This is a genomic window from Mesorhizobium sp. M0663, from assembly GCF_040320585.1.
In the GTDB taxonomy this organism is placed as follows: domain Bacteria; phylum Pseudomonadota; class Alphaproteobacteria; order Rhizobiales; family Rhizobiaceae; genus Mesorhizobium.
On the sequence record NZ_JAMYPX010000015.1, the window covers coordinates 57,346 to 144,776 of the forward strand.

Sequence of the window (87,431 nt, forward strand, 5' to 3'; positions counted from 1 at the left end):
CCAAGCTGAGCGAGCTGATGTTTGTCGAGATCATCCGCCGCCATCTCGAGACCCTCCCCGACGATTCGCGCGGCTGGCTGTCAGGCCTACGGGATCCACATGTCGGCGAGGCGCTCCGGCTCATCCACGCTCGCCCCAGGGAGGAATGGACATTGGACCGGCTCGCCCGCGAAGTAGGGCTCTCGCGCACGGCGTTTGCGAGCCGCTTTACCCACTATGTCGAGGTCTCGCCCATGCACTATCTTGCTCGCTGGCGTCTGCAACTGGCAGGACGCTTGCTCGAACGGCCCGAAATGAGCATCGCGCAAGCGGGTGCCGAGGTCGGCTACGAGTCGGAAGCCGCCTTCAATCGCGCCTTCAAAAAGTTCGTCGGCATTCCACCTGGCACCTGGCGAAAAGGACGGTCGGCGTTGCTCGAGGCTCAGAGATTGCCCGCTGGCGTCGTGCAATAGGAAAGAACTGGCAGGGGCGTTGACGCTTTGGTCTGCGTGCAGCGTCCCAATGCCCGAAAGCCCTTGGCACAAAGCGGTAGACGATGACCGGCCGCCGCGACGCTTTCGGCGAGGCGCGTCAGACTTCGCGCCTCAATCCTTCGCGCGCTCGACATAGGCGCCATCGGCCGTCATCACCACCACGCGGGTGCCGGCGCTGATGTGTGGCGGCACCAGGGTACGCACGCCGTTGGACAGCGTTGCCGGCTTGTAGGACGAGGACGCCGTCTGGCCCTTGGTCACCGGCTCGGTCTCGACCACCTCGAAAGTGGCGCGCTGCGGCAGTACCAGCGAGATGGCGATGTTGTTGTATTGCGAGATCTGCACCGGCATGCCTTCCACCAGATAGGGCGCCATGTCGCCGATCACGCTTTCCGGCACCGCGACCTGGTCGTAGCTCTCCGGATTCATGAAGTGAAAGCCTTCGCCGTCACGGTAGAGGAACGTGTGCTCGCGCTCCTCGACATAGGCGCGCTCGACCTGCTCGGTGGTGCGGTAACGCTCGGAAACCTTTACCCCGTCGGAGATACGCCGCATGTCGAGCTGGGTGACCGGCGTACCCTTGCCAGGATGAATGTTTTCGGCAAAGAGGATCACATAAAGCTTGCCGTCCTTTTCGACGACGTTGCCTTTGCGTAAGGAGCTGGCGATGACCTTCACGGGTTTCCATCCTGATAAAATTTGTTGGCGCAAATCGGCTGGAGAGGCCGTTGCGTGCGGCCTAGCGCATCTTGGCCGCAATCGCCAGCCCTCTGTGCAATTCCCCTGAAGCCGATGACCGCCGCCTCGCCGTGGTGGACGCCGCATGTCCACGCCGACCGCCGGCCGCGGCTGATCCTGCGCAATGCCATTGCCGCCGGGATGCGCGACTGGTTCGCCCGCCGCGACTTCGTCGAGGTGGAGACATCGGCCCTGCAGGTCTCGCCCGGCAATGAAGCGCACCTGTCGGCCTTTGCCACCGAGGCGATCGGGCCGGACGGGCAGCGCCAGCCGCTCTACCTCCACACGTCGCCGGAATTCGCCTGCAAGAAGCTGCTTGCCGCCGGCGAGGAGCGCATCTTCAGCCTCGGGGCTGTCTGGCGCAACCGCGAGCGCGGCCCCTTGCACCATCCTGAGTTCACCATGCTCGAATGGTACCGCGTCGGCGAGACCTATGAGAGCCTGATGCGCGACTGCGCCGAGCTCGTAGCGCTGGCGGCCGAACGGGCCGGAGCGAAGCGTTTTAGCTTCCGCGGCCGTGAAGCCGATCCGTTCGCCGAGCCGGAACGGTTGAGCGTCGCCGAAGCTTTCATGCGCCATGCCGGCATCGATCTGCTGGCGACGGTTGCAGCCGATGGCAGCACCGACCGCGCGGGGTTGCATGCCGCCCTGGTCCAGGCCGGATTGCGGACCGCGCCCGATGACAATTGGGCCGACCTGTTCAGCCGGGTGATGGTCGAAAAAATCGAGCCGGCGCTGGGGCAGGGGCGCAACACCATTCTTTTCGGATATCCGATCTCGGAGGCGGCATTGGCCCGGCCGAGCGCCGACGATCCGCGCACCGCCGAGCGCTTCGAGCTCTATTGCTGCGGCGTCGAGCTCGCCAACGCCTTTGGCGAATTGACCGATCCGGCCGAGCAGCGCCGGCGCTTTGCCGCCGAAATGGATGAGAAGCAGCGCGTCTATGGCGAACGCTACCCGATCGACGAGGATTTCCTCGCCGCGCTCGCCATCATGCCGCAGGCGAGCGGCGCCGCGCTCGGCTTCGACCGGCTGGTGATGCTCGCCACCGGCGCGCTTAGGATCGACGACGTGATCTGGACGCCGGTGGCCGCTTCCTGAGGGATTGTCGATCTCGCTCGCCGTTCATCCGCCTGCGGCCTGCGGTCCTGTTTGGGCGCTTGATGCACCCGGTTTGCCCGCTTCGCCATTGCAGAAGCGGCATCGGGACAATAGATGGTGCAGCAGCGGCTGCCCTTCAGCCGGCCGGAAATAACAGGATCATGCGCATGACCGATACGCTCGACGCAGCGAAACTGACCGATCGCGTCGCGGCCCTGGTCGAGGCTGCCAAACGGGCCGGCGCCGATGCCGCCGATGCCGTTGCGGTGCGCGGCCGCTCGACCGGCGTGTCGGTGCGGCTTGGCAAGGTCGAAGGCACAGAGGCGTCCGAGAGCGAGGACGTCTCGCTGCGCGTCTTCGTCGGCAAGCGGGTAGCGAGCGTTTCGGCAACGGCGGCATCCGACCCCAATATGCTGGCCGAGCGCGCGGTCGCCATGGCCAAGGTGTCCCCCGAGGATCCCTATCAGGGCCTCGCCGACCCGGCCTTGCTGGTCAAGAAACCGCGCGACCTCGATCTGTTCGACGCCACCGAGGTGTCGGCGGACCAGTTGAAGGAAGCAGCGCTTGCCGCCGAAGCGGCGGCGCTTGCCGTCAAGGGCGTCACCAATTCGGCCGGCAGTGGCGCCAGTGCCGGGCTTGGCGGCCTGGTGCTCGCCACCTCGCACGGCTTCGTCGGCCATTACGTCGCCTCGCGTTTTTCACGCTCGACCAGCGTGATCGCCGGCGAGGGCACCGGCATGGAGCGCGACTACGAATTCTCCTCGCGCCAGCATTTTTCCGATCTCGACGCGCCGGAAGACATCGGCCGCAAGGCCGGTGAGCGCGCTGTACGCCGCATTGGCGCGCGCAAGGCGGCGACCGGGCCTGTCGACGTGGTGTTCGATCCGCGTGTGGCGCGCGGCATTGCCGGCCACCTTGCCGGTGCCATCAATGGCGCCGCGGTGGCGCGCAAGACCAGCTTTCTCCGCGAGATGATGGGCAAGAAGGTGGCTTCGGCCGCAATCACCGTCACCGACGAGCCGCTCCGGCGCCGTGGACAGGCCTCGCGCCCGTTCGACGGCGAAGGCGTCGAGGGCGAAAAACTGTTCATGGTCGACAAGGGCGTGCTCAACCACTGGTTCCTATCGACTTCGGCGGCTCGGGAACTCGGCCTCGTCACCAATGGGCGCGGCTCGCGCAGCGGCTCGTCGGTCTCGCCGTCGTCGACCAATCTCGCCATCGAGCCCGGGGAAAACACGCCGGAAGAGCTGATCAAGTCGCTCAAGTCCGGCTTCTACGTCACCGAAGTGTTCGGCCAGGGCGTCGACATGGTGACGGGCGAATATAGCCGCGGCGCTTCCGGCTTCTGGATCGAAAATGGCGAGCTGGCCTATCCCGTCGCCGAGGTGACCATCGCCTCCAATCTGAAGACGATGTTCCTCAACATGGTTCCGGCGAGCGATCTCGACCGCAATTTCGGCACTGCCGCGCCCACGCTTTTGATCGAAGGAATGACCCTTGCCGGAGCTTGACCCGGCCGTCTCGGCCGGCGCTACTGAAGACCTGCAGCTGTTGCGCGATGCCGCCCGCGAGGCGGGGCTCATCGCCATGCAGTACTTCAACAACAATCCGCAGGTGTGGATGAAGGGCGGCACCTCGCCGGTCAGCGAAGCCGATCACGCCGCCGACAAATATCTGCGCGAGACCTTGCTGGCGGCCCGGCCGGATTATGGCTGGCTGTCGGAGGAAACCGTCGACGACCCGGTAAGGCTCGTCGCGCGCCGCACCTTTGTCGTCGATCCGATCGACGGCACACGCGGCTTCCTCGAAGGGCTGCCCACATGGTGCGTCAGCGTCGCTGTGGTCGAGAACGGCCGAACGCTTGCCGGCGTACTCGACTGCCCGGCGAAGGGCGAAATCTATTGGGCGCTGCCGGGCGAGGGCGCATTCCTGAACGGCAGGCGCATCAGCGTGCGTCCGCCGTCGGAAACGGCCGAAATCGCCGGACCGAAGGCGATGATCGACCTGATGCCGGCGAAATGGCACAAACGGCTGAAGCGCGTGCTCTATATTCCTTCGCTCGCCTACCGGCTGGCGATGATCGCCGGCGGCCAGCTCGATGCGACCTTCGTCAAGGCCAACGCGCATGACTGGGACATCGCCGCGGCTGATCTCATCCTGCGCGAGGCAGGCGGCGCCTTGCTCGATCGGCATGGCCGCGCGCCGCTCTATGCCGGCGAAGTGATCCGTCACGGACCGCTCGCCGCCGGCAGCGGCGAACTCCTCGCCGTGCTCGCCGGCGTCATCGCCGGGCTGGACAATTGACCACTATCAATAGTTCCAAAGTCGGCGGCTTTGGTCTAGACCTGTCCCAAACTCACGATATGTGAAGGATCGACATGGCCGCTGAAGACGGAAAGAAACAGCTTTTGCACCTGGTGTTCGGCGGCGAACTCAAGAAGCTGGGCGGCACCGAATTCCGCGATCTCGACGCGCTCGATATTGTCGGCATCTATCCGGATTATCAATCGGCGCACGCCGTCTGGAAGGCCAAGGCGCAAGCTAGCGTCGACAATGCCCATATGCGCTATTTCGTCGTTCACCTGCACCGCCTGCTCGACCCCGAAAACAAGGCTGTCGGTTGACGTCGATGAACCATGAAGCGGTCAAGCGATCAGCCCCGCGGTCGGCGGTCAGACGTCGCAAGCCGAAGACGTTCTGGCGCAAGATCCGCGAACCGCTGGCGCAGTCGCGATTCGTCAAGAATGCGCTTGCCGCGCTGTTTGCGTATTTCGTCCGCCTTGTCCGCTTGACCAACCGCATGGTCGACGGATCGGCCAAGTTTTCCGGCGGCGCCTATGCGCAGCTCGAGCCTGGCATCATCGCGCTCTGGCACGGCCAGCACCTGCTGACCCCGGCCTACTATCCCAAGGGACGGCCGCTGGTTGCCATGGTATCGCGCAGCGCCGATGCCGAGCTCAACGCGCTGATGGTCGAGAAATTCGGCATCGAGGCGGTGCGCGGCTCTGGCGGGCGCGAAAGCGCAAGGCATCTCGACAAGGGCGGGGCCAAGGCGCTCATCGCCCTCAAAAAGTCGCTCGCCACCGGCAAGAATGTCGCCATGATTGCTGATATTCCCCACGGCACGCCGCGCGATGCGGGGCTCGGCGTCGTCCTTCTGGCGCGGCTGTCCGGCCGGCCGATCCTGCCTGCCGCGATAGCCACCAGCCGCCGCAAGGTGATCGAGGGCAGCTGGGACAAGACGACGATCAACTTGCCCTTCGGCCGCTCCTCGATTGTCGTCGGCACGCCTGTCTTCGTGCCGGCCAACGCCGACGCCGCGGAAATGGAACGCAAGCGCCAGGAGGTCACGGCCTCGCTCAATGCCGCGACCGCCGAGGCCTATCGCCTTGTGGACGGTTCGAAATGAGTATGCGCTGGGCCCGCGCCTTCCTGACGGCCTACCGCTTCGCCGGGGCCGCCGCTTACCCGCTGGTCGGACCTTACGTCGCCTGGCGCACTTCCAGAGGCAAGGAGGACCGCATTCGCCGGCGTGAACGCTACGGCGTCGCCGGACGCGAGCGTCCCGAAGGCCCGGTGATCTGGATCCATGCAGCCAGCGTCGGCGAGACCATCGCCGTCGTGCCGCTGGTCGAGAGCATTCTCGATTACGGCGTCAACATCGTGCTGACGACGGGCACGGTAACCTCGGCGCAGGTCGCCGAAAAACGGCTGGGCGACCGCATCATCCACCAATATGTGCCGCTCGACCTCAAGCCGGCGGTCAGCCGCTTCCTCGACCATTGGCAGCCGGACCTGGCGATCATCGCCGAATCGGAGATCTGGCCGATGACCATCCTGGAACTCGGCGCCCGCCGCGTGCCGCAGGTTCTGGTCAACGGCAGGCTGTCCGACCGCTCCTTCAAGTCCTGGAAGAAGCGCGCCAACATTGCCGAAGCATTGTTCGAAAATCTTGCCCATGTCGTCGCCCAGTCGGATCTCGATGGCGAGCGCTTCCTGTCGCTCGGCGCCCGGCCGGTCACCGTATCCGGCAATCTCAAGGTCGACACCGCGCCGCCGCCGGCCGACGAGCGGGCGTTGGCGGCGCTGAAACGCCAGATCGGCGGTCGCCCGACCTGGGCGGCGACCTCGACCCATGACGGCGAAGAGGCGGTCGCCGCCGAAGTTCACGCCATGCTGCACAAGCGCCACCACGGGCTTTTGACGATCATCGTGCCGCGCCATCCCGATCGCGCCGGGCAGCTGGCCGCCCAGATTTCCGGCATGGGCCTGAAGCTGGCGCAGCGCAGCAAGGGCGACAGGATCACCGCCGACACCGATATTCTGCTCGGCGACACGATCGGCGAGATGGGGCTTTATCTGAGGCTGACGGAAATCGCCTTTGTCGGCCGTTCGCTGACTTCCGAGGGCGGCCAGAACCCGCTGGAACCAGCCATGCTGGAGACAGCGGTGCTTGCCGGCCGCAACGTCCAGAATTTTCGCGAGGCCTATCAGCGCCTGCTCGATAGCGGCGGCGCCAAGCTGGTGCGCGACCGCGATATGCTGGCCGGCGCCGTTAATTTCCTCTTGACCAACGAGGCGGCCCGCCATGAGATGATGGCGGCGGGTGCGGCGACGGTCGACGAGATGCGCGGTGCGCTGGCGCATACGCTCAGGTCGCTCGAGCCCTATATCCAGCCGCTGGTCGTCAAGTCGCGCCTGAAGGGCGCGAACGGGCGCTGACGTGACCTCGGAAGCGCCGCCCTTCTGGTGGGAAGAGCCGGACTGGCGGGTCACGGCGCTGTCGCCGCTCTCCGCCGTCTATGCGCTCGTCGCCGGTCGCCGCATGCGGCACGCGCCGCGCGAAAAAGTCGAGGCGCCGGTGCTCTGCGTCGGCAACTTCACCGTCGGCGGCACCGGCAAGACGCCGGTGGCGATCGCGCTGGCCGAGCAGGCCAGACGCATGCAGCTCAATCCGGGTTTCCTGTCGCGCGGCCATGGCGGCTCCTTCGCGCAGCCGCATATCGTCGATCCGCACCACGACGCCGCCAAGCATGTCGGCGACGAGCCGCTGCTTCTGGCCGAACACGCGCCGGTCGCGGTGACGCCGAACCGGGCCGCGGGCGCCAGGCTTCTGCTGGAGAAGCTCGGCTGCGATTTCTTGATCATGGATGACGGTTTTCAGAGCGCGCGCATCCACATCGACTATGCGCTGGTCGTTGTCGATGCGCGCCATGGCATCGGCAATGGCCGCGTCATCCCCGGCGGGCCCCTGCGGGCAAAGATCGTCGACCAACTGGTCTTCACCAGCGCCTTGCTGAAGATGGGCGAGGGCACCGCGGCCGACACGGTCGTGCGCCAGGCAGCGCGCGCCGGCAGGCCGATCTTCGAGGCGCACACTGCCCCGAGCAGCAAGGTGACGCTGGCCGGCAGGCGTTTCCTGGCGTTCGCCGGCATTGGCCATCCCGATAAGTTTTTCGACACTGTCCGCGAGGCCGGCGGCGAGCTTGCGCTGACCAAATCGTTTCCTGACCATCATTTCTATGGCGAGGACGAGCTTGCCGAATTGGCGGCGACGGCACGTAAAGCCGGGCTTGGCCTCATTACCACCGCCAAGGACGCTGCCCGCCTGCGTCACGGCGCAGCACCGCCGGAATTCCTCGACGGGCTCGATGTGCTGGAGATCGACACCGTCTTCGAGCTCGACCATGTGCCGCAACGCATCATGGACGAGACGCTGGATGCCTGGCGGCAGCGCCGGCTTAAAGGCTGACCAGAAGCTTGAGCACCGAGGCAATGCGGGACTGGAATTTGCAGCTTTCCGCCGGTCGAACGTATTTTGTTCTTGCTTTGTGCCGGCAGCTATGCTAGTAATTTCGGTATGGTGATGATTCGCCGGTGGCCCGCCTCGAGCCTGAGGCGGGTTTTTTATTTCGAGATAGCCTCTAAGGTTTCGGTGTTGCCGGCCTGACACCGCGGCAGAGGGCGCAGGATCGCAACGGGGCGGCTTCCATTTGCGCTGGACTAGCGTCGGCGGCGCAGTTCCGGATGCGCTTCGATCTCGCGGCGCAGCGAGGCAGCGGCGTTCACATAGGGTTCCTGCCTGGCGACACTCCAATATTTGAGCTCGTCGAGCGGGATGCTCTCGCCGGTCACCGCGCAGCGCACGAAGGCGCCGGGGCTGGTCACCTGGAAGTCGCCGTCGAGATAGCGGATGCGGGCTTCCTTGCCGCCGGGACCTTCGAAACGGTTCATCATGGGGTGGTGCCGAAATTCATGACGATGTCATCGCCACAAATTGCGGCGAGGTCAAGCTTGACGTTGATGACGGCCAATCTCCCCCCTAGTGGGGGAGATGTCCGGCAGGACAGAGGGGGGCGCTGTCCCGCGGACCTCTCAATCGATTGCGATTGCGTCCTCAGCTTGTTCTCGGCTGGTCTTAAAGTTAGCGAGGCTAGCGATCCTTCGCGCCCCTCTCTGCCCTGCCGGGCATCTCCCCCACAAGGGGGGAGATCAGCGCTTGTCCGCCGCTCCTAGCTCTCTACCTCAAGGAACTCTTCGATCTTCTCCGCTGCTAGTCCTGCCTGGACCGCGATGCGCCGGGCGAGTTCGGCGGCGGCGGCGCGCGGGCGCCCCAGCGGCCGGTCGAGCCAGTAGGATATCGGGCTCAGCGCATTGCGTTCGTCTACGGCGACGATGCGGCCCGATTTCAATTGGTCCACCGTCAACGGCGGACGTGCCAGCGCAATACCGAGCCCGTGCGCGGCGGCGTCGAGCACGAGGTTGTAGTCCTCGAAACGGCGGTCGTGCGGCCGCGGCCGATAGTCCATCTCCTGCGCCGCAAACCAGGCCCGCCAGGCCGAAGCGTCGGAATCATTGATCACCGGAAATTCGAGCAGTCGGGCGGGATCTCCGCGACCGATCTCTCTGGCCAATTCCGGCGAGGCGACAGGGAACACATATTCTTCGAAAAGCTGCACCGAGATCCGGCCCGGAATGCGGCCGCGCCCGCAGCGGATCGACAGGTCGATGCCCTCGTCGGCAAGATCGCCCTGGCGGATGTCGACGTCGAGCACTATACGCAGCTTGGACGGGTGGTTCTCCAGCGCCGCCATGCGCGGCATCAGCCACAGCCCGCTGACCGAAGGGATCGAGGTCAGTCGCACCACCGCCGTGCCGCGCGGCTCGACCCAACGGTCCGAATTGCTGGCGATCAGGGCAAAGGCTTCGGTGGTGCGCAGATGCAGGCGATTGCCTTCGACTGTCAGAGAGACGCCGCGCGCGCCGCGATCGAAGACTTTCAGCCCAAGCCAGCCCTCGAGCTTGGCGATCTGCCGGCTGACGGCGCCGTGGGTGATGTTGAGCTTCTCGGCCGCCGCCGAAAAGCTGCCGGTCCGAGCCGCGGCGTCGAAGGCGCGCAGCGTTTCGAGCGGCAGCATCGGGTCTAAGCTGTGATCCATAGTCACAGGTGATCCTCGATTTGTTCGTTTGTCAACCGACCCGCAATAGCGTTTCTCTACTTCATGGCATTGGATCGCGAGGACACCCAGATGAGCGCTTACACCGGCACGTTGAATACGACACAGCGCATGGATGCCACGGCTGCCATCGCGGTGGCGCTGACGGTGGTCGGCTGGGCCTCCGCCTTTCCGGGGATCCGCGCCGGCCTTGCCGCTTTCGGGCCGCTGGAACTCGGCGCGCTGCGCTTTGCCATCGCCGCGGTTCCGGCGGCGATCTTCCTCGCGGTCAAGCGGCCGGCACTGCCCAAACTCGATGAACTCTGGCGCTTTGTCTTCGGTGGTGCCGTCTTCGTCGCACTCTACACGGTGATGCTCAATTTCGGCGAGCTGACCGTTTCGGCCGGTGCGGCCGGCTTCATCATCAATGTCAGCCCGATCTTCACCGCCATCATGGCGATGGCGCTGCTCGGCGAACGCTTCTCGGGCCTGGCCTGGGCCGGCACATTCCTGTCCTTCGCCGGTATCGGGATCATCGCCATGGGCGAGGGGCAAGGGCTGCATTTCAACAATGGTGCGCTGCTTGTCCTCGGCTCGGCGCTGTGCTCGGCCGTCAACACCATCGTCCAGAAGCCGCTGTTTGGTCGCCACCACCCGCTGACCATCTCGGCCTCGAACATGGTGCTTGGCGCGCTCTGCCTGTCGCCATTCCTGCCGAGCGGTCTGGCGCAAGCGGCGGTCGCCGACACCGCCGGGCTCGGCGCCGTCATCTTTCTTGGCATCGTGCCCAGCCTCATCGCCTATGCCGCCTGGGCAACAGCACTTTCCCGGCTGCCGGCGGCGCGCGCTTCCAATTTCCTCTATTTGGTGTCGCCGGTGGCGACGCTGATCGGCTTCTTCTGGCTGGGCGAGGTGCCGACGGTGCTCGGCATCATCGGCGGGGCGCTGGCGCTGGGCGGCGTCATCGTGGTGAATTGGAAGAGATGAGCAAAGGGTTTGGGGCTGTGCTTGACTCGAAGAGAGCCGCTGTACAGCGGCTCTCTTCGTACCCCCACCCCGCTGCTTCGCAGCGACCCTCCCCCAAGGGGGAGGGTAAGCTCCTCGCGAGGCGTCGGCGGGTAGGCTCCCTACCTCCCCCTTGTGGGGAGGTCGGACCGAAGGTCCGGGTGGGGGCTGCGTCCTGCGAGTTTCTTATCGCCGCCCAAACAGCCGCTCGATATCCGCCAGCTTGAGTTCGATGTAGGTCGGGCGGCCGTGGTTGCAGGTGCCGGAGCCGGGCGTCGCCTCCATCTGGCGCAGCAGCGCGTTCATCTCTTCCGGTTTGAGCAGCCGCCCAGAACGCACCGAGCCGTGGCAGGCCATGGTCGCGGCTATTTTGTCCAGCCGCTCCTTCAGCGTGTCGACCGTGTCGTTGTCGGCGATCTCGTCGGCGAGATCGCGCACCAGCTGCTGGACGTTGGTCTCGCCGAGCATCGACGGCGTCTCGCGCACCGCGACGGCACCGGGGCCGAAGCGCTCGATGCCGAGGCCGAAGCGGGCCAGCGTCTCGGAGTGTATGGCAAGCCGCTCGGCATCCTCTTCCGACAGGTCGACAATCTCGGGCAACAGCAGCATCTGCGACGGCACCGCGCGTGAGTGGAGGGCGTTCTTCAAGGCCTCGTAGACCAGCCGCTCATGCGCCGCATGCTGGTCGACGATGACAAGCGAATCCCTGGTCTGGGCGACGATATAATTCTCGTGCACTTGCGCGCGCGCCGCGCCCAGCGCCGTGCCGAGCAGCGTTTCCGCCGCTTCGTTTTGCCCGGCGCGCGCATCGGCGCTGTGCAGCGGCCCCGCGTCGAAGGCCGCCTGCTCGTCCTCGCCGAACCCGTCGCCCATATCGAGCGGCCGCTGCGGCGAACGGGCAGGATCGAACCCGGAAAAGCCGGATGCCCGATAGGCGGCCTCGTAGCTGCGGTGACCGTTGGCCGGGCCGCCATGCGCATAGGATGCGGCGCCTGGCCGGAACGCCGCCATCATGCCGGCGGCCCCGGTGGTGGCGGCGCGGATGCCGGCATTGGCCAGCGCTTCGCGGATAGCGCCGACGATCAGCCCGCGCACCAGCCCCGGGTCGCGGAAGCGCACGTCTGCCTTGGCCGGATGGACGTTGACGTCGACGATCGCCGGATCGAGCGTCAGGAACAGCACGGTGACGGCATGGCGGTCGCGCGGCAGCACGTCGGCGAAGGCGCCGCGAATGGCGCCGGCGATCAGTTTGTCGCGCACCGGGCGGCCGTTGACATAGGCGTATTGCTGCAGCGCGTTGGCGCGGGTGAAGGAGGGGACCGAGACATGGCCGGCGAGATGCACGCCGTCCCGCATCGCGTCGATGGCGATCGCATTGTCGGAAAAGTCGGCGCCCATCACCTGCGCCACCCGGCGCAGCCGGCCTTCCGGGCTGTCGTCGGTCGCCGGTAGTTCCAGCGTCGAGCGGTCCGGCCCGGCCAGGGTGAAGCGCACGGCGGGAAAGGCGATGGCGATGCGCTTGACCACGTCGCCGATGGCCGAGCTTTCGGCGCGCTCGCCCTTCATGAACTTGAGCCTTGCGGGCGTGGCGAAGAACAGGTCGCGCACCTCGACCGTGGTGCCGCGATTGGCCGCCGCCGGCCTGACCGCGGAGACGCGGCCGCCGTCGATGCCGATCTCGGCGGCGTTTTCACTGGACGCGGTGCGCGAGCGGATCGACAGCCGCGCCACCGAGCCGATCGACGGCAAGGCCTCGCCGCGAAAGCCGAGCGAGCGGATGTCGTGAATGTCGTCGGCGAGCTTGGAGGTGCAATGGCGCGCAATCGCCAGCGCCAGTTCCTTTTCCGGAATGCCCGAGCCGTCGTCGCTGACGCGGATCAGGTTCAGCCCGCCGCCGGCGGTGACGATCTCGACTCTGGCAGCGCCGGCATCGAGTGCGTTTTCGACCAGCTCCTTGACCACGCTTGCCGGACGCTCGATGACTTCGCCGGCGGCGATCTGGTTGATCATCGTTTCGGAAAGCTGGCGGATGGGCATGGGGCACTATAGGCGGATTCGTGATCGATGCGGGAGGGCGGAATTGAGGAAATCCACGCAGCCGACCGCGGCCGTGCACTTCAACTCATGAGCTTGGGCAGCGCTGCCGACAGTGCATCGACGGCAAGGCGGACTTTCATCGGCAGATGACGCGTCTGCAACCACAGGGCATGAACGTCATAGAGAAACCGGGATTGTTCCGGCAACAGCGGGACAAGTGCGCCCGCCTGGATGCGCTGGCGAACCATCCAGTATGGCAGCCACGCGAGCCCCATGCCGGCGGCCGCGGCATCGGCGATGGCATCGAGGTCGTCGAGCCGCAATCTGCTGACTGGCCTGACCTCAATCGCGGGGTGGCCATTGCGCGGAAACAGCCACGGCTGAACGGCACGCCCGGAACGGCGGTAGATGATCGCGTGATGGCTGCCGAGGTCATCTATTTCATGTGGCTCGCCGTGCCGGTCGAGATAGGGCGGGGACGCGCAGACGACCATGTGCTGGCGCGCGATGCGACGCGCCATCACCCCGGTCTGGTCCTCCAGATCGCCCGTTCGGATGGCAAGGTCGCAGCCATCCTCTGCCAGATCGGCGATGGCATCGCTGAACGATAGGTTAAGTTCCAGCGCCGGATATTGCTGCGCAAGCCCGAACAGGATCGGGGCAACGCAGCGCCGGCCGAAATGCACCGGCATGAGGACACGCAGCTTTCCGCGCGGTTCGGCAAGCTGGTCGGCGGCGAGTGCATCCGCGGCCTCCGCTTCGGCAAGCACCAGCCGGCAGCGTTCATAATAGGCGCGCCCGAAATCGGTCAGGCTTTGGCGGCGCGTGGTCCGGTTGATGAGGCGCACGCTCAGGCGCTCCTCGAGAAACCGGACATGCTTGCCGACCATCGGCCCGGACAGATCGAGAGCCGTCGCCGCGGCCGCGAACGAGCCAAGGTCGACGGCTTTGACGAACACGGCCATGCTCGTAAGGCGATCCATATTCAAAACCCACAGTTTCTGCTGATCTACTCAAGCGGCTATTTATCCGTCTGATGAGCGCTGGCATAGCTGATTCAGTTCAAATATTTTGGAGTTGTGACCGATGGCACGTGTCGTTCGCTTTCATGAGCTCGGTGGTCCCGAGGTCCTGCGCATCGAGAATGTTGACACGCCTGCGCCCGCGAGCGGTGAGATTCAGATCCGCGTCAAGGCGTTGGGCATAAACCGCGCCGAGGCGCTGCTGCGTTCGGGGACCTACATCCAGACCGCGCCGTTGCCTTCCGGTCTTGGGCTCGAGGCGGCGGGTATCGTCGAGATGGTCGGCGAAGGCGTGGACGGGTTTGCGCCTGGCGATGCCGTCAGCATCGTGCCGCCATTGTCGATGGTCCGCTGGCCTGCCTATGGTGAGATTGCCAGATATCCCGCCGAGCTCGTCGTCAAGCACCCGCCATCGCTGAGTTGGGAAGAGGCCGCCGCCGCGTGGATGCAATATCTCACCGCCTACGGTGCGCTGATCGACATTGCCAACCTCCAAAGCGAGGACTTTGTTGTCATTACCGCGGCCTCGAGCAGCGTCGGACTTGCGGCGATCCAGATCGCCAACATGATTGGCGCGACCCCGATCGCGGTCACACGGACATCCGCCAAGAAGCGGGCTTTGCTTGAGTTCGGCGCGGCCCACGTCATCGCCTCGGCAGAGGAGGACCTGGAAGCTAGGCTGAAGCGAATCGCCGGCCCGGACGGCGTGCGCGTGGTGTTCGATGCCGTCGGCGGCCCGATTTTCAAGCCTCTGACGGCAGCGATGGCACCGGGTGGCATTCTCATCGAATATGGCGGCTTGAGCCTCGACCCGACACCCTTTCCGCTACCTGCAGTGCTGGCAAAGACACTGACGCTGCGCGGTTATCTCGTCCATGAGATCGTGCGCGATCCGGTCCGGCTGCAGGCCGCCAAGGCGTTCATCCTTGCCGGACTGAGCTCGGGTTCGCTGAAGCCGGCAATCGCCAGAACCTTTCCGTTCGACCAGATCGTCGAGGCGCACCGCTATCTCGAATCGAACGAGCAATTCGGCAAGATCGTCGTGACGGTTTGACCGGGCATTTATCGGCCTCACGCCTGCGCCGCCAGCCAGTCCCGCACCTTGCGGGCATTGTCGCTGAGCTCGCGGTTCTTCGACCAGATGACATGAAAGCCCTTGCCGGTCGTCATCGTGTGGCCGGTGACGCGCACCAGCAGCCCTGATGCCAGCAGCCGCTCGGCGAGGTGACCCCAGCCGAGCGCGATGCCTTGCCCTTCCATGACTGCCTGGATCACCAGCGCATAGTCGTTGATGCGCAAGCCGCGCCCGGCATCGGCGATGTCGACACCGGCCGAGGCGAACCATTCGTCCCAGCTCGCAGCCTCGCGAAACGGCTCTTCAAGATGAATAAGGCGGTGCGATTGAAGGTCCGCGACACGCTCCGGCAGCCCGAACCGTGCCACATAACTAACGCCGGCAACGGGGAATATCACCTCATCGGCCAGCGGCAGCGAATGATAATCCGGCCATTCCTTGGGCTCGCCGCCGCGGACGCCGAGCGGGATGTCCTCGGCGATGATGTCGAGATCGCGGTCGGCGGTCTGGATGCGCAGGTCGATGCCCGGCAATTCGTCGCGAAACTGCTGCAGGCGCGGCATCATCCAGAACGAGGCGAAGGCGGTCGAGGCCGCGAGCGTCACATGCGCGCCGACGGCGATCTGGCGCAGATCCTCCGCCGACTTGCGAATGTGCGACAGGCCGAGCGAGACGTCGGCATGGAAGCGGTCGCCAGCCTCGGTCAGGCTGACTTGCCGGTGGCGGCGCTGGAAGAGTTTGGCGCCGAGCTGCTCTTCGAGCCCACGGATCGCATAGGAGACGGCAGCCTGCGTCATGCCGAGCTCGCGCCCGGCGGCGGTAAAGCTCGACAGCCGCCCGGCGGCCTCGAAAACGATCAGGCTGCCGGCCGACGGCAGCAGGTGGCGCAAGCTTCGCATAAGCTGAGCTTATACAAGAGATCAGGATTTTCCAGCGTCACAGCCGCATTTTGTCTGGCTAGATTGGTCACCAACAGGAATATGGAGCCTTCATGAACGCACCGGCCGTTGAAGTGAGCGAACACACCAACCGCCGCAGCGGTGGCCGCCTGGGGCGCAAGGCGCTGCGGGGCGCACCCATAGCGTCGTTTCCAACCCTGGTCCGCCAGATTCCCGTCTATCAGATGGTTCCGGACGAGGCGGTTGAGCTGATCCACCAGGAGTCGCTCTCCATCCTCGAAGAAGTGGGATGCGAGTTCCGCGACGACGAGGCGATCGCAATGTGGAAGGCGGCGGGCGCCGATGTCTCGGAGACAAGGGTCCGGATCGACCGCGCCCTGCTGATGGAGCTCATCTCGAAGGTCCCGTCGGAGTTCACGCTCAATGCGAGGAATCCCCAGCGTTCCGTACGTGTGGGTGGCAACAACTCCATCTTCGTGCCGATGTACGGGGCGCCTTACGTGCGCGACCTCGACAACAACAGGCGCTACGGCACACTCGCCGACCTCAACAATTTCCACAAGCTCGCCTACATGGCGCCGGCGCTGCATTCGTCGAGCTCGATCATCTGCGAGCCGATGGAAATCGCGGTGCCGAAACGTCACCTCCACATCATCCATTCGGCGCTGAAGCACTCCGACAAGCCGTTCATGGGCATCGTGACCTCCAAGGATCGAGCCGAAGACACGATGGCGATGGCAGGCATCGTGTTCGGCGAGGACTATGTCCGCGACAACCCGGTCCTGGTGTCGATCACCAACTGCAATTCGCCGCTGGTGTGGGACGCCACCATGCTGGACGCGATGAAAGTCTATGCGCGCCACAACCAGCCGCTGATCCTCGCCCCCTTCGCCCTTTGCGGCGCCTCGACTTCGGCCTCTGCCGTCGGTGCGGTCGCGCAGGTCAATGCCGAAGCGCTGGCGGGCGTCGCGTTCACACAGCTCCTGCGTCCGGGTTCGCCGCAGATCTACGGACAGTTCATGGTGACGGTCGACATGAAGACCGGCGCTCCCATGGGCGGCACGCCGGAGGCGGCCCAGATGATGTATCTCATGGGCGCGCTGGCGCGGAAGTATCGTCTGCCGTGGCGCACGTCCGGTTTCCATGTCGGCTCGAAGCTGAACGACGCCCAGGCGGGCTACGAGGCGAACATGCTGATGCATGCCGCCATCCTTGCCGGCGCCAACTACATCTGGCACTCCGCCGGTTGGCTCGAGGCCGGCCTGACCTGCGGCTATTCGAAATTTGCCACCGACTGCGAGCAGCTTGTCGGCTGGTACAAATATGCTGGCGGGCTGCCATTCGACGATTTCAAGGAGGCTATGGCGGCTATCCGCGAGGTCGGACCGCAGGGCCATTTCCTCGGCACCCAGCACACGCTTGAACATTTCGAGTCCGCCTTCTTCATACCGAGCATCATGGACTTCAATTCGTTCGAACAGTGGAAGGCGGAAGGAGCAAAGGACCACGACACCCGCGGCCGCGAGAAAGCGCGCAACATGCTCGCCGATTATGAGGAGCCGAAGCTCGATGAGGGCATCGCCGATGGTCTCAAAGATTTGATTGCGCGGCGCGAGGAGAAACTGCCGGACAGCGTTAGTTGATCAGGGGCGAAGACCCGATGCGAACCATAAGGGAGGAAAAAATGACACTCTTCAGAAGCAACGGCGATCGCGTACCGAGCGCCATCGAAGCAATGGCCAGCGAGGCGCGCGCCGGTCGCGTCGACCGGCGGGAGTTTCTGGCCCTGGCAAGCGCTTTCGGCGCATCGACGGCCCTTGCCTACGGCATGATTGGACTTGCAGTGCCGGAGCGGGCTTTGGCTGAAGAGCCGAAGAAAGGCGGAACGCTGCACGTTTCGATGTCGGTGAAGGCGCAAAAGGACCCGCGCACCTACGACTGGGTGGAACTTGCGAACATTTCACGCTGCTGGCTCGAGCCGCTTGTCCGCTACACCCGCCAGTTCACATTCGAGCCGGTTCTGCTCGAAAGCTGGGAGGTCAACGACGACGCCACCGAATACGTGCTGCATGTGCGCAAGGGCATTACCTGGAACAACGGCGATGCTTTCAACGCCGATGACGTGGCCTACAATCTGACGCGCTGGTGCGAGAAGGCTACCGCCGGCAATTCGATGGCCGCGCGCGTTGGTGCGCTGATCGATGCAAAGACCGGCAAGGCCAGGGAAGGGGCGATCACCAAGGTCGACGACAACACGGTGAAGCTGAAGCTGAACGAACCGGACATCTCGCTGATCCCGAACTTCACCGACTATCCGGCGCTGGTGGTCCATCGCAACTTCGACGCCGACGGCGCCAATCCGATCGAGAAGCCGATTGGCACCGGGCCGTTCGAAATGGTGTCTTATGCGGTCGGCCAGAAAGCGGTCGTCAAGCGTCGTGAGAATGGCAAATGGTGGGGCGGTGAAGCGCTTCTCGACGGCGTCGAATTCATCGACTACGGAACCGATTTCAACGCCTCGATAAATGCATTCGACTCCGGCGAAATCGACCTCAATTTCGAGACGCCGGCCGACTTCATAGACATTCTCGACAAGATGGGGCTGGTCAAATCGGAGGTCGCCACAGCGACCACGCTCGTCGCCCGGACCAACATCACGAACAAGCCCTATGACGACAAGCGGGTTCGCAACGCCCTCCAGATGGCCGTCGACAACAAAGCGGTGCTCGAACTTGGCTACGCCGGGCGAGGCACCGTTGGTGAAAACCACCACGTCAGCCCGATTCATCCGGAATACTACGCGCTGCCCAAGAAGACACGCGACGCCGCGGGCGCCAAGAAGCTTATGGCCGATGCCGGGCAGGACGACTTCGAGCATGAACTGATCACCGTCGAGGACGATTGGCAAAAGAACACCGGCGACGCTATTGCCGGCCAGTTGCGCGATGCCGGGATCAAGGTGAAGCGCACCGTGCTGCCGGGTTCGACCTTCTGGAACGACTGGACGAAATACCCCTATTCCATGACCATCTGGTACATGCGCCCGCTTGGCGTCCAGGTGTTGGCGCTCGGCTATCGCACCGGCGAGGCCTGGAACGAAACCGGCTACTCGAACCCTGATTTCGACGCCAAGCTCAAGCAGGCTCTTTCGCTCATCGACGTGGAAAAGCGCCGCGAGGTCATGAAGGACATCGAGCAGATCCTGCAGGATTCGGGCGTCATCATTCAGCCGTTTTGGCAGAAGCTGTTCAGCCACATGAACGAGAAGGTGAAGAACTACGGTGTCCACCAAACCTTCGAGATGGATCTCCAGAATGTCTGGCTGAACGCCTGAGTTGCCAGCAGAGGACGCGTTGCAGGATTTCATGGACCGCAAGAAAGCCGACGGGCAAGATGCGTGGTACTGATAGCTTCCGTCAGTGAACAATCGGGGACACCCATGAAACTGCCACTTTTTGTTGCCGCGCTTTCGATGGCTGTGCCGGCGGCCGCGTTTGCCGGCCCTGCTGCCAACGCCGTGAAGTTCTTTTATGTCCCGTCGGTCAAATTCGAGGCCGATGCGCAATATCGCGACCGCTTCACCGTACCGGTGACGAAACTGTTCGAGCTGAACGACAATGCGGCAAAGAACCATCCGGATGAAGTTCCCTGCATCGACTTCGCCCCTGGTCTCGATGCGCAGGACTATGACGAGAAGACCGTGGCCAAGACGCTGACGCTGGCCGAAACGCTGGATGGCGACAGCGCCGAGGTGACGGCGACGTTCAACCTTTTTCCGGAAGGCGATGATTCCAAACGCGAAATGGTCTGGTCATTGAAGAAGATCGACGGCAAGTGGAAGGTCGCCGACATTACCTCGAAGACCAGCGGCTGGACGCTGAGTGCGCTCGAATGCCTGGCCGGGCAGCCTCCGGAGTGACGCCGTGCTTCGCTGCCATCCCTGGATTTTGGCGACTGCGTGCCTGCTGGCCGGATTGAGCAGCGCCGCCGCTCAGGGCCTGTTCGGCGCGCCGCCCGCAAACGCGCCGGCCGACAGTGCGGCACCTCCGCCGGCAGTGTTGCCGCCGGCAGAAAACGCGCCGGCCGCACCCGTGCAGCCGGGCTCGCCGACTGCGGTGGTGAAGCCGTTCTACGAGCATGCCGGGCTCGAGGTCGATCCGGCTCAGCGGGGCCATTTCACCGACCCGGCAAAGTCGGTGCTCGACAAGAGCGACGCGCTGCGGAAGTCGGGGCAGGGCGAGTGCCTCGATCCCAACATGGCGCTCGACAATTCCGAATACGAAAAGGCGGAGATCGACAAGAGCCTGAAGACCATCGAAGCGGTCAAGGGCGACGAGGCCAAGGTCGTCGTCGCTTTTGTCGTCTCCGGCAATCCGCACCGGCTGGAATGGAAGTTCAAAAAGATCGACGGCGACTGGAAGATATCGGACCTGCTCTCGGTGACAGGCGAATGGGCGCTCAGCCAATACCAGTGTGAGTGAGAACGGAACCGATGAAGATCACGAACATCCGCGTCACCCACGTCAACGTCCCGCTCAATGCTCCGTTCTGGTGGACGGCTGGTCTCTACGGCGGCGCCTCGAAATCGATCATCGAGGTCGAGACGGACGAAGGCGTGGTCGGACTGGGCGAGGCGCCATGGTGGCATTTCGGCGAGGTGATCAAGGCCGAGATCGCGCCGGCGCTGATTGGCGCCGATCCGCTCGACATCGCCGACTGCGAGGCGCGCTGCGTGCCGCCCTGGCAGATTACCGCCAACACCGGCGAGAATGCAGCCACGGTGGCGTTCGGCGCCGTCGAACTGGCGCTGTGGGATATAAGAGGCAAGGTCTTCGGCATGCCGCTCTACAAGCTGCTCGGCGGCGCGGTGCGCAAGGACATTCCGTTTTCGGAATATTTCGCCTTTCGCCCCGCTCAAGGCGGAGCCGGCGGCGAGATGACCGCCGAAGCGATCGTCGACTACTGTCTCGGCATGCGAGAACAGCACGGCTCGACGATCTTCGAGGGCAAGCTGATCATGGGCGATCCCGAGCTCGAGATCAGGACAGTGCGCATGCTGCGCGAGGCGCTTGGCGATAAAGCGCAGATCAAACTCGATTCCAACATGCAGTGGTCGCTGACCACAGCGCGCTGGGTGCTGCGCGAGATTGAGCCGTTCAACATCCGCAACTACGAGGATCCGGTCGCGACCTTCGAGGAGATGGCTGCGCTGCGCCAGCATTCGCGCATTCCGTTCTCGACGCACATCCCGGATCTCAGACGGGCAGTCGCGCTCGGTGCGCCGGATTACTTCGTCTGCAATTTCGCAGCACTCGGCGGATTGTCGAAAACTCTGAAATTCATCGCCGCCTGTGAGGCGATGGGCAAGGGGTTCTGGTGCTATTCGAACGATCTCGGCATCATGACATCGGCTTATCTGCACGTCGTGGCGGCGACACCGTGGATCACCGAAGCATCGCAGTCGTTGTTTCGCTGGCAGATCGGCGATGTCATCAAGGACGGTCCTTTCCGCCAGACGGGCAATACGGTGCGCGTGCCGGAGGGTGACGGGCTGGGCGTCGAACTCGATCCGGCGGCAATGAAACGCTGGTCAGCGCACTTTGCCGAACACGGGCCGATGCACCATTTCAGCGACCCGAACAACCCCAGCCGCTACCGGCGGCTGCCGCTCAACTGATGCGAAGTGCATGTGACCGATCGATGAGAAGAGGTCCTGTCGTGGTTGCTTTATTCGCGGCGGTTTGCGTCCTGGCTTGCGCTGTCACCTGGGAGGCAGGAAGCCGCGCGGTGGCCCGCGTGCCTCAGCAAAGCTTCACGCTGCCTGTGGGGTTACCGGTGGAGCGCATCGTTCTGAAGCAGGAGGGCGCGCCCGACCTTGCCGGTTGGGTGGCGGATCAGCGGGACAGTTGCGGAACAATCGTGCTGTTACACGGACGCGGTTCAAACAAGCTGGCCATGGTTCCAAGAGCGAAGCTGCTTTTCGAAAGCGGCTACTCGATCGTGCTGTTCGATCTGTCGGGACATGGCGAAAGCGGCGGCGATATCAGAGGCTTTGGTCACATCGAACGGCAGGACGCCAGCCGCATCCTCGCCTTTGCCCGGCAACGCTTCGCCGGTCGCAAGGTGGCGGCCATCGGCTCGTCGCTCGGTGCGGCTGCTTTTGTATTTGGCGCTCAGCAGGAGCATGCCGATGCCTATGTCCTGGAGCAGCTCTACGCGACTTTGCTGGAAACCACGGCGTTGCGAGCGCCCTTGCCTATGTTGCGCGACGTACAGGCGACCATCCTCTTGGCGCAGATGCAGCTCCGCCTTGGCTTCGGGGTAGATGATGTCCGGCCGGTCGATCGCATCGGCGCGATTGATCGGCCGATATTGCTGCTAGCAGGCAATTCGGATCCGTTTGTCGCTCGCAGCCAGACACTGGCGTTGAAAGATGCGGCACGCGCTGACGCAAAGCTGATCTGGTTCGACGGCGCGCGGCATGTTGATCTCTATCGCTATGACCAACAGCGGTACCGCGACGCGGTGATGCCTTTCCTGGAGACCAACCTGTGCCGGACCGGGATCAGGTGAGCCGCTCCGTCCGATCAGCCGCGCCCGCGATAGGGGGCGACGCCGGTGTCGGGCAGCCACACACCTTCCGGCGGCGCGCCGGTTTGCCAGAACACGTCGATCGGGATGCCGCCGCGCGGATACCAGTAGCCGCCGATGCGCAACCACAATGGCTTGGTCGCGGCGATGATGCGGCGGCCGATCATGACGGTGCATTCTTCGTGAAAGGCGCCATGGTTGCGAAACGAGGTCATGAACAGCTTGAGCGACTTCGATTCCACCAGCAGCGCATCGGGTGCGTAGTCGATGACGATATGGGCGAAGTCCGGCTGGCCGGTGACCGGGCAGAGCGAAGTGAATTCCGGGCAGGTGAAGCGAACGATGGCCGGCGGGCCGTCGCCGCGCGAAAACGGCACGGTTTCCAGGACTGCCGCTTCAGGGCTCTGTGGCGCCTCGACGTTGGTGCCGAGCTGGGTGAGGTTTTTCGTATCGGTCATGAGCAGGTTCCTTGCTGCATGTCGCCCAAAACTGCGCAGCGATTTTGGGACAGCGACATGCGTAAAAACAAAAATTTGCCGCTCATTAGCACAATTTGAAACAGCAGGAAGACGATGACTAGCAACGACCCGCTCCTCCAGCCCTATCGGCTCAAGCATCTGACGCTGAAGAACCGGGTGATGTCGACCAGCCATGAGCCGGCCTATTCCGAGGACGGCATGCCGAAGGAACGCTACCGGCTCTATCATGCCGAAAAGGCCAAGGGCGGCATGGCGCTGACCATGACCGCCGGTTCGGCGATCGTCTCGCGCGACAGCCCGGCCGCTTTTGGCAATCTGCATGTCTATGACGACCGCATCGTGCCATGGCTCGCCGAGCTTACCGATGCCTGCCACGAGCACGATTGCAAGGTGATGATACAGATCACCCATCTTGGCCGCCGCACCGGTTGGAACAAGGCCGACTGGCTGCCCGTCCTGTCGGCTTCGCCGGTGCGCGAACCGGCCCATCGCGCCTTTCCCAAGACTATCGAGGACTGGGATATCGAGCGCATCGTCGCCGACTATGCGGCGGCCGCGCAGCGCTGCCAGGCTGCCGGCCTCGACGGCATCGAGTTCGAAGCCTACGGCCATCTGATGGACGGTTTCTGGTCGCCGGCTACCAACCAGCGCGACGACGATTTCGGCGGCTCGCTCGACAACCGGCTGCGCTTCACCGGAATGGTGCTCGACGCAGTGCGTGCCGCGGTCGGCGAAAAGTTCGTCGTCGGCATCCGCATGGTCGCCGACGAGGATTTCGAGAAAGGCCTGTCGAAACAGGAGGGCGTCGAAATCGCCAGGCGGCTGGCCGGCTCCGGCAAGGTCGATTTCCTCAACATCATCCGTGGCTCGATCGAGACCGATGCGGCGCTGACCAAGGTCATCCCGGTGACCGGCATGCGCTCGTCACCGCATCTCGACTTCGCAGGGGAGGTGAGAGCGGCGACGAAATTCCCAACCTTCCATGCGGCGCGGATTTCCGACGTCGCCACCGCGCGTCACGCCATCGCCACCGGCAAGCTCGACATGGTCGGCATGACGCGTGCCCACATTGCCGACCCGCATATCGTCAAAAAAGTGATGGAGGGCCGCGAGCACGAGATCCGGCCTTGCGTCGGCGCCACCTATTGCCTCGACCGCATCTATGAGGGCGGCGAGGCGCTGTGCATCCACAATGCGGCGACGGGCCGCGAGGCTGATATCCCGCATATTATTCCGAAAACCGAGGGACCGAAGCGGAAGGTGGTCGTCGTCGGCGCCGGCGCCGGCGGGCTGGAGGCGGCGCGCGTCGCCGCCGAGCGCGGGCACCAGGTGACGGTGCTGGAAGCATCGAGCCAGGCCGGCGGCCAGGTGCGGCTGGCAACGCAAAACCCGCGCCGCAAGGAATTGATCGGCATCATCGACTGGCGCCTGGCCGAACTCGACCGGCTGGGCGTCGAGATCCGCTACGACAAATGGGCGGAGACGGACGACGTGCTGGCGCTGTCGCCGGACGTGGTGGTGGTCGCCACCGGCGGGCTGCCGCAGAACCCGCCTCTGACGGCGGGCGACGATCTCGTCACCTCGAGCTGGGATATCATGGCCGGCAGCGTCAAGCCGGCCGAGAACGTGCTGCTCTATGACGACAATGGCGGCCATCAGGGCATGGGTGCCGCCGAACTGATCGCCAATAGCGGCGCCAGGCTGGAGCTGGTTTCACCAGAGCGCTTCTTCGCCCCGGAAATGGGCGGCATGAATCATGTGCCCTACATGCGCGCGTTCCAGGAAAAGGGTGTCACGGTGACCATCAACACACGGCTGCGCTCGGTGCGGCGCGAAGGCAACCAGCTGATCGCCGAGCTCGCCTCCGACTTCGCCGATGGCTGGCGCGGCGAGCGGCGCGTCGACCAGGTGGTGGTCGAGCACGGCACGCTGCCGCTGGACGATCTCTACCTGGCGCTGAAGCCGCTGTCGAAGAACGCCGGCGCGATCGATTACGAAAAACTGGTCAATGGCGGCGACATCTTTCCGGTGCGCAATCCGCAGAGTGGTTTCGTGCTCTTCCGCATCGGCGATGCAGTAGCCTCGCGCAACATCCACGCCGCCATCTATGACGGCATCAGGTTCGGCTTGCGAATCTGAGGAATATTGATTGGTGGCGCGCAGCCGAACCTCCGTACGGAGAGCCACCAGGCACGTCGGTCCGATCTGCGCGCCGCGCACGCCGCCGGCTATCGCCGGGCACCGTACGATCTTGCGATTGCGGCAGGACGCTCAAAACATCCTGGCGGTGGCCATGCAGAACACGGTGATGACCAGCAGGCCGCCAGCGATGCGTTCGCCTTTTGTCATCTTGGCGCGCAATTGGGTTTGCTTCGCCGCATCAGCGCCGGCCAACTGCCTGCTGGCGGAACCCACCAGCGCGCCCTGAACCCCGGCGGCGATTAACGCCGTCAAGATGCCCAGCGCCAAGACCTTCTCCATCGAGCCGAAAGAGCCGTTGTGGAAGAAATACCACAGCAGCAAGCCCGTGAGGAAAACCACGCCGGCTGCGCCCATTTGCGGCCGGAAGAAACGTTCCGCCCTGATCTCCGGTTCGCGGGCGACCGCGATGGTGGTGCCGGCCCAGAACACGCCCGCCATGACGTGAAGGCCGAGGACGATGATGTAGACATATTGCATGACCGCATTTCCTCTCTTGCCCACCGCTAGGCATATTGATAGATATCAAATGATTAGATGTCAACGCATAAGCTCGAGCCGGTTCCATAGGCTTTGCCCTTGTTCTAGTGTCGGATCATGACGCCCTTTGACCGCCCGCCGATCGGGATGAATCTCGCGCGCACCGCCAAGCTGGTTGCGCAGGCTTTCGACGCTGCCTTGGTCGAGGCAGGCGGCACGCTGCCGGTCTGGGTCACGTTGCTGTCGGTCAAGTCGCGGGAGCTGGCCAACCAACGCGAGCTCGCCGGCATGATCGGCATCCGGGGCGCAACGCTGACCCACCACCTCAACGCCATGGAGACGCAAGGCCTGCTGATGCGCCGCCGCGATCCCGAGAACCGCCGGGTTCACCAGGTGGAGCTGACCCAAGCCGGAGAAGCGCTGTTCCTGAAATTGCGCACCGCCGCGTTAGCCTTCGACAAGCGGCTGCGGAAAGGACTGTCCGACGACAGGCTGGCAGAGTTTGCACAGGTGCTGGCCGCGTTGCGGGCCAATGTCAGTTGATACCGATTGGACCGCAACCCTTGTTCCAAGCCGTCTGCAATGTTATATGACCATGGTAGTCATATGCGAGGGCGGCAACATGCGCGAAATTCAGTTGAAAGACGCCAAGGCGACGCTTTCGGCAGTCGTCGATCAGGCAGTTGCAGGAGAGCCTGCCATTATCACACGCCACGGTCGGAAGCAGGCCGTCATCCTGTCGTTCGAAGATTATCAGCGGCTGTCTCGGGTGCCGAGCTTCGGGCGGCTGCTGGCGGCTTTTCCCGGGGACAAGGACGACATTCCGCCTCGTTCCCGTAAGCCGGCTCGCAAGGTTGCGTTGTAGCGCGGCGACCAGCCCTGATGTTTCTGCTGGACACCAACATCATCTCGGCAATGGCTCCAGCCAGGAAGGTTGATCGGGCGGCGCTGATGGCATGGCTCGATATGGCGAGCGAATACCTGTTCCTATCCGTTGTGACTGCGTCCGAAATCGCGGCGGGGATAGCGAAGGCGGAGCGCGACGGCGCGACCACAAAGGCCGCGCTGCTACGCGACTGGTGGCAGGCAGTCGAGCATCTTTACGGGGCAAGGATTCTGCCCTTCGATTTGCGAGCCGCGCATGCCGCGGGTTCTATTCTTGATCGCGCAAGGGCTCATCGGCCGGGATTTGAAGATATAGTGATCGCTGCTACGGCCGAGGTTCACGGCCTGGTGATACTGACGGATAACGAGCGTCATTTCGCACCACTTGGGGTGCCGATGCTCAACCCGCTGAGAAACCTGCCGCCATTGCAGTAGTTCCGACTTTCTCTACGCCCGGCAGCCCTGCAGCACCGTCAGCCTGGCCTTCTTGGGCGTTCGCGCCACCAGCCATTCGCGCACGCTGTTCGGCGGCATCGGGAAAGCGATGGAATAGCCTTGCACCTGGTCGCAGCCGATCGCCATCAGCGAGTCGAGCTCGGCTTCGGTTTCAGCGCCCTCGGCAACGATCGAGATGCCGAGACCGCGGGCGAGTTCTGTGAGGGCACGCACGATCTTGGTGTTGCCGCTGTTCTCGTTGATGTTCTGGACGAAACGGCGGTCGATCTTCAGCCGATCGATCTCGTTTGGATTGACATGGCTGAGCGATGCGTAGCCGGTGCCGAAATCATCGAGCTCAAGATGGATGCCGGCGGCGCGAATGTGCCGCAGCTTTGCCGCGATACCGGTCTTCTCGTCGTCGAGGATGACGGATTCGACGATCTCCAGCGACAGTTTGTGCGCTGGCAGGCCAGCCCTCTCCAGCATGTCGAACAGGAAGACTTCGAAATCTGTCTCGCGCAGCTCCGAGCCGGATACATTGACGGCGATCCGTCCGAAGGCGATGCCTGCGCGGTTCCATTCGGCTGCTTCGTCGATCGCCTTGGCGATGACGATGCGGCCGATCTCGGGCATGAGACCGCATTTTTCCGCGATCGGAATGAACTCGCCCGGCGCGATCATGCCGCGCTCGGCATGTCTCCAGCGAACCAGAGCCTCGATGCCGCTGATGCCGCCGTCCGACAGCGAGACTTGCGGTTGGAAATAGACTTCGAACGCTTTCTCCGAGATGGCGGTCCTGATGTCGAGCTCGAGCTGCTTGCGATAATCGAGTTCGTGCCTCAGCTCCTCGGAGAAGAACGACAAGCTGCCGCCGCCCTGCTTCTTGGCGGAATACAGCGCCAGATCGGCATGGACGAGCAGATCCTGCGCATTGTCGGCGTCGACAGGGTAGACCGCAATCCCGGCACTTACGCCCGGATGGATTGTCGTGCCTCGAAAGACGATCGGCTTGTTGAGCTTGGTCAGGATGCGCCGGGCGACGGTATCGATGTCCTCGGTGCTGCCGGCACCGTTGAGAATCATGACGAATTCATCGCCGCCGAGCCGCACGTTGAGATCCGACGTACGGCACGAATCACGCATGCGCTGCGCAGCCGCCACCAGCACATAATCGCCGGCGGCGTGGCCGAACGTGTCGTTGATCTGCTTGAACCGGTCGAGATCGAACTGCACCACGGCAACCCGTTCACGCCGTCGCCGCGCCGCATTGATCAGCGTATCGAAATGCTCGGTCAAGAAGGTGCGGTTGTGCAGGCCGGTCAGCCCGTCATGCACGGCGATAAAGGCCATGGAGTTGCGCGCATCGACCAGCTCGCGCGTCCTGCGCAGGATGGCATTCGACATTGGCCTGAAAATGAAAAGCGCCACCAGCACGATGACGCCGATGGTCGAGTAGAACAATGTGCGGTTAAGATCGAGAAGTGTTTCGGATCGCTGGTCTGCAAAGGCGCTGATGCGCTGGCCAAGTGCGGCATAGCCCGACAATGTTGCGTTGGCAACGGAAGCGTTCAGGTTGACGCGCTCCTCTCCGCCTTTGTAGCCACCATTGCCGGACATGTTGAGCCGCGATTCGAATGACGAGATCAGGCGTTCGCCGTTGGCGATAAGCCCGACCGAGAAATAGTCGAGATGGTACGGCTTGGCGAAAAGCACGCTCTCGATCGATTTCGGATCGAACCTTGCCGGCGACGCCGGATCGGCGGCGGTCCGTTCGAGCAGCAGATCGTAGTTCTTCTCGAACTCCACCGTCGCTTGCTTGAGCGCGGTAACCAGGGCGCGCTGTTGATCGCGCTGGGCGCTGCCTGTCGCGCCGGCGAGGAAGACGATGCGCTGCGACAGGGCTTTCTGTGTGCTGACGATATCGAGCAGCGCCTGATTGTGCCGTTGGGTAGACATCACCTGTTGCAGCAGGATGAAGGAGGCCACGACCATGGCCGCTATGATCAGCAGAGCCAGCCAGTAGCCGGATTTGATCAGGAGTATGAGCCTGCCCGAAACGGCGTGCACCGGCTGCTGCGACATTTTCTGAGGCGGCCCTCTCGCCAACGAATTCTTGTGCGACAACCTTTGGCTTCAAAGTGTTAACAGGTTTGGGACGGCAGCAGGCCGGCGGCGGCGACCGTGGCGGGAAACCCGCAAAGTGGTTATTGCAATCTTTCGCGGCGCCTCCGCATTTGAACATCGTGGCCTCTGCCGTGCCATTGCCGCCACCGAAGCGGTCGCTTTTGCGATGGATTTTTCGTCCGCGCGGCGCGACAGTCCTCGTCGATCTCAACAGGGCCTGATCATGACCGAAGCATTCCTTTCCCACATCGACAGCGAGCTTGAAGGACTGAAATCGGCCGGCCTTTACAAATCCGAACGGGTGATAACCTCGACCCAATCGGCCGAAATCGAGGTCGGTGGCGAGAAGGTGCTGAATTTCTGCGCCAATAATTATCTCGGCCTCGCCGACAGCGCCGAACTGCGCGAGGCGGCCAAGCAGGCGCTCGACCGGTACGGCTACGGCATGGCATCGGTGCGCTTCATCTGCGGCACGCAGGAAGAACACAAGCAGCTCGAGGCGACCATTTCTGGCTTCCTCGGCATGGAGGATACGATCCTCTACGGCTCCTGCTTCGACGCCAATGGCGGCCTGTTCGAGACGCTGCTCGGCGAGGAGGATGCGGTCATCTCCGATGCGCTGAACCACGCTTCGATCATCGACGGCGTGCGGTTGTCGAAGGCAAAGCGCTTCCGCTACGCCAACAACAACATGGCCGATCTGGAGGCGCGGTTGAAAGAGGCGAGCGACTGCCGGTTCCGGCTGATCGCCACCGACGGCGTGTTCTCGATGGATGGCATCATCGCCAATCTGAAGGGCGTCTGCGACCTCGCCGACAAATACGATGCGATGGTGATGGTCGACGACAGCCATGCAGTTGGTTTCGTCGGCAGGAATGGCCGCGGCTCGGCCGAACATTGCGGCGTCGAGGGCAGGGTGGACATCATCACCGGCACGCTTGGTAAGGCGTTGGGCGGCGCGTCGGGCGGCTACACTTCGGGCAGGAAGCAGGTAGTCGACTGGCTGCGCCAGCGCTCGCGCCCCTATCTGTTTTCCAACACGCTGATGCCGGCGATCGCCGGCGCCTCGATCCGGGTTTTCGAGCTGATCGGCAATGGCGATGCGTTGCGTCAGCGCCTATATGCCAACGCAGCGCGGTTTCGCTCCGAGATGGGCAGGCTCGGCTTTACACTGGCCGGCGCCGACCATCCTATCATCCCGGTGATGCTGGGCGACGCGACGCTGGCGCAGGAAATGGCGGCGCGGATGCTGAAGCGCGGTATCTATGTCATCGGCTTCTCTTTCCCGGTGGTGCCGAAGGGCCAGGCGCGCATCCGCACGCAGATGTCGGCCGCCCATTCCAGCGCTGACATCGATCGTGCGGTTGAAGCGTTCGCCGCAGTCGGTCGCGAACTCGGCGTGATTTCCTGAGCGGCCGGGACCGAAAACCGATTCCGGATCAAGAGATTCAAGCGACTGAGGTTCAGGCGACTAAGGTTCAGGGGACAAGAGAATGTCAAACATGATGAAGGCGCTGGTCAAGGCCAAGGCCGAGCCGGGCATCTGGATGGAAGAAGTGCCGGTGCCGGAAATCGGTCCGAACGACGTGCTGATCAAGATCAGGAAGACGGCGATCTGCGGCACCGACGTGCACATCTACAATTGGGACCAGTGGGCGCAAAAGACCGTGCCGGTGCCGATGGTGACCGGCCACGAATTCGTCGGAACCATCGCCGATTTCGGCACGGCGGTGACCGAGTACAAACTCGGCCAGCGTGTTTCCGGAGAAGGCCATATCGTCTGCGGCCATTGCCGCAACTGCCGGGCGGGCAGGGGGCATCTGTGCCGCAACACGCTCGGCGTCGGCGTCAACCGACCGGGTGCTTTCGGCGAGTATCTGGCGATCCCGCAGCACAATATCGTACCGATCCCCGATGATGTGCCGGACGAGATTGCGGCGATCTTCGATCCCTTGGGCAATGCGGTTCACACCGCATTGTCCTTTGATTTGGTTGGCGAGGACGTGCTGGTCACCGGCGCCGGGCCGATCGGCATCATGGGCGCGCTGGTGGCGCAGTGCGTCGGCGCGCGAAAAGTGGTCATCACAGACATCAACCCGGTGCGCCTGGCACTGGCAAAAAAGCTCGGCGTCCAGCATGTCGTCGACGCATCGAAGGAGAAGCTGCGCGACGTGATGCCGGCGCTCGGCATGACCGAGGGTTTTGACGTCGGCCTCGAAATGTCGGGTGCCGCGCCTGCCTTCCGCGACATGATCGACACCATGAACAATGGCGGCAAGATCGCCATTCTCGGCATCGCGCCGACCGGCTTCGAGATCGACTGGAACAAGGTCATCTTCAAGATGCTGCACCTGAAGGGCATTTACGGCCGCGAGATGTTCGAGACCTGGTACAAGATGATCGCGCTGGTGCAGGGTCCTCTCGATGTCAGCGGCCTGATCACCCACCGGATCGGCATCGACGACTATATTTCCGGCTTCGAAGCGATGAAGAGCGGCAATTCCGGCAAGGTGGTGATGGATTGGTGAGGCGATTAGAAACGCCGGCGGGACAGCACCCCCCTCTGGCCTGCCGGCCATCTCCCCCTCAAGGGGGGAGATTGGCAGCTTCGCCGACATCGCTCTTCTTTGGAGATTGGCGAAAGCCGAAGCGACGTCCAATCTCCCCCCTTGAGGGGGAGATGGCCGGCAGGCCAGAGGGGGGTGCTGTCCCGCCTGCATCAAAAGTTGCTGAGGACCTAATCCCCGTACAAAGCCGTCTCAAGCGCGGCCACCCCTTCCGCGACTGCTGTACGTTCATCTGCGCTCAATCTCTCCAGCAGCTCCCGCTCGAACTCCTTCGCCAGCGGCACCATTTCGCGATAGGCGGCAAGCCCCGCTTTGGTCAGCGTCAGATGCTCGACGCGACGGTCTTTCTCGTCTGGCGTGCGGGTCAGCCAGCGGCGCCGCTCGAGTTCGGCGACCGCGCGCGAAACCTTGGTCTTGTGCATGGCCGATTGCTCGCCGAGCGCCGTCGCCGTCATCGTGCCGTGCTGTCCAAGCCCGGCCAGTGTGCGCCATTCGGGCCGGGTCAGGCCGTGGCGGTCCTTGTATATTCTTGAAAATTCGCGGCTGACGGCATCGGCAAGCCGATAGAGCCGGTAAGGCAGGAAGGATTCCAGCTCGAGGATTTCCATGGTTGGCCCTGACTGGGCATGCTGGCGGCTCATGCCGAAATCACCGTTGATGGTTACATTTTCAATGGTTACAAATGAAACCGGTATGGTCAACTCTGAGCATCTTTGCGGATGCGCAAACGATGCTCCGAGACTATGAATTCGGGAGGATTCCATGGCCTTTTCCTACATGCCGGGCTTCGGCAACGACTTTGAAACCGAAACCCTGCCCGACTCGCTGCCGCAAGGGCGAAACTCGCCGCAGCGGCCGGCCTACGGCCTCTATGCCGAGCAGCTTTCGGGCTCTCCTTTCACCGCGCCGCGCGGCACCAATGAGCGCTCCTGGCTTTATCGGATAAGGCCGAGCGTGAGGCACACCGGGCGCTTCAAGGCGGCGAATTATCCGCTTTGGAAAAGCGCGCCGAACGTCGGCGACCATCAGCTCGCACTCAGCCAGTATCGCTGGAGCCCGGTGCCGATGCCGAAGGAGCCGACCGATTTCATTGCCGGCATGCGCTCGATCACCACCGCCGGCGACGTGCTCGGCCAGACCGGCATGGCGGCACATGTCTATGTCGCCAACCGTTCGATGGCCGACGATCATTTCTTCAACGCCGACGGCGAGTTGCTGGTCGTGCCGCAGGTTGGAGCCTTGCGCTTCGTCACCGAGATGGGTGTCATCGAACTCAGGCCGGGCGAGATCGCCGTGCTGCCGCGCGGCCTGGTGTTCAAGGTCGAACTGGTGGATCCGCAAGTGCGCGGCTATGTCTGCGAGAATTACGGCGCCAAGCTGACGCTGCCGGATCGCGGCCCGATCGGCGCCAATTGCCTGGCCAATCCGCGCGATTTCAAGACGCCCTGCGCCTGGTTCGAGGACAAGGACACGCCCTGTCGGCTGATCGCGAAATGGTGTGGCCAGTTCCATGTCACCGAGATCGACCATTCGCCGCTGGATGTGGTGGCGTGGCACGGCAATTATTCGCCCTATAAATATGATCTTGCGACCTTTTCGCCGGTCGGCGCGCTCCTGTTCGACCATCCCGATCCGTCGATCTTCACCGTGCTGACCGCGCCGAGCGGCGAGGAAGGCACCGCCAATATCGATTTCGTCATCTTCCCGCCGCGTTGGCTGGTCGCCGAAGATACGTTCCGCCCGCCCTGGTATCACCGCAACATCATGAGCGAGTTCATGGGCCTCATACATGGTCAGTACGATGCCAAGGAAGAGGGCTTCGTGCCCGGCGGCATCAGCCTGCACAACATGATGCTGGCTCACGGACCCGATGCACCCGGCTTCGAAAAAGCCTCGCGCGCGGAGCTGAAGCCGGTCAAGCTCGACCACACCATGGCCTTCATGTTCGAAACACGCTTTCCGCAGATGGTGACCCGCTATGGCGCCGAGCTCGAAACCCGGCAGGACAACTACATCGACTGCTGGGCCGACCTGAAGAAACGCTTCAACGGGACGCCAGAGGGCGACTGGTCTTGAGCGCCGTCGCATGACGGATCGTCTGGTGCTTCTGGGTTCGAAGGGTGGCCCGGCGCTGCGGCCGGGCGGGCCGTGGCCGAGTTCGTCACTGCTGGAGATTGGCGGCCGCACCATCGTCGTCGATTGCGGGCTGGGCGTAACGCGCGGGCTGACCGATGCCGGCATCAGCCTGAAGGCGCTCGACCTGATCTTCATCACGCATTTGCACTCCGACCATGTGCTGGAACTCGGACCGTTGATCCACTCCGCATGGACGGCCGGCCTGGCAACAAAGGTCGCCGTGTTCGGCCCGCCCGGCACCGGCTACTATTGGCAGCGCTTTTGCCAGGCGATGGAATTCGACATCGAGATCCGCATCGCCGATGAAGGGCGGCCGGATCTCCGCGACATGGTTTCGATCGTCGAGTTTGGTGAAGGCCAGGTGGCGGAAGAGCGCGGTCTCAAAATATCGGCGCTGCGTGTCGACCACCCGCCGGTGACGGATTGCTTTGCGCTGCGCTTCGATCATGCGGGGCAAGGCATCGTCTTTTCGTCGGATACGGCGTTCTTTCCGCCATTGGCGGATTTCGCCCAAGGCGCCGACATACTGGTCCACGAGGCCATGCTGGAAGTGGGTATCGAGCGGCTGGTCGCGAAGACCGGCAACGGCGCAAGGCTGAGGGAACACCTGCTTGCCAGCCATAGCTTTGCCGAGGAGGCGGGCCGCATCGCCAGCGACGCAGGCGTCAAAAGGCTAGTCGTCAACCACCTCATTCCGGCCGACGATCCGGAGATCGGCGAGGCCGACTGGATTGCCGCCGTCAGGAAAACATGGGCCGGCGACTTGACGATCGCCCGCGACGGCCTTGTTGTGGGGCTGGAGCATGATCCCGAAAAGTGGGAACCGGTTTTCGGAAGAGATCATGCGTAGAACAAAAAATCAAAGCAGCGCCAAAGCTGCGCCAGGAGAGGAAACCGCATGAAGCTTGCCACATTGAAGGACGGGACGCGCGACGGAAAGCTCATCGTCGTCTCGCGCGACCTGACGCGGTTTACCGACGCTTCGTTCCTGGTGCGGACGCTGCAGGCCGCGCTCGACGACTGGCATCGCATCGCGCCGCATCTCGCTGCGATGGCCGAATCGCTTGAGAATAATGCGGTGCCGTCTGCCCGCTTTCACGAACATGACGCTCATTCGCCGCTGCCGCGCGCCTACCAATGGGCCGACGGCTCGGCCTATGTGAACCACGTCGAGCTGGTGCGAAAGGCGCGCGGCGCCGAGATGCCGGCAAGCTTCTGGACCGATCCGCTGATCTACCAGGGCGGCTCGGACGCCTTCCTCGCACCGCGCGACCCAATCCGCATGACCGACGAGACCCTTGGCCTCGACATGGAAGGCGAGGTCGCCGTCATCGTCGACGATGTGCCGATGGGCGCAAGCCTCGATGAGGCGCGGGCAGCGATCCGGCTGGTCACGCTGGTCAACGATGTAACGCTGCGCGGCCTGACCGGACCCGAGCTCGCCAAGGGGTTCGGCTTCTACCAGTCGAAACCGTCATCGGCCTTTTCGCCGGTTGCGGTGACGCCGGACGAGCTGGGCGATGCCTGGGACGGCGGCAAGGTCAGCCTGCCGCTGCTGGTCGATCTCAACGGCAAACCGTTCGGCCGGGCGAACGCCGGCATCGACATGACCTTCGACTTTCCAGCGCTGATTGTTCACGCCGCAAAAACGCGGCCGCTGGCCGCCGGCACCATTATCGGTTCGGGCACCGTCTCCAACAAGCTCGACGGCGGGCCGGGCAAGCCTGTCTCGGCGGGCGGCGCCGGCTATTCCTGCATCGCCGAGCTGCGTATGATCGAGACCATCGAAACCGGCGAACCGAAAACGCCGTTCCTGCGCTTTGGCGATAGCGTGCGTATCGAGATGAAGGACCGGGGTGGGCATTCGATCTTCGGCGCCATCGAGCAGAAGGTCGAGAAGTACGAGGGGTAAGAGAATGACAGGCGAGACGTTCTATCTGCTGTGCGGTGCCTGGGCTCTTGCCATGCTGGCGATCTTCATCCAGGCAATCAGGCTGAGCTACCGCATCGAGGCGCGCTCGCCCGGCCTGACCAACCGCAGCGGCTTTCCGCGCAAGGCGATGATGTTTCACACCGTCACCAACACGAATGTCGCGCTGGACCAGGAAACGCAAGGCATGCGGCGGCGCATGATCGGGCTGCTGCTGATTGTTTTGGCTGGGTTTGCGCTTCTATGGGCGGGTGTGTCGCTATTCCGGGTCGCGCCGTGAAGTCATGGACCTGCTGAACCATTTCCGCCGCATGGCAGCCAACAGTCTGTGGTCGAACGACCGGCTCTACCGCGCCGTGCTGCAGCTTGAGCCCGGCGAATTCGAAGCCGAACGGACGAGCTTCTTTCCGTCGATCAAGGCAACGCTAAACCACATCCTGGCGGTCGATCACCTCTATCTCGATTTTCTCGAAGAGGGCGGCGTCGGCGCCGCGGCCTACGATGAGTTCTTGCTCTTCGACGAAGCGGACGCGCTCTTTGGCAAGCGGACGGAGGCCGACCGGCGGCTGATCGCCTTTTGCGACCGCCTGTCGGCGGACGATCTCGAGCGCCGCGTTCTCACCGACCGGCGCGAGGACGGCATGATACCGGAACGGATCGGCGACTTGCTCGCCCATCTCTTCATCCACGACATCCATCATCGCGGCCAGGTGCACGCAATGCTTTCCGGCACCTCGGTGAAACCGCCGCAACTCGACGAGTTTTTCCTCGATTATGATCTGAAACTCAGGAAAGCCGAGGTCGAGAGGTTGGTGCTCGAAGGTCGCAATTAGTTGTAGTTACGAAAATTGTTGACTTAATTATTGTAGGTACATAAATTCTGATGAAGATCGTTTGGGACGAACCAAAACGGTTGGCCAACATTGACAAGCACGGCTTGGATTTTGCGGCGCTTGATGACGAGTTTTTTCTTGCCTCGACAGTCCGCACTGCCAAGGCCGGTCGTCTCATGGCAATTGGCCGGATCATCGATGGCATCGTTGCGGTGGTGTTTGCCCGGCTCGGTTCCGAGGGCATCTCGATAATTTCGATGCGCCCGGCAAGTCCCGCGGAAAGGAGATTGTTCAATGGCAAAGCGTAAGGTGCGCACCGAGTTCGAAGCTGGTCGCGGCTACAGCAAAGAAGACTGGGAAGCCGTTTCGGAGAATCCGGAATGGACAGAGGAGGATTTTCGAAACGCTCGTCCTTTCGCCGAAGCGTTCCCTGAACTTGCCGAAAGCATTCGCCGTTCGCGCGGCCGGCCGGCTCTCGATAATCCGAAGAAGCAGGTAACACTCCGTCTCGACAGTGACGTAGTCGCCCGCTTTCGTGCCGGCGGCCCCGGCTGGCAGAGCCGCATCAACGAGATTCTGCGCAAAGCCGCCGGCCTCGCCAAATAGACGTTTGCCTGTGACAGCGTCATTTGGCATACCTGTCCCATTCGGGACCGAGTTCGTCAAAATCGTCGGCAATCCTGATTTTGCCCTTCATGGCGCCGATACGAGGCAGGGACTCGGGCACGGCTAGCGGCACGAGGCGCGCCGCAACCTTGCCGCGACGGGTAATCACAATCTCTTCGCCAGCTTCCGCGCGGCTGACGAGTTCCGACAGTCTTGCCTTGGCCTCTGCGATAGCAATGTTCATGGCCAAAGTCTGAGCTACTACTGACCGAATCGCAAGAAGTCCGGTGCAGCCTTACTCCGCCGCCTGCACCTTCAGCACGCCGCGCTTGATCTGGTCCTGCTCGATCGATTCGAACAAAGCGCGGAAATTGCCCTCGCCAAAGCCTTCGTCGCCCTTCCTCTGGATGAACTCGAAGAAGATCGGGCCGATCACGGTTTTCGAAAAGATCTGCAGCAGGATCTTGGTCGTGCCGCCGTCGACCACGCCTTCGCCGTCGATCAGGATACCGTGCTTCTTCATGCGCTCGATCGGCTCTTCATGGCCGTTCACGCGGGCATAAGACATGTCGTAATAGGTCTCGGGCGGGCCCGGCATGAACTTCAGGCCGTTGGCGGCCAGCCTGTCGGTGGCACCGTAGATGTCGTCGGTGCCGACGGCGATGTGCTGGATGCCCTCGCCATTATACTTCTTCAGATATTCGGCGATCTGGCTGGTCTCGTCCTTGGACTCGTTGAGCGGGATGCGGATCTTGCCGCAGGGCGAGGTGATGGCGCGGCTGACCAGGCCGGTGATCTTGCCGTCGATGTCGAAGAAATGGATCTGCTTGAAGCCGAACAGGTCTCGGTAGAAATCCCACCATTTGTCCATCTGGCCGCGATAGACATTGTGGGTCAGGTGGTCGAGATAATAGAAGCCGACGCCTTCCGGCCTGGGGTCGCGCTCGCCCAGCCAGTCGAACTCGGCGTCGTAAGCCGAGCCCTTCTCGCCGTAGGTTTCGATGAAATAGAGCAGCGACCCGCCGATACCGACGATCGCCGGCACATCGAGCGTCTTGTCGTTGCCTTCATAGGGCGTCGCGCCCTTGGCCACCGCGTGATCGAAGGCATGCGTTGCATCGACCACCCGCCACGCCATCGAGGCGGCGCAAGGGCCGTGCTTGTCGACGAATTTCATGGCATGCGAGCCGGGTTCGGCATTGACGACATAGTTGATGTCGCCCTGCCGCCAGACGGTGATGTCCTTGCTGCGGTGCTTGGCCACCGGCACATAGCCCATGCGGGTGAAAAGCTCGGCGAGCTTTTCCGGCTCGGCATGCGCGAATTCGACGAACTCGAAGCCGTCGGTACCGGCGGGATTGGTTTTGCTGATCTTGGCGGGCGGTGCGTCGTGCGGGAAGGGACCCATGGCATTGCTCCGAAATCTGGAACTGGCCGCGTCGGCCATCTGAACGCAATTATAGCGCGGAGCGAGTGCAAATTGCTTGCATTCAAACGCTTGAAATGGTCTGATCATGCGCGAGTTGTGCACTGCGGACCCGAAATTCATGGATGAGGCGCGCATCGACCAGTTTGACCGCAAGATAATGGCTCTGTTGCAGGGCGATGCACGGCTGACCAACAACGATCTGTCGGAACGGGTGAACCTGTCCGCGTCGCAGTGCTCGCGTCGTCGCCAGCGGCTGGAGGAGGACGGCTATATCAAGGGCTACCGGGCGGTGCTCGACCGCGACAAGCTCGGTTTTTCCCTGGTCAATGTCATCTCGGTGACGCTCGCCACCCACAACCGCGACAATGCGCGGCGCTTCGGCGAATTGGTGGCGCGGCTGCCGCAAGTGCAGGAAGCGCACGCGCTAACCGGCGAGATGGATTATATATTGAAGGTCGTGACGCCGGACCTGAAGTCGCTGTCGGAATTCGTCAACGGCGTGCTGCTGCCGCACGAATCCGTGCAGCATGTGAAGACGGCGATCGTGCTGGAGACGCTCAAGGAAACCGGCGCGCTGCCGATTTGACGGCATTTTCTGTCAGTTTGATCGGTGCATTCGAAAGGTCTATGACATAGCTGAACAAACAATTGCGGTAGTCCATGTCCAACTTTCAGCTTGCAGGGATTGTCCTCTTTTTTGTTGGACTGGTGCTGTTCACGGTCGGCGGCCTGATCCACCTCGCAAATCATCCCAAGAGTTGGGATTCACGTCTCCTAAATACAAACTGGTCCTGGAGGCCTAGAGCTCCCGTATGGGATCTCAAGGCTTATGACTGGAGCATGTTCACCTATTCGAAGTCGCGCTGGTGGTGCCTCATCGGCTACCCGATCGGCCTTGCGGGCTTCGTCCTGCTGGTGATCAGCACGTTTCCGCTTAGCTTTCTCGCGCTATTCGTTGCTCTCGGCGTGGTTTTCTTCGGTGTGCTCAGTCTAGTCGGCGAGAAGCGCCCGTAGCACCCGCTCATCCCGGCGAGTTGATAGGGTAACGGAGGCCTCTCACCCCTTCGACTGCTGGATCAGCCCATAAAGATTAGTGCAGCGGGCGCCGGACCGGCAGTAAGCGAAGACCGGGCCTTCGAGTTCGTCAAGCGCCTCGGCCTGGTCCTCGACATTCTCGGCCGTGATCTGGCCGCTGATGACCGGGATGTAGCGGAAGGCGAGCCCGGCGCCCTCGACCGCCGCCTTGACGGTGTCGGCCGATGGCTGGCCGGGCTGCTCGTCGTCCGGCCGGTTGCAGATCACGCTCTTGAAGCCGGCGGCCTTGATGGTCGCGACATCTTCGGGCTGGATCTGGCCCGAGACTGAATAGTCCTCGCTTATCTGACGGTATTCCATGGCTGGGGTCCTCGCAATCTGGTTAGCGGCAGTCTTGCCACTCCCTGACCCGGTCGGCAATCCGCGCGAAAAGAAATCCATCCGCAGATAGAGATTTCGATGCCAGAAATCCAGCCGGGCTAACGCCGCATGTCGCCAGGACGCATCATGCGCCAACCCGGCTGGATGAACCGGATCGGTCGGCTCAGCTTCCTAGGATCGCGCCTTTGATCTGGGCGATGTTGTTGTGCATCAGATCGATATAGGTCGCGGCCGGGCCGTCGGGCTGCGACAACGCATCGGAATAGAGTGTGCCGCCCACCTTGATGCCGGTCTCGCTGGCGATCTGCTCGATCAGCCGCGGGTTGGTGATGTTCTCGACGAAGATCGCCGCCGCCTTGTCCTGTTTCACCTGGTTGACCAGCTTGGCGACGTCGGCAGCGGAGGGCTCCGACTCGGTCGACACGCCTTCCGGGGCAAGGAACGTCAAGCCGTAGGCCTGCTCGAAATAGCCGAAGGCGTCATGCGAGGTGATGACGACGCGCTTCTCCTGCGGGATCGACTGGATCGCCGCCTGCACTTCGCCCTCAAGCGCCTCGAGCTTCTGCGTATAGGCGGCTGCATTGGCCTTGTAGCTGTCGCAACCCGCAGCGTCGGCCGTGCAAAAGGCGTCGGCGATGTTCTTCACATAGATCTTGGCATTGGCGATCGACTGGAAGGCATGCGGATCGGTGACCGTCTTGCCGCCATCGGTTTCCGCGCCTTCGGCGACATCGGCCTCGGCGAATTCGGGTTTGAAATTGATCGGCGTGACCCCCTTGGTCAGCACGGCGACAGTCGCCTTGGTGGCGCTGGCGTCGACCAGGCGCTGCAGAAAACCTTCGAAATGCAGGCCGTTGACCAGCACGATGTCGGCCTTGGCCATCGCCACCGCATCGGCGGGGCTCGGCTCGTAGACGTGGGCGTCGCCGTCCGGCCCGACGATGGTGGTCAGATCGATGCGGTCGCCGCCGACATTCTTGGCGAAATCGGCGATGATCGTGAAGCTGGCGACCACTTTCAACGGCTCTGCGAAGGCCGAAGATGCGCCAAAGGCGATTAATGTTATAACGCTCACGGCCAAAGCGGCGCGGATCGATTTCAGCATGGACTAGGTTCTCCTTTGTTGGGATCAGGCAGTTCTGTGGCGGTGATGAACGATGCGGGCACGCAGGATGCCGCGCGTGCCGAACAGGATCGAAGCGAAATAGACGACGCCGGCGGACAGGATGATGGCCGGGCCGGAGGGCAATGACGCATGGTAGGACAACAGCAGCCCGGCAATGCAGGAGGCAAAGCCGATCAATGTCGCCAGCGCGCACATCGGCTCGACGCGCGACGTCCAGAAGCGGGCCGCCGCCGCCGGCAGCATCATCAGCCCGACCGACAGCAAGGTGCCGAGCGCCTGGAAGCCGCCGACGAGGTTGAGCACGACGAGGCCGAGAAAGATGAAATGCACCGGGCTGCCCATCCGGCTGACCGAGCGCAGGAACAAAGGGTCGAGGCATTCGGCGACCAGCGCCCGCCAGAAGATGGCGAGGCTGACCAGCGTCACCACGACGATGCCGCCGATCAGCGTCAGCGCCTCGTTGTTGAGCGCCAGCACGGTGCCGAAGAGCACATGCATGAGATCGACGCTGGAGCCGCGGATCGACACCATGAGCACGCCGATGGCCAGCGAAATCAGATAGAAGGCCGCCATCGAGGCGTCCTCGCGCTGGACGGTGAAGCGCGAGACGGCGCCGGCGCCGAGCGCCACGATGATGCCGGCGATCAGTCCGCCGACGGTCATCGGCAGGATTTCCAGGCCATAGAACAGGAAGCCGGCGGCAGCACCGGGCAGGATGGCATGCGCCATGGCGTCGCCGGAAAGGCTCATGCGCCGCAGCATCAGGAACACGCCGACCGGGCAGGCGCCGAGCGACAGCATCATCGAACCGGCGAGCGCCCGCTGCATGAAGGCGTAGTCGGCAAACGGAGCGACGAACAGACCGTAAAGCACCTCCATCATGCCGCCCTCGGCCCGGGGCCGTGATGATGGTCATGGCTGTGCTCGTGGCCACCGTGCTCGTGATCATGCTCGCCGGGCTCACACCATGGCGCGTTGTCCTCCCAGGCCTCGTGGAAGCGGCGCGCACGCAACAGATTCTCCGGCCGCAGCGTCTCCCTGGTCTCGCCCCAGGCGATCGGCTGGCGCGCCAGGAGCAGTGTTTCGGGGAAATTCTGCCGCACCAGATCGAGATCGTGGACCACAACCATGATCGTGCGTTCCTCGCCGTGCCAGCGCTTGATCAGCGCGATCAGGTCACCGACTGTCTTGGCATCGACGGCGTTGAACGGCTCGTCGAGCAGGATGAGCTCGGCATCCTGCAACAGCACGCGGGCAAACAGCGTGCGCTGCAGCTGGCCGCCCGACAACGTGTCGATCGGGCGCTTCTCGAAGCCGCCGAGGCCGACGGCCATCAGCGCCTCGCTGACCGAGTCGCGATCTTCCCTTGTATAACGGCCGAGCATGCCACGCCGCGGCCACAGGCCAAGTGAAACCAGGTCGACGACCCGGGCCGGAAAGGAGCGGTCGAGCTCCGATTGCTGCGGCAGATAGGCGGCGCGTATGCCGGGCGCCCGGATCACCGCGCCGGCCATCGGCTTCAGAACGCCGACGATGCCCTTCATCAGCGTTGATTTGCCGGAGCCGTTGGCGCCGACGACCGCCGTCAGCGATCCCTTGCGGATCGTACCATTGAGGTGGTGGACCGCAGGATGACTATTGTAGCCCAGCGTCAGGTCGCGGAAGGTCAGGCAGGTTTGGCTCATGTGACGATCCATGGGGGCGATGATCGGCGCTGCAGGGGCGGATTCGATATGTGATGTTATTACATTAGTCAACAAGCCAATCGGGCGGAATTGCGGCCGGGCCGTCTTGTTGTGTGCTTTGGCTTGGCTCAAGAAGTTCCGCTCGAGCGGCCTTGCCCGAAACGTATCCCGATCCTAAACAGGCGCAGCCGACAAGAGAAAGCCGGACAAGAGAAGGAATATCCAATGAGCATTCGTCGCATCGATGTGGGCCCGCGCATGAGCCAGATCGTCATCCACGGCAACACCGTCTATCTGGCCGGTCAGGTCGGCAAGCCGGGCGGAAACGTCGGCGCCCAGACCAGGGACATTCTGGCGGCGATCGACGAATTGCTGGCCAAGGCCGGCACCGACAAAACCAAGATCCTGCAGGCGATCATCTGGCTGGCCGACATGAGCACCTTTACCGAGATGAACGCGGAGTGGGACAAATGGGTACCGCAAGGCAACACGCCGGCCCGCGCCACCGGCGAAGCCAAGCTTGCCGGACCGGAATATCTGGTCGAGATTATTGTTACCGCGGCGATTTGAGGCGTAGCTCCTAACCCTCCCCCTCGAGGGGAGGGTCGGCGAGTAGTCGGAGCGAAGCGGAGACTGCGAGACGGGGTGGGGTCGGCGAGGTTGCACCGACCCCACCCCGCGTCACAAAATGCCGCCACGCGGCAATTTGCTCCGCGACCCTCCCCTCAAGGGGGAGGGTTTACCCCTGCGACGGCGTGAACCGCGCCACCAGCGTGTGGTTCTCTGCCGCATAGGTGAAGCGGACATGGGTGACGGGGTGCTCGGCGCTCCATGTCCGCCGCTCGATCACCAGGCACGGCGCGCCCGTCGCGATGTCGAGTGCCGCCGCTACGCGCTTTTCGGCGGCAACCGCGCGGATGCGATGCTCGGCCGCACTCCACGGCACACGGCCGATCAGCCACGGACCGGGCGCGGTGTCGAAAAACGCCTCATCGGCGGCCTCCGGCACGGCAGCCAGGTTGATCAGCCGCTGCTCGTGGGCGAACGGCCGCTTGCCGGCGAAATGCCGGCATTCCAGCACCAGCACCGGCCCGGCGACGTCGAGTTCCAGCAGGGCGCGGTCGTCGGCGCTGCTGCGCCTTCTGTTTCGCGCTATGCGCTCATAGCGGTAGGGCAGGCCAAGTGCCTCGACCTCGATCCGGATGTCGTGGATTTCGAGAACGGCTGCCTGCGACTGCGGCCGGCGGACAAAACTGCCGGAGCGACGCCGGCGCTCGATCAGCCCGGCCTTGGCCAGTTGCGACAGCGCCTTGTTCACTGTCATGCGCGAACAATTGTATTCGGCCGTCAGTTCGTGCTCGAACGGAATGCGGTGGCCGGGCGCCCAGGCACCCGACAGGATCCGTTCGCTGATGTCCGACAGGATGCGCTGGTGCAGCGAAAGAACCTCGCCGCCGTCCGCGCTTCCAGAATCCGCGCTTATTGTCCCGATCATGCTCATGCCGAAAGCGCCGTCATCACCTTGCGGAACCGCTCGGCGATGGCATCGCGCCTGGCATGCATGCCGCCGCTGACCAGTTTCTTGCCATGCACCCAGACGCAATCGACCTTGGTGCCGTTGGCAAAAATCCAGGCATCAAGGATTGCATCGCCCGTCTTGCCGGCCAGCGATGGATGCTTGCCGTCGAGCGAGACGAAATCGGCCGAGGCACCTGCTGCGATCTGCGAGGGTCCGGCGCCCAGCGCGGCACTGCCACCATCGAGCGCTGCATCGAATAGCGCACGGCCGGTCGAGCCGCCGGCCACCGCCAGCACGTTGCGGGCGCGGCGGGCGAGGCGCTGCGAATATTCGAGCTGCCGCAACTCGTCCGGCAGGCAGATCAGTACGTTTGAATCCGAGCCGATGCCGAAGCGGCCGCCATGCTGCATGAACAAGGACGCGGCAAAGGTGCCGTCGCCGAGATTGGCCTCGGTGATCGGGCAGAGACCGGCAACGGCGCCGCTGTTCGCCAAATCGGTCGTCTCGGTGTCGGTCATGTGGGTGGCGTGGATGAGGCACCAGCGCTGGTCGACCTTGGCGTTGGCAAGCAGCCATTCGACCGGCCGCGCGCCGGACCAGGCAAGGCAGTCCTCGACCTCCTTCATCTGCTCGGCGATGTGGATGTGGATAGGCCCCTCCGGCGCCATCACCGTGATGTTTTCCAGTTCCTCCGGTGTCACGGCACGCAGGCTGTGCGGGGCGACGCCGACGACGCCTTGATTCAAGGTGCGAATGGATTCGCGGCTTTTCTCAACAAGCCGCGAGAACTGGTTCACATCGTTGATGAACCGGCGTTGGCCTTCATTTGGCGCAGCGCCGCCGAAAGAGGAATGCGCGTAGAACACCGGCAGCAAAGTCAGCCCGATGCCTGTCTCGGACGCTGCAGCAACGATGCGCTGCGCCATCTCGGCGATATTGGCATAGGGCCGGCCGTCGCGGTCATGGTGTAAATAATGAAACTCGCCGACGCGCGAGAACCCGGCCTCCAGCATCTCGACATAGAGCTGGGCCGCGACCGCCTCGACTTGGTCCGGCGTCATCGACAGCGCGAAACGGTACATCACCTCGCGCCAGCTCCAGAAACTGTCGGCGGAAGGGCCGCGCAATTCGGCAAGGCCGGCCATGCCGCGCTGGAAGGCATGGCTGTGCAGGTTCGGCATCCCTGATAGCAGGATGGCACGGCGCTCGTCTCCAGGCAGGAGCGAGGTATTCGCCTTGACCGTGGCGATCCTGCCGTCGGAGATGACGATCCGCACATTGCTGTGCCAGCCGTCGGGCAGAAGCGCCTGTTCCGCAAAGATTGCTGTCACGTTTTTCTCCAAATCCCGGTCTGCCGTGCGATGATAGCGCTTGCAGTGCCTTTTCATATGTATATACATAATCGTCACCTATTGAAACGGAAAAGATGATGGCTGCAGAGAGCAAAAGCCGGGCAGGGGAGGTTCGCCTCTGGCGCAATGCGCGCCTCGCGACCATGGCCGAAAGCAGCCCCGGGTCAGGCGTTGTCGAGCACGGTGCAATCGCCGTGCGCAACGGCCGGATCGTCTATGCTGGGCCGGAAGCCGACATGCCGGCAGCACTTAGCAAAGGCGCCGAGGCGATCGACTGCGAAGGCCGCTGGATCACGCCCGGCCTGATCGACTGCCACACTCATCTGGTCCACGCCGGCAACCGTGCCAATGAATTCGAGATGCGGCTGGCCGGCGCCAGCTATGAGGAGGTTGCCAAGGCCGGCGGCGGCATCGTCTCCTCGGTCAAGGCATTGCGCGCGGCGAGCGAGGACGAACTGGTCGGCCAGTCGCTGCCGCGCCTCGATGCGCTGCTTGCCGAAGGCGTAACCACCGTCGAGATTAAATCCGGCTACGGTCTCGACCTCGAAAACGAGAAGAAGTCGCTGCGCGCCGCACGACGGCTGGGCGGTGAGCGGCCGGTGACGGTCAGGACCACTTTCCTCGGCGCTCATGCGCTGCCGCCCGAAGCAAAAGGTGACAAGGACGCCTTTATCGATCTTGTTGCAAAGCAGATTTTGCCGGCCGTCGCTGCCGAGGGCCTGGCCGATGCCGTCGACGGTTTTTGCGAAGGCATTGCCTTTTGGCCGGAGCAGATCGCCCGCGTGTTCGATGCCGCGAAGGCGGCGGGCCTGCCGGTCAAGCTCCATGCGGACCAGCTGTCCAATCTGCACGGCGCCGAACTTGCGGCGCGCTATGGTGCGCTATCGGCCGACCACCTCGAATACACCGACGAGGCCGGTGCGGCGGCGATGGCGAAGGCCGGAACCTTGGCGACCATCCTGCCCGGCGCCTACTACTTCATTCGCGAGACCAAGAAGCCGCCGATCGCCTTGTTTCGCCAGCATGGCGTCAGGATGGCCGTTGCCACCGATAACAATCCCGGCACGTCGCCGCTGACCTCGCTGCTGCTGACCATGAACATGGCCGCGACATTGTTTGGCCTGACCGTCGATGAATGCATTGCCGGCGTTACCCGCGAGGCTGCCCGCGCGCTCGGGCTGCTTGGACAGACCGGCACGCTGGAGGCCGGAAAATCGGCCGATCTGGCGATCTGGAACGTCGAGCGCCCGGCCGAACTCGTCTACCGCATGGGCTTCAACCCGCTGCATGCCCGCATCTGGAGGGGACAATGACCGAACTCAAGCTAAGGCCGGGCAATGCCACGCTGGCCGATTGGCGCGCCATCTATCGCGGCGCCGCGCTGAGGCTCGACGATGCCTGCCGGCCGAAGATCAAGGCCAGCGCCGAGGCCGTCGCCAGGATCGTTGCCAAGGGCGAGCCGGTCTATGGCATCAATACCGGCTTCGGCAAGCTGGCCAGCGTCCGCATCCCCGCCGCCGATCTGGAAACGTTGCAGCGAAACATCGTGCTGTCTCATGCCGCCGGCGTCGGCGAGCCGATGCCCGTCGCAATCTGCAGGCTGATGATGGCGCTGAAGCTGGCCAGCCTGGCACAGGGCGCCTCCGGCGTGCGGCCGCGGACGATCGAACTGATCGAGGCGATGCTGGCCAACGACGTTATCCCCGTGGTGCCGGCGCAAGGCTCGGTCGGCGCTTCCGGCGACCTTGCGCCGCTGTCGCACATGACCGCCGTGATGATCGGCGTCGGCGAGTGCTTTACCCCGCATGGCCGCTTTCCCGCCAAGGTCGCCTTCGTTTCGCATGGGTTGGAGCCGGTGACACTGGGCGCCAAGGAAGGCCTGGCGCTGCTCAACGGTACCCAGTTTTCGACCGCCTATGCGCTTGCCGCTTTGTTCGAGGCGGAAGTGCTCTACCAGTCGGCACTGGTCGCCGGCGCGCTGTCGACCGATGCCGCCAAGGGCTCCGACGCTCCGTTCGATCCACGCATCCATCTGCTCAGGAAACATCGCGGCCAGATCGAGACGGCCGAGGCGTTGCGCAATTTGATGGCCGGCAGCGCCATCCGTGAATCACACCGCGTCGGCGACGAGCGCGTGCAGGATCCGTATTGCCTGCGCTGCCAGCCGCAGGTGATGGGCGCAGCACTCGACGTGCTCCGCAAGGCCGCCGAGACGCTCGGCACCGAGGCCAACGGCGTCACCGACAATCCGCTGATCTTTGCCGAGGACGACTCCGCACTTTCGGGCGGCAATTTCCATGCCGAGCCGGTCGCCTTCGCCGCCGACATGATCGCACTCGCCGTCTGCGAGATCGGCTCGCTGTCGGAGCGGCGCATCGCCATGCTGGTCGATCCGGCGCTGTCGGGCATGCCGGCCTTTCTCACGCCCAAGCCGGGTCTGAATTCCGGTTTCATGATCCCTCAGGTCACGGCGGCAGCACTGGTTTCTGAAAACAAGCAAAAGGCCTATCCGGCCAGCGTCGATTCGATCCCGACCTCGGCCAACCAGGAAGACCACGTCTCGATGGCGGCGCATGGCGCGCGCCGCCTCATCGGCATGGTCGAGAATGCGACGGCCGTCATCGGCATCGAATTGCTGGCCGCCGCGCAAGGCTGCGATTTCCACGCACCGCTGGCCTCGAGCGCGGCCCTGGAGGCGGTGCGCCGGCTGGTCAGGGCAGAGGTGCCGCATCTCGACAACGACCGGCACTTCCACCCCGACATGGAGAAGGCCATCGCCATGATACGCAGCGGCGCGGCGGTGAAGACCGCGGGTGCGGTGAAACTGCCGGGCGTTGCGTCATGAGGCGGTGTGCCGTGACAGGTCGCGTTCTGTCGCGCCCCCCTCTGTCCTGCCGGACTGTCCGGCAGGACAGAGGGGGGCGCTGTCCCGCTGACGTCCTGCCAGAAACAAAAAACCCGCCTCAAAGGCGGGTCGTCGGGCCGAATCAGCACCATACCGAACTTAGTAGCATAGCTGCCGGCACAAAGCAAGAACAAAATGCGTTCCGACCGGCAAAAAGCGAGGTCGGTGTTCACGGACGATTGCAAGGTCGCGTTCTGTCGCGCGGAGACTTCCGATGACCTCACCCTCCTGGCTCACCGTCACCCAAGGCACAGCACCCCTGCTGGTTTCGATCCCGCATACCGGCATCGATCTCGCCGGCCTCGACAGCCGGCTGGTCTCGCCCTGGCTCGGCCGCCGTGACGCCGACTGGTGGATCGACAAGCTTTATGACTTCGCCGAGAGCCTCGGCGCGACGGTCGTGCATACGGCGATTTCGCGCACCGTTATCGACGTCAACCGCGATCCGTCCGGCGTTTCGCTCTATCCCGGCCAGACGACGACTGGGCTCTGCCCGACAGAGACCTTTGACGGCGATCAGCTCTACCGCAAGGGTGAAGAGCCGGGACCGTCGGAGATCGACGAACGCCGCGAGAAGTTCTTCGTACCCTATCATGCCGCTCTGCAGGCCGAGATCGACAGGCTGCGCGCTTTGCATGGGAAGCTCGTCGTCTATGACTGCCATTCGATCCGCTCGGTGCTGCCGCGCCTTTTCGAAGGCAAATTGCCGGTCTTCAATCTCGGCACCAATGACGGCAAGAGCGCCGATCCGACGCTGCAAGCGACGGTTGGCCGGATCCTCGCCGAAACCGGCGAGAGCTACGTCGTCAACGGCCGCTTCAAGGGCGGCTGGATCACGCGCCATTTCGGCCAGCCGCTAGCCGGCGTCCACGCGCTGCAGATGGAACTCTCCAACCGCGGCTATATGCGCGAGCCCGAAGGCAAGGGCGAACCGGCTAACTGGCCGGTGCCTTACGAGGCCGAATTCGCGGCGCCGATCCGCGTCACGCTGAAGAAGATCCTGGAAACCGCGATCGCCTGGGCCGAACGCTGACGCGCGGTGCACCTCACTCGAAAGGGACAATCATGACCGATCCTCGCCACAACATCCGTGAAGTGCGCAGCCCGCGCGGCAGCGAGCTCAACGCCCGCACCTGGCTGACGGAAGCGCCGTTGCGCATGCTGATGAACAATCTCGACCCAGACGTCGCCGAAAACCCCAACGAGTTGGTCGTCTATGGCGGCATCGGCCGGGCGGCGCGCACCTGGAACGATTTCGACCGCATCGTTGCCTCGCTGAAGACGCTTGGCGACGACGAGACGTTGTTGGTGCAATCGGGCAAGCCGGTCGGCGTGTTCCGCACTCATCCTGACGCCCCGCGCGTGCTGATCGCCAATTCCAACCTGGTGCCGCACTGGGCGACATGGGAGAAATTCAACGAGCTCGATAGAAGGGGCCTGATGATGTACGGCCAGATGACGGCCGGCTCGTGGATCTACATCGGCACGCAAGGCATCGTGCAGGGCACCTACGAGACCTTCGTCGAGGCCGGCCGCCAGCATTATCGCGGCAATCTCAGGGGCAAGTGGATCCTGACCGGCGGTCTCGGCGGCATGGGCGGTGCCCAGCCGCTCGCCGCGGTCATGGCCGGCGCCTGCTGCCTGGCCGTCGAATGCGATCCCGACCGCATCGATTTCCGGCTGCGCACCCGCTATGTCGATGAGCGCGCCGACACGCTCGACGAGGCTCTGGAAAAGATCGAGCGCTGGACCAAAGCCGGTGAGGCGAAATCGGTTGGCCTGGTCGGCAACGCCGCCGACATCCTGCCGGAACTGGTGCGGCGCGGCGTGCGCCCTGACATCGTCACCGACCAGACCTCGGCGCATGACCCGCTCAATGGCTATCTGCCCAAGGGCTGGTCGCTGGCCGAGTGGCGCGAGAAGCGCACCAGCGACCCGAAGGCCGTTGAAAGAGCTGCCCGCGCGTCGATGCGCGAGCATGTCGAGGCGATGGTGGCGTTCTGGAATGCCGGCGTGCCGACGCTCGACTACGGCAACAACATCCGCCAGGTGGCGAAGGAGGAGGGGTTCGAGAATGCTTTTGCCTTCCCGGGTTTCGTGCCGGCTTATATCCGTCCGCTGTTTTGCCGCGGCATCGGCCCGTTCCGCTGGGCAGCGCTTTCCGGCGATCCCGAGGATATCTACAAGACCGACGCCAAGGTGCGCGAGCTGACCCCCGGCAACACCCATCTGCACAACTGGCTCGACATGGCGCGTGAGCGCATCGCCTTCCAGGGACTGCCGGCGCGCATCTGCTGGGTTGGGCTTGGCGATCGCCACCGGCTCGGCCTCGCCTTCAACGAGATGGTCGCCAGGGGCGAACTGAAGGCGCCGGTGGTCATCGGCCGCGATCACCTCGATTCCGGCTCGGTCGCCTCGCCGAACCGCGAGACGGAGGCGATGAAGGACGGCTCCGATGCCGTCTCCGACTGGCCGTTGCTCAATGCCTTGCTCAACACGGCGTCCGGCGCCACCTGGGTGTCGCTGCACCATGGCGGCGGCGTCGGCATGGGCTTTTCGCAGCATGCCGGCATGGTCATCGTCGCCGACGGCACGCCCGAGGCGGCCAAGCGCCTGGAAAGGGTTCTGTGGAACGATCCGGCGACCGGCGTCATGCGCCACGCCGATGCCGGCTATGACATCGCGATCGAGTGCGCCCGGGAGAACCAGCTCAACCTGCCCGGCATTTTGGGCTGAGCCGCGCCTTGCGCATCCTTCGGGCAGCCGAATACCGGCCGATGCCGTGGAAGAACGGCGGCGGGGTGACGACGGAGATTGCCGTCTCGCCGCCAGGTGCCGGGCTCGACGATTTCGACTGGCGCGTCTCGATGGCGCTGGTCGAGGGCGGCGGCCCATTTTCCGGATTTGCCGGCGTCGACCGGACCTTGGCGTTGCTGGAAGGCGAGGGCATGATCCTCGACATCGCCGGCCGGCTACCGGTCGAAATCACCAAGGCTTCCGCACCGCTTGCCTTTCCGGCCGACGTGCCGACGCAAGCCACGCTGATCGCCGGTCCGATCACCGACCTCAACGTCATGACCCGCCGCGCCCGGGCGATCCACACGGTCGAGCGCCTGCTGATTTCGGCTCCGACGGAGATCCAGGCCGAAGCCGATGAAACACTCATCCTGTGCGTCGACGGCGAACTCAGCGTGGCCGGCGCGGCGCCCATGCAACTTGGGCCGCTCGACGCGCTGTTGCTCGGGGCGCAAGCGCCGGAACTGCGCCTGGATCCGGTCCGGCCGGCCATGCTGTTCGTGATCCGCATCGACCGCATTGCCGGCAACGATTAACGTCTGTTGCCAAACATGATCGTGACGCCGGCCAAATATCGCGTAAGCTGGTCGCTGCATCACGAAAAAGCCTGAATCTTCCGCCGATCAGAAGCCGAAACGATGCTCATAGTGCCCGCCTGGAAGTTGTCGAAAGACGGCATCTTGTCGTGGTGCGGAAACAAAACTTTCGGCCAAGTGTTGCGATGCAACCAATTGCATTTGGACCGGTTTTAGGGACATTGCCGTGGCGGTGACGCCGCACTGCGTCCCCAACACGGAACCTTAGATGAATATCCAGACCAATCTCGCACAGATCGAAAAGACGAGCGCCAGCTTCCCGGCTGTCACCGACGTGCCGATACGCTCCAATTTCCTGCCGGAAGATCGGCTGCGCGCTTTGGGCGCAGCCCTTGCCAATGGCGACGCCAAGGACTTGTTCGGTCTGACGCCTTTCGATTTTCAGGCGCGCATCCGCGACAGCGCCAGGAAAATTCTCGATGTCTACCGTTCCACCAACGCTGCCCAGGCGAGGGGCGAAACGATCACGCCCGCGGCGCAGTGGCTGCTCGACAACAACTACCTGGTCGAGGAGACCATTTTTCAGGTCAAGCGCGACCTGCCGCGCCGCTTCTACCGCCAGTTGCCGACGCTGAAACTGTCGGATGGATCCAGCGTGCCGCGCGCACTGGCGGTCGCGTGGACCTATGTCGCGCATTCCGACAGTTCCGTCTCGTCGGCCATGTTCAAGGCGATTGTCGAAGGCTTCCAGTCCGTCGAGCCGCTGAAGATTGGCGAATTATGGGCGCTGCCGTCGCTGCTGCGCTTCGTCCTGATCGAGAACCTTCGCCGGATCGCGGTCCGCGTCAATCGCACGCGGGAACTGCGCCAGATCGCCAACGAGGTCGCCGACCGTGTGCTGGCGACGGACGACAGCGCCGACCGGCAGGCGATACTTTCCCACTACAGCGCCCATGCGCAGGACACCACCTTCGCCACCCAGTTGCTCTACCGGCTGCGTGACGGCTCGCAAAATGCCGGCAGGGCGCTGGAATGGCTGGAGGGCGAGCTGGAAAGGACCGGCTCCGACGCCGAGGAGATCATCCTCAGCGAGCACCACACGCTGTCCAGCGGCAACGTGACCACCGGCAACATCATCCGCGGCCTGCGCCTGATCAACGACATCGACTGGACGGTGTGGTTCGAGGGCGTCAGCCGCATCGACACCTTGCTGCGCGAACGCACCGATTTCGCCGCGCTCGATTTCTTTTCGCGCGACCAATACCGGACTGCGATCGAGGAGCTGGCGCGCCGTTCCGATCTCTCCGAATTTCGCGTTGCCGAAAGGGCGATCGAGCTCGCCGGCCATGCTGCCGATGCACCGGGCTCCGAAAGCGGTCCGATCGCTCACACCGACGTCGGCTTCTTTCTGGTCGGCCCGCGCCGGCAGGAGCTCGAGCGGTCGATCGGCTACCGGCCGACCATCGGCAAGACGCTCAACCGGACCTTCCGCAAGACCGGATGGCTGGGCATCGTCGTGCCGGTGTTTGCGCTGACGGTCCTGCTTCTGGTCGTTTCCGGCAATGCGCTTGCCAATCTCGGCCTGTCGGTGCCGCCGATCGTCCTGATGCTGGCCCTGTTCGCGGTGCCGGCCAGCGAAGGCGCGCTCGCATTCTTCAACACCGTCGTCTCGCTGTTTTTGAAGCCGACGCGTCTCATCGGCTATGATTTCAGGCACGGTGTGCCGCCCGAGGCGCGCACGCTGGTGGTGGTGCCGTCGCTGATCGGCTCGCGCGACGATGTCGAGGAGAACATCCGCAACATCGAGGTGCATCACCTCGCCAACACGGCGGGCGAAGTCTATTTCGCGCTGCTTTCCGACTGGCCGGACTCGAAGACCGAGATCGATACGGCGGATGTCGAAATCCTCGAATTCGCCCGCGCCGAAATCGCCAGGCTGAACGCCCGCTATCCCTCGGAAGGGGCGCCGCGCTTTTATCTGCTGCATCGGCGCCGGCTCTACAACGCATCGCAAGGCGTCTGGATGGGCTGGGAGCGCAAGCGCGGCAAGCTGCACGAATTGAACCTTCTGCTGCGCGGGGACAGCGACACCACCTTCCTGCCGTTGGAAGTGCCATTGCCGGAGAGCGTCGTCCACGTGATGACGCTGGACGCCGACACCCGCACCACCCGCGACGCCGTCGCTGCGCTGGCCGGCAAGCTTTGCCACCCGCTCAACCGTCCGCATTTCGATGTCGCACGGCACGAGGTTACGGCAGGTTATTCCATCCTGCAGCCGCGTATCACCGCGTCGCTGACCAGTGGCGACGAGGCATCGTTCTTTCAGCGTGTCTTTTCCGCCAATCGCGGGCTCGATCCGTACGTCTTTGCCGTGTCGGACCTCTACCAGGACATCTTCGGCGACGGTTCCTTCACCGGCAAGGGTCTTTACCATGTCGACGCCTTCGAGGCGGCGCTGAAAGGCCGCATCGAGGAAAACACCATCCTCAGCCATGATCTGCTCGAAGGCGCCCTGGCGCGCTCGGCCTTGGTCACCGACGTCGAACTGGTCGAGGACTATCCGACCCGCTATTCGGTCGACGCGTCGCGCCACCATCGCTGGGCACGCGGCGACTGGCAGCTTCTGGGCTTCATTCTTGGCCCGCGCTCAAACGTGCCGGCGCTGTCGCGCTGGAAGATGGTGGACAATCTGCGCCGCTCGGTGACGCCGATCTTCTGGGTGATGGCCGCGATCGCCGGCTGGACGCTGCTGCCCTTCACGCAGGCCGCCCAATGGCAGGCGCTGCTGATCCTCACGCTGTTCATGGCGCCCACTTTCGACATTGTCGACGCCATCCTGCCGAAGAGCGGCGACCAGACGCCGCGCGGCCATTTCTCGGCACTGGCACGCGACGTTGCCTTCGGCACCGCCCTGGTGGCGCTGAAGATCGTGCTGATGGCGCATCTTGCCTGGATGATGGGCGACGCGATCATCCGCACGCTCTACCGCCTGTTCGTCAGCCGCCAGAACCTGCTCGAATGGCGCACCGCCTCGCAGGCACACAAGGGCGGCGACAACGATCTCGGCTCCTATTACAGCATCATGTACGGCGCGGTGATCATCGGCGTCGTCGGCCTCGCTGTCCCGGTGCTGGCCGATTCCACCGGCGCCTTCGTCGCCTTCTTCTTTGCCTTGTTCTGGATCGGCTCGCCCGCCATCGCCTGCTGGATCAGCCGTTCGGCCGAAACCGAGGACCGCCTGCGCATATCGGCCGCCGACATCCACGCGCTGCGCACCGTGGCGCGACGTACATGGCACTATTTCGAGACCTTCGTGACGGCCGAGCATCACCATCTGCCGCCGGATAATTTCCAGGAAAGCCCGGCCCCCGTGGTGGCGCCCCGCACCTCGCCGACCAATATCGGCGTCTACCTGCTGTCGGTGATTTCGGCACGCGATTTCGGCTGGATCAGCCTCTCCGACGCCGTCAACCGCATCGACGCGACCATGTCGACCATCGAGAGCATGCCGCGCGACCGCGGCCATCTCTTCAACTGGTATGACACGACGACCCTGAAGCCGCTCTACCCGCTGTACATTTCGGCGGTCGACAGCGGCAATCTCGCCGGCCATCTGGTGGCCGTGGCCGCTGCCTGCGCCGAATGGGCCGAAGCGCCGTCGGTGCATGTGCAGGGCGACTTCGAAGGCATCCTCGACACCGTCACCATCCTCGACGAAAGCCTTGAGGAACTGCCCGACGACCGGCGTCAATTGCGGCCCTTGCGCCAGCGGCTCGCCGACCGTCTCGACGGCATGCGGCGGGCGGTGGAATTGATCAAGGCGCAGCCGGAGATGGCGTCGATCCGCACCATCAACCTGGCCGTCCTGGCCGGCGAGATACGCAAGCTCGCGACAGCCATCCATACCGAGGCAGCGTCGACCCAGAGCGACACCATCGCCGATTGGGCGGCCAGGCTCGAAGCCACCTGCGAGGCGCATGTGCACGACGCGCACAGCGACGAAAACGCCGTCGCGGCATTGCGGGCCAAGCTTCTGACGTTGCGCGAGCGCACGCGCCGTTTCGCCTTCGAGATGGATTTCTCGTTCCTGATGCGGCCCGAACGCAAGCTCTTGTCGATCGGTTACCGGGTCGAGGAGCATCAGCTCGACGAAAGCTGCTACGATCTTTTGGCCTCCGAGGCGCGGCTGACCAGCCTGTTCGCCATCGCCAAGGGCGATTTGCCGACCGAGCACTGGTTCCGGCTCGGCCGGCCGATCGTCGAGATCGGCTTCCAGGGCGCACTGATGTCCTGGTCCGGCTCGATGTTCGAATATCTGATGCCGCCACTGGTGATGAAGGAGCCGCAAGGCAGCATTCTCAACCAGACCAGCAAGCTCATCATCAAGCGCCAGATCCAGTATGGCCGTTCGAAGAACGTTCCCTGGGGGATTTCGGAAGCGGCCTACAACGCCCGCGACCGCGAGCTGACCTATCAGTACACCAATTTCGGCGTGCCCGGGCTCGGCCTGAAGCGCGGCCTTGGCCAAAACACGGTGATCGCGCCTTACGCGACCGTGCTGGCAGCGCAGTTCACGCCGCATGAATCCGTCCAGAACCTGGCCAAGCTCAGGCGGCTGGGCGCACTGGGCCGGCACGGTTTTTACGACGCGGTGGATTTCACGCCGCAACGCGTTCCCGAGGGCACCGACCACGCCGTCGTGCTCAACTACATGGCCCACCACTCCGGCATGTCGATTGCCGCAGTTGCCGATGCGATCTTCGAAGGGCGCCTGCGCGACCGCTTCCACAGCGATCCGGTGATCGAGTCGGCCGAATTGCTGCTGCAGGAAAGGGCGCCGCGCGACATCCCGACTGCGACCGTCAGGACCGAGGCCGACGAGCGCTCGAAGGACGAGACCGAGCTGGAAAGCCCGGATACCCGCATCGTGCTCGATCCGCTCAGGGCGCTCCGCTCGACCAGTGTCATGTCCAATGGCCGCTATTCGGTCATGGTGACCGCCACCGGCTCCGGGTACAGCCGCTGGGGCGAACTTGCCGTCACGCGCTGGCAGCCGGATCCGACCGAGGACCGCCTTGGTTCCTATATTTTCCTGCGCGACGCCAGCAACGGAGACTGGTGGTCGACCACCGCCGAGCCGAAGCGCGCCGCCGGCGAGCGTGCGCAAACGCTGTTCTCCGACGACAAGGCGAGCTTCGTCAAATCGATTGGATCGCTGCGTTCGGAAGTCGAGTGCATCGTCATCTCGGAAGGCAATGGTGAGGGCCGACGGGTGACGCTCCACAATGATGGCCCCGCCGACCGGCATATCGAAGTAACCTCGTTTGCCGAACTGGTGCTGGGCTCCGAGCCCTCGGATAATGCCCATCCGGCTTTTTCGAAGATGTTCGTGGAAACCGAGATCGCGCCGAACAACGGCGCGATCTTCGCCACCAGGGGCAAGCGCGAAAAGGACGAACCCGACGTCACCATGGTGCATTTCGTCACCGACCCGTCTGGATCGGCGCGAGACGCCGAGGCGGAAACCGACAGGCGCGCCTTCATCGGCCGCGGCCGCACCATCACCGAAGCGGCGGCCTTTGATCCCGGCGCCAAGCTTGGCGGCCATTCCGGCTTCACCCTGGACCCGATCGCATCGCTTCGCCGGCAGGTGCGCGTGCCGGCCAACAAGAAGATTTCGCTGACGTTCTGGACAGTCGTCGGTACCCATCGCGCCGAATTGGATGCCGCCATCGCACGGCTCGACCATCCCGAAAGCTTCGCCCGCCAGGCGATGCTCGCCTGGACGCGCTCGCAGGTGCAGACCCGGCACCTTGGCCTCAGCCTGTCCGACGCCGCCAATGTGCAGAAGCTGGCGCGCTATCTGATCTATCCCGATCCGTTCCTGCGCCTTCCGGGCGAATCCATCGTCTCCGGGCTCGGCAGGCAATCCAGCCTGTGGCCGACCAGCATATCCGGCGATTTTCCGATTTTCCTGGTCAGGATCGCCGATGTCGCCGATCTGGAGATCGTCGCCCAGGCGCTTCGCTTCCAGGAATACATGCGCGCTCGCGGCATGATGATCGATTTTGTCGTCGTCAACGAGCAGGCGTCTTCCTACGTGCAGGACCTGCAGCGCGCGGTGGAGACGCTGTGCGAAAACAGCCGGTTGCGCGGCAAGGAGCTCGGACCCCGCCAGCACATCTTCGCGGTGCGCCGCGATCTGATGGAGGAAACGACCTACAGGACCTTGCTCGCCGTCGCTCGGGTGGTGCTGCATACGCGCAACGGCACCATCTTCGACCAGATCGAGCGCGCCGAGGCCGCGGCACTGCAGGCGCGGGACGCCGCCCTCCAGCCGGCAGACCTTGCAGCGCTTCGCGAGCCGTCCTTGCCGGTGCCGACGTCGCAAGCATCTGCCGCCCAGGCACTGATCGAGGGCCGCGTCGACGGCAGCGGGCTCGACCAATGGAACGGTTTCGGCGGCTTCGACGGCGACGGACGCCACTACGTTGTGCGTCTTGCCGGCCGGCGCACGACGCCGCAGCCGTGGATCAACGTCATCTCCAACCCATCGTTCGGGTTCCACATTTCGGCTGAAGGCGCTGCCTTCACCTGGAGCCGCAACAGCCGCGACTATCAGTTGACGCCATGGTCGAACGATCCGGTCACCAATCGGCCGGGCGAGGGCATCTATATCTACGATCATGCCAGTGGCAGGGCGTTCTCGCCAATGGCTGCCGTGGTGCGTGATCCGACAATGACCTACGAAACCTGGCACGGGCAGGGTTTTTCGACGTTCCGCTCAAAACGCGGGCCGCTGTCGATGGACCTGACCCATGTTGTCGATCCCGTCGATCCGGTGAAGATATCGCGGCTGCGCATCCAGAATTCGGGTTCGGTGCCGATGCGGCTGCGCGTCTACGCCTATGCGGAATGGGTTCTTGGCGGCCATCGCTCGCGCACCGCTGCAAGCATCGTTCCGTCGAGGGATGCCGCAACCGGCGCATTGCTGGCGCAAAATCCCTATGGGCTCGATTTCGGCGAGCGGATCGCCTTTCTGGCCGCCGACGGTGCTGTGCATTCGGTCACCGCCGATCGCGGCGAGTTCATCGGCAGGCAAGGCACGAGCGAGTTTCCGCATGCCGTGCTGAGCGGCGCCGGCCTGTCCGGCCGTGTCGAGGCCGGCGACGATCCCTGCGCGGCCATCGCACGCGACATCGACATCGCTGCCGGCGGCGACGTCACGCTGTTCTGGCTGCTCGGCGACGCGGCCTCGCCCGAGGCGGCCAGCGCGCTGGTGCAGACCCATCGCTCAAGGGATTTCGATCAGCGGCTGGCCGACAACGAGCGCACATGGCGCGGCTTTCTCGACACAATCCAGGTCGAGACGCCGGACAAGGCACTCGACGCTATGGTCAATCACTGGCTGCCCTATCAGAGCCTGGCCTGCCGCATCCGTGCCCGCTCTGCGTTCTATCAGGCGAGCGGTGCCTTCGGCTTCCGCGATCAGTTGCAGGATACCTTGGCTTTGCTGGCGCATGACCCCAAGCTGGCGCGTGATCAGATACTCAATGCGGCGCGGCGGCAATTCCCCGAAGGAGACGTGCAGCATTGGTGGCTGCCGCGCACCGAGGCCGGCGTCCGCACCATGATCTCGGACGACGTGGTCTGGCTGGCCCACGCCACGGCCCGTTACCTGCTGGTGACCGGCGACACCGCGATCCTGAAGGAGCAACTGCCCTTCATCGAAGGGCAGGCGCTGGGCGAAGGCGAGCACGATGCTTTCTTCATCCCGGAAATCTCGAAGAAGACAGCCTCGCTCTACGACCATTGCGCGCGGGCGCTCGATCTTGCCGTCAAGCGCAGCAGCCCGGCCGGGCTGCCGCTGATCCTCGGCGGCGACTGGAACGACGGCATGAACCGCGTCGGCGAGCACGGCAAGGGCGAGAGCGTGTGGCTGGGCTGGTTCCTGCTGAAGACGCTGGGCGACTTTGCCGCTGTCGCCAAGGCGGAGCGCGATGCCAAGCGCGTGCAGGCCTGGACGAAGCACGCCGAGGTGCTGAAGCGGGCGCTGGAAAGCACCGCCTGGGATGGCGAGTGGTATCGGCGCGGCAGCTTCGACGACGGCACGCCGCTCGGCTCGCGCAAGTCGGACGAGTGCAAGATCGACTCGATCGCCCAGTCCTGGAGCGTGCTTTCGGGCGAGGGCGACCCGGCGCGGTCGACCACGGCAATGGCGCAGGCGATGAAAGCGCTCGTCGACGACGACCTCAAGATCGCCAAACTGTTCACCCCGCCCTTCTCGAAGACGGAAAAGGACCCGGGCTACATCAAGAGCTATCCGCCGGGGGTCCGTGAAAACGGCGGCCAATACACGCACGCGGCAACATGGTTCGTCATTGCGCTCGCCGAGATGGGTCGCACCGACGATGCCTACCGTTGCCTTTCAATGCTCAATCCGGTCAACCATGCGCTCGACGAAGCCGCGGCAGAGCGCTACCGGGTGGAACCTTATGTCGTCGCGGCCGACGTTTATTCCGGGCAAGACAAGGGCGGCCGCGGCGGCTGGACCTGGTATACCGGGTCGGCGGGCTGGCTTTATCGCGCCGCGGTCGAGAGCATTCTCGGCATAGAGCGCCGCGGACAGCGCCTCCAGTTCACGCCGAGACTTCCTAGCCATTGGGACGGCTATTCGGCAACTCTGAAGATGCTGGGCGCCGAGATCAAGGTACGCGTCGTCCGCGACAAAAAGGCCCGGGCCATCTCACTTGAAGTGAATGGCACGAAGACCAAATCTTCGTCCTTCGAGCCAAAAGCCGGAGATAGTGCCGAGGTGGTCGTCAGAATACCGGCCTAGATTCAAGGGCTTGGAGCGTCGCTTAGCGTTCCCAGGGCACGCACGGGCGCTCCAAGTGCCGCTACCGGTTATATTTGCGGTTGACCTTGCTGAATGCCTGCACACGACTTTAGACGTCGTGCCCAGGGTCTTGCTGATTAAAATTGTGGCAGTGCTTTCCAGCTGCCATGATTTTGCCGCAACGCTGACATTTCACCTTTTATCTCAAACTGTTAGACGATCACGGCAAATTTCGAAGCGTCGTCATCTTTTGTTCGCGGAATGGGAACGGAACAGCTAGACGAGCATTGTTTTGCGACGCGTCAACCGGTACGAGTCAAAAAATGACGCACTGCACCATAAATAATTGGCGGAGTAGCTGAAGTGTCACTTCTGCAAATCTACTGGCGAGCGCTCGGTTATCTCGCTGCCGACAGGAAACGCGTTGCGTTTATCTGCGGGGCGAATGTCACGCTTGCCATTATCGCCATCCTCGAGCCGATCATGTTCGGCCGGGTGATCGATGCCATTTCGGACCGCGGCTCGGTGTTCTCGACGCTCGCAATGTGGGCCGGCATCGGCGCTTTCAATATCGTCGCCTTCGTTCTGGTGGCGCGCGGCGCCGACCGCTTTGCCCACCAGCGGCGCAGCGAGGTTCTTTGCCAGTCGTTCGAGCGCGTCATCACCATGCCGCTTGCCTGGCATCATCAGCGCGGCACCTCCAATTCCCTGCACACGCTTCTGCGGGCGGTCGAGACCCTGTTCAGCCTCTGGCTCGAATTCATGAGGCAGCACCTGTCGACAGCGGTCGCGTTGGTTCTGCTGGTGCCCACGGCGCTCAGCATGGATATCCGCATGTCGATGGTACTGCTGGCGCTTGGCGCGCTCTATGTCGGCATCGGACGGCTGGTGATGCGGCGCACCAAGGAAGGCCAGGCGGCCGTGGAGCGTCACTACCACAAGGTGTTTGCGCATGTGACCGACTCGGTCAGCAACGTCGCCGTCCTGCAGAGCTACAACCGCATCGGCCACGAGACCGAGGCGCTGAAGCACTACGTCAAGAATCTGCTCGATGTGCAGAACCCCGTGCTCGACTGGTGGGCAATGGCCAACGCGCTGCACCGCCTGTCGTCGACGATTTCGATGATGGTGGTGCTCTTGATTGGCGCCTATCTGGTGACGCACGGCCAGTTGCGCATCGGCGACGTCATCGCCTTTACCGGCTTTGCCACGCTGCTGATTGCCCGGCTCGACCAGATGTCCGCCTTCGCCAACCAGATTTCCGAGGCGCGCGCCAAGCTCGAGGAATTCTATCATCTCGAGGACTCTGCATCCGACGCCGCCGAGCCCGATGGGCTGCGCGATCTCGTCAACGTCACGGGTCATGTGCGTTTCGAGAATGTCTGCTTCGAGTTCGGCAATTCCGGGCAGGGTGTCGACGACGCGTCGTTCGAGGTCCAGGCCGGCCAGACCGTCGCCATCGTCGGCCCGACGGGCGCCGGCAAGACGACGCTCATCAACCTTCTGCAGCGCGTCTTCACCCCGTCCAGCGGCCGTATCCTGATCGACGGCATCGACACCCGCACGGTGACCCGCAAGTCGCTGCGCCATTCGATCGCCACCGTCTTCCAGGATGCCGGCCTGCTCAACCGCTCGATCGAGGACAACATCCGCGTCGGCCGCGCGGAGGCGACCTATGACGAGGTCCATGCCGCGGCCAATGCCGCCGCCGCGCAGGATTTCATCCTGTCAAAGTGCGAGGGCTACGACACGGTCGTCGGCGAACGCGGCGGACAGCTGTCCGGTGGCGAGCGCCAGCGCATCGCGATCGCCCGCGCCGTGCTGAAGGACGCGCCCATCCTGGTTCTCGACGAGGCGACCAGCGCGCTCGACGTCGAGACGGAAGACCGCGTCAAGGACGCCATCGACGAATTGCGGCGCGGCCGCACCACCTTCATCATCGCCCACCGCCTGACCACCGTTCGCGACGCCGATCTGGTCGTGTTCATGGACAAGGGCCGGGTGGTCGAGATGGGCGGGTTCACCGAACTGTCGCTGCGCAACGGTCGCTTCGCCAGCCTGCTGCGCGCCGGCGGCCTGCTCAACGACGAGGAGGTCCGCCGCCTCAGCCGTCCGGTGAACGAAGCCGCCTGAGCAGCGCGGCTTGCCTTCTCCCCTTGCGGGAGAAGGTGGCCTCGCGAAGCGAGGTCGGATGAGGGGTGCTCCAGCTTGGCGCAAATCTTCATCCAAATCCAGACTTCGGCGCACGGCGATCATTGGCGCCTCACTCCGTCCAGCACCCCTCATCCGGCTCGACGCTACGCGCCGATCCACCTTCTCCCGCAAGGGGAGAAGGGAAGACGTACCGCCGCTGCGGTTGCCGCAACTCCGCCGGCGGTCTATGTAAAGCCGCATGAGCGATACGACTTCACGCCTCTCCGGCTGGATGGACCTTGCCAACCCGACGCGGTTCGTCGGGCTGGCCGACAAGGTCGTGCCGTGGTTGGCGAGCGTGGCCGCCATCGTCCTCGGCGTGGGTCTCTATATGAGCTTCACGGCGCCTGAGGACTTCCAGCAGGGCATCACCGTTCGCATCATGTATATCCACGTGCCTTTCGCCTGGCTTGCCATGATGTGCTACACGCTGATGGCGGTCTCGGCACTGGGCACGCTGGTCTGGCGCCATCCGCTGGCTGACGTGGCGCTAAAATCGGCGGCACCCATCGGCGCCGTCTTCACCGCCCTTGCACTGATCACCGGTTCGATCTGGGGCAAGCCGATGTGGGGCACCTGGTGGGTGTGGGACGCGCGGCTGACCTCGGTCTTCATACTGTTCCTGATGTATCTCGGCATCATCGCGCTGACCCGCGCGCTCGACGATGCCGGGCGCGCCGCCTGGGCCGCCGCCATCATCACCCTGGTCGGCTTCATCAACATTCCGATCATCAAATTTTCGGTCGACTGGTGGAACACGCTGCATCAGCCGGCGTCGGTGTTCCGGCTTGGCGGGCCGACCATTGATCCAAGCCTGTTGTGGCCGTTGCTGGTGATGGCACTCGGCTTCACCGTGCTTTTCTTCGCGCTGCACCTAACGGCGATGCGCACCGAGATCTGGCGCCGCCGCGTCATTTCGATGCGCCGGGTTGCCGTGAGACAGGCTAGCTGATCTTGGTCGAGTTCCTTCGCGCCCCCCTCTGTCCTGCCGGACATCTCCCCCTCAAGGGGGGAGATTGAATGTCACGTATCGTTTCGCCAATCGCGAATGTTGAAAGAGAGGCGCTACCGGCGAAGCTACCGATCTCCCCCCTTGAGGGGGAGATGGCCGGCAGGCCAGAGGGGGGCGCTGTCCGGGCGCTGTCCCTCCAGCGTTTGAAGGATTTTGTACCTGAAGCGCACGCGCTCCAACTGGACTCACCCCATCCGCCCGCGTGCTGCCACCGGCAGCGTCTCCAACACCTTGTCGCCTTCGATCAGATGCACCTCGTCGAACAGGTTGGTGACGACGCAGCAATGGTCGGGCACGACGCGCACGCGCTCGCCGATGCGAAGCTCGGCGCCGCCTGACAGCGTGACGTTGCCGTGCTCTTCGCTGAGGCTGGTCACCCTTGCGCCTGAAATGCCCAGCAGCTCGCCGAAATCGGCGAGCCCCAGTGTGTCGCTGGAGAGCGCCTTGCTGCCGGCGTCGAGGATGGCGCGTGTCGGCGTTGGGTGGCTGACCACCGTCGACAGCACCGTCAGTGCGCAATCGTCGAGGCTGCCGACGCCTTTGGCGACCTGGTAGCGGTCGAGATAGATGTAGGTGCCGGGCCGGTATTCGGTGACGACGCTATGCTCGCCGGAACGCCACATATCGGGTGTGCCGCCGCTGGAGATGCGCTCGCAAGCAAGGCCGGATGCGGCAAGTGCTTGCTGCGCATCGGCGAGCCACGCCTCGGTCTCGGTGGCGCGGCCAGCCCCCGGGTAGGTCATCAAGCCGCCGAAGACGAGCCCCCGGACCTTGTCGATCTCGCTCGCCAGCGCGACTGCCTCGCCGGCCGACTGCACACCGCAGCGGCCCATGCCGGTGTCGCATTCGACCAGCACCGGCAGGCGGTGGCCGGGATCGGTAAAGGTGGCGGCAAGTCCCATCAGCGTGTCCATGCTGTCCGTTGTCACCGACAGGGTTACGCGGCCGTGCAGCGCCTTGAGGCGCTCCAGCTTGGCCCGCCCGAGGATATTGTAGGGCAGAAAGATGTCGGTCAGTCCGGTGTCGGCCATGACTTCGGCCTCGCCGATCTTCTGACAGGTGATGCCGACGGCGCCGGCCGCGATCTGCTTCTTTGCCCAGTAGGGCAGTTTGTGGGTCTTGATGTGCGGCCTGAGCTTCAGCCCGTGCCGGTCGGCATGGGCCTGCGCCCGCGCGATATTGGCTTCGGCGCGGCCGGCATCGATCAGGATCGCCGGCGTATCGAGGTCGTCTATGCTGCGCATGGTCTCACCATCGGAAAATTGGTTGACCTTATGGCCCTGATCGGACCGCATGTCATGGGGCCAGCGACAGCAGTTTGCATCGACACCGGATGGACGTTCGGCTATTGCGGTTTGAGCAATTCCAGGAAAAGTGTGAAACGGTTTTCCGTCCGGAATTGCGTCCAAAAAAAGATAGAACGGTTCATCGTTTCCGTGAAACGATGAACCGTTCTAGCGCTCGCAAAGCGACGGGAAGGAACCACGATCATGAAACGCTCCGCCATCAACGACATCATCCGCGACGCCGACGCCTTCATCAGCTCGTTCGGCTACATCATGCCGCCCTTCGCCTACTGGTCGCCGGAAGAGATGAAGGCGCGCCGGCAGGATTCGTCGGCAATCTTCTCGTCGCGGCTTGGCTGGGACATCACCGACTACGGCCAGGAGAAATTCGACGAGCTCGGCCTGTTCCTCTTCACCGTTCGCAACGGCCGCTACGAGGACATGAAGAAGGGCATGGGCATGCTTTATGCCGAAAAGATCATGATCTCGCGCAAGGATCAGCTGTCGCCGATGCACCGCCACAACATCAAGGCCGAGGACATCATCAACCGCGGCGGCGGCAGACTGGTGCTGGAGCTGTTCATGCATGATCGCGATGGCGGCATCGATCCGAAGGCCGAAGTATCGGTGCCTGTCGACGGAACCATCCACAGACTACCTGCGGGTGGGCTGCTGAAGCTCGACCCAGGCCAGAGCGTCACTTTGCTGCCGGGTGTCTGGCATGCCTTCTGGGCCGAGGGCAAGGACGTGCTGATCGGCGAGGTCTCGACCGTCAACGACGATCTCACCGACAATGTCTTTCGCGAACCAATCGGCCGCTTCGCGGACATCGACGAGGACACAGCACCGCTGCACCTGCTGGTATCCGATTATGAGAAGTGGGTGGGGTAGGGCAGAAGAGTCGGCAGGATTGTCGAAAAACGACCACGAATTCAATTCGTGCGATTAGCAATTCCACGTAGCCTGCGGACTTCGGCGATCAGGCGAGGGATGTCCTGGCGAGCGGCGGCAATGAAATCCTGGTCGGCAATCGTCGCGCCAGTCATTTCGATGTCTTCACCTCTATCCGGTCCTTGGCCGGTTTGGATGAAATTCGATCCTCCAGAAAAATCCCGGCCCTCGACCCACGATTTCCACGGGCCGGTCTGGGCCGCGGCAACTCGGGCTTCCATCTCTTGAAGTTCAAGCTCCGATAGAGATGTGTTCATGACAGCCTCGTGGAGCGTTGTTACCGTGCGTGCTTGTCGGCCCTGCGGTTGCCCAGCAGCAGCTTGCGCTCGAGATGCGCCCGTAGCTCGCCGTAGTAAGCCGTCAGGAACGCGCGCGCATCGTGGGCTTGCGGTGTCGCGCCGATCTTGCGTCCGATCGTTTCGGCAACCGTCCGCAGGGCGAAATAGTCGTCGCGGCGCAGCACCTCCTCCAGCTTGTGGAGTTCGGCAATCCCGTAGGCATCGAGTTGGGCGTGGCTGAACCGGAAGGCGCCGGCCGCCGGATCCTGCCGTGCCGACAGGTCTTCAAGCAAGGCGCGCTTCGGCGCCTCGACCACCCAGGTCCCCGCCAACAGGTCGCCGATCCGCATGCGGTCTCGATTGAACAGCGGGAACAAGGCAAACAGCAGCGTCCACACCAGTCCGAACACCGTCGTCAGCGTGTCGGCGAGGTCGGTCCCGCTGCGTCCAACGATGATCGACAGCGGCAGGAACACCTCGATCTCGCGCATCAGGTTGCGGGCGATGACCTGGTCGATCGACAGGCCGTCTCCGCTGCGCGACGCGACCCGGATGCCGACGATCCGCTTGCCGGGCGTAGCCGCGCGCCGGCCCGCTTCGAAAACGATGAAGTAGGCGTTGCGCAGAAAGAAGATCAGGATGATCCAGACTACGAAGAGCGGCTGAAATCCCTCGCTGCCAAGGCCTCCCACCCCGAATAGCGCGACGATCGTGATCACGATTGCAGCCACGGCGATGAACACGATGTCGAGCAGGAAGGCGGAGGCCCGCGTGCCGGCGTCAGCAAGCCTAATCCGGAGATCGACGCCTTCGGGCGTGATCAGCGGCCGTATAGCCGCGAAGGCGGCGCGTTTAACGATCGCCATGCCGCACCGCCCGGAACAGGTAGAAATAACCGATCCACAGCACCAGCATGCCACCGCCAATGCCGTAGCGCGTGACGTCGCTGGTGATGGTCTGCCTGCCAATGCCCTCGAGCAGCCCGGCAAACAGCAGCATGACCGAGACCCCGACCATGGCGTTCGCGGCGATGCGTCCGGCGCGAGCCGCTGCCGCCATGCGTGTCAATTCGCCGGGAAAGGCGATGCTGGTGCCGATGCGCATGCCCGCCGCACCGGCCAAAGAGATTGCGAACAATTCGGTGGTGCCGTGGATGGCCAGCCAGCCGCCGAGCTCCATGCCAAGCCCCTTGGACCAATAGACTTGGAACAACGCCCCGATCATGCAGCCGTTGAACAGCATCAGCAGCACCGTCGGCACCGCGAAGGCGAAGCCAAGGGCGAAGGCCAGGATTGCGACCTGGACGTTGTGCGTGAACAGATAGGCGGCAAAGCCTGAGAGAAAGCCATTGTCGCCATCATAAAGTATGCCACGCAGCAGTTCGGCCGAGGTGTCGGGGCCGCGGCCTCCTGCCAGGCCGGGCGGGATGATCGCGTCGAACCAGCTCTTGTCGGATGCCACCAGCCAGGCGCCTGCACCAATGCCGATCACCATCAGCGCGACCGACGCCAATGTCTCGCGCCACAGGTCGCGAATGGCCTCGGGCCAGTCATGCAGGAAGAAATCGGCGAGGCGCTGCCGCAGCCCGCGCCGCGCGCCATAGAGATAGAAATAACCGCGCAGCGACAGCGCTTCGAGATAGCCGACCAGCGCATTATCGAGCGATGTCGCGCGCGCCACCGACAGGGAAGACAGCGCCGATCGATAGAGCAGCGGCAGCGACAGCAGCTCCTCTTCGGAAAGCGTCCGCGGCGCGCGCTTCTCGACACGCGCCAGCAACGCCTCGAATGCCTTCCAGTCGGCCTCGCGCTCGCGGCGGAAGCTGGCCAGCGACTGGCGTACCGCGTCGCCGCGCACCGCATTGCCGCGTACCGGCGCCGTCACAGCAAATCCTCGTGCTTGAACTGCAGATAGCGCTCGACCAGCGCGGGACCCAGCCGGTTGTGGTCGGCTTCGATCACATGCGCCCCAAGCAGCCGCAGCCGGCCGATGACGACCTGCCTTTCGCGCAAAAGCCCTCCGGCGACGACCGCGCGCGCAACATCCTCGCCGGAGCGTGGCGGCGTGTCGGCCAGGCCCTCCAGTTCGGTGTCCTTCATCATCATGAACAGCACGAGATGCCGTTCGGTGAGCCGACCCACGGTGCGCAGCATCAATTCCGCGCTGATCGGATCGACGAAATCGGTGAAGATGATGACCAGCGAACGGCGGTCGAGCCGCGCCGCCAGCGTCGTCAATGCCAGTGTGAAATTGGTCTCCTCGCTGGAGTAGTCGATCTCGGCGGCCCGTTTCTGGATCATCGCAAAGCTGGCGGGGCCGCGCACCGCGCCGCTCGAAACGCGCGGCCTTGCATCGAAGCCGAACAGGCTGACCATGTCACCGCCCTTCAGCGCGATGAATGCCGACAGCAAGGCGGCCGTCACCGCCCGGTCCACCTTCGGCACACCGTCAACCGGCTCGCACATCAGGCGTCCGCTGTCGATGGCCAGCACGATGTTGTTGTTCTCCTCGATGCGGAACTCGCGCGCCAACAGCTTGCCGTGGCGGGCGCTGCGCTTCCAGTCGATCATCCGCCGGCCCATGCCCGGCTGGTAATCCTTGAGCGCGTCGAACTCGCGGCCTTGGCCCGCGCGGCGCTGCGCATGGCCTTCGGCAAGCGCCGCATGTTGCAGCAGCGTGATCGCCTCGCCGCGGGCGCTGCTGACGTCGGGCAGCACCGCAACCTTGCTTTCCACCGGCAGCACGACCTGGTTCCAGACCAGCCCGAACGGCCCGCGCCAGCGCACCCAGAGACGGTCGAAGCTGGCGACGCCGCGCCGCAGCGCCTGGAAGCGGAGGTTGAGCGACCCGCCTCCGGCGATTGGCAGCAAGGCGCCGCCGCTGCCGTCCACCGGCGCCAGACGCGCATCATGGCCGACCCGAGCCTCCGCGGCGCGCGGCCCCGAGTGACGGGCGGTGATTTGCGCGCCGAATTCCCCACCGACACCGGCCTGCTGCGGCGCATCGATGCTGGCATTCAGCGATGCCCGTCCGCGTCCGGCCGCGGCATCCACCGCCAGGAAGGCAAGCAGCAGGCAACTCCAAAGCAATCCCAGATACCAGAACGACGGCAGTGCCAGCGCGACCAGGAAGGCCGGGACCGCGCCGGCCGCAGCTGCCCATACCGCTCGGCCGCTGGGATAGATCAACGTGGTGCTTCCGTCTGGTCGACCAGGTCGGAGACGATCTGCTCGACCAGCCGGCCATCGATCTGTGCGGCAGGCGAAAGGATGACGCGATGACGCAGCGCCGGCACCGCCAGCGCCTTGACGTCGTCGGGGATCACATAGGCGCGTCCGTCCAGCGCCGCCCGGGCACGCGCCGCCCGCGCCAGCATGGCGCCGGCGCGCGGACTGGCCCCGACCTCCAGATCGGCATTTTCGCGCGTAGCCCGAACCAGCGCCGCTATGTAGCCGACGACATCGTCGACGAGGGTGACGGAGCCGACGACTTCAAGGGCCTCCTGCAGCGTTTCGCGATCCGTCTGCGCCTCGATGCCATATTGCGCGATGTCGTGCGAGGCGGAGCCGCCGCCATGATGGACGATGATGGCTCGTTCTTCCTCGGGGCCGGGATAGCTGACGCGGTGCTTGAACAGGAAGCGGTCGAGCTGCGCCTCCGGCAGTGGATAGACGCCCTGGTGCTCGATCGGATTCTGGGTCGCGACGACCATGAAATTGCGGCCGAGCGAATGCGTGGTGCCGTCGAAGGTGACCGCATGTTCCTGCATCGCCTCGAGCAGTGCGGCCTGCGTCTTGGGCGGCGTGCGGTTGATTTCGTCGGCAAGCAGCAGATCGCAGAAGATCGGGCCGCGCGTCAGCGTGAACTGCCCGGTCTGGAAGTTGTAGATGTTCGACCCGACGATATCGCCGGGCATCAGGTCCGGCGTGAACTGGATCCGCCCGTAGGCGATCCCAAGCGCCTGGGCGAAGCAGCGCGCCGTCATTGTCTTGGCCGTGCCCGGAGGACCTTCCAGCAGGATATGCCCGCCCGCAAACAAGGCGGTCAGCATCAGGTCGACCGTATCGTGCTGCCCGGTGATCGCCTTGGCCACTTCTTCCCTGATCCGTGTCGCCAGGGCCTTCACATCATCGACGTTCACCGAGCCTCCTTGCCGTCCAGTCATGCAGCCGTTCTGCTGCCTGTTGCATCTGCGTCAGATTCTTCGCCTCGCCGGCCGCTTGCGAGCGCGTCGTGAAGCCGCCAGCTTGCTCCTTATCGCGAGAGTCGAGCCAGTGGTCGAGCGCTTTGCCTTGCAACCCTTGCGGTGCGCCGAGCAGCGCGCCGGCGCGTACCCGCATCAAGGCCGCATAGCGGCCTCCCAGCTCGTCCAGCCGGCCGGCACGCCGCATGAGCATCGCTGTCGTATCGACCAGCGCACGCTTGCCGAAGGCGATCGCGCGCTGGTCGATACGCGGCGGGCCGAACCGGCCAAGGCCATGCAGGAACGCCAGCGCCGCAGCGATCAGGATCGTCAGTGTCAGCGCCAGGAACGGCGGCTCGACCAGGAGCTTGGCCAGATCATACTTCCGCCCCGCGCCGTGCAGCGTCAGATCGAACATCACCGGGCCGTCGTCGGGCTGAAGCAAGGCAATCAGCCCGAGCGCGGCTGCTGCCTTTTCGGGATCCTTGAGGGCGGCGTTGTTGATCAGGTCGGGGTCAGTCAGGATATAGAACGGCTTGTCGTCCAGTTCGGTAAGCACAGCCTTGTCATTGCCGGCTGCGATGAGAGGGTACTTGTCGGCCACCCACTGCAATTCTTCGGGTGCGGCAACCATGTTGCCTTCGATGTCGAGTTGCTTTGCCGTGCTCTGGCCGGCACCGATCTTCGCATCGGCGATGCGGCCAAGCCATTCGTTCACCACCGAACCGGGCAATCGCCCGAATTTCATGTTCCAGCCTTCATGCCCCTGCAGCGGCAGGATCTGCCATTTGGGCAGCACGAAGAGCGTGTTCTGGTCCTGGCGAAGATTGAGGATGTGGTCGAGCGCCTCCGGATCGCTGTCGGGCGAGATGGTGACGATCAGCAGTATATCTCTGGCAAGATCGTCTTCGGTCCGCGCCATCAAGGGCGCTTCGCCGGTGAGCCGCAGCCATTCCGCCAGGCCGGCGTAGCCGACGCCGCTTTTCGACAGCGGCGTGGCGCCGCCATTGCCGGGCTGCCGGAAATCGGGAGCATAGGTGGACAGCAGGAAGAAACCGGCTGCCGCAAGGAGGCTGGCGAAAATCCCCCAAAACAGTGTCTTTCGATTGAACGGCTCCTGTGCCTCGACCGCCGGTGCACTCACGTCCAGGCATCCCGGAAGGCGAAACGTTCATAGGCGCCGCGCGCCTGCCGCCAGCCTTCCGCGCCGACCGGCCGGCGCGCGAACAGCGCCGCCTCGACAATGCGGGCGATCTCGGTAAACGCATGGCGCGCCCTTCCCGGCAGGGAAGGGGCATTGGCGATGTCGCGCGCGGTGAGCGACGGGCGCAGGAAGTCCGGCAGCCGGCCGGCAATATCGGCGACGCTGCGCCGAAGCAAAAGGTGAACCGCCTCGTCATAGTCGCCGCGTGCGGCCAGCGCATCCGCTTGCGACAGCAGGATCTGCGCGGCGCCGGCGTCTGGGCGCCAGGTTTCTTCGTCTTCGACTTCGGGCCGCGCGCGCTGCCATGGCAGCCGCCAGGCGATGCCTTTCACCTCGAGGAAGACCAAAAGCAGGATGATTGCGACGCCCGATATCACCGCCCCCCAGAACAGATAGATCATGTAGGGACCGAGCCACGACAAAAAATCCTGCAGCGGTTTCAGCCACTCGGGCGGCTTCCGCGGCACATAGGCCGGCAGGTCGAACTGGATCGACTCATCGGCGATCAGCTGCTTGTGCAGATTGGTCAGCCGTTCGGCTTCCGCTGTGCCTGGCTGTGCCAACGCCACCCGCTCCCCTGCAACCTGTGGTTCCCTGCCGACACTGACAATGCAGCGGAACAATTGCAAGTGGGCTGGACGGCGACGGTTAATCTTGGCAGATTTACTGCCGGGATTGTGCTGCCGGCATGACGCAATGCAGCAGGGGGACGCATCATGGCTTCGACGACACTGGACCGGCCTGAGAAATTCGAGATTGGCAGGGTGTTCAACAACAGCTTTGCGGTGATCAGCCGCAACGCCGGGCTTTATTTCGGATTGGCGGCGCTATTTTCGGGATTGCCTGCTCTTGTTCTTCACCTTTGGAATCGGGCGCACCTGGAGGACATGGCGATTGGCGACCCGGGCAATCCAGCTATGGCCGACCCCAGTGCGCTGCTTCGTGATTCCTTGCTCTCGTTTGCCCTTGCCATGCTCTATTTTGTACTCTCGTTATTGCTCCAGTCTGCGCTCGTGCGGGCCACGATCGAGGATTTGAGCGGCAAGCGGCCGACCTTTGGTGACTGCATTCAGATAGCCATCCGCTATTTGCTGCCGACCCTCGGCATTGGCCTGCTCGTCGTTCTAGGTGCGGGGCTGGCTTCAATAGCCTTGCTGGTTCCCGGCATCATCCTGTGGCTGGGATGGTGCGTGGCGGTGCCGGTTCTGATCCAGGAGCGGCTCGGTGTGTTCGGCTCCATGTCGCGCAGCCGTGCCCTGACCAAGGGCAGCCGTTGGCCACTGTTCGGCCTGTTCCTCATCCTGATCATCATCGCAATGGTCATTCAGTCGGTGATGGTGGGAGCTGTCGTCCTGTTTGGCGGGACCATAATTGCCGATGTAGCGGGAGCCTTGGTGTCGACGATATCGTCGATGGTGTTGTCGGTAGCCACGGCGGTCAGCTACGTCGAACTGCGTCAGGTCAAGGAAGGCACCAGCGTCGAAGACTTGGCGGAAATATTCTCCTGAGGACGGGTGGAGGCTTTTCACCGGCTGGCATGTCGCGTTGCGCTCGAGCAGCCGAGCTTGGTCACAACGCCTTTGTCTGCTGCACCGGCAACGCCGCCGCCAGCCGCTTCGCCCATTCCTCGATGCCAGAGCCCGCCAGCAGGTCCTGCCTGATCTCGATGAGGACCGCGGGAATGCCGCGATCGTCGCCATGGACGGGTATGGCATAGTCGCCGTCACGGCTGATCACGTAGGGCTCGTTTGCCGCGGCGTTGAGTGCACTGTCGGCGCGCAGGCCGGCAAGCACGGCCTGGCCGAACTCCCTTGCCCGATCGTAAAGCACGCCGGCGTGCCAGGGCCGCGCAATGCCGAGGAAGACCGGCGTGAAGGAGTGGATCGTCGCGATCCGCGTCGCTCTGCCCTGCTTCGCCCGCTCGTCGAGATGGGCGGCCACGCGGTCATGAAACGGCGCGAACATGATCTCGGCACGCCGGCTTCGTTCCTCCGGATCGAGGCCGACATTGCCGGGGATGCCGGTGTCCTCCGATAGCGCCGGAATGCTGCCGCCGGAACCAAGCGGCCGGTTGAGATCGATCAAAAGCCGCGAATAGGAGCTGAGGAAAGCCGGAGCATCGAGCAGCTTCGACAGGGTGCGGGTCACTTCGGCGGCGCCGATGTCCCAGGCGATATGGCGCTGCAAATGGCGGCTGTCGAGACCGAGCCGCGCATACTCGGCCGGAATATGATTGGACGCATGCTCGCATATCAGAACGATATCGGAACGCCCCGTTTCGTTGATTGCTTCGACCGCTGGAAGCCAACCTTCCGGTAGGATGGCGTTAGCAAGCGGCTCAGCCATCAATACAGCGTCCGGTAGAGATCGCAGACCGCCACTGGATCGAGACCGGCGAGGCGCTCGGTCTCATGCCGCTTGAGGCCGACAAAGGTCTCGACGAACACCGGCGCGAACCATCCGGTGACGGTCTTGTCGGCAACGAGCGCGTCGAGTGCCGCAGGCAGCGTTTCCGGCAGCCGCACGAGGCCAAGCTTCTTGCGCTCGGCAACGCTCATCTGCGTCGGGTCGGCCGAGACAAGCGGCGGCGCCGGCAGCTTGGCCTTCAGCCCCTCCAGCCCGGCGCGCACGATCGCCGCCAGCGACAAATAGGGATTGCCGGTGGCGTCGGCTGCCCGGTATTCGATATTGTACTGCCGCGCAGGATCGCGCCCGCCGATCGTCACCGTCGGGCAGATGCGCAGGCTCGCCTCGCGGTCGCGATCGGCAAGCCAGGTGTAGGACGAACTCCAGCTATGCGGCTTCAGCCGGTAGTAGGACGACACACTCGCCGCCGTCATGGCGGTGATCGCGGGCAGGTGGCGCAGCACGCCGGCACAGAACGAAGCAGCACGGCTGGAAAGGCCGCCAGGCTGGGCCGGATCGTAGGTCGCCGGCTTGCCGGCCTCGTCGACGAAACTGAAATGGATGTGGACGCCGTTGCCGACGGCATCGGGAGCGATCTTGGGCGCGAAGCTCGCCCGCCAGCCGGCACATCGCGCGACTTCGCGCGTGATCTCGCGGATGGCGACGGCGCGATCGGCCGCGGCAAGCGCATCGGCCGGCTCGCACGTCACCTCGAACTGGTCGGTGCCGAATTCGGCGATCACCACTTCGGGCGCGACGCCGGCTTCCGCCAGCGCCGCCATCAGATTGGCGGCAAACGGGTCGGCGCGGCGCAGTGCTGCCAACGACATCGAATGAGCCGGCCCAAAGTCGCCCTCGATATGGAATTCATGCTCGAAGGCGGCGATGACGGAAAGCCCGGCCGCTGCCTTCAACTCCGCCAGCACATCCTTGAGCATGGTCCGCGTGCAGCCGACCCACGGGCTGCCGTCGAGTTCGACAATGTTGGCGGCGACCATATCGAAGGGCGTCGCCGATCCGGTCAGCGCCGTGCGAAACCGCGCGTTGAGATCGGGAATGAGCCGCACATCGCCGGACGAGCCCCACGGATTGGGGTCGACGATGGAGTTGAACGGCGTCAGCGACAGATTGGCCTGCAGCCAGCCGACGCCGGTCGCGGCGATCTTCTGCAGCTTGCTTTCGGCGACCGAGCGGCCGCGCGTAATCGCCGAAAGATCGGTGGTGACGACGGCAACGAGCGGTTCGACGGTCGATATCATGCAGCTTTTCCCAAAGCTTCGAAACGGGCCGAAACGATGGCGGTATCTGCGGCCCAGCAATAGCCGCCGAAGGCTTTTAGCGCACCGTCATGACGCTCCTGCGAGGCGGCGGCGCAGGCATCCGATACGCAGGTGACGAGATAGCCGCGATCGGCGGCATCGCGTACCGCCATGTCGACGCACTGGTCGGTCATGATGCCGGCGACGATCAGGTAGCGCACGCCGAGGTTTTTCAGGACATAGTCGATGTTGGTCGAGTTGAAGACGCCCGATGACGTCTTCGGCAGCATGATCTCGTCGCCGACCGGCGCCAGCGACGGCACCGGCAGGCCTTCCGGCCGGCTCGGCGCGATATGGATCGGCGTCAGCTTGTGGTCGAGCGAGCGGTCGCGGCCGTCCTCGGTCAGGCTCTGGATGATGGTGTGGATCACCTCGACGCCGTTGGCCCGCGCCGCCGCCAGCAGGCGCTCCTGGTTGGGGATCGATTGCGACGCGGTCTGCCGGTAGAAATAGTGATCGGGCCCACGCTCCGGATGCGCCGGATCGGCGCCCGGCTCCAGCCAGACCCGCTGCATGTCGACCAGCAGCAACGCGGTTTCGCCGGCCCGGAACGGCTCGTTTCGTTTTGGCAGTGCTGGCGTCATGCTTGGGTCCTATTCGCTGATCACGTCTGGCTGATTTAGCTGATTTTGGCCCAGGCGTCCTGCGTGGCGGACGCACTTATTGGGATATTCGAAGTCACTAATTTAAGGTAAGCTTTGTTTTCGGGCGTGGAGACGGGGGGTCTCTGTCATGATCGATTCAGACGTGTTCGACTTTGTCGAACGCTGCAGGAAACACGCAGCTACCGGGCCGCTGCTGGGCGACCTGCTCGAAACCGTGCGAAATCTCGGCTTCGAGCACTTGATCCTGAGCGGGGTGCCGCTTGGCGGGCAGAAGCTTGCACCGATGGTCGAACTGAATGGCTGGCCGGCCGGCTGGTTCGAGCGCTATGTCGAGGCCGAGCATGCCGCCGTCGACGGCGTTTGCGTTTACTCGGCAAAGACCTTGAAGCCGTTCCTCTGGTCCGAAGTCCCGGCAAAGTGGTCGGATACGGAGGGCTCACGACGCGTTGCCGGCGAGGCGACGGAGTTCGGCATCTGTAGCGGCTTCGCTGTGCCGATGCTCAGCGTTCATCATTGGCAATCCGTGCTGTCGTTTGCGTCTTCCGCGAAGTCCTGCACCCTGTCGCCGCGCCATCAAGTGCAACTGGTGACGATGGCGGTCTATGCCGGCATGTCGATCCAGGCGTTGGCGAATGACGATGATGACCATGAGGGCGTACTGACCGACCGCGAAAAGGAAGTGCTCTTGTGGGCCGCGGCCGGCAAGACCTCATCGGAAACCTCACAGATTCTCGGCCTGACCGAGCGTACGGTCAAATGGCACTCAACGCGGGCCCGCGAGGCTTTTGGCGTCGCCACGACCACGCAAGCGGTCGTCGAGGCGGTGCGCCGGCGCCTGATCCATCCCTAAACGCGTCAACTGTCCCATCGGACAGGTGACGTATATTAGCGCGACTGCGACTATCCCTGCGAGAACGATCGGGGGATCGCGCCATGATAACGGCCCACGTAGTCAATGCGCATAACAAGCATCTCTATGAAAACGAATTCGACGAGTTTCTGCGCCGCCGGCACGATTTCTTCGTGCATCAAAAACGCTGGCGCCCTCCGAGCCCGGATGGTCGCGAACTGGATCAATTCGATACAGACGCGGCGACATACCTGCTGGGCATTGAAGACGATCGCGTGGTGACTTCGGCTCGATTGATCCCAACGAGCGAGCCGCACATGGTCTCGGAGGTTTTTTCTCACATGTGCGAAAAATCGGGCGTCCCGAGACGACCCGATTGGGCCGAATGGACGCGCACATTCGTCGTCCCCGACAAACGCACTGCCGGACTGAGGGGCACGCTGACGCAGCTGTGCTGCGCGGTGATGGAATACGCGCTCGACGAAGGACTAACCGCCGTCGGCGGCATCCAGGAAACCTACTTCATGCCGCACCATGGCGCGCTCAAATGGCGGGCCGAGCCGATGGGCATGGCCAGGGAAGAAAACGGTGAATGGTACATCGTCGCGTATATCGAGGTGAATGAGGCGGCGCTGGCGAGTGTGCGGAAGATACTTAGGGTCGAGCATTCGTTGCTGGTTCGTCGCGGGAGGCAAATGCCTCTCCACAGGGAAAAACCCGAATCTGCAATCGCGTAATATTTTTAGGTAGACGAGCTCGTTTGGGGCGGGAGGATGAAATGAACCGACGCACTTTTCTGCATTCAGGTGGCATGTTTCTGTTGGCCTCCACGTCATTGTCTTCGATACCGGCGTATAGTGACTCTTTAAGTATCGAGCAAAAGCATGGGTTTGCCCAGATATATGGTGTTGAGAACAATCTCCTCACAATATTGCAAAAACGACAAGATGAGCGAGCCGCTGTGCCTATCTCCCCAAGATTGTTTGCAATAGAGCCAATACTTGACGCGGTAACTGCTGAAACAACAGATAAAGAGCTTTGGCTTGTAACCGTGGAGGCCTGCCACAAACTCGCTCTAGATCTTACCGCTATAGATCATAACACGACCACCAGTGTCAGTGTTCCTGACATAGATATCTACGGCGAACAGCTAGGGCCTGCAAGAAGCAGCTGGGCGCTCGGCCTCGTTCATCTGGCTATGTTCGAAGCAATGAATGTGTTTCGAAATGACTACGTCAGCTACAAGCAGCCTGGTTCTAATACTGAGATACGGGAGGAGATAATAAGAGAGTCTCATTTAGGTACGAATGATATAGTAATAAAAGTCGGTACATTAGCATCGGCTGCCTTTCATTCTGTAGTAATGATCGTCAAGACCCTCTACCCGAAAAAGCGCGCCTTCATAGCGGCTCGCGCTGATGAAATATTCAAAACGAGTGTCAAGGGTGAGCAAGGCATTGCCATTGGAAAGGCCATCGGCGAGGCCACTGCCCTTATCGTGTTAAGGGCTCGCGGATGGAGTGATGCGTACGGTTTTACTGACGGATCAGAGTTTCCGGAGCCAGCAGCGGATGATTTTAAGACAGCTGATATTAGAAAGTGGCATATAGACCCGATCTCTAAAATTCCCGTAGCGCTAGGCGGAATGTGGTCTAGAGTTAAAACGTTCGTTATTCCTCAAGCAGAATCGTTTCGCTGTGATCCGCCACCTGATCTGACTTCCGATCGATTTATATCTGCCTTCAAGGAAGTGAAGACTCTTGGGGCTTGGGGCAAGAAAGTGTCGGCTGACCCAAGCACGGGCAGGTTCGCTACAGAGACCACTCGCGAAGGCGAAGTTGACCCCGAGCCAGGGGCCGATGGGAAAATCGATTATAAGAACAACCAGAGCTTGAAAGCCGTGTTCTGGGGCTATGATGGCACTGCCTTCTTATGCGCTCCGCCTCGTCTGTATAACGCACTAGCAATGACGATTGCGCGGACAAAGCTCAAGTTTATTGATCCTTATGAATTATCCCGTTTCCTGGCAATCGTAAATCTGTCCATGGCAGATGCCGGTATTAGCGCTTGGGAGGCTAAGTATTACTATTTGTTTCCTCGACCAATTACATATATACGCAATGTGGACGCGGATAGTTCGCCTGAAGGTAAAGGCGAATCGACATGGACGCCACTCGGCGCAGCGGTAACAAATGCGGGAAGGATGGGCCGGAATGTCACGCCTCCATTTCCTGCCTACCCCTCGGGGCATGCGGTGTTTGGTGGCGCGGTATGCGAAGTCCTTCGAAGATTCTTGATTGCCTCATCGACTGCAGATGCGTCGTTTAAGTTCATCTCTGATGAGTATAACCATGAGAACTATTCTCCTGGCTCGGTAGTGCCTAGACCGCTTGTAGAAGTGGAGTTTCCTGACCAAGCGGCGGTTGAAGAAGAGAACGGAATGAGTCGAATTTGGATGGGAATTCACTGGGAATTCGATAAAACAAACGGAAAAAAGCAAGGAAATAACATAGCAACGTATGTAATGGATGAAGTCTTTTTGCGACGTTAAAGCTTGATGGAGGGTAAAGTGCTGCAAGACTTTAAGGTGTTGATGGCAAATAAATGGTACCTTACTTCGTATGAAGCATTCAATGAACCTAGCGGGAGCCAGCTAGTGGAAAACCTGCGCGTTACATTGACCAAGAATATTCTTGTGATAGAAGGCTTGGCTGGTGAGACGACTATGACGGAAGCTGTAATCCAGGGTCGCCGAAGCCTTGATCTAGGCCCTCAACCTTCTGAGTTGGCAGCCTTTGTCATAGTGGAAGAAAATCTAACGTCTACGTCGAAGCCGTTTCCTGCCCAAGGGACCGCTATTGTCTATCGAGAGGGCGACAAGTGGCGCCTGAGAGCCGCTGGTTTTGACAGGAACGGTCAGCCAAAGGGCTGGATATTCGATGCAACTGAAACCGGGCCCGGCTAGTCATTTATAAATTTGCACCAACTGGGGCTTAGATAGCGGACTACAGACCGGGAACGCGGCAACGCGCACCAATGTGATCTAGCGGCGGGCGACATGGTAAGCAGTGCACTGTCACCGTAATTCCGCGGGGTTTGGTCGGAATGGCACCCCTAAAGGTTGGATCTTTCACGCGACAGAAGTTCCGACCTAATCGACGCACCTATTTGTCGATTATTGCCGAGTGAACTCAAACGTTCGTGGAGCGACCATGGTATCCCTGTTCCGTACAATAATAATCGCCGCAATACAGCTGACGGTTGCTTCAACGGCGCTTGCCGACGACTTTCAGCGGTATGTGCCTGGCAAAACAGTAACATTCGAGGAGTTCACCCAGATCGTCGGTGAGGTAAAGGGTCTGGAAGCATTAGGTTTTGATACCAAAAACTTGAGCGGAACGGAAATTGATCCGCGCATAGTTGGCGGGAAGGTAACAACTGTTGAGCAATATCCATGGCAGGCGGCTCTTCTCTATGCGATGGTGCCTGAACCTCAGAGAATTTTACGGTGTGGAGGTAGCGTCATTGCCTCCAATTGGATATTGACCGCGGCCCATTGCGTTGCGGACAAGACCGAAGAAGACGTTGTAACTAAGACAACATTCTATCATGCCCTTGGAATTCGCACAAAGAGCGTTCAATATTTCGTTCATCCGAGTTATGATAGCTCCACCTATGAGAACGACATTGCTCTTGTAAAACTTGCCGAGCCGGTTGCGGACCCAACTGTGGTCCCATTGATAGAGCAATCGGCAGATATCCCTGATGGCACCAACGTTTCAGTCACGGGATGGGGGGCTGTAATGGAGGGAGGCGCTGCGTCGGAAGTACTTCGCGTGGCCGATGTTCCGCTTGTGAACTTGAGCGATTGCAATCAGCCTGGAAGCTATAACGGCAGAATCAAGAATACGATGATGTGTGCGGGTTATCGCGACGGCGGGCTGGACTCATGCCAAGGCGACTCCGGGGGTCCTGCGGTGGCAACGCGTGGCGGAAAGCCAGTATTGGTCGGCATTGTAAGCTTTGGCGAGGGCTGCGCTCGCCGATTAAAATACGGTGTTTACACCCGCGTGAGCGCCTTCTCTGACTGGATCACCCAGACAATGGCTGCCAACTAGGCTGTCTTCGTGGAAGTTAGCGAGCTTCATCAATCAAAGTGTTCAGGGGCGTACATACGCTCACATCGGAGGAATATTCATGCGAAGCGCTTTTCCCGTGCTTATCGCTTGCTCAATCCTGGCGGCCGCCCCCTGCGCAGCAGCGGAGGTCGAATTCGGGGGAGATGCAACGGCTTCTCTACTCGCGCTGACCAATCCGGATGAGTATGCGTGGCAAGTGTTTTTTTCCGTATCACGACCGGCGGAACTGGGGACAGCTGGCGTCGCAGATTCAAGCAAGAAATTTGGCGATGCTCCGGACCTTCCGCTTGTCTGGGAAACTTGGGCCCTCGAGTCGGGTGGTGACCACAGCGAGGTCTATAAGACTGACGGCTCAAGACCGCCGGCATGGGAGAAGTTGCCAAGGGAGAGTCACGAAATTGTCTTGGACGAAAACTTAGAAAGGAAGATGGTCCTGTCGTCGAGCAAGATCGTCAAACCAAAATTTGATCCGCTGAGTCCAGTCAGCCAAGAGGTACGGGCAAACCGCATAATGTATGAGAAGATTGTCTCAGGTGACCTTTATTCCCGAAACGGACTCGAAAGAAACTTCGCGGCCGCCGTGAAGGAAGATAGTCGAAAGAAAATTTCCTTTGATCAAGGCGCGAAAGAGATAAAGGCCGAATGGCGGCCAATACGGGATGAGGACAAGCCCCGCTACCTGTGGAGGAAATTCGAACTGAATGGGCAACAAATAGCGATTGGTCTTGTTGCTTTACACATCATAACGAAGGACCTTCCGAATTGGGTCTGGATCGATTTCGGTCATCGAGATTGTGAGATTGCTCAAGGCGCCTGCGACAACAAATGGCTTTCTCAATTTGGCTTTCCGACGCAATTGGTCGCCGAGACGAGCCCTGTTGACGCTACCATTGGACAGGACGGCGTTAGGGCTGAGACAAGAGGGACTGTTTGGCAAAATTACATATTGCGAGGGGCTCAGACTGAATTCACGACCTCAATTGGATCTCCGACGGTGCTATCAAATCCCGTAATCGAAAACACTTTCCAAAAGTCGTCCTGCATAAGCTGTCATGCGCGTGCATCTGTCGGGCCGCGTCTTGTATCTGGTGACGGCAAGCAATCAGACGACCTGAATACGCTTTCGTCCGGAGATCCTGAGCTCGGAACGCCGAACGAAACCCTGTTTGGTGCTGGTCCAGGACCCGGCATATCGACGATCGAATATATTCAAACGGACTTCATTTGGTCGGCGCCATTTAGATCTATGAGAGAGCAGAATTAGCGAGTCCGCTGCGCCTGCGCGTCGGTTCGCATGTTTAACGAGGAAGGCGGCGCGGAGCGCTGTCATCTGGGCCGCAGGTCACAATCGGATTACGGTGACAGTGCGCCGCCTGCTTCGTTTTCGGGTTTCACGGCTTTGCCGATTTGCCCGGCGAGGGCCCACGGGTGCATCGAAAACCGCGACATCCGCGACGCGGCAATACTCGATGAGCAGTTCTTGTGGAAGACTTTGGGACGTGAAAACACTTTGGCTCGCCCGCACGGTGCTGGGGATGCGGCAGACCGGGAACGCCGGCAAGGTGCACCGTGCGGCGGGGGCGACATGGTAAAAAGTGCACTCACCGTAATTCTGATCTATACTACGGACACCAGCCCGACCGCCTACGGCAAAGCGAAGGGCGGATGTAGCGCTTGATAGAGTTCTCTTTTTAGTCATGGGGCGATGTTAAGATGTTAGCCTCCGACCTGACGAAATTTATCGAGCAGGATCATCTGGCCCTGGATGCCTTCGTAAAGGGCGATCCTGAGCCCCTGAAAAACCTCTACTCGCGACAGGACGACGTCATTATTGCCAATCCCTTTGGCCCGCCGGCGAAGGGATGGAGAAAGGCCGCTGACACCATGGAACGGGCCGCCACCAATTACCGGCACGGCAAGGCCATCGGCTTTGAGCGCATCTCGGAGTATGCGACAGCCGACTTGGGATACATCATCGAGGTCGAGCGGTTCCAATCCAAGGTCGGTGGTGGCAACAAACTGGTGCCGATTGCGCTTCGAGTCACCACCATATTCCGGCGCGAGGAAGGCGCGTGGAGGATCGTCCTTCGTCATGCCGATCCGATAACCTCGGCACGCCCGCCGACGTCCATTGTCGGGGAGTAGAAGGGTTGCCGGAGAGGTTTTAGGAATTACGGTGACTGTGCACTATTTCTTTTCGCCGCGTGCCGCATTTTCCGGGTTCTCACGGCTTTGCCGATTTGCTCGCCGATACTCTCGGCCCACGGGCGCATTGAAAACCGCGACATCGGCGACGCGGCAATACTCGATCAGCAGGAACATATAGTCTTCGGACGTGAAAACACTTTGGCTCGCCCGTACGGTGCTGGGGATGCGGCAGACCGGGAACGCGGGCTAGGTGCACCATGCGGCGGAGGCGACATGGTAAAAGTGCACTGTCACCGTAATTCATCCTTAGCGGCCAATTTCCCGCGTCGCATCAACAATCTAGGTCATTTTCGGTTTCGCTTTAGGCAGCGCGGCCAGCAAGAGCTGGTGCTGTTTCTTCTTTCTCTTCGACGTGAGGGCTCACCCATTCGTCGGTTATCACGCGGCTGACCAAGGTGCCCGGCACCGCTTTTCTCAAGGCACGCAGCAAAAAGTATCTAACCCGCTCGGACAGTCAAGAGGTGTGGCAGGCAGGCCATGCGCAGCCAGCCGCAGCGAGCCGCCAAGACGCGCGAAGCACTTCGGCGGTGTAGGACAGCGGCACGCCAGAACGCGCGCAGGCCAGGCGTTGGCTTGCCCAATTGTGTTTTGACTATTTGGCTGAACGGGAGCGTAAAATATCAGGTTCGCCCGGTCGGGCGAACTAACTCAGGGAGGATGTTATGAAGATGAATCGACGTAATGCTCTCGCCCTTGGTGCCACCTCGTTGGCGGCCCCGCTATTGGTCGCAAAGCCCATTCCGGTAGCGGCCAAGACCTACGGTCCGACTGATGGCAAAGAGATTTTTCCCGGCGTTCGGCTCGTCGAACTGGGAACACGAGACTCCCATATCAAGGGGTACAAGAAAATTGCCATGGAAGACGTCGTCTACCAGCCAAAGGCAACTAGCCCGCTCGGGGATGTCATGGCCGACGATATGGTCTGCACGGTCACTGAAGGCGAGCTGCAGGTCACGGCCGGAGACATGCAGTTCACGGCCAAGGAGGGTGACGTATGGAGCTGCGGCAAGGGTAGCACGAAGGAGGCTGCTACGAACAACGGAACAGCGGTCGCAGTGATGCGGGTGATTAACCTGAAGGCTGCATAAAGTTACCCACACTCTGGCGACTGCAGACGCTCCAGCCGGCTTCGGCCGGCGGGCTTTTCCGGTGCGCCACGGCCTCGATGACCGGACATTTCTGCCGGCGCGCTGTGGCCAGCGCGGCGGCAGACTGAGGCCTTAGCGCACGGGCGAGCCGCCCTTCAGTGGTGGTGGGCGGAAACGCTCTTGACGTATTCGGACACCAGTTCCCTCGGTGCCGACTGACTGACGTCGCCGACACTAAGGATGCCGACCATCCGCATATTCTTGTTGATCACCGGCAACCTGCGGATTTTCAGTTCTTCCATGTGCCGTACGGCCTTGGCCAGATCGTCGTCTTCGCGGCAGCAGTGAATGCCGGCCGTCATAACATCGCGCGCCGTTGCGATGCGGCCGTCGAAACCATCTTCTGCCAGTCCGTTGCAGACAATATCGCGGTCGGTCACCATTCCGATCAGTCGGTCGTTCTCTCCAATGGGAATCGACCCGATATCCTGGGCTCGCATCATTTTCGCCAGTTCGGTGACAGCGGTTTCGGGGCTGACCCAGTCGACACCCTTATGCATTGCGTCTTTGACCTTCATGGCGGACCTCCCTTGCTGGGTTGGTGAATGTCCCCCTGTCCCATTCTAACGCGGACGGGGTTTGGCTGCCAGAGGTCATCATCCAGACCCGCATTTTGCGGTGGTTGTCATGCGGAATTACGGTGACAGTGCACTTTTTACAATGTCGCTCCCGCCGCATGGTGCACCTTGCCCGCGTTCCCGGTCTGCCGCATCCCCCAGCATCGATAACCGCAACATCGGCGACGCGGCGATATTCGATGAGCGGTCCTTGTGGAACGCATAGTCTTCGGACGTGAAAACACTTTGGCTCGCCTGTACGGTGCTGCGGCAGACCGGGAACGCGGGCAAGGTTACACGATGCGGCGGGGCGAACATGGTAAAAAGTGCACCGTCACCGTAATTCCGGTGCACTATTTTCTTTTCGCCGCCTGGCTCGTTTCCGGGTTTCTCGGCTTTGCCGATTTGCCCGGCGATACTCTCGGCCCCCGGGTGCATCGAAAAACCGCGACATCGGCGACGCGGCAATACTCGATGAGCAGTTCTTGCGGAACACATAGTCTTCGGACGTGAAAACACTTTGGCTCGCCCGTACGGTCCGGGGATGCGGCAGGGCGGGAACGCGGGCAAGGTGCACCATGCGGTCAATCTAGACACGGGGCGACATGGTAAAAAGTGCACTGTCACCGTAATTCCTAGATGTAGTGTGCTCAGCCGTCCAGCAAGTATAAGGATCAACGTCGTGCGCGGACGCAGGCACTTGACAGCTTCGATCGCGAGTGGCTCACGCGCCGCCGCTCTGTTGCAGGCTGTGCCATTGTTCAATGCTATCGCATAGGAACTTCACAAATCCACTGCACAGCAACGGCTCAGCTGCACCGTCTGGCGTGAATTCATATATCGCGTCCGACTCATCGATTCCCCAAGTTCCGAGATATTCGCCTTCCTGAGTGACGACAGCGCCGTCCTCAAGCAGGTTTATTGACCATCGAAGATTCATGCCACCTCCCGGTCCGAATGATGCGGATAGAATACCATGCGGATCATCCGCATGGTTGTAACACATGCCATTTTCGGGAATGATCTAAGTAATTGTTTCTATTGAAAAAAAGAAGCTGGCTGGGGAACCTGGATTCGAACCAGGACTAACGGAGTCAGAGTCCGTGGGTCTACCGTTAACCTATTCCCCAGCAGGCGCGGCTGTTGAAAACCACACGGGCAGGGCGGCGACGTCGCCGCGCGTGCCTTGTAGCCGCCGCCGGAAAATAGTCAACCCTGTGTCTGGGTTCAATCGTCGGCTTCCCGCGCTTCAACTCTCGCTGCGGCTGTATTGCGAGTGCTCGAAGAACAGCACCACGCCGAGTGCGATCAGCAGCGGGATGATCAGGTAGAACAGCCGGAACACCAGCAGCGCCGCCAGCACGCCGACCTGGTCCATATGTGACAAGCCCGCGAGGAACACCACCTCGAAGACGCCCAGCCCGCCCGGCGCATGTGAAATCTGCGCGATCGAGAACGACACCAGGAAGACGCCGAGCACGACGAAATAGCCGGGATTGCCGGCGGCGGGCAGGGCAAAGAAGATGATCGCCGCTGCCGCCAGGAGCTCGATCGGGCCGACCAGCAATTGCCGCGCCACGATCGGCAGCGCCGGGTAGTGCAGCTGAAAGCTGCCGATCCTCAGCGGCCTGAGATGCAGCCAGCTGCCGAAGACATAGGCCGCCACCACGAGCAGCATGGCGAGCCCTCCCGCCTGCGCCAGCCGGTGATGCGGCGTGCCGGAAAACCGGTCGATCACCTCGGGCTCGAGCAGCAGGACGATGCTTGAGACGAACAGCGTCGACAGCACGAAGGTGATCCAGCAGATCGCCACCAGAATGCCGACGTCCTGCCCGGTCAGGCCCTTGGTGCCGTAGGCGCGGTAGCGGATCACCGCACCGGAAAACACCGAGCCGCCGATATTGTGCGACAGCGCGTAGGTGGTGAACGAGCAGAAGGTGACGAACAGCCACGAGACTTTCTTGCCGATGTGCAGCAGCGCGATGTGGTCGTAACCGGCGAGCGAGGCATAGGCGATGACCGAACTCAGCGCCGCCAGCACCCAGCCGCGCGCCGGGATGGCGATTATGCCGGCCCAGACATCGTCGAGCGAGATGCCGCGCAATTCGTGCAGCAGCAGCCACAGCGAGAACACCACAGCGGCGATGCCGATCACGGGCCAGAAATAACGCCTCCAGTTCATGGCCTGACGATCATGCGTTGCAGCCCGTACCCGATTTCCGGTTCGCAGCAGGAAAACCGCCCGCGCTCCCGAATGGTTTACCCCTCCATTTCAGAAATGCCTCATTGAAGCCGGCTATTCAACCGGGAAGGCGCGTTGTGGCGCTCGCGCCTTCCCTTCTCCCCTTGTGGGCTAGCGTGCGCACACATCTGCTTCGGAGAGGTGTCAAGGGAGTTTTGGTTGGGTAGCAGGTTTGGCTTGCGGGGTTGGAATC

Annotated in this window: 84 protein-coding genes and 1 tRNA gene (1 of these 85 running past the window's edge); 51 read left to right on the forward strand and 34 right to left on the reverse strand. The window is 62.8% G+C overall.

All coding sequences use genetic code 11. The features are described 5' to 3' along the window. A protein-coding gene (locus NKI54_RS23015) for an AraC family transcriptional regulator (RefSeq protein WP_023674373.1) crosses the window boundary here: on the forward strand, positions 1-452 show its final stretch. It extends 556 nt beyond the left edge of the window; the window shows 452 of its 1,008 coding nt (coding positions 557-1,008); the start codon falls outside the window, past its left edge; it ends in the stop codon at positions 450-452. Between the two features lie 132 nt (positions 453-584). Here NKI54_RS23015 and efp read toward each other — a convergent pair whose 3' ends face one another. Continuing rightward, a complete protein-coding gene (efp, locus tag NKI54_RS23020; RefSeq protein WP_352569791.1) occupies positions 585-1,151 on the reverse strand; it encodes an elongation factor P in 567 nt (188 codons plus the stop codon). 114 nt (positions 1,152-1,265) lie between these two features. On the opposite strand from efp, the gene epmA reads away from it, so the two are divergent. The 7 genes from epmA to lpxK all read left to right on the forward strand — a co-directional run bounded on the left by epmA (position 1,266) and on the right by lpxK (position 8,064). Then, positions 1,266-2,312 (forward strand): EF-P lysine aminoacylase EpmA, encoded by a 1,047-nt coding sequence (epmA, locus tag NKI54_RS23025; RefSeq protein WP_352593087.1) that lies wholly within the window; start codon positions 1,266-1,268, stop codon positions 2,310-2,312. Between the two features lie 167 nt (positions 2,313-2,479). Further along, on the forward strand, positions 2,480-3,823 hold the full coding sequence (locus NKI54_RS23030; RefSeq protein ID WP_023674376.1) for a TldD/PmbA family protein: 1,344 nt from the start codon (positions 2,480-2,482) through the stop codon (positions 3,821-3,823). Beyond that, a complete protein-coding gene (locus tag NKI54_RS23035; RefSeq protein WP_352569792.1) occupies positions 3,810-4,616 on the forward strand; it encodes a 3'(2'),5'-bisphosphate nucleotidase CysQ in 807 nt (268 codons plus the stop codon). The genes NKI54_RS23030 and NKI54_RS23035 overlap by 14 nt, the downstream gene beginning before the upstream one ends. A gap of 74 nt (positions 4,617-4,690) precedes the next feature. Then, positions 4,691-4,936 (forward strand): DUF4170 domain-containing protein, encoded by a 246-nt coding sequence (locus NKI54_RS23040; protein WP_023674378.1) that lies wholly within the window; start codon positions 4,691-4,693, stop codon positions 4,934-4,936. A gap of 5 nt (positions 4,937-4,941) precedes the next feature. Continuing rightward, positions 4,942-5,721 (forward strand): lysophospholipid acyltransferase family protein, encoded by a 780-nt coding sequence (locus NKI54_RS23045; RefSeq protein ID WP_023717166.1) that lies wholly within the window; start codon positions 4,942-4,944, stop codon positions 5,719-5,721. Further along, on the forward strand, positions 5,718-7,034 hold the full coding sequence (waaA, locus tag NKI54_RS23050; protein ID WP_352457108.1) for a lipid IV(A) 3-deoxy-D-manno-octulosonic acid transferase: 1,317 nt from the start codon (positions 5,718-5,720) through the stop codon (positions 7,032-7,034). Before NKI54_RS23045 ends, waaA begins: the two co-directional genes overlap by 4 nt. Before the next feature lies 1 nt (position 7,035). Beyond that, complete coding sequence (gene lpxK, locus NKI54_RS23055) at positions 7,036-8,064, forward strand: tetraacyldisaccharide 4'-kinase (protein WP_352457109.1); 1,029 nt, start codon at positions 7,036-7,038, stop codon at positions 8,062-8,064. 251 nt (positions 8,065-8,315) lie between these two features. Here lpxK and NKI54_RS23060 read toward each other — a convergent pair whose 3' ends face one another. Together NKI54_RS23060 and NKI54_RS23065 are read right to left on the reverse strand one after the other, a co-directional pair. Then, positions 8,316-8,549 (reverse strand): DUF2093 domain-containing protein, encoded by a 234-nt coding sequence (locus NKI54_RS23060; RefSeq protein WP_031211156.1) that lies wholly within the window; start codon positions 8,547-8,549, stop codon positions 8,316-8,318. 275 nt (positions 8,550-8,824) lie between these two features. Further along, positions 8,825-9,751 carry a LysR family transcriptional regulator gene (locus tag NKI54_RS23065; protein WP_352692494.1) on the reverse strand — a complete coding sequence of 309 codons (927 nt, stop codon included), beginning with the start codon at positions 9,749-9,751 and terminating at the stop codon, positions 8,825-8,827. 90 nt (positions 9,752-9,841) lie between these two features. Here NKI54_RS23065 and NKI54_RS23070 point away from each other — a divergent pair, with 90 nt between their 5' ends. Beyond that, positions 9,842-10,735 carry a DMT family transporter gene (locus tag NKI54_RS23070; RefSeq protein ID WP_352692495.1) on the forward strand — a complete coding sequence of 298 codons (894 nt, stop codon included), beginning with the start codon at positions 9,842-9,844 and terminating at the stop codon, positions 10,733-10,735. 204 nt (positions 10,736-10,939) lie between these two features. On the opposite strand, the gene mutL is transcribed toward NKI54_RS23070, so the two are convergent. After that, complete coding sequence (mutL, locus tag NKI54_RS23075; RefSeq protein WP_352692496.1) at positions 10,940-12,790, reverse strand: DNA mismatch repair endonuclease MutL; 1,851 nt, start codon at positions 12,788-12,790, stop codon at positions 10,940-10,942. Positions 12,791-12,870: 80 nt separating this feature from the next. Continuing rightward, a complete protein-coding gene (locus NKI54_RS23080) occupies positions 12,871-13,773 on the reverse strand; it encodes a LysR family transcriptional regulator (protein WP_352636589.1) in 903 nt (300 codons plus the stop codon). 103 nt (positions 13,774-13,876) lie between these two features. Here NKI54_RS23080 and NKI54_RS23085 point away from each other — a divergent pair, with 103 nt between their 5' ends. Further along, complete coding sequence (locus tag NKI54_RS23085; protein WP_352636590.1) at positions 13,877-14,866, forward strand: zinc-dependent alcohol dehydrogenase family protein; 990 nt, start codon at positions 13,877-13,879, stop codon at positions 14,864-14,866. A 17-nt stretch (positions 14,867-14,883) separates the two neighbouring features. Here NKI54_RS23085 and NKI54_RS23090 read toward each other — a convergent pair whose 3' ends face one another. Next, a complete protein-coding gene (locus tag NKI54_RS23090; RefSeq protein ID WP_023674388.1) occupies positions 14,884-15,786 on the reverse strand; it encodes a LysR substrate-binding domain-containing protein in 903 nt (300 codons plus the stop codon). A 92-nt stretch (positions 15,787-15,878) separates the two neighbouring features. Between NKI54_RS23090 and NKI54_RS23095 the strand changes: the two genes are divergently transcribed. The 6 genes from NKI54_RS23095 to NKI54_RS23120 all read left to right on the forward strand — a co-directional run bounded on the left by NKI54_RS23095 (position 15,879) and on the right by NKI54_RS23120 (position 22,359). Beyond that, complete coding sequence (locus tag NKI54_RS23095; protein WP_352452281.1) at positions 15,879-17,429, forward strand: trimethylamine methyltransferase family protein; 1,551 nt, start codon at positions 15,879-15,881, stop codon at positions 17,427-17,429. 41 nt (positions 17,430-17,470) lie between these two features. Beyond that, positions 17,471-19,120: an ABC transporter substrate-binding protein gene (locus NKI54_RS23100; RefSeq protein ID WP_352636591.1), complete on the forward strand. Its 1,650-nt coding sequence runs from the start codon at positions 17,471-17,473 to the stop codon at positions 19,118-19,120. Positions 19,121-19,225: 105 nt separating this feature from the next. Next, complete coding sequence (locus tag NKI54_RS23105) at positions 19,226-19,705, forward strand: DUF3828 domain-containing protein (RefSeq protein WP_352636592.1); 480 nt, start codon at positions 19,226-19,228, stop codon at positions 19,703-19,705. Between the two features lie 4 nt (positions 19,706-19,709). Further along, positions 19,710-20,267, forward strand: coding sequence for a hypothetical protein (locus NKI54_RS23110; RefSeq protein ID WP_352636593.1), 558 nt, complete (start codon positions 19,710-19,712; stop codon positions 20,265-20,267). An 11-nt stretch (positions 20,268-20,278) separates the two neighbouring features. Further along, positions 20,279-21,463 carry a mandelate racemase/muconate lactonizing enzyme family protein gene (locus tag NKI54_RS23115; RefSeq protein ID WP_352636594.1) on the forward strand — a complete coding sequence of 395 codons (1,185 nt, stop codon included), beginning with the start codon at positions 20,279-20,281 and terminating at the stop codon, positions 21,461-21,463. Between the two features lie 110 nt (positions 21,464-21,573). Next, positions 21,574-22,359 carry an alpha/beta hydrolase gene (locus NKI54_RS23120; RefSeq protein ID WP_352636595.1) on the forward strand — a complete coding sequence of 262 codons (786 nt, stop codon included), beginning with the start codon at positions 21,574-21,576 and terminating at the stop codon, positions 22,357-22,359. Positions 22,360-22,373: 14 nt separating this feature from the next. Here the strand turns inward: NKI54_RS23120 and queF are convergent, their stop codons facing one another. Continuing rightward, complete coding sequence (queF, locus tag NKI54_RS23125; RefSeq protein ID WP_023674394.1) at positions 22,374-22,835, reverse strand: preQ(1) synthase; 462 nt, start codon at positions 22,833-22,835, stop codon at positions 22,374-22,376. A gap of 114 nt (positions 22,836-22,949) precedes the next feature. On the opposite strand from queF, the gene NKI54_RS23130 reads away from it, so the two are divergent. After that, a complete protein-coding gene (locus NKI54_RS23130; RefSeq protein WP_352692497.1) occupies positions 22,950-24,995 on the forward strand; it encodes an oxidoreductase in 2,046 nt (681 codons plus the stop codon). A gap of 132 nt (positions 24,996-25,127) precedes the next feature. On the opposite strand, the gene NKI54_RS23135 is transcribed toward NKI54_RS23130, so the two are convergent. Then, positions 25,128-25,496, reverse strand: coding sequence for a hypothetical protein (locus NKI54_RS23135; RefSeq protein WP_245274614.1), 369 nt, complete (start codon positions 25,494-25,496; stop codon positions 25,128-25,130). 156 nt (positions 25,497-25,652) lie between these two features. Between NKI54_RS23135 and NKI54_RS23140 the strand changes: the two genes are divergently transcribed. From NKI54_RS23140 to NKI54_RS23150, 3 genes are all read left to right on the forward strand, one after another. Beyond that, the gene (locus NKI54_RS23140; protein WP_352542347.1) at positions 25,653-26,078 is read left to right on the forward strand and encodes a MarR family winged helix-turn-helix transcriptional regulator; all 426 of its coding nucleotides are present in this window, start codon (positions 25,653-25,655) and stop codon (positions 26,076-26,078) included. Positions 26,079-26,157: 79 nt separating this feature from the next. Continuing rightward, positions 26,158-26,400, forward strand: a complete 243-nt coding sequence (locus NKI54_RS23145) for a type II toxin-antitoxin system Phd/YefM family antitoxin (RefSeq protein ID WP_352473667.1) — start codon at positions 26,158-26,160, stop codon at positions 26,398-26,400. Positions 26,401-26,417: 17 nt separating this feature from the next. After that, positions 26,418-26,855, forward strand: coding sequence for a type II toxin-antitoxin system VapC family toxin (locus tag NKI54_RS23150; RefSeq protein WP_352636597.1), 438 nt, complete (start codon positions 26,418-26,420; stop codon positions 26,853-26,855). 12 nt (positions 26,856-26,867) lie between these two features. Here the strand turns inward: NKI54_RS23150 and NKI54_RS23155 are convergent, their stop codons facing one another. Then, entirely contained in the window at positions 26,868-28,940 is a 2,073-nt protein-coding gene (locus NKI54_RS23155) for a putative bifunctional diguanylate cyclase/phosphodiesterase (RefSeq protein ID WP_352636598.1), read from the reverse strand. Positions 28,941-29,205: 265 nt separating this feature from the next. Between NKI54_RS23155 and NKI54_RS23160 the strand changes: the two genes are divergently transcribed. Beyond that, the gene (locus NKI54_RS23160) at positions 29,206-30,393 is read left to right on the forward strand and encodes a glycine C-acetyltransferase (RefSeq protein ID WP_352636599.1); all 1,188 of its coding nucleotides are present in this window, start codon (positions 29,206-29,208) and stop codon (positions 30,391-30,393) included. 82 nt (positions 30,394-30,475) lie between these two features. Next, positions 30,476-31,510 carry an L-threonine 3-dehydrogenase gene (gene tdh / locus NKI54_RS23165; protein WP_352636600.1) on the forward strand — a complete coding sequence of 345 codons (1,035 nt, stop codon included), beginning with the start codon at positions 30,476-30,478 and terminating at the stop codon, positions 31,508-31,510. Positions 31,511-31,719: 209 nt separating this feature from the next. On the opposite strand, the gene NKI54_RS23170 is transcribed toward tdh, so the two are convergent. Further along, on the reverse strand, positions 31,720-32,157 hold the full coding sequence (locus NKI54_RS23170) for a MarR family winged helix-turn-helix transcriptional regulator (protein ID WP_352457154.1): 438 nt from the start codon (positions 32,155-32,157) through the stop codon (positions 31,720-31,722). Positions 32,158-32,311: 154 nt separating this feature from the next. Here NKI54_RS23170 and hmgA point away from each other — a divergent pair, with 154 nt between their 5' ends. Genes hmgA through NKI54_RS23205 form a run of 7 tightly spaced genes read left to right on the forward strand, consistent with a single transcriptional unit; the run spans position 32,312 to position 37,054 of the window. Further along, positions 32,312-33,625, forward strand: coding sequence for a homogentisate 1,2-dioxygenase (hmgA, locus tag NKI54_RS23175; RefSeq protein ID WP_352636601.1), 1,314 nt, complete (start codon positions 32,312-32,314; stop codon positions 33,623-33,625). Positions 33,626-33,635: 10 nt separating this feature from the next. Next, positions 33,636-34,535: an MBL fold metallo-hydrolase gene (locus NKI54_RS23180; protein ID WP_352636602.1), complete on the forward strand. Its 900-nt coding sequence runs from the start codon at positions 33,636-33,638 to the stop codon at positions 34,533-34,535. A gap of 48 nt (positions 34,536-34,583) precedes the next feature. Next, positions 34,584-35,597, forward strand: coding sequence for a fumarylacetoacetate hydrolase family protein (locus NKI54_RS23185; RefSeq protein WP_352636603.1), 1,014 nt, complete (start codon positions 34,584-34,586; stop codon positions 35,595-35,597). Between the two features lie 4 nt (positions 35,598-35,601). Next, complete coding sequence (locus NKI54_RS23190; protein WP_352636604.1) at positions 35,602-35,895, forward strand: hypothetical protein; 294 nt, start codon at positions 35,602-35,604, stop codon at positions 35,893-35,895. Between the two features lie 4 nt (positions 35,896-35,899). Further along, positions 35,900-36,448 carry a DinB family protein gene (locus NKI54_RS23195; protein WP_352636605.1) on the forward strand — a complete coding sequence of 183 codons (549 nt, stop codon included), beginning with the start codon at positions 35,900-35,902 and terminating at the stop codon, positions 36,446-36,448. A gap of 50 nt (positions 36,449-36,498) precedes the next feature. Beyond that, entirely contained in the window at positions 36,499-36,756 is a 258-nt protein-coding gene (locus tag NKI54_RS23200; protein ID WP_352593151.1) for a BrnT family toxin, read from the forward strand. Continuing rightward, positions 36,743-37,054, forward strand: a complete 312-nt coding sequence (locus tag NKI54_RS23205) for a BrnA antitoxin family protein (RefSeq protein WP_352457131.1) — start codon at positions 36,743-36,745, stop codon at positions 37,052-37,054. The genes NKI54_RS23200 and NKI54_RS23205 overlap by 14 nt, the downstream gene beginning before the upstream one ends. Positions 37,055-37,073: 19 nt before the next feature. Here NKI54_RS23205 and NKI54_RS23210 read toward each other — a convergent pair whose 3' ends face one another. Together NKI54_RS23210 and hppD are read right to left on the reverse strand one after the other, a co-directional pair. After that, positions 37,074-37,298 (reverse strand): type II toxin-antitoxin system Phd/YefM family antitoxin, encoded by a 225-nt coding sequence (locus NKI54_RS23210; protein WP_352593154.1) that lies wholly within the window; start codon positions 37,296-37,298, stop codon positions 37,074-37,076. Positions 37,299-37,349: 51 nt separating this feature from the next. After that, a complete protein-coding gene (gene hppD / locus NKI54_RS23215; RefSeq protein ID WP_352593157.1) occupies positions 37,350-38,462 on the reverse strand; it encodes a 4-hydroxyphenylpyruvate dioxygenase in 1,113 nt (370 codons plus the stop codon). 139 nt (positions 38,463-38,601) lie between these two features. Between hppD and NKI54_RS23220 the strand changes: the two genes are divergently transcribed. Both NKI54_RS23220 and NKI54_RS23225 read left to right on the forward strand, forming a co-directional pair. Further along, positions 38,602-39,069, forward strand: a complete 468-nt coding sequence (locus NKI54_RS23220; RefSeq protein WP_023674409.1) for an Lrp/AsnC family transcriptional regulator — start codon at positions 38,602-38,604, stop codon at positions 39,067-39,069. A 74-nt stretch (positions 39,070-39,143) separates the two neighbouring features. Further along, positions 39,144-39,497: a hypothetical protein gene (locus NKI54_RS23225; RefSeq protein ID WP_156937261.1), complete on the forward strand. Its 354-nt coding sequence runs from the start codon at positions 39,144-39,146 to the stop codon at positions 39,495-39,497. A gap of 42 nt (positions 39,498-39,539) precedes the next feature. Here the strand turns inward: NKI54_RS23225 and NKI54_RS23230 are convergent, their stop codons facing one another. The 4 genes from NKI54_RS23230 to aztA all read right to left on the reverse strand — a co-directional run bounded on the left by NKI54_RS23230 (position 39,540) and on the right by aztA (position 42,710). Then, positions 39,540-39,878, reverse strand: a complete 339-nt coding sequence (locus NKI54_RS23230) for a protein tyrosine phosphatase family protein (protein WP_023674411.1) — start codon at positions 39,876-39,878, stop codon at positions 39,540-39,542. Positions 39,879-40,062: 184 nt separating this feature from the next. After that, positions 40,063-41,004, reverse strand: coding sequence for a zinc ABC transporter substrate-binding protein AztC (gene aztC / locus NKI54_RS23235; RefSeq protein WP_352692498.1), 942 nt, complete (start codon positions 41,002-41,004; stop codon positions 40,063-40,065). Between the two features lie 24 nt (positions 41,005-41,028). Further along, positions 41,029-41,904: a zinc ABC transporter permease AztB gene (gene aztB, locus NKI54_RS23240; RefSeq protein WP_352636616.1), complete on the reverse strand. Its 876-nt coding sequence runs from the start codon at positions 41,902-41,904 to the stop codon at positions 41,029-41,031. Further along, entirely contained in the window at positions 41,904-42,710 is an 807-nt protein-coding gene (gene aztA, locus NKI54_RS23245; RefSeq protein ID WP_352636610.1) for a zinc ABC transporter ATP-binding protein AztA, read from the reverse strand. Before aztA ends, aztB begins: the two co-directional genes overlap by 1 nt. Positions 42,711-42,935: 225 nt before the next feature. Between aztA and NKI54_RS23250 the strand changes: the two genes are divergently transcribed. Further along, the gene (locus NKI54_RS23250) at positions 42,936-43,280 is read left to right on the forward strand and encodes a RidA family protein (protein WP_352636611.1); all 345 of its coding nucleotides are present in this window, start codon (positions 42,936-42,938) and stop codon (positions 43,278-43,280) included. A gap of 169 nt (positions 43,281-43,449) precedes the next feature. Here NKI54_RS23250 and hutC read toward each other — a convergent pair whose 3' ends face one another. Next, positions 43,450-44,211 carry a histidine utilization transcriptional repressor HutC gene (hutC, locus tag NKI54_RS23255; RefSeq protein ID WP_352636612.1) on the reverse strand — a complete coding sequence of 254 codons (762 nt, stop codon included), beginning with the start codon at positions 44,209-44,211 and terminating at the stop codon, positions 43,450-43,452. Next, positions 44,208-45,560, reverse strand: a complete 1,353-nt coding sequence (locus tag NKI54_RS23260) for a formimidoylglutamate deiminase (protein ID WP_352692500.1) — start codon at positions 45,558-45,560, stop codon at positions 44,208-44,210. Before NKI54_RS23260 ends, hutC begins: the two co-directional genes overlap by 4 nt. Before the next feature lie 98 nt (positions 45,561-45,658). Between NKI54_RS23260 and hutI the strand changes: the two genes are divergently transcribed. The 8 genes from hutI to NKI54_RS23300 all read left to right on the forward strand — a co-directional run bounded on the left by hutI (position 45,659) and on the right by NKI54_RS23300 (position 63,802). After that, positions 45,659-46,894: an imidazolonepropionase gene (hutI, locus tag NKI54_RS23265; protein WP_023674418.1), complete on the forward strand. Its 1,236-nt coding sequence runs from the start codon at positions 45,659-45,661 to the stop codon at positions 46,892-46,894. Further along, on the forward strand, positions 46,891-48,426 hold the full coding sequence (gene hutH, locus NKI54_RS23270; RefSeq protein ID WP_023674419.1) for a histidine ammonia-lyase: 1,536 nt from the start codon (positions 46,891-46,893) through the stop codon (positions 48,424-48,426). Before hutI ends, hutH begins: the two co-directional genes overlap by 4 nt. Positions 48,427-48,700: 274 nt before the next feature. Then, the gene (gene hutG / locus NKI54_RS23275) at positions 48,701-49,519 is read left to right on the forward strand and encodes an N-formylglutamate deformylase (RefSeq protein ID WP_352692501.1); all 819 of its coding nucleotides are present in this window, start codon (positions 48,701-48,703) and stop codon (positions 49,517-49,519) included. Between the two features lie 32 nt (positions 49,520-49,551). Beyond that, positions 49,552-51,222 (forward strand): urocanate hydratase, encoded by a 1,671-nt coding sequence (gene hutU / locus NKI54_RS23280; RefSeq protein ID WP_023674421.1) that lies wholly within the window; start codon positions 49,552-49,554, stop codon positions 51,220-51,222. An 8-nt stretch (positions 51,223-51,230) separates the two neighbouring features. Further along, positions 51,231-51,818: a HutD/Ves family protein gene (locus NKI54_RS23285; RefSeq protein ID WP_023674422.1), complete on the forward strand. Its 588-nt coding sequence runs from the start codon at positions 51,231-51,233 to the stop codon at positions 51,816-51,818. Between the two features lie 268 nt (positions 51,819-52,086). Beyond that, positions 52,087-60,657: a glycoside hydrolase family 94 protein gene (locus tag NKI54_RS23290; RefSeq protein ID WP_352692502.1), complete on the forward strand. Its 8,571-nt coding sequence runs from the start codon at positions 52,087-52,089 to the stop codon at positions 60,655-60,657. Between the two features lie 363 nt (positions 60,658-61,020). Next, complete coding sequence (locus tag NKI54_RS23295; protein WP_352636821.1) at positions 61,021-62,790, forward strand: glucan ABC transporter ATP-binding protein/ permease; 1,770 nt, start codon at positions 61,021-61,023, stop codon at positions 62,788-62,790. Positions 62,791-63,049: 259 nt separating this feature from the next. Further along, positions 63,050-63,802, forward strand: coding sequence for a heme ABC transporter permease (locus tag NKI54_RS23300; protein WP_352636822.1), 753 nt, complete (start codon positions 63,050-63,052; stop codon positions 63,800-63,802). Between the two features lie 245 nt (positions 63,803-64,047). Here the strand turns inward: NKI54_RS23300 and NKI54_RS23305 are convergent, their stop codons facing one another. Further along, positions 64,048-65,106: a D-TA family PLP-dependent enzyme gene (locus tag NKI54_RS23305; RefSeq protein WP_352636823.1), complete on the reverse strand. Its 1,059-nt coding sequence runs from the start codon at positions 65,104-65,106 to the stop codon at positions 64,048-64,050. Between the two features lie 246 nt (positions 65,107-65,352). On the opposite strand from NKI54_RS23305, the gene NKI54_RS23310 reads away from it, so the two are divergent. Further along, positions 65,353-66,039 (forward strand): D-lyxose/D-mannose family sugar isomerase, encoded by a 687-nt coding sequence (locus NKI54_RS23310; protein WP_352636824.1) that lies wholly within the window; start codon positions 65,353-65,355, stop codon positions 66,037-66,039. A gap of 41 nt (positions 66,040-66,080) precedes the next feature. Here the strand turns inward: NKI54_RS23310 and NKI54_RS23315 are convergent, their stop codons facing one another. Genes NKI54_RS23315 through NKI54_RS23345 form a run of 7 tightly spaced genes read right to left on the reverse strand, consistent with a single transcriptional unit; the run spans position 66,081 to position 72,333 of the window. Further along, on the reverse strand, positions 66,081-66,356 hold the full coding sequence (locus NKI54_RS23315) for a hypothetical protein (protein WP_352449242.1): 276 nt from the start codon (positions 66,354-66,356) through the stop codon (positions 66,081-66,083). A 20-nt stretch (positions 66,357-66,376) separates the two neighbouring features. Next, positions 66,377-67,243 (reverse strand): RDD family protein, encoded by an 867-nt coding sequence (locus tag NKI54_RS23320; RefSeq protein ID WP_352636825.1) that lies wholly within the window; start codon positions 67,241-67,243, stop codon positions 66,377-66,379. Continuing rightward, the gene (locus NKI54_RS23325; protein WP_352636826.1) at positions 67,230-68,261 is read right to left on the reverse strand and encodes a stage II sporulation protein M; all 1,032 of its coding nucleotides are present in this window, start codon (positions 68,259-68,261) and stop codon (positions 67,230-67,232) included. The genes NKI54_RS23320 and NKI54_RS23325 overlap by 14 nt, the downstream gene beginning before the upstream one ends. Next, positions 68,258-69,565 carry a DUF58 domain-containing protein gene (locus NKI54_RS23330; RefSeq protein WP_352636827.1) on the reverse strand — a complete coding sequence of 436 codons (1,308 nt, stop codon included), beginning with the start codon at positions 69,563-69,565 and terminating at the stop codon, positions 68,258-68,260. The genes NKI54_RS23325 and NKI54_RS23330 overlap by 4 nt, the downstream gene beginning before the upstream one ends. Further along, a complete protein-coding gene (locus NKI54_RS23335) occupies positions 69,562-70,518 on the reverse strand; it encodes an AAA family ATPase (protein WP_352449246.1) in 957 nt (318 codons plus the stop codon). Before NKI54_RS23335 ends, NKI54_RS23330 begins: the two co-directional genes overlap by 4 nt. Beyond that, complete coding sequence (locus tag NKI54_RS23340; RefSeq protein ID WP_352636828.1) at positions 70,505-71,704, reverse strand: DUF4350 domain-containing protein; 1,200 nt, start codon at positions 71,702-71,704, stop codon at positions 70,505-70,507. Before NKI54_RS23340 ends, NKI54_RS23335 begins: the two co-directional genes overlap by 14 nt. After that, positions 71,701-72,333, reverse strand: a complete 633-nt coding sequence (locus tag NKI54_RS23345; RefSeq protein WP_352636829.1) for a DUF4129 domain-containing protein — start codon at positions 72,331-72,333, stop codon at positions 71,701-71,703. Before NKI54_RS23345 ends, NKI54_RS23340 begins: the two co-directional genes overlap by 4 nt. 147 nt (positions 72,334-72,480) lie before the next feature. Between NKI54_RS23345 and NKI54_RS23350 the strand changes: the two genes are divergently transcribed. Beyond that, a complete protein-coding gene (locus NKI54_RS23350) occupies positions 72,481-73,272 on the forward strand; it encodes a hypothetical protein (protein ID WP_352692503.1) in 792 nt (263 codons plus the stop codon). Positions 73,273-73,333: 61 nt separating this feature from the next. On the opposite strand, the gene NKI54_RS23355 is transcribed toward NKI54_RS23350, so the two are convergent. From NKI54_RS23355 to NKI54_RS23365, 3 genes are read right to left on the reverse strand one after another with little or no spacing between them, the layout of a single operon-like run. Further along, a complete protein-coding gene (locus NKI54_RS23355) occupies positions 73,334-74,110 on the reverse strand; it encodes an N-formylglutamate amidohydrolase (protein ID WP_352636831.1) in 777 nt (258 codons plus the stop codon). Beyond that, on the reverse strand, positions 74,110-75,429 hold the full coding sequence (locus NKI54_RS23360; protein ID WP_352636832.1) for a type I glutamate--ammonia ligase: 1,320 nt from the start codon (positions 75,427-75,429) through the stop codon (positions 74,110-74,112). Before NKI54_RS23360 ends, NKI54_RS23355 begins: the two co-directional genes overlap by 1 nt. Then, positions 75,426-76,073: a cysteine hydrolase family protein gene (locus NKI54_RS23365; protein ID WP_352636833.1), complete on the reverse strand. Its 648-nt coding sequence runs from the start codon at positions 76,071-76,073 to the stop codon at positions 75,426-75,428. Before NKI54_RS23365 ends, NKI54_RS23360 begins: the two co-directional genes overlap by 4 nt. A 148-nt stretch (positions 76,074-76,221) precedes the next feature. Between NKI54_RS23365 and NKI54_RS23370 the strand changes: the two genes are divergently transcribed. The 7 genes from NKI54_RS23370 to NKI54_RS23400 all read left to right on the forward strand — a co-directional run bounded on the left by NKI54_RS23370 (position 76,222) and on the right by NKI54_RS23400 (position 83,228). Next, on the forward strand, positions 76,222-76,944 hold the full coding sequence (locus NKI54_RS23370; protein WP_352636834.1) for a LuxR family transcriptional regulator: 723 nt from the start codon (positions 76,222-76,224) through the stop codon (positions 76,942-76,944). A gap of 83 nt (positions 76,945-77,027) precedes the next feature. Further along, positions 77,028-77,681: an acyl-homoserine-lactone synthase gene (locus NKI54_RS23375; protein WP_352636835.1), complete on the forward strand. Its 654-nt coding sequence runs from the start codon at positions 77,028-77,030 to the stop codon at positions 77,679-77,681. A 41-nt stretch (positions 77,682-77,722) separates the two neighbouring features. Further along, complete coding sequence (locus tag NKI54_RS23380) at positions 77,723-79,495, forward strand: vanadium-dependent haloperoxidase (RefSeq protein WP_352636836.1); 1,773 nt, start codon at positions 77,723-77,725, stop codon at positions 79,493-79,495. An 18-nt stretch (positions 79,496-79,513) separates the two neighbouring features. Beyond that, the gene (locus NKI54_RS23385) at positions 79,514-79,909 is read left to right on the forward strand and encodes a hypothetical protein (protein ID WP_352636837.1); all 396 of its coding nucleotides are present in this window, start codon (positions 79,514-79,516) and stop codon (positions 79,907-79,909) included. 247 nt (positions 79,910-80,156) lie between these two features. Next, positions 80,157-81,062, forward strand: a complete 906-nt coding sequence (locus tag NKI54_RS23390; RefSeq protein WP_352636838.1) for a serine protease — start codon at positions 80,157-80,159, stop codon at positions 81,060-81,062. Between the two features lie 79 nt (positions 81,063-81,141). Beyond that, the gene (locus tag NKI54_RS23395) at positions 81,142-82,347 is read left to right on the forward strand and encodes a hypothetical protein (protein ID WP_352636839.1); all 1,206 of its coding nucleotides are present in this window, start codon (positions 81,142-81,144) and stop codon (positions 82,345-82,347) included. A 449-nt stretch (positions 82,348-82,796) separates the two neighbouring features. Then, positions 82,797-83,228: a YybH family protein gene (locus tag NKI54_RS23400; protein ID WP_352636840.1), complete on the forward strand. Its 432-nt coding sequence runs from the start codon at positions 82,797-82,799 to the stop codon at positions 83,226-83,228. A 42-nt stretch (positions 83,229-83,270) separates the two neighbouring features. Here the strand turns inward: NKI54_RS23400 and NKI54_RS23405 are convergent, their stop codons facing one another. Next, the gene (locus NKI54_RS23405; protein ID WP_352636841.1) at positions 83,271-83,405 is read right to left on the reverse strand and encodes a hypothetical protein; all 135 of its coding nucleotides are present in this window, start codon (positions 83,403-83,405) and stop codon (positions 83,271-83,273) included. Between the two features lie 548 nt (positions 83,406-83,953). Between NKI54_RS23405 and NKI54_RS23410 the strand changes: the two genes are divergently transcribed. Continuing rightward, a complete protein-coding gene (locus NKI54_RS23410) occupies positions 83,954-84,379 on the forward strand; it encodes a hypothetical protein (RefSeq protein WP_023674443.1) in 426 nt (141 codons plus the stop codon). A 155-nt stretch (positions 84,380-84,534) separates the two neighbouring features. Here the strand turns inward: NKI54_RS23410 and NKI54_RS23415 are convergent, their stop codons facing one another. Beyond that, complete coding sequence (locus tag NKI54_RS23415; protein ID WP_023674444.1) at positions 84,535-84,957, reverse strand: CBS domain-containing protein; 423 nt, start codon at positions 84,955-84,957, stop codon at positions 84,535-84,537. 252 nt (positions 84,958-85,209) lie between these two features. On the opposite strand from NKI54_RS23415, the gene NKI54_RS23420 reads away from it, so the two are divergent. Beyond that, positions 85,210-85,509 carry a hypothetical protein gene (locus NKI54_RS23420; protein ID WP_352571491.1) on the forward strand — a complete coding sequence of 100 codons (300 nt, stop codon included), beginning with the start codon at positions 85,210-85,212 and terminating at the stop codon, positions 85,507-85,509. A gap of 211 nt (positions 85,510-85,720) precedes the next feature. Here the strand turns inward: NKI54_RS23420 and NKI54_RS23425 are convergent, their stop codons facing one another. From NKI54_RS23425 to NKI54_RS23435, 3 genes are all read right to left on the reverse strand, one after another. Further along, positions 85,721-85,936, reverse strand: a complete 216-nt coding sequence (locus tag NKI54_RS23425) for a hypothetical protein (RefSeq protein WP_352571489.1) — start codon at positions 85,934-85,936, stop codon at positions 85,721-85,723. A 116-nt stretch (positions 85,937-86,052) separates the two neighbouring features. Continuing rightward, positions 86,053-86,126 (reverse strand) — tRNA-Gln (locus NKI54_RS23430). Positions 86,127-86,245: 119 nt separating this feature from the next. Then, positions 86,246-87,178, reverse strand: coding sequence for a lysylphosphatidylglycerol synthase domain-containing protein (locus tag NKI54_RS23435; protein ID WP_352590477.1), 933 nt, complete (start codon positions 87,176-87,178; stop codon positions 86,246-86,248). Positions 87,179-87,431: the final 253 nt, after the last annotated feature.

What these genes read in the sequence shown, in the direction of transcription:
- NKI54_RS23185 (WP_352636603.1), top strand. Translation starts at nt 34,584, where the DNA reads ATGAAGCTTGCCACATTGAAGGACGGGACGCGCGACGGAAAGCTCATC.
- NKI54_RS23130 (WP_352692497.1), top strand. Translation starts at nt 22,950, where the DNA reads ATGACTAGCAACGACCCGCTCCTCCAGCCCTATCGGCTCAAGCATCTG.
- NKI54_RS23350 (WP_352692503.1), top strand. Translation starts at nt 72,481, where the DNA reads ATGGCTTCGACGACACTGGACCGGCCTGAGAAATTCGAGATTGGCAGG.
- NKI54_RS23200 (WP_352593151.1), top strand. Translation starts at nt 36,499, where the DNA reads ATGAAGATCGTTTGGGACGAACCAAAACGGTTGGCCAACATTGACAAG.
- NKI54_RS23085 (WP_352636590.1), top strand. Translation starts at nt 13,877, where the DNA reads ATGGCACGTGTCGTTCGCTTTCATGAGCTCGGTGGTCCCGAGGTCCTG.
- NKI54_RS23360 (WP_352636832.1), bottom strand. Translation starts at nt 75,429, where the DNA reads ATGATATCGACCGTCGAACCGCTCGTTGCCGTCGTCACCACCGATCTT.
- epmA (WP_352593087.1), top strand. Translation starts at nt 1,266, where the DNA reads ATGACCGCCGCCTCGCCGTGGTGGACGCCGCATGTCCACGCCGACCGC.
- NKI54_RS23060 (WP_031211156.1), bottom strand. Translation starts at nt 8,549, where the DNA reads ATGATGAACCGTTTCGAAGGTCCCGGCGGCAAGGAAGCCCGCATCCGC.
- NKI54_RS23180 (WP_352636602.1), top strand. Translation starts at nt 33,636, where the DNA reads ATGACGGATCGTCTGGTGCTTCTGGGTTCGAAGGGTGGCCCGGCGCTG.
- NKI54_RS23190 (WP_352636604.1), top strand. Translation starts at nt 35,602, where the DNA reads ATGACAGGCGAGACGTTCTATCTGCTGTGCGGTGCCTGGGCTCTTGCC.
- hutU (WP_023674421.1), top strand. Translation starts at nt 49,552, where the DNA reads ATGACCGATCCTCGCCACAACATCCGTGAAGTGCGCAGCCCGCGCGGC.
- hppD (WP_352593157.1), bottom strand. Translation starts at nt 38,462, where the DNA reads ATGGGTCCCTTCCCGCACGACGCACCGCCCGCCAAGATCAGCAAAACC.
- NKI54_RS23290 (WP_352692502.1), top strand. Translation starts at nt 52,087, where the DNA reads ATGAATATCCAGACCAATCTCGCACAGATCGAAAAGACGAGCGCCAGC.
- NKI54_RS23320 (WP_352636825.1), bottom strand. Translation starts at nt 67,243, where the DNA reads ATGGCGATCGTTAAACGCGCCGCCTTCGCGGCTATACGGCCGCTGATC.
- NKI54_RS23040 (WP_023674378.1), top strand. Translation starts at nt 4,691, where the DNA reads ATGGCCGCTGAAGACGGAAAGAAACAGCTTTTGCACCTGGTGTTCGGC.
- NKI54_RS23250 (WP_352636611.1), top strand. Translation starts at nt 42,936, where the DNA reads ATGAGCATTCGTCGCATCGATGTGGGCCCGCGCATGAGCCAGATCGTC.
- NKI54_RS23105 (WP_352636592.1), top strand. Translation starts at nt 19,226, where the DNA reads ATGAAACTGCCACTTTTTGTTGCCGCGCTTTCGATGGCTGTGCCGGCG.
- NKI54_RS23310 (WP_352636824.1), top strand. Translation starts at nt 65,353, where the DNA reads ATGAAACGCTCCGCCATCAACGACATCATCCGCGACGCCGACGCCTTC.
- NKI54_RS23145 (WP_352473667.1), top strand. Translation starts at nt 26,158, where the DNA reads ATGCGCGAAATTCAGTTGAAAGACGCCAAGGCGACGCTTTCGGCAGTC.
- NKI54_RS23155 (WP_352636598.1), bottom strand. Translation starts at nt 28,940, where the DNA reads ATGTCGCAGCAGCCGGTGCACGCCGTTTCGGGCAGGCTCATACTCCTG.
- NKI54_RS23415 (WP_023674444.1), bottom strand. Translation starts at nt 84,957, where the DNA reads ATGAAGGTCAAAGACGCAATGCATAAGGGTGTCGACTGGGTCAGCCCC.
- mutL (WP_352692496.1), bottom strand. Translation starts at nt 12,790, where the DNA reads ATGCCCATCCGCCAGCTTTCCGAAACGATGATCAACCAGATCGCCGCC.
- NKI54_RS23195 (WP_352636605.1), top strand. Translation starts at nt 35,900, where the DNA reads ATGGACCTGCTGAACCATTTCCGCCGCATGGCAGCCAACAGTCTGTGG.
- NKI54_RS23375 (WP_352636835.1), top strand. Translation starts at nt 77,028, where the DNA reads ATGATAACGGCCCACGTAGTCAATGCGCATAACAAGCATCTCTATGAA.
- NKI54_RS23230 (WP_023674411.1), bottom strand. Translation starts at nt 39,878, where the DNA reads ATGGAATACCGTCAGATAAGCGAGGACTATTCAGTCTCGGGCCAGATC.
- hutG (WP_352692501.1), top strand. Translation starts at nt 48,701, where the DNA reads ATGACCTCACCCTCCTGGCTCACCGTCACCCAAGGCACAGCACCCCTG.
- NKI54_RS23370 (WP_352636834.1), top strand. Translation starts at nt 76,222, where the DNA reads ATGATCGATTCAGACGTGTTCGACTTTGTCGAACGCTGCAGGAAACAC.
- NKI54_RS23425 (WP_352571489.1), bottom strand. Translation starts at nt 85,936, where the DNA reads ATGAATCTTCGATGGTCAATAAACCTGCTTGAGGACGGCGCTGTCGTC.
- NKI54_RS23400 (WP_352636840.1), top strand. Translation starts at nt 82,797, where the DNA reads ATGTTAGCCTCCGACCTGACGAAATTTATCGAGCAGGATCATCTGGCC.
- hmgA (WP_352636601.1), top strand. Translation starts at nt 32,312, where the DNA reads ATGGCCTTTTCCTACATGCCGGGCTTCGGCAACGACTTTGAAACCGAA.
- NKI54_RS23095 (WP_352452281.1), top strand. Translation starts at nt 15,879, where the DNA reads ATGAACGCACCGGCCGTTGAAGTGAGCGAACACACCAACCGCCGCAGC.
- NKI54_RS23300 (WP_352636822.1), top strand. Translation starts at nt 63,050, where the DNA reads ATGAGCGATACGACTTCACGCCTCTCCGGCTGGATGGACCTTGCCAAC.
- hutC (WP_352636612.1), bottom strand. Translation starts at nt 44,211, where the DNA reads ATGAGCATGATCGGGACAATAAGCGCGGATTCTGGAAGCGCGGACGGC.
- hutH (WP_023674419.1), top strand. Translation starts at nt 46,891, where the DNA reads ATGACCGAACTCAAGCTAAGGCCGGGCAATGCCACGCTGGCCGATTGG.
- NKI54_RS23135 (WP_245274614.1), bottom strand. Translation starts at nt 25,496, where the DNA reads ATGGCGGGCGTGTTCTGGGCCGGCACCACCATCGCGGTCGCCCGCGAA.
- NKI54_RS23030 (WP_023674376.1), top strand. Translation starts at nt 2,480, where the DNA reads ATGACCGATACGCTCGACGCAGCGAAACTGACCGATCGCGTCGCGGCC.
- NKI54_RS23435 (WP_352590477.1), bottom strand. Translation starts at nt 87,178, where the DNA reads ATGAACTGGAGGCGTTATTTCTGGCCCGTGATCGGCATCGCCGCTGTG.
- NKI54_RS23080 (WP_352636589.1), bottom strand. Translation starts at nt 13,773, where the DNA reads ATGGATCGCCTTACGAGCATGGCCGTGTTCGTCAAAGCCGTCGACCTT.
- NKI54_RS23100 (WP_352636591.1), top strand. Translation starts at nt 17,471, where the DNA reads ATGACACTCTTCAGAAGCAACGGCGATCGCGTACCGAGCGCCATCGAA.
- NKI54_RS23395 (WP_352636839.1), top strand. Translation starts at nt 81,142, where the DNA reads ATGCGAAGCGCTTTTCCCGTGCTTATCGCTTGCTCAATCCTGGCGGCC.
- aztA (WP_352636610.1), bottom strand. Translation starts at nt 42,710, where the DNA reads ATGAGCCAAACCTGCCTGACCTTCCGCGACCTGACGCTGGGCTACAAT.
- waaA (WP_352457108.1), top strand. Translation starts at nt 5,718, where the DNA reads ATGAGTATGCGCTGGGCCCGCGCCTTCCTGACGGCCTACCGCTTCGCC.
- NKI54_RS23045 (WP_023717166.1), top strand. Translation starts at nt 4,942, where the DNA reads ATGAACCATGAAGCGGTCAAGCGATCAGCCCCGCGGTCGGCGGTCAGA.
- NKI54_RS23065 (WP_352692494.1), bottom strand. Translation starts at nt 9,751, where the DNA reads ATGGATCACAGCTTAGACCCGATGCTGCCGCTCGAAACGCTGCGCGCC.
- NKI54_RS23150 (WP_352636597.1), top strand. Translation starts at nt 26,418, where the DNA reads ATGTTTCTGCTGGACACCAACATCATCTCGGCAATGGCTCCAGCCAGG.
- hutI (WP_023674418.1), top strand. Translation starts at nt 45,659, where the DNA reads ATGGCTGCAGAGAGCAAAAGCCGGGCAGGGGAGGTTCGCCTCTGGCGC.
- NKI54_RS23365 (WP_352636833.1), bottom strand. Translation starts at nt 76,073, where the DNA reads ATGACGCCAGCACTGCCAAAACGAAACGAGCCGTTCCGGGCCGGCGAA.
- NKI54_RS23380 (WP_352636836.1), top strand. Translation starts at nt 77,723, where the DNA reads ATGAACCGACGCACTTTTCTGCATTCAGGTGGCATGTTTCTGTTGGCC.
- NKI54_RS23070 (WP_352692495.1), top strand. Translation starts at nt 9,842, where the DNA reads ATGAGCGCTTACACCGGCACGTTGAATACGACACAGCGCATGGATGCC.
- NKI54_RS23160 (WP_352636599.1), top strand. Translation starts at nt 29,206, where the DNA reads ATGACCGAAGCATTCCTTTCCCACATCGACAGCGAGCTTGAAGGACTG.
- NKI54_RS23210 (WP_352593154.1), bottom strand. Translation starts at nt 37,298, where the DNA reads ATGAACATTGCTATCGCAGAGGCCAAGGCAAGACTGTCGGAACTCGTC.
- NKI54_RS23390 (WP_352636838.1), top strand. Translation starts at nt 80,157, where the DNA reads ATGGTATCCCTGTTCCGTACAATAATAATCGCCGCAATACAGCTGACG.
- NKI54_RS23220 (WP_023674409.1), top strand. Translation starts at nt 38,602, where the DNA reads ATGGATGAGGCGCGCATCGACCAGTTTGACCGCAAGATAATGGCTCTG.
- NKI54_RS23355 (WP_352636831.1), bottom strand. Translation starts at nt 74,110, where the DNA reads ATGGCTGAGCCGCTTGCTAACGCCATCCTACCGGAAGGTTGGCTTCCA.
- NKI54_RS23140 (WP_352542347.1), top strand. Translation starts at nt 25,653, where the DNA reads ATGACGCCCTTTGACCGCCCGCCGATCGGGATGAATCTCGCGCGCACC.
- NKI54_RS23205 (WP_352457131.1), top strand. Translation starts at nt 36,743, where the DNA reads ATGGCAAAGCGTAAGGTGCGCACCGAGTTCGAAGCTGGTCGCGGCTAC.
- NKI54_RS23410 (WP_023674443.1), top strand. Translation starts at nt 83,954, where the DNA reads ATGAAGATGAATCGACGTAATGCTCTCGCCCTTGGTGCCACCTCGTTG.
- NKI54_RS23405 (WP_352636841.1), bottom strand. Translation starts at nt 83,405, where the DNA reads ATGTTCCTGCTGATCGAGTATTGCCGCGTCGCCGATGTCGCGGTTTTC.
- aztB (WP_352636616.1), bottom strand. Translation starts at nt 41,904, where the DNA reads ATGGAGGTGCTTTACGGTCTGTTCGTCGCTCCGTTTGCCGACTACGCC.
- aztC (WP_352692498.1), bottom strand. Translation starts at nt 41,004, where the DNA reads ATGCTGAAATCGATCCGCGCCGCTTTGGCCGTGAGCGTTATAACATTA.
- NKI54_RS23170 (WP_352457154.1), bottom strand. Translation starts at nt 32,157, where the DNA reads ATGGAAATCCTCGAGCTGGAATCCTTCCTGCCTTACCGGCTCTATCGG.
- NKI54_RS23315 (WP_352449242.1), bottom strand. Translation starts at nt 66,356, where the DNA reads ATGAACACATCTCTATCGGAGCTTGAACTTCAAGAGATGGAAGCCCGA.
- tdh (WP_352636600.1), top strand. Translation starts at nt 30,476, where the DNA reads ATGTCAAACATGATGAAGGCGCTGGTCAAGGCCAAGGCCGAGCCGGGC.
- queF (WP_023674394.1), bottom strand. Translation starts at nt 22,835, where the DNA reads ATGACCGATACGAAAAACCTCACCCAGCTCGGCACCAACGTCGAGGCG.
- NKI54_RS23305 (WP_352636823.1), bottom strand. Translation starts at nt 65,106, where the DNA reads ATGCGCAGCATAGACGACCTCGATACGCCGGCGATCCTGATCGATGCC.
- NKI54_RS23225 (WP_156937261.1), top strand. Translation starts at nt 39,144, where the DNA reads ATGTCCAACTTTCAGCTTGCAGGGATTGTCCTCTTTTTTGTTGGACTG.
- NKI54_RS23090 (WP_023674388.1), bottom strand. Translation starts at nt 15,786, where the DNA reads ATGCGAAGCTTGCGCCACCTGCTGCCGTCGGCCGGCAGCCTGATCGTT.
- NKI54_RS23115 (WP_352636594.1), top strand. Translation starts at nt 20,279, where the DNA reads ATGAAGATCACGAACATCCGCGTCACCCACGTCAACGTCCCGCTCAAT.